The organism is Streptomyces showdoensis, from assembly GCF_039535475.1.
Taxonomy (GTDB): domain Bacteria; phylum Actinomycetota; class Actinomycetes; order Streptomycetales; family Streptomycetaceae; genus Streptomyces; species Streptomyces showdoensis.
Genome location: NZ_BAAAXG010000002.1, coordinates 1 through 115,343 on the forward strand (window position 1 = coordinate 1; position 115,343 = coordinate 115,343).

The 115,343-nt window shown below is 73.7% G+C and carries 76 protein-coding genes and 7 pseudogenes; 49 read left to right on the top strand and 34 right to left on the bottom strand.

Features of this window, described 5'->3' with window-relative positions:
• On the top strand, positions 1-1,001 hold a 1,001-nt coding region (locus tag ABD981_RS00285; protein WP_345527255.1), incomplete at its 5' end, for a sensor histidine kinase.
• A 111-nt stretch (positions 1,002-1,112) separates the two neighbouring features.
• Positions 1,113-2,527, top strand: a pseudogene (locus tag ABD981_RS00290) (DEAD/DEAH box helicase).
• A gap of 371 nt (positions 2,528-2,898) precedes the next feature.
• On the opposite strand, the gene ABD981_RS00295 reads toward ABD981_RS00290, so the two are convergent.
• On the bottom strand, positions 2,899-4,341 hold the full coding sequence (locus ABD981_RS00295; RefSeq protein WP_345527259.1) for a hypothetical protein: 1,443 nt from the start codon (positions 4,339-4,341) through the stop codon (positions 2,899-2,901).
• A 523-nt stretch (positions 4,342-4,864) separates the two neighbouring features.
• On the opposite strand from ABD981_RS00295, the gene ABD981_RS00300 reads away from it, so the two are divergent.
• Positions 4,865-5,731: an LCP family protein gene (locus tag ABD981_RS00300; protein ID WP_345527261.1), complete on the top strand. Its 867-nt coding sequence runs from the start codon at positions 4,865-4,867 to the stop codon at positions 5,729-5,731.
• Between the two features lie 34 nt (positions 5,732-5,765).
• On the opposite strand, the pseudogene ABD981_RS00305 reads toward ABD981_RS00300, so the two are convergent.
• The 5 genes and pseudogenes from ABD981_RS00305 to ABD981_RS00325 form a co-directional block, all read right to left on the bottom strand.
• Positions 5,766-6,798 (bottom strand): annotated as a pseudogene (locus tag ABD981_RS00305) (ABC transporter ATP-binding protein).
• Positions 6,795-7,898: pseudogene (locus tag ABD981_RS00310) on the bottom strand (ABC transporter ATP-binding protein); the annotation flags it as partial. The pseudogenes ABD981_RS00310 and ABD981_RS00305, both read right to left, overlap by 4 nt.
• On the bottom strand, positions 7,832-8,818 hold the full coding sequence (locus ABD981_RS00315; RefSeq protein WP_046910603.1) for an ABC transporter permease: 987 nt from the start codon (positions 8,816-8,818) through the stop codon (positions 7,832-7,834). The pseudogene ABD981_RS00310 and the gene ABD981_RS00315, both read right to left, overlap by 67 nt.
• Positions 8,815-9,747, bottom strand: a complete 933-nt coding sequence (locus ABD981_RS00320) for an ABC transporter permease (RefSeq protein WP_046910604.1) — start codon at positions 9,745-9,747, stop codon at positions 8,815-8,817. Before ABD981_RS00320 ends, ABD981_RS00315 begins: the two co-directional genes overlap by 4 nt.
• Positions 9,748-9,761: 14 nt before the next feature.
• On the bottom strand, positions 9,762-11,522 hold the full coding sequence (locus ABD981_RS00325; protein ID WP_205628264.1) for an ABC transporter substrate-binding protein: 1,761 nt from the start codon (positions 11,520-11,522) through the stop codon (positions 9,762-9,764).
• A gap of 162 nt (positions 11,523-11,684) precedes the next feature.
• Here ABD981_RS00325 and ABD981_RS00330 point away from each other — a divergent pair, with 162 nt between their 5' ends.
• The 4 genes from ABD981_RS00330 to ABD981_RS00345 all read left to right on the top strand — a co-directional run bounded on the left by ABD981_RS00330 (position 11,685) and on the right by ABD981_RS00345 (position 16,171).
• Positions 11,685-13,052: an aldehyde dehydrogenase family protein gene (locus tag ABD981_RS00330; protein ID WP_046910606.1), complete on the top strand. Its 1,368-nt coding sequence runs from the start codon at positions 11,685-11,687 to the stop codon at positions 13,050-13,052.
• A gap of 218 nt (positions 13,053-13,270) precedes the next feature.
• Positions 13,271-14,542 carry an alpha/beta fold hydrolase gene (locus tag ABD981_RS00335; RefSeq protein WP_046910607.1) on the top strand — a complete coding sequence of 424 codons (1,272 nt, stop codon included), beginning with the start codon at positions 13,271-13,273 and terminating at the stop codon, positions 14,540-14,542.
• Between the two features lie 91 nt (positions 14,543-14,633).
• Positions 14,634-15,500 carry an NmrA family NAD(P)-binding protein gene (locus tag ABD981_RS00340; protein WP_046910608.1) on the top strand — a complete coding sequence of 289 codons (867 nt, stop codon included), beginning with the start codon at positions 14,634-14,636 and terminating at the stop codon, positions 15,498-15,500.
• A 44-nt stretch (positions 15,501-15,544) separates the two neighbouring features.
• Positions 15,545-16,171 carry an alpha-ketoglutarate-dependent dioxygenase AlkB gene (locus ABD981_RS00345; protein WP_046910609.1) on the top strand — a complete coding sequence of 209 codons (627 nt, stop codon included), beginning with the start codon at positions 15,545-15,547 and terminating at the stop codon, positions 16,169-16,171.
• A gap of 25 nt (positions 16,172-16,196) precedes the next feature.
• Here the strand turns inward: ABD981_RS00345 and ABD981_RS00350 are convergent, their stop codons facing one another.
• Positions 16,197-16,886, bottom strand: coding sequence for a DUF4232 domain-containing protein (locus ABD981_RS00350; protein ID WP_131723923.1), 690 nt, complete (start codon positions 16,884-16,886; stop codon positions 16,197-16,199).
• A gap of 199 nt (positions 16,887-17,085) precedes the next feature.
• Between ABD981_RS00350 and ABD981_RS00355 the strand changes: the two genes are divergently transcribed.
• From ABD981_RS00355 to ABD981_RS00390, 8 genes are all read left to right on the top strand, one after another.
• Complete coding sequence (locus ABD981_RS00355; RefSeq protein WP_046910612.1) at positions 17,086-17,475, top strand: VOC family protein; 390 nt, start codon at positions 17,086-17,088, stop codon at positions 17,473-17,475.
• Between the two features lie 181 nt (positions 17,476-17,656).
• Complete coding sequence (locus ABD981_RS00360; protein WP_046910613.1) at positions 17,657-18,253, top strand: isochorismatase family protein; 597 nt, start codon at positions 17,657-17,659, stop codon at positions 18,251-18,253.
• 121 nt (positions 18,254-18,374) lie between these two features.
• Complete coding sequence (locus tag ABD981_RS00365; protein ID WP_123954981.1) at positions 18,375-19,394, top strand: AraC-like ligand-binding domain-containing protein; 1,020 nt, start codon at positions 18,375-18,377, stop codon at positions 19,392-19,394.
• Positions 19,395-19,466: 72 nt separating this feature from the next.
• Positions 19,467-20,378, top strand: a complete 912-nt coding sequence (locus tag ABD981_RS00370) for an NAD-dependent epimerase/dehydratase family protein (RefSeq protein WP_046910614.1) — start codon at positions 19,467-19,469, stop codon at positions 20,376-20,378.
• 116 nt (positions 20,379-20,494) lie between these two features.
• Positions 20,495-21,058: a PadR family transcriptional regulator gene (locus ABD981_RS00375; protein ID WP_046910615.1), complete on the top strand. Its 564-nt coding sequence runs from the start codon at positions 20,495-20,497 to the stop codon at positions 21,056-21,058.
• A 50-nt stretch (positions 21,059-21,108) separates the two neighbouring features.
• On the top strand, positions 21,109-22,833 hold the full coding sequence (locus ABD981_RS00380) for an acyl-CoA dehydrogenase family protein (protein ID WP_046910616.1): 1,725 nt from the start codon (positions 21,109-21,111) through the stop codon (positions 22,831-22,833).
• Positions 22,834-22,924: 91 nt separating this feature from the next.
• On the top strand, positions 22,925-24,559 hold the full coding sequence (locus ABD981_RS00385) for a serine/threonine-protein kinase (RefSeq protein ID WP_205628265.1): 1,635 nt from the start codon (positions 22,925-22,927) through the stop codon (positions 24,557-24,559).
• A 54-nt stretch (positions 24,560-24,613) separates the two neighbouring features.
• Positions 24,614-25,783: a phospholipase D-like domain-containing protein gene (locus tag ABD981_RS00390; protein ID WP_046910617.1), complete on the top strand. Its 1,170-nt coding sequence runs from the start codon at positions 24,614-24,616 to the stop codon at positions 25,781-25,783.
• 134 nt (positions 25,784-25,917) lie between these two features.
• Here the strand turns inward: ABD981_RS00390 and ABD981_RS00395 are convergent, their stop codons facing one another.
• A complete protein-coding gene (locus tag ABD981_RS00395; protein WP_046910634.1) occupies positions 25,918-26,346 on the bottom strand; it encodes a hypothetical protein in 429 nt (142 codons plus the stop codon).
• Between the two features lie 16 nt (positions 26,347-26,362).
• Positions 26,363-33,568 carry a polymorphic toxin-type HINT domain-containing protein gene (locus ABD981_RS00400; protein ID WP_123954977.1) on the bottom strand — a complete coding sequence of 2,402 codons (7,206 nt, stop codon included), beginning with the start codon at positions 33,566-33,568 and terminating at the stop codon, positions 26,363-26,365.
• 405 nt (positions 33,569-33,973) lie between these two features.
• Here ABD981_RS00400 and ABD981_RS00405 point away from each other — a divergent pair, with 405 nt between their 5' ends.
• Both ABD981_RS00405 and ABD981_RS00410 read left to right on the top strand, forming a co-directional pair.
• Positions 33,974-38,914, top strand: a complete 4,941-nt coding sequence (locus ABD981_RS00405; RefSeq protein ID WP_123954978.1) for an FG-GAP-like repeat-containing protein — start codon at positions 33,974-33,976, stop codon at positions 38,912-38,914.
• A 117-nt stretch (positions 38,915-39,031) separates the two neighbouring features.
• Entirely contained in the window at positions 39,032-39,652 is a 621-nt protein-coding gene (locus ABD981_RS00410) for an L-threonylcarbamoyladenylate synthase (RefSeq protein WP_046910618.1), read from the top strand.
• A 19-nt stretch (positions 39,653-39,671) separates the two neighbouring features.
• On the opposite strand, the gene ABD981_RS00415 is transcribed toward ABD981_RS00410, so the two are convergent.
• The 3 genes from ABD981_RS00415 to ABD981_RS00425 all read right to left on the bottom strand — a co-directional run bounded on the left by ABD981_RS00415 (position 39,672) and on the right by ABD981_RS00425 (position 42,701).
• Positions 39,672-40,613 carry a serine/threonine dehydratase gene (locus tag ABD981_RS00415; protein ID WP_046910619.1) on the bottom strand — a complete coding sequence of 314 codons (942 nt, stop codon included), beginning with the start codon at positions 40,611-40,613 and terminating at the stop codon, positions 39,672-39,674.
• Between the two features lie 56 nt (positions 40,614-40,669).
• Entirely contained in the window at positions 40,670-41,287 is a 618-nt protein-coding gene (locus tag ABD981_RS00420) for a TetR/AcrR family transcriptional regulator (RefSeq protein WP_046910620.1), read from the bottom strand.
• A 181-nt stretch (positions 41,288-41,468) separates the two neighbouring features.
• Entirely contained in the window at positions 41,469-42,701 is a 1,233-nt protein-coding gene (locus tag ABD981_RS00425) for an amino acid deaminase/aldolase (protein ID WP_382748217.1), read from the bottom strand.
• 232 nt (positions 42,702-42,933) lie between these two features.
• Between ABD981_RS00425 and ABD981_RS00430 the strand changes: the two genes are divergently transcribed.
• The 12 genes and pseudogenes from ABD981_RS00430 to ABD981_RS00480 all read left to right on the top strand — a co-directional run bounded on the left by ABD981_RS00430 (position 42,934) and on the right by ABD981_RS00480 (position 55,038).
• Positions 42,934-44,262 (top strand): D-arabinono-1,4-lactone oxidase, encoded by a 1,329-nt coding sequence (locus ABD981_RS00430; protein ID WP_046910621.1) that lies wholly within the window; start codon positions 42,934-42,936, stop codon positions 44,260-44,262.
• Between the two features lie 23 nt (positions 44,263-44,285).
• Entirely contained in the window at positions 44,286-45,641 is a 1,356-nt protein-coding gene (locus tag ABD981_RS00435; protein ID WP_123954979.1) for a carboxylesterase family protein, read from the top strand.
• Positions 45,642-45,714: 73 nt separating this feature from the next.
• Positions 45,715-46,248: a chloramphenicol phosphotransferase CPT gene (cpt, locus tag ABD981_RS00440; protein ID WP_240495404.1), complete on the top strand. Its 534-nt coding sequence runs from the start codon at positions 45,715-45,717 to the stop codon at positions 46,246-46,248.
• Between the two features lie 151 nt (positions 46,249-46,399).
• Positions 46,400-47,218 (top strand): tetratricopeptide repeat protein, encoded by an 819-nt coding sequence (locus ABD981_RS00445; RefSeq protein ID WP_131723924.1) that lies wholly within the window; start codon positions 46,400-46,402, stop codon positions 47,216-47,218.
• A gap of 164 nt (positions 47,219-47,382) precedes the next feature.
• Positions 47,383-48,372 carry an alpha/beta hydrolase gene (locus tag ABD981_RS00450; protein WP_046910624.1) on the top strand — a complete coding sequence of 330 codons (990 nt, stop codon included), beginning with the start codon at positions 47,383-47,385 and terminating at the stop codon, positions 48,370-48,372.
• A 13-nt stretch (positions 48,373-48,385) separates the two neighbouring features.
• A complete protein-coding gene (locus ABD981_RS00455; RefSeq protein WP_046910625.1) occupies positions 48,386-49,945 on the top strand; it encodes a DUF8189 domain-containing protein in 1,560 nt (519 codons plus the stop codon).
• Positions 49,894-50,286, top strand: a pseudogene (locus ABD981_RS38715) (hypothetical protein); the annotation flags it as partial. The gene ABD981_RS00455 and the pseudogene ABD981_RS38715, both read left to right, overlap by 52 nt.
• 133 nt (positions 50,287-50,419) lie before the next feature.
• Positions 50,420-51,424 (top strand): annotated as a pseudogene (locus ABD981_RS00460) (PLL family lectin); the annotation flags it as partial.
• A 95-nt stretch (positions 51,425-51,519) separates the two neighbouring features.
• The gene (locus tag ABD981_RS00465) at positions 51,520-51,717 is read left to right on the top strand and encodes a hypothetical protein (RefSeq protein ID WP_123954980.1); all 198 of its coding nucleotides are present in this window, start codon (positions 51,520-51,522) and stop codon (positions 51,715-51,717) included.
• Between the two features lie 153 nt (positions 51,718-51,870).
• Positions 51,871-52,668 (top strand): FHA domain-containing protein, encoded by a 798-nt coding sequence (locus ABD981_RS00470; RefSeq protein WP_205628266.1) that lies wholly within the window; start codon positions 51,871-51,873, stop codon positions 52,666-52,668.
• A gap of 76 nt (positions 52,669-52,744) precedes the next feature.
• Positions 52,745-54,125, top strand: a pseudogene (locus ABD981_RS00475) (serine/threonine-protein kinase).
• Positions 54,126-54,228: 103 nt separating this feature from the next.
• Positions 54,229-55,038 carry a polysaccharide deacetylase family protein gene (locus tag ABD981_RS00480; protein WP_046910627.1) on the top strand — a complete coding sequence of 270 codons (810 nt, stop codon included), beginning with the start codon at positions 54,229-54,231 and terminating at the stop codon, positions 55,036-55,038.
• 6 nt (positions 55,039-55,044) lie between these two features.
• Here ABD981_RS00480 and ABD981_RS00485 read toward each other — a convergent pair whose 3' ends face one another.
• On the bottom strand, positions 55,045-55,296 hold the full coding sequence (locus ABD981_RS00485; RefSeq protein WP_046910628.1) for an EF-hand domain-containing protein: 252 nt from the start codon (positions 55,294-55,296) through the stop codon (positions 55,045-55,047).
• 179 nt (positions 55,297-55,475) lie between these two features.
• Here ABD981_RS00485 and ABD981_RS00490 point away from each other — a divergent pair, with 179 nt between their 5' ends.
• The 3 genes from ABD981_RS00490 to recQ all read left to right on the top strand — a co-directional run bounded on the left by ABD981_RS00490 (position 55,476) and on the right by recQ (position 62,419).
• Positions 55,476-55,886 (top strand): hypothetical protein, encoded by a 411-nt coding sequence (locus ABD981_RS00490; protein ID WP_046910629.1) that lies wholly within the window; start codon positions 55,476-55,478, stop codon positions 55,884-55,886.
• A complete protein-coding gene (locus ABD981_RS00495) occupies positions 55,883-60,058 on the top strand; it encodes a P-loop NTPase family protein (protein WP_046910630.1) in 4,176 nt (1,391 codons plus the stop codon). Before ABD981_RS00490 ends, ABD981_RS00495 begins: the two co-directional genes overlap by 4 nt.
• Positions 60,059-60,373: 315 nt before the next feature.
• Positions 60,374-62,419: a DNA helicase RecQ gene (gene recQ, locus ABD981_RS00500; RefSeq protein WP_345527300.1), complete on the top strand. Its 2,046-nt coding sequence runs from the start codon at positions 60,374-60,376 to the stop codon at positions 62,417-62,419.
• Positions 62,420-62,554: 135 nt separating this feature from the next.
• On the opposite strand, the gene ABD981_RS00505 is transcribed toward recQ, so the two are convergent.
• The 9 genes from ABD981_RS00505 to ABD981_RS00545 form a co-directional block, all read right to left on the bottom strand.
• A complete protein-coding gene (locus ABD981_RS00505) occupies positions 62,555-63,052 on the bottom strand; it encodes an SRPBCC family protein (protein WP_046905947.1) in 498 nt (165 codons plus the stop codon).
• A 95-nt stretch (positions 63,053-63,147) separates the two neighbouring features.
• A complete protein-coding gene (locus tag ABD981_RS00510; protein WP_046905948.1) occupies positions 63,148-64,023 on the bottom strand; it encodes a VOC family protein in 876 nt (291 codons plus the stop codon).
• Between the two features lie 104 nt (positions 64,024-64,127).
• The gene (locus tag ABD981_RS00515; protein ID WP_046905949.1) at positions 64,128-65,834 is read right to left on the bottom strand and encodes a glycosyl hydrolase family 8; all 1,707 of its coding nucleotides are present in this window, start codon (positions 65,832-65,834) and stop codon (positions 64,128-64,130) included.
• Positions 65,835-66,378: 544 nt separating this feature from the next.
• Positions 66,379-68,619 carry an MMPL family transporter gene (locus ABD981_RS00520; RefSeq protein ID WP_046905950.1) on the bottom strand — a complete coding sequence of 747 codons (2,241 nt, stop codon included), beginning with the start codon at positions 68,617-68,619 and terminating at the stop codon, positions 66,379-66,381.
• 233 nt (positions 68,620-68,852) lie between these two features.
• Positions 68,853-69,638, bottom strand: a complete 786-nt coding sequence (locus ABD981_RS00525) for an ABC transporter permease (protein WP_046905951.1) — start codon at positions 69,636-69,638, stop codon at positions 68,853-68,855.
• Entirely contained in the window at positions 69,635-70,624 is a 990-nt protein-coding gene (locus ABD981_RS00530) for an ATP-binding cassette domain-containing protein (RefSeq protein WP_046905952.1), read from the bottom strand. The genes ABD981_RS00525 and ABD981_RS00530 overlap by 4 nt, the downstream gene beginning before the upstream one ends.
• 26 nt (positions 70,625-70,650) lie before the next feature.
• Complete coding sequence (locus ABD981_RS00535) at positions 70,651-71,487, bottom strand: DUF4097 family beta strand repeat-containing protein (RefSeq protein ID WP_046905953.1); 837 nt, start codon at positions 71,485-71,487, stop codon at positions 70,651-70,653.
• A gap of 78 nt (positions 71,488-71,565) precedes the next feature.
• Positions 71,566-72,105, bottom strand: a complete 540-nt coding sequence (locus ABD981_RS00540) for a hypothetical protein (protein WP_046906061.1) — start codon at positions 72,103-72,105, stop codon at positions 71,566-71,568.
• A gap of 216 nt (positions 72,106-72,321) precedes the next feature.
• On the bottom strand, positions 72,322-73,494 hold the full coding sequence (locus tag ABD981_RS00545; RefSeq protein ID WP_046905954.1) for an agmatine deiminase family protein: 1,173 nt from the start codon (positions 73,492-73,494) through the stop codon (positions 72,322-72,324).
• A gap of 208 nt (positions 73,495-73,702) precedes the next feature.
• On the opposite strand from ABD981_RS00545, the gene ABD981_RS00550 reads away from it, so the two are divergent.
• On the top strand, positions 73,703-76,162 hold the full coding sequence (locus tag ABD981_RS00550; protein ID WP_046905955.1) for a penicillin acylase family protein: 2,460 nt from the start codon (positions 73,703-73,705) through the stop codon (positions 76,160-76,162).
• A 154-nt stretch (positions 76,163-76,316) separates the two neighbouring features.
• Entirely contained in the window at positions 76,317-77,330 is a 1,014-nt protein-coding gene (locus tag ABD981_RS00555; protein WP_123954190.1) for an alpha/beta hydrolase, read from the top strand.
• Positions 77,331-77,341: 11 nt separating this feature from the next.
• Here ABD981_RS00555 and ABD981_RS00560 read toward each other — a convergent pair.
• Positions 77,342-78,389: pseudogene (locus tag ABD981_RS00560) on the bottom strand (AfsR/SARP family transcriptional regulator); the annotation flags it as partial.
• A gap of 177 nt (positions 78,390-78,566) precedes the next feature.
• On the opposite strand from ABD981_RS00560, the gene ABD981_RS00565 reads away from it, so the two are divergent.
• Entirely contained in the window at positions 78,567-79,757 is a 1,191-nt protein-coding gene (locus ABD981_RS00565; protein ID WP_046905956.1) for an MFS transporter, read from the top strand.
• A gap of 51 nt (positions 79,758-79,808) precedes the next feature.
• Here ABD981_RS00565 and ABD981_RS00570 read toward each other — a convergent pair whose 3' ends face one another.
• Positions 79,809-80,627 (bottom strand): class I SAM-dependent methyltransferase, encoded by an 819-nt coding sequence (locus ABD981_RS00570; RefSeq protein ID WP_046905957.1) that lies wholly within the window; start codon positions 80,625-80,627, stop codon positions 79,809-79,811.
• A 159-nt stretch (positions 80,628-80,786) separates the two neighbouring features.
• Positions 80,787-81,272 carry a pyridoxamine 5'-phosphate oxidase family protein gene (locus ABD981_RS00575; protein ID WP_046905958.1) on the bottom strand — a complete coding sequence of 162 codons (486 nt, stop codon included), beginning with the start codon at positions 81,270-81,272 and terminating at the stop codon, positions 80,787-80,789.
• A gap of 366 nt (positions 81,273-81,638) precedes the next feature.
• Between ABD981_RS00575 and ABD981_RS00580 the strand changes: the two genes are divergently transcribed.
• The gene (locus ABD981_RS00580) at positions 81,639-82,349 is read left to right on the top strand and encodes a response regulator (protein WP_046905959.1); all 711 of its coding nucleotides are present in this window, start codon (positions 81,639-81,641) and stop codon (positions 82,347-82,349) included.
• A 203-nt stretch (positions 82,350-82,552) separates the two neighbouring features.
• Here the strand turns inward: ABD981_RS00580 and ABD981_RS00585 are convergent, their stop codons facing one another.
• On the bottom strand, positions 82,553-84,235 hold the full coding sequence (locus tag ABD981_RS00585; RefSeq protein WP_382748204.1) for a sensor histidine kinase: 1,683 nt from the start codon (positions 84,233-84,235) through the stop codon (positions 82,553-82,555).
• Between the two features lie 259 nt (positions 84,236-84,494).
• Between ABD981_RS00585 and ctaD the strand changes: the two genes are divergently transcribed.
• Genes ctaD through ABD981_RS00600 form a run of 3 tightly spaced genes read left to right on the top strand, consistent with a single transcriptional unit; the run spans position 84,495 to position 88,006 of the window.
• Positions 84,495-86,195 carry an aa3-type cytochrome oxidase subunit I gene (gene ctaD / locus ABD981_RS00590; RefSeq protein WP_046906065.1) on the top strand — a complete coding sequence of 567 codons (1,701 nt, stop codon included), beginning with the start codon at positions 84,495-84,497 and terminating at the stop codon, positions 86,193-86,195.
• A complete protein-coding gene (locus ABD981_RS00595) occupies positions 86,192-86,629 on the top strand; it encodes a hypothetical protein (protein WP_123954165.1) in 438 nt (145 codons plus the stop codon). Before ctaD ends, ABD981_RS00595 begins: the two co-directional genes overlap by 4 nt.
• 36 nt (positions 86,630-86,665) lie before the next feature.
• Positions 86,666-88,006 (top strand): globin domain-containing protein, encoded by a 1,341-nt coding sequence (locus ABD981_RS00600; RefSeq protein WP_240495095.1) that lies wholly within the window; start codon positions 86,666-86,668, stop codon positions 88,004-88,006.
• A gap of 4 nt (positions 88,007-88,010) precedes the next feature.
• Here the strand turns inward: ABD981_RS00600 and ABD981_RS00605 are convergent, their stop codons facing one another.
• A complete protein-coding gene (locus ABD981_RS00605; RefSeq protein ID WP_046905960.1) occupies positions 88,011-89,156 on the bottom strand; it encodes an ABC transporter substrate-binding protein in 1,146 nt (381 codons plus the stop codon).
• Positions 89,157-89,248: 92 nt separating this feature from the next.
• Between ABD981_RS00605 and ABD981_RS00610 the strand changes: the two genes are divergently transcribed.
• Positions 89,249-89,896 (top strand): VOC family protein, encoded by a 648-nt coding sequence (locus ABD981_RS00610; RefSeq protein WP_123954166.1) that lies wholly within the window; start codon positions 89,249-89,251, stop codon positions 89,894-89,896.
• Here the strand turns inward: ABD981_RS00610 and pspAB are convergent.
• The gene (gene pspAB / locus ABD981_RS00615) at positions 89,893-90,486 is read right to left on the bottom strand and encodes a PspA-associated protein PspAB (RefSeq protein WP_046905962.1); all 594 of its coding nucleotides are present in this window, start codon (positions 90,484-90,486) and stop codon (positions 89,893-89,895) included. The genes ABD981_RS00610 and pspAB overlap by 4 nt on opposite strands.
• A gap of 29 nt (positions 90,487-90,515) precedes the next feature.
• Positions 90,516-91,427: a zinc metalloprotease HtpX gene (gene htpX, locus ABD981_RS00620; protein ID WP_046905963.1), complete on the bottom strand. Its 912-nt coding sequence runs from the start codon at positions 91,425-91,427 to the stop codon at positions 90,516-90,518.
• 227 nt (positions 91,428-91,654) lie between these two features.
• Between htpX and ABD981_RS00625 the strand changes: the two genes are divergently transcribed.
• Positions 91,655-92,902 (top strand): geranylgeranyl reductase family protein, encoded by a 1,248-nt coding sequence (locus tag ABD981_RS00625; RefSeq protein ID WP_046906068.1) that lies wholly within the window; start codon positions 91,655-91,657, stop codon positions 92,900-92,902.
• A gap of 65 nt (positions 92,903-92,967) precedes the next feature.
• Here ABD981_RS00625 and ABD981_RS00630 read toward each other — a convergent pair whose 3' ends face one another.
• On the bottom strand, positions 92,968-93,225 hold the full coding sequence (locus tag ABD981_RS00630) for a LapA family protein (protein ID WP_165590891.1): 258 nt from the start codon (positions 93,223-93,225) through the stop codon (positions 92,968-92,970).
• 187 nt (positions 93,226-93,412) lie between these two features.
• On the opposite strand from ABD981_RS00630, the gene ABD981_RS00635 reads away from it, so the two are divergent.
• From ABD981_RS00635 to ABD981_RS00650, 4 genes are all read left to right on the top strand, one after another.
• Positions 93,413-94,252 (top strand): YhjD/YihY/BrkB family envelope integrity protein, encoded by an 840-nt coding sequence (locus ABD981_RS00635; RefSeq protein WP_046905964.1) that lies wholly within the window; start codon positions 93,413-93,415, stop codon positions 94,250-94,252.
• A 188-nt stretch (positions 94,253-94,440) separates the two neighbouring features.
• The gene (locus ABD981_RS00640) at positions 94,441-95,421 is read left to right on the top strand and encodes a LysR family transcriptional regulator (RefSeq protein ID WP_165590892.1); all 981 of its coding nucleotides are present in this window, start codon (positions 94,441-94,443) and stop codon (positions 95,419-95,421) included.
• Between the two features lie 147 nt (positions 95,422-95,568).
• Positions 95,569-97,170, top strand: coding sequence for a M4 family metallopeptidase (locus ABD981_RS00645; RefSeq protein WP_046905965.1), 1,602 nt, complete (start codon positions 95,569-95,571; stop codon positions 97,168-97,170).
• Between the two features lie 182 nt (positions 97,171-97,352).
• Positions 97,353-98,138, top strand: coding sequence for a CPBP family intramembrane glutamic endopeptidase (locus ABD981_RS00650; RefSeq protein ID WP_240495096.1), 786 nt, complete (start codon positions 97,353-97,355; stop codon positions 98,136-98,138).
• Positions 98,139-98,147: 9 nt separating this feature from the next.
• On the opposite strand, the gene ABD981_RS00655 is transcribed toward ABD981_RS00650, so the two are convergent.
• The 4 genes from ABD981_RS00655 to ABD981_RS00670 all read right to left on the bottom strand — a co-directional run bounded on the left by ABD981_RS00655 (position 98,148) and on the right by ABD981_RS00670 (position 104,989).
• Positions 98,148-100,007: an alpha/beta hydrolase gene (locus tag ABD981_RS00655; protein WP_240495097.1), complete on the bottom strand. Its 1,860-nt coding sequence runs from the start codon at positions 100,005-100,007 to the stop codon at positions 98,148-98,150.
• Between the two features lie 83 nt (positions 100,008-100,090).
• Positions 100,091-101,866: a SulP family inorganic anion transporter gene (locus ABD981_RS00660; RefSeq protein WP_046905966.1), complete on the bottom strand. Its 1,776-nt coding sequence runs from the start codon at positions 101,864-101,866 to the stop codon at positions 100,091-100,093.
• Positions 101,863-104,583 carry a cation-translocating P-type ATPase gene (locus ABD981_RS00665; RefSeq protein ID WP_046905967.1) on the bottom strand — a complete coding sequence of 907 codons (2,721 nt, stop codon included), beginning with the start codon at positions 104,581-104,583 and terminating at the stop codon, positions 101,863-101,865. The genes ABD981_RS00660 and ABD981_RS00665 overlap by 4 nt, the downstream gene beginning before the upstream one ends.
• Entirely contained in the window at positions 104,531-104,989 is a 459-nt protein-coding gene (locus ABD981_RS00670; protein ID WP_165590889.1) for a three-helix bundle dimerization domain-containing protein, read from the bottom strand. Before ABD981_RS00670 ends, ABD981_RS00665 begins: the two co-directional genes overlap by 53 nt.
• A gap of 306 nt (positions 104,990-105,295) precedes the next feature.
• Here ABD981_RS00670 and ABD981_RS00675 point away from each other — a divergent pair, with 306 nt between their 5' ends.
• From ABD981_RS00675 to ABD981_RS00690, 4 genes are all read left to right on the top strand, one after another.
• Positions 105,296-106,171: a glycosyltransferase family 2 protein gene (locus tag ABD981_RS00675; protein ID WP_046905968.1), complete on the top strand. Its 876-nt coding sequence runs from the start codon at positions 105,296-105,298 to the stop codon at positions 106,169-106,171.
• 124 nt (positions 106,172-106,295) lie between these two features.
• Positions 106,296-107,306, top strand: a complete 1,011-nt coding sequence (locus ABD981_RS00680; protein WP_046905969.1) for a LacI family DNA-binding transcriptional regulator — start codon at positions 106,296-106,298, stop codon at positions 107,304-107,306.
• A gap of 202 nt (positions 107,307-107,508) precedes the next feature.
• Positions 107,509-110,847, top strand: a complete 3,339-nt coding sequence (locus ABD981_RS00685; RefSeq protein WP_046905970.1) for a CARDB domain-containing protein — start codon at positions 107,509-107,511, stop codon at positions 110,845-110,847.
• A gap of 202 nt (positions 110,848-111,049) precedes the next feature.
• Entirely contained in the window at positions 111,050-115,336 is a 4,287-nt protein-coding gene (locus ABD981_RS00690) for a discoidin domain-containing protein (RefSeq protein ID WP_046905971.1), read from the top strand.
• The last annotated feature ends 7 nt before the right edge of the window (positions 115,337-115,343 follow it).

Genomic DNA, 115,343 nt, shown 5'->3' on the forward strand with positions numbered 1-115,343 from the left:
GCATCAGCCACGCCGGCAGCTCCCAGGACATCCCCGCCACGCTCTGCGCCACCGTGGTCGAGACGCTCCGCCTGCCCGCGGCCTCCCTGGCCGTGCACACCCGCGCCGGGGCCCGGGTGCTCGCCCGGGTCGGCTCGCTCGGCGACCACCCGCACCACTTCGACATGCTCCACCAGGGCGCCGTCGTCGGCCGGCTCTCCGTCGGCCTGCGCGAGGGGGAGGCGGAGCTGGACCGGCAGGACGGCCTCATCCTCTCCTCCCTCGCCAGCCAGGCCGCGCCCGCCGTCGCCTCCCTGCGGCTCCAGGAGGAGCTGCGCAGCAGCCGCGAGCAGATCGTCACCGCGCGCGAGGAGGAACGGCGTCGGCTGCGCCGCGACATCCACGACGGCCTCGGCCCCGCCCTCGCCGGACTGCGCCTGCGCGTCGAGAACGCCACCGCCCGGCTGCCCGCCGAGGACACCCTGCGCGAGGCGCTGCGCGCCGTCTCCGACGACCTTGGCATGGCCATCAAGGAGGTACGCCGGATCACCGACCGGCTCGGCCCCGCACCCCTCGGCGAACTGGGCCTCGACGGCGCCGTCCGCCAGCTCGCCGCCGCCTTCGACGGCGCCCGGCTGTCCGTGGCCGCCGTCTTCGCCCCCACCAGGCTGCCCCCGCTCCCGGCCGCGGTGGAGGTCGCCGCGTACCGGATCGCGGCCGAGGCGCTCAACAACGTCGTCCGGCACGCCCGCGCGAGCCGGGCCGAGATCCGGCTGGAGGCCGACGCCGAGGCGCTCACCGTCACCGTCGAGGACGACGGCACCGGTTTCGGGCGCGGCGCGGACCACCGCGGGGTGGGGCTGCGCTCCATGGCCGAACGGGCCGCGGAGATCGGCGGCCGGTGCACGGTCGAGTCCTTCGTGCACGCGGGGCGCGGCACCCGGGTCCGCGCGGTGCTGCCCCGGTCGACGGTCGGCTCGGCACCGGCGCCCTTCCCGGCCTCGTCCCTGGAGAGCCGCTAGGCCCGTTCCTCCGGACCAGGCCGGGCCCGGCCCGTCGCGATTCGGCCGCCCCCTCCCCGCCGTGCTTTCCTTGGTGGACACCCGACCGAAGAAGGCAACGCATCCATGCCCATGAACCGCTCGGCCCGTACGGGAGATCCCACCGGCCTCGCCGACCTCTCCGGCACCGGCGTCCCGCCGCTCCCGGCCGCGGAGAGCTTCGACGCCATGGAGCTGCCCGAGGCGGTCCTGACGACGCTGGCCGCCCAGGGCGTCACCACCCCCGTTCCCCATCCAGTCCGCCGCCCTGCCCAGCGCCCTCGCCGGCCGCGACGTGCTCGGCCGCGGCCCGCACCGGCTCGGGCAAGACGCTCGCCTTCGGGCTCGCGCTCCTCACCCGCACCGCGGGCCGCCGCGCCGCCGCCAAGAAGCCGCTCGCGCTGGTGCTCGTACCGACGCGTGAGCTGGCCCAGCAGGTGACCGAGGCGCTCGCGCCCTACGCGCGGGCCCTGGAGCTTCGGCTCGCCACCGTCGTCGGCGGACTGCAGGCGGGCCGCCAGGCCGGCGAGCTGCGGGCCGGCGCCGAGGTCCTCATCGCCACCCCCGGGCGCCTCAAGGACCTGGTCGAGCGCCGGGACTGCCGGCTCGACCAGGTGGCGGTCACGGTCCTCGACGAGGCCGACCAGATGGCCGACATGGGATTCCTTCCGCAGGTGACGGAACTGCTCGACCAGGTGCCGGCCGACGGCCAGCGGATGCTGTTCTCGGCCACCCTGGACCAGGACGTCGAGACCCTGGTCCACCGCTACCTCCGGGACCCGGTCGTCCACGCGGCCGACCCGGCCGAGGACTCCGCCCCCGACGCCGAGCACCACGTGCTCCGCGTCCACGGCGGCGACAAGTTCGCCGTCGCCGGCGAGATCGCCGCCCGCGACGGGCGGGTGCTCATGTTCCTGCACACCAAGGCCTCCGTCGACCGCTTCACCCGGCAGCTCGTCGACAGCGGCGTGAAGGCCGCCGCGCTGCACGGCGACAAGTCCCAGCCCCAGCGCACCGCCACCCTGGAGAAGTTCCGGACCGGCGCGGTCACCGTCCTCGTGGCGACCAACGTCGCCGCCCGCGGCCTGCACATCGACGACCTCGACCTCGTCGTCAACGTCGACCCGCCCACCGACCCCAAGGACTACCTCCACCGCGCCGGCCGCACGGCCCGCGCCGGGGCCTCCGGCAGCGTCGTCACCCTGGCCCTGCCCGACCAGCGCAAGGACCTGGCCCGGCTCCTCACCGAGGCGGGCGTCCGCTCCCGCACCACCGACGTCCGCCCCGGAGCGCCCGAGCTGCGCCGGATCACCGGCGCGAAGACCCCGCCCGCCACCCCCGGCGGCGCGTCCGGCGACCGCGACCGGCGCGGCGCCGCCTTCCGCGGCATCGGCACCGTCCCCGGCAAACCCGGCCGCACCAAGAACGAGTCCCGCAAGACCGCCGACGCGCGGCGCGCGGCCGAGGCCCGCAAGGCCGCCCGCGTGCGCCGGGGCGGCGGCTCGTAACGGAGGCCCGCCCGCGCACGACGAGGCGCCCGTCGCCCCCTGGGGGGGCGACGGGCGCCGTGGGTCACGTGTCCGCGGTGATCCCGTCGGACTCTAAGGCGGGCATCCGGGGCAACTCCGGTCCGTGCACGTGGGCTTGTGGCCGGGGCGGGCGGTGCCGGTTCCCGCGTCCCCGCGGGCGTACCTCGAACCGAAGAGCAGGGCGCTCACGAGGGCCGCGAGAGCAAGCACCGATCCCATGATCTTGCGCTTCATCGTGTTCTCTTCCTGGAGTCCTCCGCTGGTGCGGATTCCTGTTCCATGCTGACCTCGGCGGTGTCCCGGGCGCATGAGGCGCCTGACCCACCCCGGGCCCCCTTCGCCGGGCCGCCTCACAGCGAGACCGTCCGGCGGCCGAGGACCGGGAGCTCCGCCGGGCTCTTCGCCCGCACCGCCGGGGGAGCCGGCGGACGGACGGCCACCCCGTACTCCTCCCGCCACAGCTCGAACACCGCCAGGGCCCAGACGGTCCCCGCGAGCCGCTCCGACGGGCGGGTGAGCTGCGCGGCGAGCAGCCGCTCGACCGCCCGCCAGGAGAGCAGCCCCGAGGATCGCAGCCGGGCCGGGGACAGCAGCTCCCGGACCAGGTCGGTCAGCGCCCCGCCCGGGACCAGCAGGTCCGAGACCCGCTGCCGGGCGTCGGCCGGGACCCGGACCCCCGCACCGCCCAGGTGGGCCGTGCGGCGCAGCCCCCGCACCGGCCGCAGCTCCTCCCTCTCGAAGGCGCTCAGGACCGCCCGCCGCGGGCGGAGCGCCGCCGCCTCGCCGAGCCGCGCGGTCAGGGCCCGGGACGCGTCGCCCCGCTCGGCGAGGTACGCCCGGTAGGCGGTGCTGTAGAGCCGCGACCGGCCCACGGCGCCGACCGGGGCGAGGCCCTCCGCGTAACGGCCGAGCCAGTCCTCGGCGGGGTCGGCCACGGCCGCCTCCACCCGGCGCCGCCCGGCGGCGGCCTCGACGGCGAGATCACCCGCCGCCGGGTCCGCAGCGCGCTCCGGACCGTACCGGGCGTACGCGGTGAGCGCGCCCGGATCGGCCTCGGGCTGGCCCAGCCGCCACAGCAGCGCGGGCAGCAGCGTCGCCAGGTCCCGCGCCCGGCGCCGGTCGAGCGGGTCGTCCAGGGGGTCGCCCGCCGGGCGGTCCGCCGGGTCGTCCCCGGGGCCGGGCACGGCGCCCGCGACCGCGCCGGCGGCCAGGGCCGGGAGGTCCCGGTCCGGCATCCCCGGCGCGGGGACCCGCCGGGCACCGGGCGACTCGCGCCGGACCAGCCGGGGCGCGTGCCCGCGTTCGCACACGGCCGTCGTGCCCGGCGGCAGCACCCGTACGCCCTCGATCAGCGTGGCCCCGCCCAGCGCGGCGCCCGTCGTCAGATAGGCGTCGAGGCCGGGCGTCCACAGCGCGGGCGGGTCCGGCAACAGCGCGAGCAGCGCCGGGACCTCCGTCGCGAAGGACAGCACCTCGCGGGTGGCGTTCCAGTGGTAGTACAGCGGCACCGCGCCCGCCTCGTCGGCGGCGAGCACCAGGACCGGCGTGCCGCGCGTGTCGACGACCGCCGCCGCGTACGCGCCGCGCAGCTGCTCGGCGAAGCCCGCCCCGTCCGCCTCGAAGGCGGCCCGCAGCAGCGCCGCGTGGTTCCGTTCGGCGACCGGGCGGCCCCCGGCCTCGATCCGGCTCAGCAGGGGCAGCCGCACGTCGACCGCTCCGGCGAGCACCGCGGCCACGCCGCCCCGGCCGTCCGCCCGCCCCCCGGCGAGCGCCCAGCCCCGGCCCCGCAGCACCCGGGCCTCGCCTTCCTCCCCACGGCCCGAGGCGCCGCGCAGGACGTACGGCGCGGTGTCGGTGCCGAACCGGCCCAGAAGACCGAGGGGTCCGTGCCATGGTGATCACGACTTTCCACGTGGGAGGGGTTCCGGTGGTCCCGGAGTTCCCGTCGTCCGGGCCGGGGCCCCGACGACACCTCCACGCTCGGCCGCCCGCCGTCCCGTCCGCACGGGACCGGAGCCCGGTCCCGCTCCCATCCGGTTCCCGGGACCGCTCGCGCGGCCCGCCGATCTTCGGCATCCTGGTGGCCGGAAGTACGCCCCGTACGGGGCGAGTCGGCGGGGCCAGCGGAGGGGGAGCCGTACCGGATGAGCGCGTCAGCGGAGGCCGAGGGCGGAATACGCGAACAGGGAAAGCGGCGTGGCCGGCGACGGCCCAGGGCGAGGACGGTGCTGCTGACCGCCCTCACGCTGCTGGTGGGGGCGATCCTGCTCACCGCCGGCGTGGGGGTACTGGGCCTATGAGCACTACACGGGCCGGGTGCAGCGGATCCCGCAGACCTTCCCGACGAACGCGCCGGTTCCCGCCGCCTCCAAGGGTGGCCGGAACTTCCTCCTGGTCGGGCTCGACTCCCGCTCGGACGTCCCCACCACCGGCAGCGACGCGAAGGGCTCGCTCTGGAAGTACGGGGACCAGCGCAGCGACGCCATGATGCTGGTCCACATCCCGGCCGACCACTCCGCCGCGTACGTCGTCTCGCTGCCCCGGGACTCCTGGGTCGACATCCCCGGCCGGGGCCGCGCCAAGCTCAACGCGGCCTTCTCCTGGGGCGGCCCGCCGCTCCTCATCGACACCGTGCAACGCCTCACCGACGTGCGGGTGGACCACTTCGCGGTCATCGACTGGAATGGTTTCCGCAAGCTCACCGACGCCGTGGGCGGGGTCGACATCCTGATGTCCGACGGCGAGCGCCGGCACATGAACGGCGAGCAGGCCCTGGACTACGTCGGCGAGCGCAAGAGCCTGCCCAACGGCGACTTCGACCGCACCCACCGGCAGCAGAACTACCTGCGCACGGTGCTGGAGAAGGTGATGACCTCCGCGTCGCTCAAGGACCCGCTCCAGCTCAAGCGGACCCTGGACCTCTTCACCGAGACCGTCAGCGTCGACGAGCGATTCGGCGACGACGAGATGCGCGAGCTGGTCTGGAACATGCGCGAGGTCCGGGCCGGCGACATGACCTTCATGAACGCCCCCGTGAAGGGGACCGGGACGGTGAAGGGCCAGTCGGTCGTGCACCTCGACCCGGCCCGCGGCGCCGCCCTGTGGAAGGCGTACCGGGACGACACGGTCGGGACGTACGTGGAGACCCATCCCGTCGACCGCCTCCGGCCCGCCACCAACTGACCCACCCCCGGGGGCCGGCGCCGCGCGCTCCGGATCAGACGGGTCCGTCCGTCTCCGGGAAGTGGCAGGCCACCTCCCTCGGTTCCCCCGCGGCGATGCTGCGCAGCGGGGGAGCCTCCACCCTGCAGACGGCCTGCGCCTTCGGGCAGCGCGGATGGAAGGTGCACCCCGGCGGGGGCGCGGCCGGGCTCGGCGGGTCGCCGAGCAGGGTGATCCGCTCCCGGCTCCGCTCGGCCGCCGGGTCGGGCAGTGGCACGGGCCGAGAGCAGCGCCCGGGTGTAGGGGTGCGCGGGGGCCTCGTACACCCGGTCCTTCGCGCCGATCTCCACGATCCGGCCCAGGTACATCACGGCGACCCGGTCGCAGACCCGCTTCACCACCGACAGGTCGTGGGCGATGAAGAGGTAGGCGAGGCCCAGTTCGGCCTGGAGCCGTTCCATCAGGTTGACGATCTGCGCCTGCACCGACACGTCGAGGGCCGACACCGGCTCGTCCGCCACCACCAGCCGCGGTCCGGTGGCCAGCGCGCGGGCGATGCCGATGCGCTGCGCCTGGCCGCCGGAGAACTCGTGCGGAAAGCGGTCGGCGTGCTCGGGGATCAGCCCCACGAGCTCCATCAGCTCCTGCGCCCGGGCGCGGGCGTCGGCCGCCGAACTGCCCTGCACCAGCAGCGGATCGGCGATGATCCGGGCCACCGACTGGCGGGGGTTGAGCGAGGAGTGCGGGTCCTGGAAGACCATCTGGATCTCGCGCCGCAGCGGCTTGAGCGCCCGCTGCGAGAGATGGGTGACGTCCCGGCCCGCGTAGGTGACGGAGCCCGAGGTCGGCTCCAGGAGCCGCACGATCATGCGGCCGGTGGTCGACTTGCCGCAGCCGGACTCGCCGACCAGGCCCAGGGTCTCGCCCTCGGCCAGGTCGAAGCCGACGCCGTCGACGGCCCGCACGGGCGCCGAACGGCGGCGGCCCGGGAAGGCCATGGTCAGGTCCCGCACCCGCAGCAGCGGCGGCGGGCCGGCGGGATCGGGCGCGGGCGCCGGGTGCGGCACGGCCGCGTGGGCGGTGGTCATGATTCGACCCCTTCGTACGGGGAGGGCGCGGACGCCACGGATGCCGGGGACGCGGGGAAGTGGCAGGCGGTGACGTGTCCTTCGGTGCCGGCGAGCCGGGGGCGCTCGCTCGCGCAGCGCTCCCGTTCCTCCGCGGTGCCGGCGGCGGCCCGGGCGCAGCGCGGTGCGAAGGCGCAGCCCGGTGCCGGTTCGAGCAGGGAGGGCGGGGAGCCCGGGATCGCCCGCAGCGGGGCGTCGTCGCGGTCGTCGAGCCGGGGCAGCGAGTCGAGCAGCCCCCGGGTGTAGGGGTGCGTGGGCTCGGCGAACAGGGCGTCCACCGGGGCCTGTTCGGCCGCCCGCCCGCCGTACATGACCAGGACCTCGTGGGCGACCCGGGCGACCACGCCCAGATCGTGCGTGATCATGACGACGGAGAGCCGCCGTTCCCGCTGGAGCCGGACCAGCAGGTCGAGGATCTGCGCCTGCACGGTGACGTCGAGCGCGGTGGTCGGCTCGTCGGCGATGAGCAGGTCCGGTTCGCAGACCAGCGCCATCGCGATCATCACCCGCTGGCGCATGCCGCCGGAGAACTGGTGCGGGTACTCGCCCGCCCGGCGCTTCGGCTCCGGGATGCCGACCTCGGCGAGCGCCTCGACGGCCCGGGCGCGGGCGGTGGCCCGCCGGGAGCCGAAGTGCACCCGGTGGTGCTCGGCGATCTGCTCGCCGACCGTGTAGTAGGGGTGCAGGCTGGACAGCGGGTCCTGGAAGACCATCGCCATCCGCCGGCCGCGCAGCCGGTTGAGCTCGCGCTCCGGCAGGCCGACCAGCTCGCGCCCGTCGAGCACGACGGAGCCGGAGACCTCGGCGCCGGTGTGCAGGCCCATCACGGCGAGCGAGGTCACGGACTTGCCGGAGCCGGACTCGCCGACGATGCCGAGGGTGCGCCCGTGCGGCACGTCGAAGGAGAGGGAGTCCACGGCCCGGACGGGGCCGCGCGGGGTCGGGAAGGTGACCGTGAGGTCGCGGACCCGCAGCAGGGGTTCCGGTGCGGCCATCAGTACCTCACTCGCGGGTCGACGACGGCGTACAGCAGGTCGACGCACAGGTTGGCGACGACGATGAAGGTGGCGGCGAGCAGGGTCACCCCGAGGATGACCGGCTGGTCGCCGGTGGTGAGGGCGCCGTAGAAGAGGCGCCCGATGCCGGGGAGTCCGAAGAGGGACTCGGTGATGACGGCGCCCGCGAGGAGCCCGCCGAGGTCCATGCCGAAGATGGTGAGGACCGGGGTCATGCCGGCCCGCAGGCCGTGCTTGACGACGACCGTGCGGCGCGGCAGGCCCTTGGCGCGGGCGGTGCGGATGTACGGCTCCGCCATCGACTCGATCATCGAACCGCGGCTCTGCCGGGCGTACATGGCCGCGTAGAGCACGGCCAGTGCCAGCCAGGGCAGCAGCAGGTTGGACGCCCAGGACAGCGGGTCCTCGGTGAACGCCGTGTACTGCGGATAGGGCAGCAGTCCGGTGAGCCGGATGAACCCGTAGATGAGCAGCACCGAGGTGAAGTAGACCGGCAGGGAGGCGGCGGCGACCGCGCCGACCATGAGCGCCCGGTCGGTGAGGGTGTCCTTGCGGAGCGCGGCCGTGACCCCGGCGGACAGGCCGAGGAGCAGCCACAGCACGGCGGCCCCGACGGCGAGCGAGGCGGAGACCGGCAGCCGGTCGACGAGCAGGTCCCAGACGGCCTCGCTGTTCTCGTAGGAGTAGCCGAGGCAGGGGAACTCGCAGTTCAGGGCGTACCGGCCGCTGCCCATGGTGCGGCCGGTGAAGATGCCGGTGACGAAGTCGGCGAACTGCCGCCACAGCGGGGCGTCCAGGCCCATGTGGGCGCGGATCGCCTCCAGGCGCTCGTCGCTGCAGGACTTGCCGCAGGCCGCGGCGGCCGGGTCGGAGGGCAGCACGTAGAAGATGACGAAGGTGACGGCGGCGATCGCGAGGAGGACGCCGACCACCCCGAGCAGCCGACGGCCGAGGTAGAGGATCACGAACGGCCCCCTCGCGGGTCGAGGATGTCGCGCAGGGCGTCGCCGAGGAGGGTGAACGCGAGCACGGTGAGGAAGAGGCAGACGCTGGGGACGAGGAAGTACATCGGGTCGGTGTCGTAGTAGGCGACGCTCTCCGCGATCATCTGCCCCCAGGACGGGGTCGGCGGGCGGACCCCGACGCCGAGGTAGCTGAGGGCGGCCTCGGTGGCGATCATGCCGGGGATCATCAGCGTGGTGTACGCGATGATCGGCCCGGCGACGCCCGGGAGGATGTCGCGGGCGAGGATCCGCCAGGGGCCGGAGCCGCCGACGCGGGCCGCGTCGACGTACTCGCGGTGCTTGAGCGAGAGGGTCTGGCCCCGGACCACCCGGGCCACGCCGGGCCAGCCGAACAACCCGATGACCAGGATCATCAGGAGGGTCCGGTCGACGTCCCGGGCCACCGACATCATCGCGATCATGAAGATGAGGGAGGGGAAGGACATGGTGAGGTCCATCAGCCGGGACAGCACCGTGTCGGTGCGGCCCCCGAAGTAGCCGGCGGCGATGCCGGCGGCGGTGCCCGCCACCACGACGATCGCGGTGGCGGCGAAGGCGATGAGCAGCGAGACCTGGGCGCCGTGCACGACCCGGGCGAACAGGTCGCGCCCGGTGATCGGTTCGACCCCGAGCCAGTGCTCGGCGGAGACCCCGCCGAGCGGCCCGATCGGCTGTCCGCCGAGGTAGGGGTCGACGGCGGACTTGTCGAACTCCTCGGGGCCCCAGCCGCCGAGCGCGCTGATCAGCGGCGCGGCGACGGTCATCAGGGCGAAGAGGGCGACGACGGCGACGGAGGCCTGCAGCGAGGGGCGGCGGCGGAGTTCCGCGCGGACCGTCCGCCAGGCCCCGCCGCCCCGGGAGACGGGAGGGGAGGTGGTGGTGAGCGTCATCGGAGGGGCGTCCTTCAGTGCGCGCTCTTCGCCGGGTCCTTGAGACCGACGGTCGCGTAGTCGAGCTGACCGCTCCAGGAGGTGTGTCCGAAGGCGCCGGCGACGTTGGTGCCGATGAGGAGGGTGCGGCGCTTCGAGGCGCCGGGGGCGACCGGGGCCTTGGCCAGGATCTGCCCGTCGAGCTCCTGCCACGCCTTGTTGGCCTGGGCGCCGTCCGACATGGCGGCGATCTCGTCCATCCGCTTCATGGTGGCCTCGTCCTTGAAGAGCGAGTGGTTGCCGGAGTTGCCCTTCACCTTGATGAAGCGCCCGTCGAAGACGAAGGGGAGGAAGGTGGAGCCGGACGGGTAGTCGGGACACCAGCCGGTGTAGACGAGGTCCGTGCGGTTCTTCGTGTCGCCGATGGTGTCGTAGAAGGCGGACGGGTCGACGGTCTCGATGGTCACCTTGATGCCGGCCCGGCCCAGCGACTCCTGGATGGCCTCGCCGATGCGCTTGTCGTTCATGGAGACGGTGAGGCGGGTGGAGAGGCCGTCGGCCTTCCCGGCCTCCTTGAGCAGCCGCTTGGCCTTCTCGGGGTCGCCGGAGAGCGGGATCTTCAGGGTGTCGGGCTGCTTGCCGCCGGTGAAGAGGGCGCCGGGCATGACGGCGGTGGAGGCGTCGACGACGGCCGGGCCGCCGGCGGCGGTGACGATCGCCTCCCGGTCGAGGGCGTACTGCACGGCCTGCCGCACCTTCGGGTCGTCGAAGGGGGCGCGGCCGGTGTGCATCTGGACCATCTCGGTGCAGCTGCTGGACTCGGCGAGCAGCCGGGCCTTCACCTCGGCCTTGGTGAGCACCTTGGAGATGGACTCGGGGCGGAGCTGGGCCCAGGAGACGGCGGAGGCGTCGGTTCCGGAGGAGGCGATCAGCCGGTCGTCGATCTGGTTGCCCTTGAGGCCCATGGTGACGACGATCCGGTCCGGGTAGGCCTTGCGGACGGCGTCGGACTTCGGGTCCCAGTGGGTGTTGCGGACCAGGACGAGCTGCTTGTCGCGGGCGTAGCTCTCGACCTTGTACGGGCCGGAGGAGAACGGCCGGTTGTCGTACTGGGGGCCCTTGTCGCGGGCCTGCGGCACGGGCGCGAAGGTCGGGAGGGTGGCGGCGAAGGGGAACTCGGCGAAGGGCTTGTGGAGTTCGAAGACGATCGTCCGGGCGTCCGGGGTCTTCACGGAGTCCAGGTGCTTCCCCTCGGCGGGGCCCCGGTAGTCCTTGCCGCCGACGAGGTAGCGGGCGGCGTAGTCGGGGCCGCCGGGAAGGTCGGGGGAGAAGGACCGCTCGACGTTGTGCTTGACGTCCTGGGCGGTGATCGGGGTGCCGTCCTCGTACTTCAGCCCGGGCTTGAGGCGGAAGGTCCAGGTCCTGGCGCCGTTGGAGGGGGTGCCGAGGTCCTCGGCGAGGTCCGGGACCAGCTCGCTGCCCTGGGCGCCGGGCTCCGCCTTGTAGGTGACCAGGGTGCGGTAGAGCAGCCGGGTGCCGAAGTCCATGTCGGGCATGACCCAGTTGCGCGCCGGGTCGAGGTGGGTGAAGTCCTGGTTGGACAGCACGGTGAGGGTGCCGCCCCTGACCGGGGTGCCGCCCACGACCTGGCCGTTGGTGCCCGTCGCCGGGTTGGCGCCGCGGTGTCCGCCGCTCCCCGCGGTGCCGCCTCCGCCCGCGCCGGAACAGCCGGTCGCACCGAGGGTGAGGGCCGCCAGCAGGGCGGCGGCGAGGGCGTTTCGGGTGTGCTTGTCCATCAGGGGTCACTCCGGGAGGAGAGGGCGGACAGCCGCCGGGAGCTCGCCCGCGGCTGGAATGTGACCCGTAACATAGTAATGTGAAATTGTACTGCGCAAGCCCTTGAACGTCCTGAACCCGCGCAGCCCCCAACCCCCCGCCCTCTCCGGAAGGTTCGCCCCGTGACCCTCATCTCCCGCAACCCGGCCGACCCCGACGACGTCCTCGTCCGGCTCACCGCACCCGGCGCCTTCGCCGCCGCCGACGCCGTCGAACGGGCCCGCACCGCCCAGGCCGCCTGGGCGGACGCCGGCGCCGCCGCCCGCTCGGCCGCCCTCGGCGCGGTCGCCGACGCCGTCGACGCCGCCGCGGCCGAACTCGCCGCCCTCGCCGTACGGGAGGTCGGCAAGCCGCTCGCCGAGGCCCGGGCCGAGGTCGCCCGCACCGCGGCGATCTGGCGCTACTACGCCCAGGCCCCCTACGCACCCACCGGCGCCGTCCACGAGACGGCCGCCGGCCCCGGACTGCTGCTGACCCGCCGCCGCCCGCACGGCGTCGCCGGGCTCATCACCCCCTGGAACTTCCCCTTCGCCATCCCCACCTGGAAGGCGGCCCCCGCCCTCGCGGCCGGCAACGCCGTCGTCCTCAAGCCCGCCCCCGAGGCCACCGCCTGCGCCCAGCGGCTCGCCGAGCTCGTCGAACAGGCCCTTCCCGATGGGGTGTTCACCCTCGTCCCGGGCGGCGCCACCGAGGGCGGCGCCCTCGTCTCCGCCGCCGACGTCGTCTCCTTCACCGGCTCCTCGGGCGTCGGCCGCTCCGTCGTGCGCAGCGCCACCGCCCGCGGCATCCCGGTCCAGGCCGAGATGGGCGGACTCAACGCGGCCCTCGTCCTCCCGGACGCCGACTTCGGCCTCGCCGCCGCCCACATCGCCGCCTCCATCGCCGGCTACGCGGGCCAGAAGTGCACCGCCACCAGCCGGGTCATCGCCGTCGGCGCCGCCCTCGATCCGCTGCGCGAGGCGCTCACCGAGGCGCTCCGGGCCGTCCCCGTCGGCGACCCCGCCGCCGACGGCACCGTCTGCGGTCCGCTGATCACCGAGAACGCCCGCGCCGAGGTCGCCTCCGCCTGGCGCGACCTCCCCGTCCTGGCCGGCGGCAGCGTGCCCGACGGGCCCGGCTGGTACGCGGCCCCGACCCTCGTCGAGAAGGTCGCCCCCGGCCACCGGCTGCTCCGCGAGGAGGTCTTCGGCCCGGTCGCCGCCCTGCTCACCGCCGGCGACCTCGACCACGCCGTACGGCTCACCAACGCGGCCCGCTACGGCCTCGTCACCTCGGTCCACACCGCCGACCTGAGCGCCGCGCTGCACGGCCTCGACCGGCTCGACACCGGCATGGTCCGGGTCAACGCCCCCTCCACCGGCGTCGACTTCCACCTGCCCTTCGGCGGCTCCAAGGCCTCCAGCTTCGGCCCGCGCGAACAGGGCCAGGCCGCCCTGGACTTCTACACCTCCTCCCGCACCTACACCCTGTCGCCGGCCCGCGTGCTCTGAGCCGGGAGTTCACCCGGCCCCGGCTGCCGGCCCCCGTCCTGGGCCGCCCGCCTTGGGCCGACCGCCCCCGGCGCCCCGCCCGGCTCCGTGTCCCGTCGGCCTCCCGCCGGTCCGTCCCCTGCTGACGGCTCCCGGCTCCCGGCCCCGCCGTCCTCGGCGCCCCCGTCGTCCATGCCGCCCGTCCCCATCCCCGTCCGCCCGTCATCGGAAAGGACCCCATGCACCCCGCGTACGCGACCACCGACCACGTCTTCGAGGTCCCGCTCGACCACGACGCCCCCGACGGCCCCACCCTCCGGGTCTTCGCCCGCGAGGTCGTCGACCCCGCCCGGGCCGCCGAGCCGCTGCCCTGGCTGCTCTACCTCCAGGGCGGACCGGGCGGCAAGTCCCCCCGGCCGACGCACGGTTCGCCGGGCTGGCTGGACCAGGCCCTGAAGACCCACCGGGTCCTGCTGCTCGACCAGCGCGGCACCGGGCGCTCCACCCCCGTCACCGCCCGCACCGCCGCACGCTTCGCCTCCCCGGCCGGGCTCGCCGGACACCTCGCCCACTTCCGCGCCGACGCCATCGTCCGCGACGCCGAACTGATCCGCCGCCGGCTCTGCGGCGACACCCCGTGGGACACCCTCGGTCAGAGCTACGGCGGCTTCGTCACCCTCACGTACCTCTCGTACGCGCCCGAGGGGCTGCGTTCCTGCCACGTCACCGGCGGCCTGCCCGGGCTCACCGCCACCGCCGACGACGTCTACGCCCACACCTCCCCGCGCGTCCGCGACCGCGTCCTCGACCTCTACGCCCGCTACCCCGGGGACGCCGCCCGGCTCCGCGAGATCGCCGCCCTGCTCGCCGCGACCGACGTGCGGCTGCCCGGCGGCGACCGGCTCACCGTCCGGCGGCTGCGCAGCCTCGGCCTCGCCCTCGGCATGGGCGACGGCTTCGAACGGCTCCACTGGCTGCTCGACGAGGCCCTGGACGAGAGCGGCGACGGCGGCCTGACCGACACCTTCCTCCACCAGGTCGCCGCCCTCACCGGCTTCACCGACAACCCGCTCTTCGCCGTGCTGCACGAGTCCATCTACGCCCAGGGCGCCGGACCGACCGCCTGGGCCGCCGTCCGGGCGCTCGCCGCCCTCCCGGAGTTCGCCGAGGACGCCGACCCGCTGCTGCTCACCGGCGAGTCGATCCACCCCTGGATGTTCGAGGAGATCGGCGGCCTGCGCCCGTTCGCCGAGGCCGCCGAACTGCTCGCCCGGCGCGCCGACTGGCCCCCGCTCTACGACCTCGCGCGGCTCGCCGCCAACGAGGTCCCGCTGGCCGCCGTCGTCTACCACGACGACATGTACGTGGACGCCGGCATCTCGCTCGGCACGGTCCGGGCGATCGGCGCCGCCCGCGCCTGGGTCACCAACGAGTGGGAGCACGACGGCGTCAGCGCCTCCGGCGGCCGGGTCCTCGCCCGGCTGATGGACATGACCGCCGGGCGCGCGTAAGGCGTGCGGCGCCGCCGCGGCCGGGGTCGAATGGGACGGGGACCCGACGCGGCCCCGCCACGGCAGCGGCACGGCGAAAGGGCAGGACGACATGACGGAACTCATCGCGGTCACCGGAGCGACCGGACGCGTCGGCAGGCGCGTGACCCGGCGCCTCGCCGAGGCGGGCGCGCCGGTGCGGGCGCTCGGGCGCGACCCGGAGAAGCTCGCCGCGCTGCCGGCCGGCGACACCCGCACGGCCTCCTACGACGACGCCGCCGCGATGCGCGCGGCGCTCGACGGCACGGCCACCCTGTTCCTGGTCTCCGCCCACGAGGGGCCCGGCCGGGTCAGGACCCACGCCACCGCCGTGGACGCGGCCGTCGCCGCCGGGGTGCGCCGGGTGGTCTACCTCTCGTACCTCGGCGCCGCCCCGCACGCCACCTTCACGTACGCCCGCGACCACTGGTACACCGAGCAGCACATCCGCTCCACCGGCGTCCGCCACACCTTCCTGCGCGACAGCGCCTACCAGGCCGACCTGGCGGCGATGACCGGCGCCGACGGGATCCTGCGGGGCCCCGCGGGCGACGGCCGGGTCGCCGCCGTCACCCACGACGACATCGCCGACTCGGCCGCCGCGGTCCTCCTCGGCACCGACGCCCACGACGGCGCCACCTACGACATGACCGGCCCCGAGGCCCTCTCCTTCGCCGAGATCGCCGAGGCCCTCGCCCGGGCCGCCGGCCGGCCGGTCGCCTACGTCCCCGAGACCCGCGACGAGGCCTTCGCCTCCCGGGCCGGCTACGGCGCCCCGGACTGGGAGGTCGAGGGCTGGGTCACCTCGTACGAGGCGGTGGCCACCGGCGAGATGGACACCGTCTCCGACGCCGTCCGCACCCTGACGGGACACCCGCCCCAGGCGTTCGCGGACTTCCTGGCGGCGAACCCGCGGGTCTACCGGCACCTCACCGCCTGACCCCTATTCGGTCACTTGTTCGGTTCCTGGTCTAGGCTGGACCCATGACCGGCCTCCAGGGATCCCTCTTCGACCAGGGTGACGACATCGGACCCGGCCCGCTGGACGGCCTCCGGCGGACCGTGCTCGGCGACGGCGCCTGGATCGACCACCTGCCCGGCTGGCTGCACGGCGCCGACGCGCTCTTCGAGGAGCTGGCCGGGAGCGTGCCGTGGCAGGCCGAGGAGCGGGCCATGTACGACAGCGTCGTCGCCGTGCCCCGGCTCCTCGCGTACTACCGCGAGGGCGCCCCGCTCCCGCACCCCGCGCTCGTCGAGGTCCGCGAGCGGCTCGGTGCCCACTACGCGCCCGAGCTCGGCGAGCCCTTCGTCACCGCCGGGCTCTGCCTCTACCGCGACGGCCGCGACAGCGTCGCCTGGCACGGCGACCGGACCGGCCGCTCCGCCACCCGGGACACGATGGTCGCGATCCTCTCGCTCGGCGACCCCCGCGACCTCGCCCTCCGCCCCCGCGGCGGCGGCCCGACGGCGCTGCGGCTGCCGCTCGGCCACGGCGACCTGGTGGTCATGGGCGGCTCCTGCCAGCGCACCTGGGAGCACGCGGTCCCCAAGACGAGCCGCGCGGTCGGCCCCCGCATCAGCGTCCAGTACCGCACCCGGGGCGTCCGCTGACCGTGCCGGGCGCGGAACCGGGGGCCTACAGGCTGAGCGCGTCCTCGGCGTTGTCCATCCAGGCCGTCACCGAGTTCTTGTCGGGGGCGACGTACAGGCCGGGCGTCGAGGCCTTGAGGGGCTTCTGGGCCAGGTCGGACTCGGTGTCCATGGTCATCGCGATCGAGTCGACCGTCGCGCCCGCCTTGCCGGTGTGGGGGCCGCCCATGAGGCCGGCGTAGGCGGACGCGCCCGGCTCCAGCCGGATGGAGTCCTCCAGGGAGGGCGCCGTGCCCCGCTGGATCGCCGACCCGCCGAGGGAGCCGAAGGTCACGATCGGGTGGCCGAGCACCCGGCACGGCTTGGCGGTCTTGTTGGTGATCTTCAGCAGGTAGCTGCCGGTCGTCTTCTCGGCCAGGCTCGCCGAGAAGGTCAGGTCGAACGTGCTGCACGGGAAGACGTCGTAGTCGGGGTCGGTCGTGGGCTTCACCGTCTTCGTCGCCGTCGGCGCCGCGGTCCCGGTGGGGGACGTGCTCTCCGAGGGCGTCGTGGTGACCGTCGGCGACGAGCTCTCCGTCGGGGTCGCGGGGCCCGTGGACGCCGAGGTCGTCGGGCTCGCGGGAGTGGCGCCCGCGCCGCCCGCGGCGTCGTCGCCGGAGGGCCCGCAGGCCGTCAGGACGAGGGCGGCGGAGAGGGCGGCGGTGGCGAGGGTGGCTCTGCGGACGGTGGTGCTCATGACGGTGCCCCCGAGGTGAGAAACGTGACGCGACGTGCGTTCGGCTGGAAAGAGCATCCCGTGGAACCTTCACGATTCGGTGACGACGCCTTCTCGACTCCACCACAGTGGCCGCCCCGGCCGCGTCCGCCCTCCGCGGGCCCCGCCCTTGATAGACAGGTGACGCACCGACACCACCCCACACGACCGGAGAGCACCCATGCGGATCCACCTGACCAGCGTCTTCGTCGACGACCAGGACAAGGCCCTGCGCTTCTACACCGAGGTGCTGGGCTTCGTGAAGAAGACCGAAGTGCCTCTCGGGGAGTTCCGCTGGCTGACCGTCGTCTCGCCCGAGGCCCCCGACGGCACCGAACTGCTCCTGGAGCCCGACGTCCACCGGGCCGTCGGACCCTACAAGGAGGCCCTCGTGGCGGACGGCATCCCGGCCGCCGCGTTCGCCGTGGACGACGTGCGGGCCGAGTACGAGCGGCTGCGCGGGCTCGGGGTGCGGTTCACCCAGGAGCCGGTGGAGATGGGCCCGGTGACGATCGCCGTGCTCGACGACACCTGCGGCAACCTGATCCAGATCGTGCACAGTGAGTCGTGACCGAATGGGTACAAAGATCGTTTACCGGTCATGAACCTCACCGTCCGTGCCCTCACCGCACTCGCTCATGACGTGGACGTGCCCGACGTCGACCTCGGCGGCGTCGAGGCGCTCGGCGGCTGAGCCGTATCACCCCGAGCCCCACCCCCAGTTGAGCACCCACAAGAACCGAGGAGGTCCGATGACGGGCCGCGCGCTGATCGTCGTCGATGTGCAGAAGGACTTCTGCGAAGGAGGGAAGGTCCCCGTCAAGGGCGGTGCCGAACAGGCCCGCGTGATCGGCGAACTCGTCAAGGAGCAGGCCGGCGACCGCTACGTGCGGGTGGTGGCCACCCGTGACCACCACATCGACCCCGGGGACCACTTCTCGGACGAGCCCGACTTCGAGAACTCCTTCCCCGAGCACGCCGTGGCGGGCACCGAAGGCTGTGAGTTCCACCAGCACTTCGAGCCCGTCGTGGCCTCCGGGGCGGTCGACGAGGTCTTCTTCAAGGGCGCCCACTCCGCCTCGAAGAGCGGCTTCGAAGGGGCGACCGCCGGCGGCGCCGGACTCGCCGACTGGCTGCGCTCGCACGGCGTCGACACCGTGGACGTGGTCGGCATCGCCACCGACCACTGCGTGAAGGCGACCGCCCTCGACGGCGTCCGCGCCGGATTCGACGTGCGCGTCCTGCTCGACTACACGGCGGGCGTCGCCCACGACAGCACCACCCGGGCCCTCGACGAGATGCGGCTCGCGGGAGTGGAACTGACGGGCACCCCCGTGGTCCACGCCTGACGGCTCCGGACGGATCCACGTCGTTGCGCGCTAGGGTCATGGCCCTTGCTTCACCTAGCGTGGTCCCGATCTCGCAGGACAAGGAACGGGAAGCAAGGGGGTGTTCGAGATGTGGGCGCAGGTGAGCTCCGCCGCTGTGCCGGCGGGGGACCGGTTCGAGTGGTTCTCCGATCTCGTCACGCGTGAACTGGCGCCGATAGCGATCAGGCCGGAAAGCGGCGATCCCTTCCAGGGGGACGCGGCATTGCTCGACCTGGGCCGCACGCAGGTGTCCTCCTACTCGTACACCCCCTTACGCTCGCGACGGACGCCCGCGCTCATCCGGCAGAGCGACCCCGAGCAGTACCACCTGGCGCTCGTGACCCGCGGCACCACCTGGTTCTCCCAGCAGCGGGCCGAATCCGTGCAGTCGGTGGGCGACATGGTGCTGTGGGACACCTCCCGCCCCTTCGAGTCGGGCACCACCGGGGGCACCGAGCCGATCGGGGCCATCGTCGTCCAAGTGCCCAAAGCGGCCCTGCCGTTGCGGGCGGACCGGATCGACCGGCTGCTCGCCCGGAGCATCTCGGCGGACAGCGGCATGGGCGCCGTCCTGGCCGACTTCCTCCGCTCGGTCGCCGCCCACGGCCCCGAGTGCGCCCCGCACGAGCGCAGCCGCCTCGACCAGGTCACCCTCGACCTCTTCTCCGCGTGCCTCGCCACCCACCTCGACGTCTGCGGGCAACTCCCCGGAGAGGCCCGCGCCGAGGCGCTGCTCGCGCGGATCGACGCCTTCATCGACCACAACCTCGGCGACCCGGAGCTGACCCCGGGCGCCATCGCCGCCCACCACCACATCTCGGTGCGCCGGCTCCACCAGCTCTTCGCCGGCCAGGACGAGACCGTCGCCGTCTCCATACGCCGCCGCCGGCTGGAACGCTGCCGTGCCGACCTGGCCCGCCCCGATCTCGCCGGGCAGCCCGTCCACGTGATCGCCGCCCGCTGGGGCTACCCCAACGCGGCCGTCTTCAGCCGGGCCTTCCGCGGGGCCTACGGCACGAGCCCCACGGACTACCGTGGCCAGGCCGTTCAGCGCTGGCGTGCACGCAGTGTCAAGGGAGCGTGCACGGACGGACAAGGCCCGAACGGACCCCGGTCATAACCTCGTGACGCACGGTCGCCGCACGCTTCCCAGCGGCGGTCCGACCCCGTACGCGAGTGAAAGGGAAGCACCGTGAGGGTCCTCGTCCTGGGCGCCACCGGCTACATAGGCTCCGCCGTCGTCGAGCAGCTGACCCGCGCCGGACACGAAGCGATCCGCCTGGTCAAGGACGCCGGCCGGCTCGGGCCCGGCGTCCCGGTCCGGGTGGGCGACCTGACCGACCCCGCCTCCCTGCGCGCGGCGGTCACCGACGACGTCGACGCCGTCCTGCACATCGCGGCGCCCACCGGCGAGGAGGCCGTGGACGCCGCGGCCGTGGCGGCCCTGCTCCAGCGGCTGCGCGGCACCGGCCGGGCCTTCGTCTACACCAGCGGCGTCTGGGTGCTCGGCGCCACCGGCGACGCCGCCGCCGACGAGGAGGCGGCCACCGACCCCGTGGGCATCGTCGGCTACCGCCCGCGCATCGAACGCCAGGTCCTCGAAGCGGCCGAGGACGACGTGCGGGCCGTGGTGATCCGCCCCGGCATCGTCTACGGCAACGGCGGCGGGATCCCCGGCCTCATGACGGACTGGGCCCGGGAGCACGGCACCGGCCGCTACGTCGGCGCGGTCGACACCCGCTGGCCCATGGTGCACGTCGACGACCTCGCCGCGCTCTACGTGCTCACCCTGAGCCGGGCCGAGGAGGGCACCCTGCTGCACGGCGTCGCCCACGAGGCCGTCCCGGTCGCCGCGCTCGCCGCCGCGGCCGACCTCTCCGCCGGCGGCCCCGGGCGCGCCGAACCCTGGCCGCGGGAACCGGCCGGGCAGGTGCTGGGCGCGCCCTTCGCCGAGGCCCTGGCCCTGAACCAGGTCGTCTCCGGCCGCCGGGCCGTCGACGAGCTGGGCTGGCGGCCGGAACGGCCCCACCCCCTCACCGAACTGGGCCGCTTCGAGGAGGAGGGCCACCTGCGCTTCGAGGAGGGCATCCCGGAGGGGGCGTGACGGCGGGGGAGACGACGGGAGCCGGGAGGGCGGGAGGCAGCGGGGGGCCGTGAGCCGCGTCTCACCGGGGGCGGTGCGCCTTGCTATGCACCCAGTTGCATAGCAAGATCCCGCTCATGGCGCTCGAACACGCGATCCTCGTCTCCCTGCTGGAGAAGCCGGGCTCCGGCTACGAGCTGGCCCGGCGCTTCGAGCGTTCCATCGGCTACTTCTGGACCGCCACCCACCAGCAGATCTACCGCGTGCTCAAGCGCATGGAGAACGACGGCTGGGTCGCGGCCCGGGACGTGCCGCAGCAGGGCCGCCCGGACAAGCGCGAGTACTCGGTCGCCGATCTCGGCCGCGCCGCGCTCTCCTCGTGGCTGCACGAGCCGATCGAGCCCGAGAGCGTCCGGCACGACCTCGCGGTCAAGATCCGCGGCGCCGCCTTCGACGACCCGGCCGCCCTCGTCACCGAGGTGCGGCGGCACCGGGCGGCGCACGAGGAGCGCCTGGCCCGGTACCTCGCGGGCGAGGTGCGCGACTTCACCGGCACCGACGCGCGCGCCGCCGGGGTGAGCGAGGCCGAGCGCGAGCTCCAGCACGCGGTGCTGCGCGGCGGCATCGCGTACGAGCGGATGATGATCGCCTGGCTCGACGACGTCCTCGGCACGCTCGCCCGGTTCGGTCCGGACAGCTGACCGACCCCGCACCCCCTCTCCGATCCCACCAGCCGAAAGGCGTCCCCACCATGGCCGACCCGCTGCTCCTCAACCCGCGCACCTACGACCCCGCGCACTTCGACCCGGAGACCCGCCGACTGCTGCGGGCCACCGTCGACTGGTTCGAGGAGCGCGGCAAGCGGCGCCTGATCGAGGACTACCGGACCCGGGCCTGGCTCGGCGACTTCCTCGCCTTCGCCGCCGAGGAGAACCTGTTCGCGACCTTCCTGACCCCGTCCTCCGCCGCCGCGGAGGACGAGGCGGACAAGCGCTGGGACACCGCCCGCATCGCCGCCCTCAACGAGATCCTCGGCTTCTACGGCCTGGACTACTGGTACGCCTGGCAGGTCACCATCCTCGGCCTCGGCCCGGTCTGGCAGAGCGACAACGCCGCCGCCCGCGCCCGCGCCGCCGAACTCCTCGCCCAGGGCGAGGTGTTCGCCTTCGGGCTCTCCGAGAAGACCCACGGCGCGGACATCTACTCCACCGACATGCTCCTGGAGCCCGACGGCCGGGGCGGCTTCCGCGCCACCGGCTCCAAGTACTACATCGGCAACGGCAACGCCGCCGGACTCGTCTCCGTCTTCGGCCGCCGCACCGACGTCGAGGGCCCGGACGGCTACGTCTTCTTCGCCGCCGACAGCCGCCACCCCGCCTACCACCTGGTCAAGAACGTCGTCGACTCCTCGAAGTTCGTCAGCGAGTTCCGCCTGGAGGACTACCCGGTCGCCGCCGAGGACGTCCTGCACACCGGCCGCGCCGCCTTCGACGCCGCGCTCAACACCGTCAACGTCGGAAAGTTCAACCTCTGCACCGCCTCCATCGGCATCTGCGAGCACGCGATGTACGAGGCCGTCACCCACGCCCAGAACCGCATCCTGTACGGCCGCCCCGTCACCGCCTTCCCGCACGTGCGACGCGAGCTGACCGACGCGTACGTCCGCCTGGTCGGCATGAAGCTGTTCAGCGACCGCGCCGTCGACTACTTCCGCTCCGCCGGCCCCGACGACCGCCGCTACCTCCTCTTCAACCCGATGACGAAGATGAAGGTGACCACCGAGGGGGAGAAGGTCGTCGACCTCCTGTGGGACGTCATCGCCGCCAAGGGCTTCGAGAAGGACAACTACTTCGCCCAGGCGGCCGTCGAGATCCGCGGCCTGCCCAAGCTGGAGGGCACGGTCCACGTCAACCTGGCGCTGATCCTCAAGTTCATGCGCAACCACCTGCTCGACCCGGTCGCGTACGAGCCCGTCCCCACCCGCCTCGACGCCGCCGACGACACCTTCCTCTTCCGCCAGGGCCCGGCCCGCGGCCTGGGCTCGGTGCGCTTCCACGACTGGCGCGCCGCCTACGGCGCGTACGCCCACCTCCCCAACGTCGCCCGCTTCCGCGAACAGGCCGACGCCCTCTGCGACTTCGTCACCACGGCCGCCCCCGACGAGGCGCAGAGCCGCGACCTCGACCTGCTCCTCGCCGTCGGCCAGCTCTTCGCGCTCGTCGTCCACGGCCAGCTGGTCCTGGAGCAGGGCGCCCTGACCGGCCCCGACGAGGACGTCCTCGACGAGCTCTTCGCCGTCCTCGTACGGGACTTCTCCGCCCACGCCGTCGAGCTGCACGGCAAGGAGTCGGCGACCGCGGAGCAGCAGGCGTGGGCACTGGCCGCCGTGCGCCGCCCGGTCGTCGACGAGGCCCGCACCGGCCGCGTGTGGCAGCGGGTGGAGGCACTGTCCGGCGCGTACGAGATGGCCCCGTAGGCACGCCCGGTCGCGGCCGGCGCCCACCCGGACACCCGGTGGGCGCCGGTCCGGACCAGGATGTCACCGGGACGGCCTAGCATGATCGCCCATGAGTACGAGTGAGGATGGCAGACCTCTGATCGACGGCCGGTTCCGGCTGGTGTCCCGCCTGGGCAGCGGCGGCATGGGCACCGTCTGGCGGGCGCACGACACCGCCCTGGACCGCATGGTCGCCCTCAAGGAGGTCCGCCCGCCCGACCCCGCCGCCGAGGAGGCGCAGCCCGGACTCGGCGCACAGATGCGCGAGCGGGCGGTCCGCGAGGCCCGGGCCCTCGCCCGGCTCTCCCACCCCCACGTCGTCACGATCCACCACATCGTCGAGCCCCGGGACGGCTCGCACCCCTGGATCGTCATGGAGCTCGTCGAAGGCCGCTCCGTGCACGAACGCCTCGCCGAGGGCCCGATGCCCGTCCCGGAGGTCCTCGCCCTCGGACGCCAGGTCCTCGCCGCCCTGCGCGCCGCCCACGCCGCCGGCATCCAGCACCGTGACGTGAAGCCCGCGAACGTGCTGCTCCGCCGGGACGGCAGCGCCGTCCTCACGGACTTCGGCATCGCCGCGTTCGACGAGGCGACCGGCCGGCTCACCGCCTCCGGCGACCTCATCGGCTCGGCCGACTTCATCGCCCCGGAGCGGATACGGGGAGAGGAGGGCAACCCCGCCTCCGACCTGTGGTCGCTGGGCATGCTCCTGTACGTCGCCGCCGAGGGCCACCACCCGCTGCGCCGCGCCACCAGCCTCGCCACCGTCGTCGCCGTGCTCGACGACCCGATCCCGCAGCCCGTCAGGTCCGGCGCGCTGGCACCCGTACTCGCGCGGCTCCTCGTCCGGGATCCGGCGCTGCGCCCCGACGGGGCGGAGCTGGACCGGCTGCTCGCCGACGCCGAGGCGGGTGCCGCGGCCGTCCCGGCCGCCGGGGCCTTCGCTCCGCCGGCCGGGGCCTTCGGCCCGCCGGACGCCCGGCCGGCGTACGTCCACCCCGCCTACGGGCCGCCGCCCGTCGCGCCCCGCCCGCCCGTGGCACGGCGCCGTCGCGCCGTGCTGGTCGCCGTGTCGGTCGCGCTGGCGGTCGCGGCCATGGGCGTCGTGGTCGACAAGAGCGGCGTCGTCGACCTCGGCGGTGGCAGCGGAGGCGGAGGGAAGGGCGGCGCGACGCCCCTGTGGACCCCGGACCGCGGCACCAGCGGGACCACGGCCGGGACCACGGCCGGTTCGGCCGCCACCCAGGACGGCACCCTCCTCACCCCGGCGAACGTCCGGGCCGTCATCGAGGCCTTCCGCAAGGCCGGCGGCTCCACCACGATGAAGGAACTGACGATCTACGAGGACTACGCCCTGGCCTCCATCCCCACCCGGCCCGGGGCGAAGACCTACGACCGCTACGAGTACCGCGACGGGGTCGCCCGGAAGACCGGCCCCGGGGGCACCCTCTACGGGGGCGCCGCGGCCGACGACCCGTTCGACGTCTCGGCCATGCCCTGGGACACCCTTCCCGCCCTCATGAAGCGCGGCGAGCGCGAACTCAAGGTGGAGCGACCGACCCTGCGCTACGTCGTGGTCGACCGCTGGACCTTCAACGAGGGCCGCCCGACCCTGCGCTTCTACCTCATCAACGAGTACAACGCGGTCGGATTCCTCGTCGCCGACCGGAGCGGCAAGGTCGTGGCGAGCCACCCGACCTCCTGAGACCCCCACCCCCCACAGCGTGGGTCCCACGCCTCCTTCCCCCCTGTCAGAGGAGTGATTCCGATCTTCACAGCAGTACACCGGCGCATAGGCGCGGCCCTCCTGCTCGCCTCCGCGCTGCTCCTGCCCGGCACCGGCACCGCGGCCGCGGTGGACCCCGCCCCGATCACCACCGGAGCGGTCTTCAACAACCCGAAGGGGACGGTGGCGGAGCAGAACGCCATCAAGGACCACATCACCGGCGCCGTCCGCGCGACCGAGCCCGGCCGCCTCATCCGCGCCGCCCTGTACGCCCTGACCGACCAGGGCTACGTGGACGCCCTGGTCGACGCGCACGCGCGGGGCGTCAACGTGCGGGTGGTGCTGGACGCGAAGTACAGCGACTCGGCCGCCGCGCAGTCGCTGATCGGTGCGCTGGGGACGGACAAGTCGGCCCTGTCCTGGGTCGACGTCTGCACGTCGGGCGGCGCCTGCATCGCCACGGGCGGGGTGAACCCGATCAACCACAACAAGTTCTTCACGTTCTCGCGGGTCGGCGCGGTGGCGGGGGTCGGCGAGGACGTGGTGATCCAGGCCTCCGCGAACCAGACGCCCGTGAACACGGCGAAGTACTGGAACAACGCGTACACGGTCGTCGGCAACACCGAGCTCTACACGGCGTACGTGAACTACTTCAACGACCTGGCCGCGGGCGTCAAGAACGCGAACTACTACACCACCGCCAAGGTCGGCACCGAGAAGTACTACTTCTTCCCGCAGCAGACGGGCGACGTGATCGTCGACGTCCTGAACAACGTCTCCTGCACCGGCAACACGACGGTCGGCACGGCCACCCACCGCACCATCGTCCGCGTCGCCGCCTTCGCCCTCCACCGCGACGCGGTCGCCGACGCGCTCGTCTCCCTGGGGGCCCAGGGCTGCTCGGTGCAGATCGTGTACGCCGAGAGCAACGAGGTCGCCACGCTGAAGGGCCGCACCAACATCACCCTGAAGCAGCTGAAGACGACCGACGGCTACCTGCTGCACTCCAAGTACCTGCTGGTCGAGGGCGTCTACGCGGGCCACCCCGACACCAAGTGGACCTTCACCGGCTCCCACAACCTCGACGAGTCCTCCCTCCGCGAGAACGACGAGGCCCTCCTCCGCCTGGAGGGCGCCGCGCCGCACGACGCGTACGCGGGGAACTTCGCGTCGCTGCTGGGGTACGCGGTGCCGGCGGTCTGAGGCGCTGCGGCCCCGGTCCGCGTGAGCAACGCACGGGCGAAGGCCCTGCCGAACGTGATGTTCGGCAGGGCCTTCTTCATGCGATGTGAGCGCGCTGTCAGCGCACGGCTCGTCGGCGGGCCGGTCCTCTCGGGCTAGGCGTCGTCGCCGTGACCCTGGAGGAGGTCGGCGACCTCCGTGAGGCGCCAGTCCCACCGTGGATGCTTCTCGATCAGATCGACGAACTCGGCGAACTCGACGACGTCGCCGTGGTTGGTGTCGATCAGTCCGGTGAAGCGTGGGAGCACGAAGGAAAGGAAGGTCCGTGCGGCATCCATGGACTGGCAGGACACGTAAATCGCACGGGGCGGTTCACCGATTCTCCGCTCCGCATCCTCGATCTCCTCGGGTGCGAAGTCCGCCAGGACGTCACCCGAGAAGTCCAGCGCGTAGGAGTTCCCGTTCCAGTGCAGGAACTCCCCGACGCCGAGAGGGTGCTTCCCGACCCCGAGGGACCGGACCTCGGCCTCAATGGCGGCGCACTCGCGCGCACGCGCCATCAGGACCACGGAAGGCCAGGACATGGCCACCTCCGCCCGCTCATGGAGCGATCACCGCCAGGAGTGTCTCAAGATCGTCCGTGACCAGCTGGCCCGCCCGTTCCTGCCCCTCGATGACCGAGCCCTTCAGCTTCTTGCTCCGCCAGATGAAGCTGATGACCGGATAGTCGGTCGCCGACTCGTACGACTCGTGGTCGTGCTTGGAGCCCTTGGCGGTGCCGGTCTTCACCTGGATCACCGCGTTGCGGGTCACGATGTCGAAGTCGGTGATGTCCTTGCCGTCCTCGCCGACGATCTTGATCTCGACCGCCCTCACGTGACCAGGGTAACGGGCCTCGATTTCATTGACCAGGCGGGGAACGCCGGGGTCCTTGGGCGTACCGATGTAGGTGTGGGCCTCGCTGGCCCCCTCGGTCGGGCAGGCGTCGTTGTGAACGAGGACGGGCGCCGCGCCGGCCATCACGTAGTACGTGTGGAGGTCGCCGACCGTGAGGTTGTGGACCCTCTTGCCCTGGGTCCAGCGCTTCACCTCGGTGATCTGGACCCAGGTCCCGGACGAGGTGCGGAGCCACTCGCCGGCCTTGAGGTCCGTGGCCTTCAGCCACCGGTGCAGGGACGGGACCCAGAAGGGGTGGCCGTCGGTCGCGGTGACCTTCTCCGTGGCGTCGCCCTTGGCGCCGTCGGTGTCGATGGTGATTTCGACGAGGTTCTTCTGGCCTTCGCCGATGATCCGGGCGACGACGGGCTTGGACTTCGTGGCGCCCGACTTCTCGTCGGTGGACACGACCTCGTCACCGAGTTCGACCTCTTCGATGGGCTTCGACGTGCCGTCGGCCATCAGGACCTCGGTGCCCGGTACGAAGCTGTTGCACCCGGTCGATCCGCCGGTGTCGGTCTCCTTCCCTCCCGACTTCTTGGGCTCGTCCGCCTTCTTCGCCTCGGTGGCCTTCGACGACTTGCCGTCGCCGTCCGCTTTCTTCGCCTTCTGAGCCGAGGACTTCCCCTGCTTCGCCGCCGTCGCCGCGGCCTCGTCGGCCTTCTTGGCGGCTGCGGCCGCTGCCTCCTGGGCGGCTCTTCGAGCCGCCGCGGCCTCTTCCTCCAGTTTTCTCGCGCGTTCGGCGGCTTCCTCTATCTGGCGTTTCCACTCGGCCAGGTCTTCGGCGTACTTGGCCATGGCCTGCTGGTAACGCTCGACCCTGCGCATGATGTCGCGGGCCAGGGCCAGCTTCGAAGCCCAGCTGTTGAAGGCCTCCCAGGCCCGGTCGAGGGCCTTCAGGATGCGCTTGGCACGACCCGCGAAGGGCAGTGCCGCGTCGAGGGCGAGACCCGCGCAGGCCCAGCCGTCGCCGCCGAGACAGGCCTTGATGTCGTTGTATCCCGAGACGTCCTTGAGGATGCCGATGGCGACCTCGAGGGCGACGTCCAGGGCGCTCTTGCCCTGGACCATCTTGGCCCAGGCCTCTTCCGCCGCCGTGAAGTCCATGACGGGCATCACGGGCGGGGCGATGGAGAGGCCGCTCGGATCGGAGTACGTCACCGGCGAATTGTTCGCGTAGGCGTACGGGTTCATCTGCTTGGGCTCGTTGTAGTCGAGCACGGGGTCGACCGAAAGGAACCGACCGGTCGCGGGGTCGTACTCGCGCGCGCCCAGGTGGACCAGGCCGGTGGACTCGTCGATGTCGCCGCCGATGAAGCCCTTCTTGCCCGGCCACACGGACGGAGCCGTGCCGCGCACCTCGCCGAACGGGGTGAACTTGCGACGGGTGATGGCCGACGTCGAGGCGTCCACGGCCGTGGTGGCCGTGCCGTTCTGGTCGCCCATCAGGTACGACGTGGTGATCACGCCGCCCTTGGCCGTCTTGACCATGGTCGGGCCGGCCGGGTGGGCGTAGTAGCGCGTGCCCTCCAGCTTGTCGCCTGCGGTCAGCTTGACCTCGGTGCCCGGCAGGTACAGCGTGGTGCCGGTTTTGTCGCGCTTGATGAGGCGTCTGCCGGCGGCGTCGTAGACGAAGTCCGTCGACTCCGTGCCCTTGGTGACCTTCGCGAGTCGGCCCGCGAGATCCCACTCCAGGGTCTGGGTGTCGCCCTGGATGTTCCGGGTGCGGGTGTTGCCCGCCTCGTCGTAGGTGTACGACTCGGTGCGTGATCCTCCGGGGCCGGAGGTGTCGACCTTCTGCAGCTGGTTGGCGCGGGCCTGGCCCGGGGTGCCGTAGGTGTAGAGGCGGGTGACGTCCTTGGTGAGGTCACCGGTGGGGTCGTGCTGGACCTCCTTCGTGCGGTTGCCGGCCGCGTCGAAACTGTACGAGGACCAGTACGGGTTCGGGCCGCCCACCGACGGGGTGGAACCAGGCCCGGCCGAGCCGGGCTTGGCGGCGCAGTCGTCTGCGGCGGTCCAGGCCTCGTTCATCCGGCGCAGGTAGTCGTACGTGAAGCACTGGACGTCGGTGGGACCGCTGGACCCCTCCTTGTCCGTGATCTTCAGGATGTTGCCGACGTCATCACGCTCGTACGTCGTGTCGTTGATCCGGCTCGGCGACACCTCACGGTCGTTGACGGACCGCAGGAGCTCGCGGGTCTGCTCGTCGTAGTAGTGCGTCGCGTAGACCTGGGAGCCGGCCGGTCCCGCTTCGGTGCGCAGTACGTCGCCCATGGGCGAGTAGTCGACCTTGCCGACGAACGCCTTCCCCCCGACGCCCATGATCGTGGGCAGTTCGAAGTGGTTGTACGTCAGCGTGCTGATCTCGCTGGGCAGACCGCCCGCCGCAGGCTGCATCGTCCACGCGGTGAGACCGGTGTTCGGCCGGTAGCCCGTGGAGAAGCTGTACGTGCCGGCGAGGGCCCCCTCGGAGGCCGGGATGGTGATCTTCTGACCGGTCGGGCGGTACTCGGTGTCATAGCCGGTGACCTCCTGCTTGTAGGCGTTGCCGCCCACGTACCGCGTGGAGGAGACCGGCAGGCCCAGAGCCCCGGGCAACGTGTCGTACGTCATCGACGTCTGCAGGGGACCCGTGACCGAGCCCTCGTGCATGGCGACGATCCGGCCGAGCGCGTCGTACTCGGGCGCGACGGTCTTTCCGCGGGGGTCCGTGAGTGACGCGACACGGTCGCCCTGGCCGTACGCGATGGTCGACGTCCCCTTGTCGGGGTCCGTCTGTTTGACCTGTCGGCCGCGGATGTCGTACTCGAAGGCCCACCGGTCACCGGCCTGGCTGACGACCGACTCGATCACGCCGCGCCGGTTGTAGGAGTACCGCGTCGTGTCGTACGCCCCGGTCGGGGAGTCCGCCTTGAAGAAGCGCAGCTCCGTCTTGCGGCCCGCGCCGTCCAGGAAGGCCCGGGTCGGGGTCTCGCCCTTCGGCGGGTCGACGGTGATGTTGTCGCCGCCGTAGCTGGTCGTGGTCCGTGAGGTCTCCACGCCGAACTTGCGGGAGATCTGCGCGGTCGCCCGGCCGGAGCCGTCGTACTGGGTCACCGTCGAGGACGGGACCTCGTTGTCCTTCGGGCCCCACTGGACGCCCGAGGCAGTGCCCTCGGTGTAGTAGGCGCCGTTGCTCTTCCAGACCTGGCCGAGGCTGTTGTAGAAGGTGTCGGTGATGACCCGTCCACCGCCCAGCGCCTCCATCTGGGTCTGGCGGATGCGCAGGCTCGCGTCGTAGATGTCGTAGCTGGTGCGGTAGGTGCCGTCGTCCAGCAGGGCCTTGTTGGTGATGACCACCGGGCCGTCGGTGCGGACGTCGTACGAGAACTCGCCGTCCGGCGACTTGGTCTGCGGGTCGCGGTCCGGGGACCAGACCTTCAGCAGCCGGCCGAGCGGGTCGTACCGCATGACCTGCTTGCGGTTGTTGGCGTCCGTCTGGACCAGCACCGAACCGCGGCCCTGGTCGGTCTCGGTGGTCTTGGTGTGACCGAGGGCGTTCGTCGTGACGACCTTCGTCACGATCTGACCGGACGCCGGCGTGTAAGCCGTCCGCGTGACCTTGCCGAAGACGTCCGTGGTCGCCGTCGGGCGTCCGTACACGTCGTACTCGGCGCTGCCGTCCGTGGTGTACTGCGGAGTGCCGCCCGAGTAGCCCGACAGCGACTCCGTCGACTGCACGTTGCCGGCCGCGTCGTACCGCATCCGCACGTCCGACGTCACGTCCGCCGGACGCGCCACGTCCGTCGCGTCACACGCCTTCGCGACCGACTCCACCCGCTTCTGCCGCGCGATGATCCACCGCGCCGGGTCCTCGTCGTACTCGTACCGCGTGCAGCTGTCGTCCGACGGGTCGGCGATGTCGCCGCGGTTCGAGACCGACTGGGCGAAGCCCCGGTCGTCGTACTCCGTGTGCATCGCCGTGCGGCGCCAGCCGCGGCCGTCGGAGAGGAGGATGCGGGAGGCCACGTCGCTCGTCTGCTGGACGAACGACTGCTGCGGCTCGATGTCCTCCTCCGGGACCGCGCCCTTGCGCACGCGGGTCGCCGTGGGGCCGTGCAGCCACGGGGTGTACGTGGTCGCCGCCTCCAGCGGGCCGCCCTCGCCGTCGTACGCCAGGACCTCGCGGGTCTGGCCGGCGAACAGGCGGTGGTCCGGGAGCTCGTTGCCCTCGGAGTCCTTGACCTTGACCGAGCGGGTGCCGCCGGAGGACGTCGCCCGGTCGCCGTCGAGGCCCCGGAAGAAGAGCGTCTCCGTCTGCGAGCGCCGGTCCGGCGCCACGCCGATGAGGGTGCGGACCCGCTCGTAGCCACGCCACTGGGACCAGGTGCGGGTCTTGGGCCGCATCATCTCGGTCTCGTCGTCGTAGGCCCACGCCGGGTCGCCCAGGAACTGGTACTCGGTGCGCCGCGTCGGCGAGTTGCCGTTGCGGTCCTCCTCCTGGACCCAGTCCACGACGTGCTTGTGGAACCAGTCGGTGACGTAGAGCTTGCGCTCGCGCTTCGGGTCGTTCGGGTCCGGGATCTCCGTGATGACCGGGTAGCACCGCATCTTGTTCGTCTCGGGCGACGAGGGCAGGGCGGTGGTGCTGCACTGGGTGTCGGCGTAGTGCGCCAGGATCGTCGAACCGGTCTCGGTGTCGATCGCCTCGACGCGGTAGCGCTTGTACGGCGGCTTGCCGTCGCCCGTGCCGTCGACCCGGTTGTCGAGCTGCTTGCCGCGGAACTTCACGGGCGGCAGCGGCAGGTCGGCCCCGTTGCGGCCGGTGTGCCGGATCTCGGACAGCCACAGCGGGTAGTCCGTGCCGTCACCGGTCATCGGGAAGTCCTGGGTGAGCTTCCAGGTGTCGACCGGCTTGCGCTCGGTGCCGTTCCAGACGGTGGTGGTGACCTCGGTCAGGCGCTTGCGGGTGAAGAAGGTCGGGGTGAACCGGCCCTTGCACTCCTCGCCCGGGGCGCACAGCTGGTCGCCGGGGGTGTCCGGCCACTGCTTGGCGATGTTCCAGTCGACGTCCGGCTTCAGCTTGCCCGGGGCGCAGTCGAAGTCGGCGGTGACCAGGCAGCGCTCGGCGACCTCGAAGTCGACCTGGGCCGGGGGCTCGGCGAACAGGGCGTCGCTGCGCAGGCCGTACGAGATGTGGTCCAGCCAGCCCGAACGGTCGTAGGGGCGGGCGGTGGAGCCGCCGGCGATCTGGTAGTTGGAGCCGTAGTGGTTGGTCTCCTTCTCGTACCAGTACGTCATGGCGTTGCCGCGCGGGTCCACGACGTAGTCGAGGTTCCAGCGGTACGCCTGGTCGCACACGGCGTTCGCGAAAGTGCCGTTGTAGCAGGGCTCACCGGGGTGGTTGCCGTAGACCGGGACGGTCCAGGCGGAGTTGGTCAGCGGCTTGCCCGCGGTCCAGCCGGGGACCCGGTTCAGGCCGAAGTAGAACTGGATGCCCTGGGGGTTGGTGAACCGCCAGTGGTCACCCTCCTTGTCCCCGTTCTGGGCGCCCTGGAGCAGCTCGACCCGGGAGCCGTCGTCCTTCGCCGGACGCCACTTCTTGGTGGTGTCGTCCAGGACCAGCTGGGTGGAGCCGCCGTTCAGCGACAGGGTGACCATCGGAGCGCCGTGGCACAGGTCGCCGGTGTCGTCCTTCGGGTTGTTGAACCCGGAGTTGGGCCGCTTGTCCTGGCTGCACGGGACGTAGGACCGCTCGATGAAGTTCGAGGCCAGGTCCCAGCCGTCGCCGACCCAGGAGGTCTGCTGGGCGGACGCGTTGGTGCGGCCGTCGACGGTCGAGCTGGAGTAGCCGAGCGTCAGTGACGGGCTGGGGCCGCCGAGCGAGGCCGGGATGTCCAGCGGGTACGACCAGGAGAAGTCACCCGCGGAACCGCCCGCCTGCCAGGCGCCGCTGGGGTTCAGCGAGGTCGCCTTGTACGTGCCGTTCGCTCCGTCGGCGCCCGCGGTGGCGGCCAGCGTCACCGTCTGCGTGCCGGCGGCGGCCATGGCGCGGCGGGCGCCGGTGGCGGCCGGGGTGGACTGGGCCGGGGCGTCGAAGGTGGCGACCAGCGTGCCGGTCACCGGGTCGTTGACCGTGGTGACCGGGGTGCCGTTCTGGCAGCCGGGCTTCTTCGGCGTGGTCAGGGCGCAGGCCGGGAGCGCGGTGAAGCGCAGCCGGGAGCCCCAGCCGCCGCCGTAGGCGTTCTTGAAGGCGTTGTAGTCGAGCTCGACCGAGACCGGTGCCGAGGCACTGCCGGTGTCGGTGCGCTGGACCGACAGGAGGAGGCTGCCGGCCCGTCCGGCACGGCGGGCGGCGGCCTGGTCGAGCAGGCCCACCTTCACCTTGACCGGGGCGGTGTTCACCGCCCCGGCCGCCGTGCCGGGCGTCTTGGTGACGGCACGCGCGGTGCGTCCCGCGCCGGCCGGGGTACGGGGCGGCAGCGCGGCGACCTTCACCGGCAGGGCGCCCGCGCGGACGGCCTTGCCGGGCTGGGCGGCAGCTGCGCCGAGGGCGCCCCGTGCGGCCGGATTCCGCTGCCCGGTGGGCGCGGGGCCGACGGCGGGCAGGGTGATCTCGGCCGAGCCGGCCTTCGGCCAGGCGATCGCCGGCGCGTGCTTCCAGGTCTTCTTCTGCGACTCGGCGGGGCCGGGCGCGGGCTTGCCGGTGACCGGGGCGCCGCCGACCTTCGTCAGCTTCTGCGTGTCCAGCAGCCGCAGGTCCGAAGGAGCCGCGTTGGCGTCGATCGGCGTGAGCCCCGTGGTCAGCAGGCTGAGTGCCAGCAGCGGTATCGGCCACCGCCAGGCACGCCTCAGAGGCGCACGCCAGGCGTGCGCCTTGGATCTTCTCAAGATTCGAACACTCCATGAGATCAAGATGAGAGTAGCGTGAAACATGTCATGATCACGCATCAGGGGACGGCGCTGAACCTAACAGTGCGACCCGTGGGCGTCGAGACGGACCCCTGAAAGCCTCTGAGGGGGCGTCAGGGGGAAAGTGACTGGTTGGCGGGGAGAAAGGGGCCGAAGCGGGCGGAATTTGAGACTCCGTCAACCGTGCCGCAACGAAGGCGTGGTCTGTTGGTCGTCCCCACCCATCGCTTCACATGAAAGCCCGCGCTGCTGCTACAAATAATCGAACGCCAACGGCCGATCGTCGAGGTGGCCGAATCGTGGCCTTCGGCGAGCGGTCGGGACAACCGATCTCGGACACCCGCTCCGGCGCGGTGACCGACCCGACCTCCGAGGACCCACTCCGTGAGACCCACCCCGACGCGCGCCCGCGTCGACGATCCGCCCCGCCGCGGCAGAGCGGCCCGTGTCACCGCCGCGGCCCTCGCCGCCGTGCTGCTCGGCACCCTGCCCGCCACCGAGGCCGGCGCCGCCACCACGGCACCCGCCCCCGGCAAGGGCAAGGCCGCCGAGCGCGCCGCCGCTCCGAAGCGCGCCGCGAACGCCGCCGACACGGCCCTGCACGCTAAGGCGACCGCCGAGGCCAAGCGCACCGGCAAGGCGGTCGAACTCCCCTCGAAGCGCACCGAGACCGACGACGTCTGGGCCAACCCGGACGGCACGTTCACCCAGAACCACGCCCTGACCCCGATCCGGGTCCTGCGCGGGGGGAAGCTGGTCACCGCGGACACGGGGCTCAGCCGGCAGAGCGACGGCCGGATCGCCCCCCGTGCCACCCGTGTCGGGCTCACCTTCTCCGGCGGCGGCAAGGCCCCGCTCGTCACCATGCGCAAGGACGGCCGGGACATCTCCCTGACCTGGCCGAAGGCGCTGCCCGCCCCGCGCATCGAGGGCGACACCGCCGTCTACCCCGAGGTCCTGCGCGGCGTCGACCTGCGGGTCACCGCCGACGTGACCGGCTTCTCGCACCAGCTGGTCGTCAAGAACCGCGCGGCCGCCGACAACCCGGCCCTCGCCTCCCTCGGCTTCGGCCTCAAGGGCAAGGGCGTGACCGTCCGCAAGGAGGCCAACGGCGAGCTGCGCGCCCTCGACCCCGCCGGCAAGGCCCTCTTCACCTCGGCCAAGCCGCAGATGTGGGACTCCGGCGCCGACCGCCCGGCCGCCGAGCCGGCCGCCGCGCCCCAGGCCCGTACCGCCGCCCGCGCCGCCAAGGCCCCGGCACCGGTCGCCGACCGGGTCGCCGCCGTCGACGGCATCTCGACCGGCACCCGCCAGGCCGACCTCGGCGTCGACCTGAGCGGCGGCACGCTCACCCTCACGCCCGACCGCAGGCTGCTGACGGCGCCCGGCACCACCTACCCCGTCGTCATCGACCCGCAGTGGCGCGACGACTGGAAGTCGGCCTGGGCCCTCGCCTACAAGCACAACTCCTTCCCCAACTCGGCGAACACCAACTACTGGAACGGTGGCACGCTCAGCAAGGAAGCCCGCGTCGGCTGCGCCAAGGACGCCGCGAACAACAACAACGTCGTCTGCGCGAAGACCTTCTTCCAGGTCAACATGGGCGCCCTGTGGGACAAGCAGATCCTGTCCTCCACCTTCCGCATCCAGCAGAAGTACGCGGGCTCCTGGAGCTGCAAGTCCGGTGACATCCAGATCTGGGACACCGACGGCATCGGCGGCGGCACCACCTGGAACAACCAGCCCGCCTGGAAGCGCATGGTGGACTCCTCGGGCCAGTCCTTCGGCGGGCGCAACTGCCCTGGCGACGGCGACCTGATCGAGCTCAACGTCACCTCCGCGGTGACCGACGCGGCCCGCTGGCACTGGCCGGCCTGGACCATGGGCCTCAAGTCCGCCAACGACACCGTCGACGTGTCCTGGCGCAAGATGAACCCCGACAGCGCCCGCATCTCCACCCAGTACAACACCGTGCCCGACTCCGTCGGCGAGCGCGGCTCCGACCCGTCGGTGTCCTGCGGCGGCGGCATGATCGGCACCACCGACCAGGTCGTGCTCCGCGCCCGCGTCTCGGACGGCGACGACAACAGCATCCGCGCGGAGTTCAACTACTGGAACGACAAGGACTACTGGGGCACCATCAAGCGCCCCCAGGTCTGGGTCACCAGCGGCAACGTCGCCCAGGTCCGCATCCCCGCGGCCGAGCTCCCCACCGGCACCTACCGCTGGGACGTGCGCGCGCTCGACGACTACGCGGCCGGCCCCTGGGCCGGTCAGTGCGTCTTCAGCATCGACGCGACCCGGCCCGGCCACCCGCCGAAGGTGTCCTCTCCCCAGTTCCCCGAGAACGACCCGGACAACACCTCGCAGGCCCGCACCAAGGGCGTCTTCACCTTCAACGCCAACGGCGAGTCCGATGTCGTGAAGTACCAGTGGTGGACCGAGTCCGACCCCAAGGTCCGCGAGGTCCCCACGAGCGTCGCCGGCGGTGAGGCGTCCGTCGAGTACACGCCGTCCACGACCGGCCCGCAGACCCTGTTCGTGCGCAGCCTCGACGCGGCGAACAACCGCTCCGACCTGAAGGCGTACCTCTTCTACGCCAAGCGCAAGCCGACCCGCGACAAGCCCGGCGACCTCAACGGCGACGGGACCGTCGACATCTGGAGCGTCGACCCGGGCTCGGGTCACCTGTGGATGCACCCCGGCAAGGGCGACGGCACCTTCGACCTCTCCAAGAAGCTGAGCAACCGGGGCCCCTTCGGCGACGCCGTGTCCCTGTCGCACCGGGGCAGCTGGAACACCGACTACTACGAGGACCTGGTCGCCCTGCGCCCGGCGCCCGGCGGCGGCCGCAAGGACCTGATCGTCTACCCGGGCAACGGCGACGGCGACCTGCAGCCGGTCGACGCCAACCGCATCGTGCTGGCCACCGCGATGGAGGACAACGACAAGTGGGCCCAGGCCGACCAGGCCGTCGTCATCAGCAGCGTCGACGACGACAGCAAGGACGGCAAGGTCGATGCCAATGACCAGCCCGACCTGCTGGTCAAGGCCGGCGCGGAGCTCTACCTCTACCTCGGCTCGACGGGCGCCTACCTCGACGTCACCGACGCCGGCTTCCGCCCGCCGATCCTGCTCGGCAACGCCGACTGGCAGAACATGACCCTGATCGCCCCCGGCGACCTCAACGGCGACGCGCTGCCGGAGATCTGGGCCCGCGACAAGGTGACCGGCAAGATCCACCAGTACACCAGCCGGGTCACCACCGACACGGCTTCGGCGACCGTCGCCGACCTCACGGTGTACGGCGAGGCCTCGGCCCGCACCACCGCGATAGCCACCGGCTTCACCACTCCGCAGAACCTCCAGAGCAACGGCGACTTCGAGGGCAACGGCTACGCCGACCTGTGGTCGCGCGACGCCACCGGCGAGATCACCGAGTTCCCGGGCCGCGCCCCCAGTGGCGGTTCCTCCTTCGGAGCGGGCCGCAGGCTCGTCCTCGGCGGCACCCCCTGGACCGAGTGCCAGAGCTTCACCTCGAACGAGACCGGCACGCACAGCCTGTGCGGACCGATCCTGGCCAAGTACCTGGCGAAGGGCGGCCCGGGCGGCTACGGCTACCCGACCACCGACGTCCTGGTCCCCGCCGACGGCGAGGGGCGGTACGCGGGCTTCCGCGCCAACGGCGTCGGCGGCGAGAACGCCTCCATCTACTGGCACCCGACCACCGGCGCCTGGATGGTCCAGAACGGCATCCGGGACTACTGGAGGTCGCTCGGCGGCGAGAACGGCTTCCTGGGCTACCCGACCTCGGACGAGTCGACCACCTTCGAGAGCGACGCCTGGGTCACCACCTTCCGCGGCTCCGGCGGCGAAGGCGCGATCTACTGGACGTACGACTTCGGCGGCCGTTCCATCCACGGCACCATCTACAAGAAGTACCTGGAGCTGGGCGGCCCGTCCGGCTTCGGCTACCCGACCACCGACGAGACCAACGTCGACGACGGCATCGGCCGGTACAACCACTTCCGCCGCCGCGGCGAGACCTCCGACACCCGCTCCATCTTCTGGACCACCACCACGGGCCAGGCCTGGGGCGTGTGGGGCAGCATCCGCAACAAGTGGCTGTCGCTGGGCGCCGGGAAGAGCTGGCTCGGCTACCCGCAGTCGGAGGAGTACGACGTGGCGGGCGGTCCCCGGACCGACTTCCAGAACGGCTACATCCGCCACAACCGCTGGACCGGCGCCACCGACGAGCACCACTGGAACGACCGCACCGACGGCCTCCGCAAGGAGCTGGCGGGCGACTTCAACGGTGACGGCCGCTCCGACCTGGCCACGGTCTACGACTACGGCAGCGACGCGATGAGCCTGTACACGCACGCGGCCAAGGCGGACGGCGGCTTCGCCGCGCCCGTGGTCGCCCACACCAACCCCGCGTGGACCTGGCGCGTCTCCCAGTCCCAGTGGATCTCCGGCGACTTCAACGGTGACGGCCGGGACGACCTGGCCGCGCTCTACGGCTACGGCGACGGCGCCAACGGCATGTTCACCTTCCTGGGCAAGGCCGACGGCACCTTCACCTCGCTCGGGCGCAGCGCCTACACGGGCCCGGGCAACTGGGACGCCACCAAGGGCAAGCTGGTCGCCGGCGACTTCAACGGCGACGGCCGCGACGACGTGGTCATGCTCTACGACCACGGCAACTGCGACACCGGCGCGTACACCTTCCTGTCGAAGGCGGACGGCACCTTCAACAACATCTTCGGCAGCTGGCGCTCCGGCGCCGGCAACTGGTGCCAGGGCCAGACCAAGTTCGTCGGCGGCGACTTCAACGGCGACGGCCGGGACGACCTCGTCGGCCTCTACGGCTACAACGACGGCTCGGTCACCGCGTGGACCCTGCCGAGCAAGGCCGACGGCGGCTTCGCCACGACGGTCCCGTCCTGGCACAAGAACCCCGGTCTGTGGGAGTGGTGGCGCTCCAAGCTCACCGCCGGCGACTACAACGGCGACGGCCGCGCCGACCTGGCCGTGATGTACGACTACGCCTACGGCAACGCGTCGCTGTTCACCCTGACCGCCAAGCCGGACGGCGGCCTCAACGAGGACGTCCGCAGCTGGCAGGCGCCCGCCAACACCTGGCACGTCCAGGAGGCGTCGTTCCCGGTCTCCGGCGACACCGACAAGGACGGCCGCGAGGACATCGCGATCATGTACAACGACGGAACGGGCGGCACCGCGGCCCACACCTTCAAGGCCCGTCCGGACGGGGGCTTCGAGAACCCCCTGAAGAGCTGGCAGGCCGCCCCGGGCACCTGGTGACCCCGGCCTGACCCGCACCTGAACGGAACATCGCCCTCCGGGACCCCAGCGGTCCCGGAGGGCGACGTGCTTCCGGCCCGTTTCTCCCGGAGGGGCGGATTCCCCTAGGCTCGGACGATGGCGAAGTACTTCGACGTTCATCCGCAGACCCCGCAGACCCGGACCATCGGCACCGTGGTCGACAGCCTCCGGGCCGGCGCCCTCATCGCGTACCCGACCGACTCCTGTTTCGCGCTCGGCTGCCGGCTCGGCAACCACGACGCCCTGGAGCGCATCCGGTCGATCCGGCGCCTCGACGACCGGCACCACTTCACCCTGGTGTGCGAGAACTTCGCGCAGCTGGGCCAGTTCGTCCAGGTCGACAACGACGTGTTCCGGGCGATCAAGGCGGCCACGCCGGGCAGCTACACCTTCATCCTCCCGGCCACCCGGGAGGTGCCGCGCCGGCTGATGCACCCCAAGAAGAAGACGGTCGGCGTCCGCATTCCCGACCACACCGTGACCCGCGCGCTGCTCGCCGAGCTGGGCGAGCCCCTGGTGTCCAGCACCCTGCTGCTGCCCGACGAGGCCGAGCCGCTGACCCAGGGCTGGGAGATCAAGGAGCGGCTCGACCACGTGCTGGACGCCGTCGTGGACTCGGGCGACTGCGGCACCGAGCCCACGACGGTCGTCGACTTCTCCGGCGGCGAGGCCGAGATCGTACGGCGCGGGGCGGGGGACCCCTCGCGCTTCGAGTGACGGCCGGGCCGGTCCCGGGTCAGCGCCGAGGGGCCGCCACCAGGTCGGAGGGGTCGGTGTTCGCGCCGCAGAGCACGACGCAGACCCGCTCGCCGGGCTCCGGCCGGTAGGCCGTGCCCAGCGCCGCGTGGGCCGTGGCGGCGGCGTGCTCGACGGCGAGCCGGCGCTCGTCCCACAGGGAACGGCGGGCCCGGACGATGTCGGCGTCGGTGACCAGGACCGAGCGGACGTGGTCCTGGCGGGCCGCCTCCAGGGCCGCCGCGGAGGCCCGGCGGGCGCCCAGCGAGTCGGCGGCCACCGAGTCGACGGCGACGTCGACGGGCCGGCCGGCCTCCAGTGCCGCGTGCAGCGCGCGGCAGTTCTCCGGCTCGACCGCGACCACGCGGACCCCGTGCGCCCGGGCGGCGGCCGCGACCCCGGCGAACAGCCCGCCGCCGCCGACCGAGACCACCACCGTGTCCAGGCCGGGCAGCCCCCGCTGGACCTCCTCCAGCAGGGTGCCGGCGCCGGCGGCGATCAGCGGGTGGTCGTAGGCGTGCGAGGCCAGCGCGCCGGTCTCCGCGGCGAAGGCGTCGGAGGCGGCGAGGGCCTCGGCGTACTCGGTGCCGACGAGCCGCACGTCGGCGCCGTAGCCGAGCAGCCGGTCGACCTTCACCTTCGGCGCCGTGGTGGGCAGGAACACCGTCGCGCGCGCGTCCTGGCCGCGGGCCGCCCACGCGCAGGCCAGCCCCGCGTTGCCGCCGGAGGCGATCGTGACGCCGGCCGCCGGCAGGGTCCCGGCCTCGCGGTGCGCGAGCAGGAAGTTCAGCGCGCCGCGCGCCTTGAAGGAGCCCGTGTGCTGCATGAGTTCGAGCGCGAACGACACCCCGTCGCCGTCCCCGGGGGCGACCGTGACGGGACGGACATGGCCGGCGATCCGGTCGGCTGCGGTCTTGACGTCGGCGTGGCTCAGCATGTGCACGTGCGGCTCCAGACTCGGGTGGTGGTGCGGCCGTACCCCGAACCCTGCCATACGGGTCAGACGGCGGCGGCCGGTTCCGCGACGGGCCTGACCAGGGTGACCAGGTGGTCGGCGTACGCGTCGAGCGCCGCGGCGGCCGCCTCGTCGTCCCGGTCGATCAGCCAGTTCAGGGTGAGCCCGTCCAGGACGCTCAGCCCGTACCGCGCCAGCACGGGCAGCGGCAGGGTCCACTCGGCGCCCGAGCGGCGGGCGATCGACTCCAGCTGCCGCAGGCTGACCTCGGTGTAGTGCCGGTACTGGCCGCGGGCCACGTCGGCGAGGCCCGGCTTGCGCAGCGCGTACTGCGTCAACTCGTACGTCAGGAGGTGCTCGTCAGGGTTCTGCCGCACCCGTTCCCAGTAGGCGCGCAGGGTGCCCCTGACCACCTCGTCCACCGTCCCCTCCCCGGCGGCCGGGGAGGCCGGCGGGTCCAGGGCGCGCAGCATGATCCGCTCGATGACGCTGTGGAGGAGCTGCTCCTTGGCCCGGAAGCAGTAGTGGAACGCGCCGAGCGGCAGCCCCGCCTCGGCGACGACGGCACGGGTGGTCGCCTTCGCGACGCCGTCGCGGATCATGACCCGGATCGCCGCGTCGATCAACTGCTCGCGTCGCTCGTCGGCCGAACGGCGGCTCATGGGAACTCCCGGGGGTGAGGGCGGTGTCGGGGCACGCTATCCCGTGCCGGGCGGCGTCACCGTGGCCGGGGGCCGGGCCCGGATGGCGTCCGCCGGGTCGTGCGGGGTCGGCGCGCGCCGGGGCCCGGGGCGTGCTGCCCGGGCCCCGGCGCCGCGCCCGCGGCGCGGGCCCGGTCCGCCGTCACAGGAACGCGTGGCCCTCGCCGCGGTAGGTGGGGACGACGTCCACGATGCTGCCGGCCTCGACGAGGTGGAGGCGGTCCACGCGTTCGCACAGCTCGCCGGCCTTCGCGTGGCGGAACCACACGCGGTCGCCGAGCCGCAGCTCGTCGGCGGCGTCGCCGACGAGGGGCGTCTGGACCTCGCCCGCGCCCTCCTGGGCGAGCATCCGCAGACCGGCCGGCCACACCGGGACCGGCAGTCGGTCGAGGCCCGCCGGGCCGGAGGCGGTCCAGCCGCCGCCGAGGACCGTCACGTGCCGGGGCGCGGGGCGCCGGACGACGTCGAGGGCGAAGTACGCGGCGGGCAGCGGCCGGAAGGCGCGGTAGTGGTCGAAGAGGGCGGGGGAGTAGATGCCCGAGCCGGCCCCCAGCTCGGTGATCGCCGGCTCGGCCGAGGTCCCCTCCAGGCTGCCGGTCCCGCCGCCGTTGACGAACTCCAGCGGGGCGACGTCGAGCACCGAGCGCACGGCCGCGGCCCGCCGCCGGCGCAGCTCCCTGGCCGACGCCCGCTGGACCAGCCGCAGCGCCGAGCGGGTCAGCGGCGAGCCGGGCTGGTCGTCCCCGACCCCGGCGATCTGCCCCTCGTACGACATGACGCCGACCAGCCGCAGCCGCGGCCGCGCCACGACGGCCCGGGCCAGCGCGGCGGCGGCGTCGGGGCTGTGCAGCGGCGAGCGGCGCATGCCCAGGTGGATCCGGCCGCCGAGCAGCCGCAGCGAGGCGTCCAGGTCCAGGCAGACCCGTACCGGGGGACCGTCCGCCCCGAGCACCGCGTCGAGCAGGTCGAGGTGCTCCAGCGAGTCGATCATGATGGTGACGCGGGCGGCGGCCCGCTCGTCGGAGGCGAGGGCGCGCAGCGGGGCCGGGTCGGCGCAGGGGTAGCCGACCAGGATGTCGCCCACGGTCTCGTCGGCGGTGCGCGCGAGCCACAGGGCCTCGGGCAGCGTGAAGGCGAGGACGCCGGAGAAGCCGGGCATCCGCAGGACCTGCTCGATCAGCGGGCGGCAGCGCAGCGACTTGCTGGCCAGCCGGATGGGCTTGCCCCCGGCGCGGCGGGCCATGCCGGAGGCGTTGGCGTGCAGCGCGCCGAGGTCGACCACGGCGAAGGGCGGGCTGAGCTCGGCGGTGGCGCCGCGCAGCTCCTCGAAGGACATCGGCGCGGCGGCGGCACGGAGGGCGGTGGTGGCCGGCAAGGCTGCTCCCTGACTTCGGTCCTGCGGATGCGGTCCCGCGGGTTCGGCCCCCGCGGGTTCGGTCCTGTGTCTGCGGTCCTCTGCGGTCCTGCTGGGGCGCCACCTTCTCCCGGCCGCCCGTCCAAGTCAATGGTTCAGGACGCTTGACTTGGACAACTGACCGAGTTCAGTCTTCCGTCGACCGCGCCCGGTACGGACGCGGACCGCCGATCCCTACGAGAGGACCCCGGGCATGACGAACGTGGCGGGCACGTGGAGCAACTGGTCGGGCAGCGAGCACGCCAGCCCCGTACGGGTGCTGCGCCCGATGGACCCCGGCGAGGTGGTGGCCGCCGTCACCGCCGCGGCCCGCGCCGGGAACCGGGTGAAGGCCGTCGGGGCCGGCCACTCCTTCAGCCCCGTCGCCGTCGCCCCGGACGTCCAGCTGCGCCTGGACCGGCTCTCCGCACTGGAGTCGGTCGACCGCGCGACGGGCCAGGTCACCGTGGGCGCGGGCATGCCGCTGTGGCGGCTCAACCCGCTGCTCGCCGAGCACGGACTCGCGCTGGAGATCCTCGGCGACATCGACCGGCAGACCGTCTCCGGGGCCATCTCGACCGGCACCCACGGCAGCGGCACCCGCTTCGGCGGCATCGCCACCCAGGTGCGGGCCCTGGAGCTGGTCCTCGCCGACGGCAGCCTCGTCACCTGCTCGGCGACCGAGCGGCCCGAGCTCTTCGCCGCCGCCCGCGTCGGCATCGGCGCCCTCGGCATCCTCACCCGGGTGACGCTGCAGTGCGTCCCGCTCTTCGCGCTGCACGCCCGGGACGAGGCCCGGCCGGTCGAGGAGACCCTGGCCCGCGTGCACGAACTGGCCGACGCCAACGACCACTTCGAGTTCTTCTGGTTCCCGCACAGCGGCACCACGCTCACCCGCAGCTTCCGCCGGCTGCCCGGCGACACCCCGCCGGCCCCGATCGGGGAGTTCTCCCGGCGCCTCGACGAGACGGTCAGCGGCACCGGCTTCGACCTGCTCAACCGGCTCGGCACCCGCTTCCCGGCCCTGGTCCCGCCCATCACGCGGTTCGCCGCCCGGGCGATGTCCGCCCGCGAGTGGACCGACCTCTCCCACAAGGTCTTCGCCTCGGTCCGCGACGTGCGCTTCCACGAGGGCGAGTTCGCCATCCCCCGGGAGGACGTCGTGGACGCGCTGCGCGAGATCAAGCGCTGGATCGACCGCAACGACGAGCGGGTGTCCTTCCCGCTGGAGGTCCGCTTCGCCGCGCCCGACGACATCTGGCTCTCCACCGCGTACGGGCGCGAGAGCTGCTACATCGCCTTCCACCAGTACCACCGGATGCCCCACGAGCGGTACTTCCGGGCCTGCGAGGAGATCCTCGGCTCCTTCGGCGGGCGCCCCCACTGGGGCAAGATGCACCAGCTGGACGCCGCCGCGCTGCGCCCCCGCTACGAGCGCTTCGACGACTTCACCGCCGTACGGGACGAGGTGGACCCGACCGGAGTCTTCGCCAACGCCTACCTCGACCGGGTGCTGGGTCCGGCACCGGAGTCCGCCAGGTAGGAGCCGGGTAGGACACTGGGCGGGTGACGAGGGAAGACACCAACGGGAACACGACGGTACTGACGATCCGCCAGGGGAGCCTGCGGGGCGTGACGGACGGCGGGGTGAGCGCCTTCCGCGGCATCCCCTACGCCGCCCCGCCGGTGGGGAGGCTCCGCTTCCGCCCGCCCGCCGACCACCCCGGATGGCCGGGGGTCCGCGACGCCGGCGGGGCCGGGCCCTCCGTGCCCCAGGGGCCCGGGCGGCTCGCCCCGGTCATGGGCGCGCGGATCCCGGACTGGGACGAGGCCGGCTGCCTCAACCTCAACGTCTGGACCCCGCGGGGCGCCCCCGCCGACGGCGCGGACCGGCCGCGCCCGGTGCTGCTCTGGTTCCACGGCGGCGGTTTCACCAGCGGCTCCGGCGGCTGGGACTGGTACGACGGGGCCCGCCTGGCCGCCGCCGGGGACATCGTCGTGGTCACCGCCAACTACCGGCTCGGGCCGCTGGGTTATCTCCACCTTCCCGAGGCGGGCGCCGACAACCTCGGCTCCCGCGACCAGGCCGCCGCCCTGCGCTGGGTACGGGACACCATCCGCGCCTTCGGCGGGGACCCCGCCCGGATCACCGTCGGCGGCCAGTCCGCGGGCGCGTACTCGGCCCTCGCCCTGGCCCTCGACCCGGAGACCGGCCCCCTGGTCCACCGGCTGATCCTGCAGAGCGGCCCCTGGAACCTCCTGCCGCAGTCACCCGCCGCCGCGGACCGCGCCGCGGACCTCTTCCTCGACCTGCTCGGCATCGCCCGCGACGAACACCTCGCCAAGGCCCTGCGCGACGTGCCGGCCGGCGACCTCCTCGACGCGTACGGGCGGGTCGCGGCCGAGCTCGCCCGCCCGGGCGACGGAGCCCCGCCGATGCACCCCGTCCTCGGCGGCGCCGGACACCCGACCGCCTGGCCGACGGCCCTCGCCGACGGCGCGCTCGCCGGCAAGGGCGTCCTCGTCGGCAGCACCGAGCACGAGGCCACCGCCTTCCTCGGCCCCGACGCCCCGGCCGAGCTGGTCGCGGCCGTCACCCGGGCCGCCTTCGGCGAGGGCGTCGACACCCTGGCCCGGGAGTGCGCCGCGCACGGCACCCCGGCGCACGTCTACCGCTTCGCCCGCGTCTCCACCGCCGTACCGGGACTCGGCGCGCCGCACTGCTCCGACCTCCCGTTCGCCTTCGACCGCCTCGACGCGTACGCGACGGCGCCGATGCTCGGCCCGGTCGACGCCCGGGACCGAGAGCTGGCCCGCGAGTTCAGCGGTGCGCTGGCCGCCTTCACCGCCACGGGGGACCCGGGCTGGCCCGCCCACCGACCCGAAGCCGCGCCGTACGTACGGCGGTTCGCCCGGGAGTGAGCCCCCCCCGTCAGGCCGCGACGCGCACCGAAATTCGTTATCAGGCCCCGCGGGAGCGGCCTAGGGTGGCGCGGTGACGACTCAGATGATCATCCTCAACGGCGGTTCCAGCGCCGGGAAGTCCGGAATCGTGCGCTGCCTCCAGGCGGTGCTCCCCGACCCCTGGCTGGCCTTCGGCGTCGACTCGTTCGTCGACGCGCTGCCCGCCCGGATGCAGGCCTCCGACGAGGGCCTCGAGATCGGGCCGGACGGCGAGGTGAGCGTCGGGGACGGGTTCCGGAGCCTGGAGCGGGCCTGGGCGGAGGGCATCGTCGCCATGGCCCGCGCCGGCGCCCGGATCGTCGTCGACGAGGTCTTCCTCGGCGGGGCCGAGTCCCAGCGGCGCTGGCGCGAGCACCTCGACGGGATCGACGTGCTGTGGGTCGGCGTCCGCTGCGAGGCCGCGGTCGCCGCGGGCCGCGAGATCGCCCGCGGGGACCGGGCCCTGGGCATGGCCGCCCGCCAGGCCGGGCAGGTGCACGAGGGCGTCGCGTACGACCTGGAGGTCGACACCACGCACACCGAGTCGCTGGAGTGCGCACGGCGGATCGCGGCCCACGTCCGCTGAGGGGCCCGTCGGCCGACACGCGACCGCGCACGCGGCCGGGGAGGGCCGGAACGCGAGACCGACCGGAACGCGAGACCGACCGGAACGCGAGACTGACCGGAACGCGAGACCGACCGGACACGAGACCGGACACGAGGGGGAGACGGTGGCGGTGACGGAACAGGAGGCGCGCGAAGCCTTCGAACAGGGGGTGCGCGAGCGGGCGGAGGGCCGGGTCGACGCCGCCCGGGACGCGTTCGTCCGCGCGGCCGGCAGCGGACACCCCGACATAGGGCCCATGGCCCTGGCGAACCTGGCCGTCCTGGAGGCGCAGGCCGGGCGGACCGCGCAGGCGCGCGCCGCCTTCGAACGGGCCGTCGCCACCGGGCACCGCGACCACGCGCCGCAGTCCCTGTTCAACTACGCGGTCTTCCAGCAGCGCAACGGCGAACCCGCGCACGCCCGCGAGCTCTACCGGCGCGCGGTCGACAGCGGGCATCCCGAGCACGCCCGCAAGGCCCTGCTCAACCTCGCGAACCTGGCGGCCCACGGCGGCGGGCTGGACGAGGCCTGCGCCCTGTTCCTGCGCGCCATGGAACCGCCGTTCCGCGGCGACACCGCCCAGCGGGCGCACCGGCGGCTCGTCGAGGTCGATCCCGGACGGCTGTCCGAAGGGCGCGAGGTCTACCTGCGGGCCCTCGCCGACGGGGACGAGCGGACCGCGGCACAGGCCCGCGTCCTGCTCCACGACCTCGACCCCGGGCTCCTCCTGCCCGGCGAACGAATCGTCCTCGGGGCGCTTAGCCTCGAACCGGCCGGCATCGAGTCCGCGGAGTGGGCCGCCGGGCGGCCGCCGGCCTACGGCAGCGGGCACCTCGACGTGTACACCCACGACGGCGCGCAGCACACCGTCTTCCTCGACCTGGGGGACCCTTACGACCGGCGCGGCTACGAGGCCCTGCGGCGCCTCCTGGGGCCCGGCCGGATCTGACCCGGATCTGGCCCGGATCTGGCCCGGGCCGGCCCCGGGCCACCTCCCTAGCCCAACCGTCCGCGCCTGTCAGTCCGTAAGGTTCCGGATTCACGACCCGGGGGAAGCGTCGCTACCGTCCGAACGCCCAGCGTGGGTACCGTCGCGTCTACCAGGAGGTCACGTTGACCGCGCACCACCCCACCCGCAGGAGCATCCTCAAGTCCGCCGGCGGGTTCTCCGCCGCCCTGGCCCTCGGTGCCGGAGGCGTGCTCGCGGCGGCGCCGTCGGCCGCGGCGGCCGGAGACGGCTTCGGCCTGCGCATCGTGGACCGCAACGAGAGCGACCACCGGATGTGGTACTACCGCTTCGCGACCGACGCGATCGGCTGGAACCCCGGGGTCAACGTGCTGCTCCCGGACGACTACCACTACAGCGGCCGCACCTACCCGGTCCTCTACCTGTTCCACGGCGGCGGCAACGACCAGGACTTCATCACCTTCGACCGCGAGGGCGTCCGCGACTGGACGGCCGGCCGGCGGATCATCGTCGTCATGCCCGACGGCGGCCACGCGGGCTGGTACTCCAACCCGGTCAGCTCCAACGTCGGCCCCCGCAACTGGGAGCACTTCCACATCAACCAGCTGCTCCCCTGGGTCGAGGCCAACTTCCGCACCTTCGCCGAGTACGACGGCCGCGCGGTCGCCGGCTTCTCCATGGGCGGCTTCGGCGCGCTGAAGTACGCCGCCAAGTACTACGGCCACTTCGCCTCCGTCAGCGCCCACTCCGGCCCGGCCAGCCTGCGCCGCGACAACGGCCTCGTGGTCCACTGGGCCAACGCCTCGTCCGCGGCGCTCGACCTCGGCGGCGGCACGGTCTACGGCGCCCCGTTCTGGGACGAGGCCCGGGTCAACGCCGACAACCCCGTGCAGCGCATCGAGAGCTACCGCAACAAGCGCGTCTTCCTCGTCGCCGGCACCAGCCCCGATCCGGTCAACTGGTTCGACACAGCGAACGAGACGCAGGTCCTCGCCGGCCAGCGGGAGTTCCGCTCCCTGCTCGACCGCGCAGGGATCCCGCACGAGTCGTACGAGCTGCCCGGCGGCCACTTCATCCGCCGCGACATGATGCAGCGCGACATCGACGGCATCATCGCGCGCCTGCGCAAGGCCTGACGGGGGGCCTCTCGTGCTGCTCGCTCCTCCCCGGCGCGCCCTGCGCGTCCTCCTCGCCGCGACCGCGGCCCTCGCGCCCGGCCTCCTCGTGGCCCCGCCCGCCACCGCCCAGCCCGCCCCGCCCGCCACCGCCCAGCCCGCCACCGCCCAGGCCGCCCGGTCCGCCGACCGGACGGCGGCCTGTCCCGCCGAAGGCGAGGTCACCCAGCGCTACCACAGCGGCCACAACGGCGTGGACATCGGCAACGCCATCGGTACGCCGATCCACGCCATCGGCGACGGCGAGGTGACGCACTCCGGATACGCCGACGGCTACGGCCAATGGATCCGCATCCTGCACCCCGACGGGCGCATCTCCGAGTACGGGCACATGTACCAGCGCTTCGTGTCCGTCGGCGAGCACGTGACGGCCGGCCGCCGGATCGCCCTGATGGGCCAGGAGGGCAACTCGACCGGCCCCCACCTCCACCTGAGGATCTGGGGCGACTCCTCCACCTCGTACGGCATCGACCCCGAGGTCTACCTCGCCGAGCACGGGGTGACCCTGCCCTGCGTCCCCGGAGACGTTCCGCAGCCCAGGCCCCTGGTGTACCCGGCGGAGTCCGGCCGGGTGGTCTCGGCCCGCTCGGCCGACGGCCGGCTGGAGGTCTTCGCGGCCGGCGCCGACGGCGTGCACCACGCCTGGCAGCTCGCCTCGAACGGCGAGTGGTCGGCCTGGGAGTCCCTCGCCGGCCCGGGCGGCGCGGAGCTGGCGATCGCGCCGAACGCGGACGGGCGCCTGGAGCTGTTCGCGATCAACGGGAACACCTTCCAGCACCGCTACCAACTCGCGCCCTCGGGCGGCTGGTCGGGCTGGGAGAGCTTCGGCGGCGGCGGGCGCGACATCGCCGCAGGGGTCAACGGCGACGGCCGGATCGAGGTCTTCGCCTCCGGTCCGGTCGGGCTCTTCCACCGCTACCAGACCGCGCCCAGCGCCGGCTGGTCCGGCTGGGAGCCGACCGGCGGCGGGCCCGCCGACGCCCGGGTCGAGATGGAGAAGGCCCCGGACGGGCGCCTGGAGGTCTTCGCCCTGAACGGGAACACCTTCCAGCACCAGTACCAGACGGCCGTCGACGGCGGCTGGTCGGCCTGGGAGGAGTTCGGCGGCGGCGGGCGCGACCTGACCGTCGACCACAACCAGGACGGGCGGATCGAGGTCTTCGCCTCCGGACCCGTGGGCGTCTTCCACAAGTACCAGACCGGCCCCGCCGCCTGGTCCGGCTGGGAGCCGACCGGCGGCCCCGCCGACGCGCAGCTCACCAGCGAACGGACCTCCGACGGCCGGGTCGAGGTCTTCGCCCTCAACGGCACGGTCGCCCGGCACCTGTGGCAGACCGGGGTCAACGCCCCGTACGGCCAGTGGGCCGACTTCGGCGGCGGCGGTACCGAGGTCACCGCGACGAGCAACGCCGACGGCCGCATCGAGGTGTTCGGCACCAGCCACGCCGGGATCTACCACAAGTGGCAGACCGGGCCCACGACATGGTCCGAGTGGGCGTGGGTGAACGCCACCGCCGGCCCCGCGATCGATTGAGGAGACAGCAGGTGAGAACCGCACGGCGCTCCCCGAGAGCGCTCCCTCTGACCGTCCTGTCGGCGTTCGCCTCGCTGCTCCTGGCGGCGGGTGTCCTCGGCGGCGCCTCGCCGGCGCAGGCCGCGACGAGCGACCTCTGCGCCCAGGTCGGCTACAACGCCGGATTCCGCGGCGACGGCCTGGTCACGGCCGTCGCCGTCGCCCTCGCGGAGTCCAGCTGCGACCCGTCGGCGACCAACACCACCAACAACACGCCCCCGTCCCGGGACCGCGGCCTGTGGCAGATCAACGACTACTGGCACCCCGAGGTCGACGACGCCTGCGCCTACGACGCCCAGTGCAACGCGAACGCCGCGTACACCATCTCCAACGGCGGCACCAACTGGCAGCCCTGGTCCACCTACAACGCCGGCGTCCACCGGCGGCACCTGGACGAGGCGCGCGCCGCGGTGGACCGCCTCGGCCGCCCGGGTCCCCGGGCCCGCGCCGCTCGTGTACCCGGCGGAGTCCGGCCGGGTGGTCTCGGCCCGCTCGTCGGACGGGCGGCTGGAGGTCTTCGCGGCCGGCGCCGACGGCGTGCACCACGCCTGGCAGCTCGCGGTGAACGGCGCCTGGTCCGACTGGGAGAGGCTCGCCGGCCCGGGCGGCGCGGAGCTGGCGATCGCGCCGAACGCGGACGGGCGCCTGGAGCTGTTCGCGATCAACGGGAACACCTTCCAGCATCGCTACCAACTGGCCCCCTCGGGAGCCTGGTCGGGCTGGGAGGCCTTCGGCGGCGGCGGACGTGACATCGCCGTCGGCGCGAACGGCGACGGGCGCCTGGAGGTCTTCGCCTCCGGTCCCGTGGGCGTCTTCCACAAGTACCAGACCGCTCCCGACGGCGGCTGGGCCGAGTGGGAGCCCACCGGCGGCGGACCGGCCGACGGACGGCTGGAGGTGGAGAAGTCCCCCGACGGGCGGCTGGAGGTCTTCGCCCTCAACGGCGAGGTCTTCCAGCACCAGTACCAGACGGCCGTCAACGGCGGCTGGTCGGCCTGGGAGGAGTTCGGCGGCGGCGGGCGCGACCTGACCGTCGACCACAACCAGGACGGGCGGATCGAGGTCTTCGCCTCCGGCCCGGTCGGCGTCTTCCACAAGTACATGACCAGCCCCACCAGCTGGTCCGGCTGGGAGCCGACCGGCGGCCCCGCCGACGCGCAGCTGACCAGCGAACGCTCGCCGGACGGCCGGGTCGAGGTCTTCGCCATCAACGGCAGCGTCGCCCGGCACCTGTGGCAGACGGGGGTCAACGCCCCGTACGGCCAGTGGGCGGACTACGGCGGCGGCGGTACGGAGATCACCGCGGCGGCCAACGCCGACGGCCGCATCGAGGTGTTCGGCACCAGCCGCGCCGGGGTCTACCACAAGTGGCAGACCGGATTCTCGTCCTGGTCCGAGTGGGCCTGGCTCAACAGCACCGCGGGCCCCGCCGTCGACTGACCCGACCCCCGCGACCGGCCGAGCCCGCCCACGTACGGCTCGGCCGGTCGCGGGACCCCCGAGAACCATGCATCCGATCAGCAGACGGCGGCTCGATGCCCCGGCGCGTCCAGCTCGCCCCGGCCGCCGCCGCGCCGGCCGACGCCACCGGCCGCGTCCACCTCCTCGCCGTCACCGTCGACGGACGGATCCGGACCCGCGTCCAGGCCCGGCCCGGCGGCGGCCGGCAGCCGTGGGCGGCGTTCGGGGACCGCGCGGTCGCAACGCCCAGGTCGAGCTCCCCGGCCCCCTGACAGCCCGTCACGAACGGCACATGCGGGGCGAACCCGCACGCAGGGGCCGCGCGCAGGCCCGTGGAAGTGGCCGATGCCACTGGGTGCACCACCGGTTGCAACCGGTAACGTTCGGTGTGTCGGAGTGGGGTCGGCACGCGGGACGGGGGAGCGGTGAGCGGGATTGTCATCCACCTGCCGCAGGGCAGCGGCGGAGGCGTGGACGGGGAGGCGCGCGCGGACGCGGTGACCCTGAGGCTCGGGCCCGGGCAGCGCGCCCGGTTCGGCCGGGGCTCGTCCGGCACCCCCGTCGAGCTCCGCCTCGCCGACGCGGCCATCTCCCGGCTGGCCGGCGAGATCCGGGCGACCGACGACCACTGGCAGCTCAGCAACCTCAGCAGCACCCACAGCTACCTCGTGGAGAACCCGGAAGGGGCCGGCGAGTACCTGCGCGTCCCGCCGCGCCGGGCGGGTGCGCCCATCCCGTTCGAGTTCTCGCGGGTGGTGCTGCCCACCCGCCGCGACACCACGGTCTTCTTCCAGGTGTTCGCGCCGGACCACGTCTACCTGGACCCGCGGGGGACGGGCGGCCCCGGCGGGAGCCGCACCCTCACCGCGTACTCCCTGGACGAGACCGCCACCTACTTCCTGGTGCTCGTCGCGCTGTGCGAACCCTGGCTGCGCGACCGCTCGCCGGTGGCGGTGCCGACCACCCCTCAGGTGGTCGAGCGGCTGCGCGGCCACGCCGCCTGCGCGAAGCTGACGGCCCGCGCGGTCAGTTCGCACATCGACTACCTCGCCGACGAGAAGCTGCGGATCGGCGTTCCCGGGGCGGCCGACACCGGCCGGTCGGACCGCAGGAACGGCAAGCGCGAGGCCGTGGTCGGCCTCGCCCTCAAGTTCGGCATCGTCCGCGAGGAGCACCTCGCCCTCTTACCCCCGGGTGCCGAACCCGCCGAGCGCGGACGGTAGGGGCGTGGTGCGGGTGGACGAGCGGACCGTCACCTGGGAGAGCGGCCGGCCGGAACCGCTGCCCGAGGGCTATCGGGTGGGCGACTGGATCGTCACCGAGCCGATCGGGTCCGGCGGCTGGGCGACCGTGTACGCGGCGCGGCCGGCCGAGCCGGCCGAGGGCGGGCCCGAGGAGGTCGCGCTCAAGATCATGCCGACCGCCGGGCTCGCGCCGCGCCAGGCCCGCGACGTGGCCGAGGCCGCCGCGAGGGAGGTCGGACTCGGCCGCCGGGCGGCCCACCCCCGGCTCGTGCGGCTGCTGGACTCCCTGGTCCTCGGCGCGTCCGAGGACCCGTCCCTGGACGGTGCGATCGTCCTCGTCATGGAGCGGGCCGCGGGCAGCCTGCGCGAGCTGCTCGACGCCGGGGTGACCGAGGCCGAAGGGGCACGCCTGATCACCGGGATCTGCGAGGGGCTCGCCCATCTGCACCGCGCGGGCTGGGTGCACACCGACCTCAAGCCCGAGAACATCCTCATCGGCCGGGACGGCTCGGTGAAGCTCTCGGACTTCGGCTTCGCCACCGAACTGAGCGGCACCCACGGCTACACGCCCCCGATGGGCACCCTGGACTACCTGCCGCCCGAGCGGGGGCCGGGAGCCGCTCGGCGAGCGCGGCGTCCGGGTCCGCCCCAGCGCCGACGTCTGGGCCCTGGGGATCGTCATCCACGAGGTGTTCGCCTCCGGCGCCTCGCCGTTCCCCGGCGCGACCCCTGCGGCACGGACCGCCGCCGTACGGGAGTACGCGGAAGGGCGTGCCCCGCTGCGGATGGACCACGCCGTCCCCGCGTTCTGGCGCGAGCTCGCCGCCGACTGCCTCGCCCCCGGCCACGAGGCCCGCGCCGCGCACACCGCCGAGAGCCTGCTCGACCGGATCGCCTCCCGCCCGGCCCCCCGCGCGGGCCGGGGCCGTGGGGCCCGCGCGGGCCGCGGGCGGTCCCGGCTGCTCGGGGCCCTGCTGGCCGTCGCCGTGTGCGCGGCCGCGGGCGGCGCGCTCCGGTGGTACGCGGGGGGCGGGGCCGGCGGGCGGGACGGCGAAGGCCCGGCCCCGCTCCGGGTGTTCAACGCGGAGCGCGGCTGCCAGGGGCGCACGGACCGCGACCGGCAGTGCAGCCTCGGCCTGGCGATCGACCCGCTGCGGCCGTACACGGCCCGGAACGTCGTGCCGGACAGGGTGTGGCACGGCGACGTCCTGGAGGCGGAGTGCCGGCTGCCCGACGGGCTGCCGGTCATCGACGAGGAGGACCGCACGTCCACCGTGTGGTTCAGGATCCGCCTCCCGCGCGAGGGCGGGGACGTGACGGCCTGGCTGCCGGCCGTCCGCACCAAGGACCGCCCGGCGTTGCCGAGGTGCCCGCACCCCACGCCGTCGGCACCGTCAGCACCGTCCTCGGGCACGGGAGTTCCCGGATCGTCATGACGAAGGTGTGACATTCGTGTCCGGAATGCCGGAAACCTTCCCGCGGTGTCGGCCGTCCTCCCTTCTGGGATACGGTCAGGAACCTACGGGGAGTGGGCATTCCATGGGAGAGAAGCGCAAGTACACCACGCACATAGCCGTGGTGGCGTCGGCGATAGGTCTGAGCCTGGCGGCATGGGGCGCGGCCGCGCTGACGGATCCGGAGACCGCGGCGGGAGCCGGCGCCGCTCCGGGCACGCACGCACCCGTGGGAGGGGACAAGGGGACGGGCACGGGACCCGCCCAGGTACGGCCGGAGAAGGTCCCCGAGAGCATCGCGCACGCCGCCGAGGCGGGCGGCTCGGCCGTCAACATCACGATCGACGACGGCCCCGACCCGCGATGGACGCCCAGGATCCTGGACATCCTCAAGGAGAACGACGTCAAGGCCGTGTTCTGCATGGTCGGACCGAACGCCCGGGAACACCCGCAGCTCGTCAGGCGGATCGTCGCCGAGGGCCACAAGCTCTGCGACCACACCATGGACCACGACACCTCGATGGACAAGAAGTCCGTCGCGTACCAGAAGCGCCAGATCCTGGACGCGAAGAAGCTGATCGAGGACGCGGCCGGCGGCGCGAAGGTCGAGTACTACCGTGCCCCGGGCGGCGCCTTCACCCCGGACAGCCGGCGCATCGCCGCCGCGGCCGGCATGCGCCCGCTCGGCTGGAACGTCGACACCAAGGACTTCGAGCGGCCCGGCACCGCCTCGATCGTCCGCACGGTCAAGCACGAGCTGTCCAACGGCCCGACGATCCTCTTCCACGACGGCGGCGGCGACCGCGCTCAGACGGTCGCGGCCCTGGACCAGGTCCTGCCGTGGCTCAAGGAGCAGGGCCGCACCTTCAGCTTCCCCGTACGGACCACCCCGTGACCCCCGTCACCAGCCGAAGCGGCGGTCGACCAGGGCGGCGAACTCCTCGAAGCTGAGCACCCGGTCGCCGTTCTGGTCGGCCTGGTCGAACAGCGCGGACGCGGCGTCGTCGTCCCCCACGCCCCAGACCGGGATCACCCCCCGGGCGGCGAGCGTCGGTCCCTTGGCGCGCAGGGCGCCGATGACCTCGGCACGCGTGAGGGCGCCGTCCTGGTCGAGGTCGAGCGCGTCGAAGAGGATCCGAGCCTTGTCGCTCATCGTGTGTCCCGTTCCCTGATGCGTGGTCGCAGCGGCCGTGTGCCCTGCTGTGCGGAAGGACGCCGGGGACGCCCCGGAAGTTGCCTCCTTCCGCTGAAGGCACGCCGTGCCCCGGGGCGGGACGGTCTCGTTGGGCCGGGCAAGGGCTTCCGGGACCCGCCCGGAGCGGAGGGAGGGCCATGACGGGCGTCGAACTGATCCTGGCGGCGTTGGCGACCGGCGCGGCGGCCGGGGTGTCGGAATCGGCCGGGACCGCCGTCCGCGACGCGTACGCGGGACTCCGGGAGGTGCTCCGGCGCCGCTCGGCCGCCGACTCGGCCGACGGTGCCTCCGGTGCCGACGGTGACGCCGAGACCCGGGAGCTGCTGGAGGCCGAGGAGGTCGAGCCGGGCGTCTGGGAGGCCAGGATGCGCGGACGGCTCCTGGAGACGGGCGCGGACCGGGACGAACGGGTCCTCGCCGCCGCGCGGCTCCTGCTGGAGCGGGCGGACGCGAGCGGAGCGCGGCAGGTCCGCTACGAAGTGAGCGCCGACCAGGCCAAGGGCCTCCAGATCGGCGACCACAACACCCAGACCAACCACTTCTCTTGACCCGCGCCGACGCCGCCGCCGACGACGCCGCGGGTGCCGCCTCCTCCGCCGTGTCGCCGTCCGCCGCCCGCGGCCCGGCCGGCCCCCTGCGGGTCCCCGGTCCCGCGGCCGGCGTCCGGGTCGACGCCTCCCACGCGCGCGGCGTGCAGATCGGCGACGGCGGCGTCCAGACGAACGTCTTCGTCACGGCCGCGCCCGCCGTCCGGTCGGCCTACGCCCACCAGGTGCGGGCCATCGCCCCGCCCGCACTCCTCGACCGTCGACCGGAGCTCGCGGAACTCGCCGCGTTCTGCACCGGGCCCGGCGACGGCGGCTACCTGTGGTGGCGGGCGCCGGCCTGGGCGGGCAAGTCCGCGCTGATGGCCTGGTTCGCCCTGCAACCGCCGCCCGGCGTCCGCGTGGTGTCCTTCTTCGTCACCGGCCGCTTCGCGGGCCACGGCGACCGGACCGGCTTCACCGACGTCGTCCTGGAGCAGCTGGCCGACCTGCTCGACCGGCCCCTGCCGGCGCACCTGTCCGAGGCCACCCGCGGCCCCCACCTCAGTGCCCTCCTCGCCGACGCCGCGGCCCTGTGCCGGGACCGGGGCGAGCGGCTCGTCCTGCTCGTCGACGGCCTCGACGAGGACCGGGGCGCGGTACCCGGGCCGGACGTGCACAGCGTCGCCGCGCTGCTGCCGGTCCGGCCGCCGCACGGGCTGCGGATCGTGGTCGCCGGCCGACCGGACCCGCCGCTGCCGGACGACGTGCCCGACGACCACCCCCTGCGGACCGAGGGGGTCGTCCGGGACCTCGGCATGTCGCCGCACGCGCAGGTCGTACGCCGGGACGCTGAGCGGGAGCTCAAGCGGCTGCTGCACGGCGGCCCGGCCGAGCGGGACCTGCTGGGCCTCGTCACCGCCTCCGGCGGCGGGTTGCGGGCCGCGGACCTGGCGGAGCTCACGGGACTCGACCGGTGGCGGGTCGACGAGCAGCTCGGGGCGGTGACGGCCCGCACGTTCACCCGGGGCGGGGGCCCGGTCCGCGGTGCGGCGGACGAGGACGGCGCCCCGGACGCGTACCTCCTCGCGCACGAGGAACTCCAGGCGGCGGCGTGCCGGTTCCTCGGGCCCCGGCTCGACGGGTACCGGGAGCGCCTGGGCGCCTGGGCGGACGCCTACCGGGCGCGGGGCTGGCCGCCGGACACGCCCGACTACCTGCTGCGGGGCTATCCGGCGATGCTCGCGGACGCCGGCCGGGGGGCCGAGCTCCTGTCCTGCGCCACGGACCGGGCCCGTCACGGCCGCCTGCTGGCCCGGACCGGCGGCGACGCCGCCGCGCTGGCCGAGATCGGCGCCGCGCAGGACGCGGTGCTCGCCCGGGAGGAGCCGGACCTGCGCGAGCTCGGGGTGCTGGCGATCCACCACGGCCTGCTCTCGGCGCGCAACACGGCGCTGCCGTCCGCGCTGCCGGCCGTGTGGGCGGTGCTCGGCGACGTCGCCCGGGCGCGGGCGCTGGCCGGTTCCGCACCGGAGGCCGGGGCGCGGGCCGAGCTGCTGACCGACCTCGTGGAGCGGGCGCTCCACGCGGGGCACGAGGGGTACGCCGTCCGGCTCGCGGAGCGCGTCGAGGCCACGCTCCGGGGCGTGGAGAACGCCTGGCTGCGGGAGAACGCGCTGGTGCGGCTGGCCGCGGCGCTCGCGGGGGCCGGGCTCACGGAGCGGGCGACGGCACTGGCGGGGTCCCTCACCGGAAAGGGGCAGTCCTCCGCGGCACTCCGGCGGATGGCGGAGGCGCTCGCCCGCAGCGGACGGGACCCGCTGCTGCGGGAGCTGATCGAGGCGCACCCCCGGCCCGAGGAGCGCGGGGACGCCTGGCGGCAGGTGGTGGAGGTCTGGGCCGGGCAGGGCCGCCTCGCGGAGACGGAGCGGCTCGCCCTGTCCCTCACCACGCGGGCCCGGACCCTCGCGCTCGAATCCCTGGCCGACGCGCAGGCGAGGGCCGGGCGGTACGAGGAGGCCGAGGCGACGGCCCGCGCGGCGGGCGACGGGTTCGTCGCGCAACGGATCCTGAAGACCCTGGCCGTCCACCTGGCCGGGGCCGGATTCCACGACCGCGCGGAGGCGCTCGTGGAGGGGCTGACCGAGCCGATGCTGCGGCTGTACGGGCTGCACCGGCTCGCGTCGATCGCCGCCGACGCGGCCGCCGCCGCGTCCGGGACGTCCGGCGCGAAGGCGGGACGGGCGGACGCCCTGGACGCGGTGGAGGCTCCGGAGGGGCCGGAGGCGACGGACGCGGCGGATGTCATGGACGCGGTAGACGTGACGCGCGCAGGGGATGCCACGGAGGCGACCGACGTGGCGCTCGCACCGGGTACGGCGCATGCGGTGGATGCGCCGCCCGCACCGGGACCGGCGCACGCGACGGAAGCCGCCGCCCGCCACCGCGCCCGGGCCGCCCGGCTCTGGGCGCGCGCGTGCGCGCTCGCCGACGCGGTGCCGGACGCCCGGAACCGCGCACGGACGTGGACCGACCTGCTGCGCGACGCCGCCCGGGCGGCCGGCCCCGCGGAGCTGCGCCGGCTCGCCGACCGGACCGAGGCGCTGGCCCGTACGGTCCCGGGCCGCTACGGGACGACCCCCGCGCTGGACCACCTGGCGGTGGCGCTCACCCGCGAGGGCGCACACGAGCACGCCGAGGCGGTGCTGGCCACGATGTCCGGCCACGGCGCGGAATCGACGGCGCGGAAGATGGTCGACGCCGCCGTCCGGCGCGGGGACCACGCCCGGGCCGAGGCCCTCGTCCGCGCCGAGGAGGACCCCCGCCTCCGGGACCTGCGGCTGCACACCCTGGTGGACGCGCTGCGCCGGCAGGGCCTGCGGGACCGGGCCACGGCCGCCGCCCGCACGCTCCGCTCGGCGCGGCTCAGGGCGGAGCGGCTGGCCGAACTGGCCCTGGCTGCCGCCGAGGCGGGCGAGCGCGAAGCGGCGGCGGAGCTGGCGGTGGAGGCGGAGCGGGACGCCCGGTCCGTCCTGGACGGCGAGGTGGCGGGCCGCTCCCTGGCAGCGCTGCTCCGCGCCCTGGCCGCGGCCCCCGCCGGCGCGCGCGACCTCGCCCGCATCCGGCTCCTGGCGGGCCGGACGGACGCCGTGGCCGCCCGGCTCGCCGAGGAGCGCCCGCGCGGCGAGCGGCTGGCCGAGCTGGTGGCGGCGCTCTACCGGGCGGGCGAGCACACGGCCGTGGCCCCGGCCCTCCGCCCCGCGCGGCCGGGTACGCGTGCCACGGCCCTCACCGCGCTGGTGCACGAGGCCGGGGAGGCCGGCCGGTCCGCGCAGGTCGAGGAGTTCGCCGAGGCGGCCCTGGACGCGGCGCGCTCCGAGCGCGGGGAGCCGGAGACGGTGCCGCACCTGGTGCGCCGGATCGCCGCCGCGCTCGGCCGGGCCGGTGCGCCGGGCCGGGCCGAGCGGCTGCTGGCCACGGTGGCACACCCCCAGGCGCAGGTCAGGGGCTGGGCCGAGCTGGTGGCGTCGACCCCGCCCGGGGACCGCGCGCGGCTCGTCCGGCTCGCGGACCGCGCGGAGGCCGCCGTCCTGGGTGTACCGGCCTCCAACGACCTGGACGAGGCCCTGCTCCAGCTCGCCGAGGCGCTCGTCGGGGCGGGGCTCGGCGAGCGGGCCGAGGCCGTGGCACGGCCGCTGCTCCATCCCTACGCGAACGACGTCCCCACGACCGTGCGCATCCGGGCCGCCGCGGCCCGCCGGGACGGGGCGGAGGTCGACCGGCTCGCGGGCACGATGCGGTCACCGAGGGGGGTGCTGCGCACGATGACCTCGCTCGCGGTCGCCGCCGCGGGCGACGGTGACCCCGAGAGAGCCCGGGAGTTCCTGCGGGTGGCGACGGCGGCGGGCGTGGGCCCGGAGGACTGGGACGGGCTCGTCGGCCCGGTCGTGGCCGCCCTGGCCGCCGCCGGGGAGACCGCGACGGCCGAGTCCCTGGCGGCGGGCGTTCCGCTGCCCGGCGCCGCGACGCGGATCGGCGCCGCGCTCGCCCGCGACCTCGGACCGGCCCGGGCCCGGCCGCTGCTGGCGCGCGCCCTGCGCGAGGGCGACTGGCGCGACACGGCGGAGGCCCTGGGCGGGCGATGGCCGGACGCGGTGGCGGCGATGACGGACGCCTACCTGGACGGCACGTCCTGAGCGGGCGCGCGACCCCCGGGCCGGCTTTCGGACCAGGCGGGCCCGGCGTGATCCGAAGGACCCGGCCCGGCCCGCTCGGACGAGCCGCGCCGCCGCCCGAGCGCCTCGGTGAGCACGTGGGGGAAGCCCGGCCCCAGGAGGCGGCGGCCGGGCCTGGTGGCGCGGGACCGCCCGGTCCGGTCGGGCACCTCGCCTCCTTCCGGCCGGACGACGGGGCGGCGCCGGCCGGGGAGGCGGACCGGGGCGGTCCCGGAGTTTTCCACAGCTCGCGGCGGACGGTCCGAGGGTGTCGGTCGGGACGGATAGGCTTTTCGAATGGCCCTCACCGACGCTTCCACCGAGACCTCCGACGCCCTGCGGGTGCTGCACCGCGTCTTCGGTTACGGCTCCTTCCGCGGCGAGCAGGAAGAGATCATCGAGCAGGTCGTCGCAGGCGGCGACGCCCTCGTGCTGATGCCGACCGGCGGCGGCAAGTCGCTCTGCTACCAGATCCCGGCGCTCGTCAGAGAGGGCACCGGCGTCGTCATCTCGCCGCTCATCGCGCTGATGCAGGACCAGGTGGACGCGCTCACCGCGCTCGGCGTCCGGGCCGGCTTCCTCAACTCGACGCAGGACGGGTACCAGCGGCAGGAGGTCGAGCGGGCCTTCCTCGCCGACGAGCTGGACATCCTCTACCTGGCGCCCGAGCGGCTGCGTACCGAGGGCATGCAGCGGCTGCTCGACCGGGGCAAGGTCTCGCTCTTCGCGATCGACGAGGCGCACTGCGTCGCCCAGTGGGGCCACGACTTCCGGCCCGACTACCTCGCGCTGTCCATGCTCCACGAGCGCTGGCCCAAGGTGCCGCGGATCGCGCTGACGGCGACGGCCACCGAGGCCACCCACGCCGAGATCGCCGGCCGGCTCGGGCTGCAGGAGGCCCGGCACTTCGTCGCCAGCTTCGACCGGCCGAACATCCAGTACCGCATCGTCCCGAAGAACAGCGCGATGAAGCAGGTGCTGGAGCTCATCCGCACCGAGCACGAAGGGGACGCCGGAGTCGTCTACTGCCTGTCCCGGTCCTCGGTGGAGAAGACCGCCGCCTTCCTCGTGGAGAACGGGGTCGACGCCGTGCCCTACCACGCGGGCATGGACGCGGCCACGCGCGCCGCGAACCAGTCGCGCTTCCTCCGCGAGGACGGCGTCGTCGTGGTGGCCACGATCGCCTTCGGGATGGGCATCGACAAGCCCGACGTGCGCTTCGTGGCCCACCTCGACCTGCCCAAGTCCGTCGAGGGCTACTACCAGGAGACCGGCCGCGCCGGCCGCGACGGGGCCCCGGCCACGGCCTGGCTGGCCTACGGACTGCAGGACGTCGTGCAGCAGCGCAAGCTCATCGACGGCTCCGAGGGCGACGACGCCCACCGCCGTTCCCTCGCGGCGCACCTGGACTCCATGCTCGCGCTCTGCGAGACCGTCGACTGCCGCCGGGTCCGGCTCCTCGCGTACTTCGGCCAGAAGGCCGAGCCGTGCGGCAACTGCGACACCTGCCTGACGCCCGCCGAGTCCTGGGACGGCACGGTCGCCGCGCAGAAGCTGCTGTCCACCGTGTGGCGACTGGCCAAGGAGCGGCGCCAGAAGTTCGGCGCCGGCCAGATCATCGACATCCTCCAGGGCAAGAAGACGGCCAAGGTCATCCAGTTCGACCACGACGCGCTCTCCGTGTTCGGCGTCGGCGCGGACCTGACCACGGCGGAGTGGCGGGGCGTCGTGCGCCAGCTCCTGGCCCAGGGGCTGCTCGCGGTCGAGGGGGACTACGGGACGCTCGTCCTCACGGACGGCAGCGGCGAGGTGCTCGGCGGGCGCCGCACCGTCCCGATGCGCAAGGAGAAGGCCCCGGCCGCCGCGCCCCGCAAGGAGTCGGGTTCCCGCTCCGGCAAGGGCGCCCGCGTGCCGGTCGACCTCCCGGCCGCTGCCGTGCCCGTCTTCGAGGCGCTCCGCGCCTGGCGGGCCGCGGCCGCCCGCGAGCAGGGCGTCCCGGCGTACGTCGTCTTCCACGACGCGACGCTGCGGGAGATCGCGACCCGGCTGCCCACCACGGTCGACGAGCTGGGGACGGTCGGCGGCGTAGGCGAGGCCAAGCTCACCAAGTACGGCCAGGGCGTCCTCGACGCGCTCGCGGAGCACACCGGCGCCGAGCCCGGCCCGTCCGCCGCCGCGGTCCAGCCGGCCGCCCCCGCCCCGGCCCCTGCCGTCGCCCCCGCGGGCGGCGGCGCGCGGGCGGCCCGCCCGGCGCCTCGGCACGACGGGCCGGTCTTCGACCCGGACGAGGAGCCCCCGTTCGACGAGGAGGAGATCGACCCGCCCTGGGACGACTGGCGGTAGGACGAGCGGCGGCGGGAGGACGCGGCGGTGCCGGCTCCCTCGCCGCCCCTGCCGGCGTCCTCGCTCCGGTGCCCGCCCCCTGCCGGCGTCCTCGCTCCGGTGCCCGCCCCTCGTCGGCGTCCTCGCTCGGGTGCCCTACGACCCCGTACGGCCCAGGGTCGCGGTCCCCGCGATCGCGGCCAGGGTGGCGCGCATCCCGGCCCGGTTGACGGCGATCCGGCGGTCCGGGTTCGTGCCCGCGAAGACCGTGCCGAGGAGTTCGGCGACCTTGCCGCGGGCCCCGCCGGTCCGCAGGTCCTGCCAGGACTCGGTGACCCGGGTGCCCGAGCCCTCGGGCTCGAACCGGTAGCCCCAGCGGGCGATCGGCAGCCCGAAGACGCCGACGTCGAAGGTGAACGCCTGGTCCTGCTGGGCCCGGACCACCCGGCCCACCGTGAACCAGACGAAGGGTCCGCGCCGGTTGAGGCCGACGAAGCGCGTCCCGGCCCGCACCGGCCCGCGCGACAGCACCCGCACCGACCGGCACTCCGGGCTCCACCGCCCCATGTTCCGCAGCTCCGACACGAGCCGGTAGACGGACGCCGGAGGCGCGTCGACGACCGTGCTCTCCTCCAGTCTCCACTGCCGTTCCATCGCCCTCACCCTTCGCCGCCGCGCGTCCGGGCGGCCGCCCCGCCCTACTCGCCGGTACGTTAGCGGGTCGGGGCGCCGACCGGGGGCGGGACGGTTCAGCCGTTCGCCTCCGGGGCCAGGACGACGAAGTCCGCGTTGGCCGGGTCGAGACAGACCGCCAGCCTGCCCACCCCCGGCACGTCGGCCGGACCCATCTGGACGCTGCCGCCGTTCGCGGTGACCGCGGCGGCCGTGGCGTCGCAGTCCGTCACGGCGAAGACCGGGTGCCAGTACGGCCGTCCGCCCGCGAGCGCGAGGTCGTCCGGGGAGAGCTCCAGGAGCCCGCCGTGCATGCGCTCGGCCGGGAGACCGGAGGGCGTGATCAGGGTGTACGTGCCCTCGCCGCCCGGCATCTCCATGTCGCTGTACCACCAGCCGAGGACGCTCGCGTAGAACTCCCTGGCCGCCGCGGCGTCGCTCGTGTACAGCTCGGTCCAGGACAGCGAGCCCGGCTCGTCCACCAGTTCGGCGCCCTTGTTCGACCCCGGCTGCCAGACGGCGAACTGGCCGCCCAGGGGGTCGCTGTACTGGGCCATCCGGCCCCACTCGTCGAGGTCCCGGGGCGGCACCCGGACGGTGCCCCCGCCCTGTACGACCGCCTCCGTCGTGGCATCGGCGTCGTCGACGCTGTAGTAGATCATCCAGGCCGAACGCGCCCCCTCCTCCGTGAGGCTGCCGAGCCCGGCGACGATCCTGCCGTCCTTCCGGAACATGCCGCCCTCGAAGTCCTCGGTGGTCCCGGTGTTCTCGGCGCCCGAGTCGGCGCCCGAGCCGGCGTCCGTACCCTCAGCGCCCCCGCCGCCCTCGTCCCCGTCCATCGACTCGTACTCCCAGCCGAACACGGCCCCGTAGAAGGCCGCGGCGGCCGGGACGTCGGGCGCGCCGAGGTCGAGCCAGCAGGGGGAGCCGGGGGAGAAGTCGGTGGTGATCACGGGGCATTCCCTTCGCAGGTCCGGTACCCCCCCGGCACCAGCCTGGCACCCCGGGACGCCGCCCGCCCTTCGGGCGGCGTCACCGGGGGCCGGACGCGGGGCCGCTACGGGACCCAGTGGTTGCCGGACGCCGTGATCATGACCTGGAGCTGGATGCTCGCCGAGAAGTAACTGCTGGTGTCGACCGGCGTCGCCACCATCTTGTTCCACAGCGCGTCGAGCCAGGCCTGGCTGCCCGGGTCGGTCATCGCGGCCAGCGCGAACGGGGCGAAGTAGGCCGCCTCGCTGCCCGAGGAGATCTGGCTCCCGTCGAGCCTGTACCCGACGCCGATCTTGTTCGGGTCGCCGCCGGTCTTGCCCTTGATCCAGCTGTTGAGCTTGCGCGCCGCCGCGAGCGACTTGGCGTCGCCGCTGGTCACCGCGTCGTCGGCGATGCGCCACGGGGTGCGGCAGGCGTTCCACCAGTACGCGCCGTCGTTCGGGTCCTCCAGGACCTTGCCCGGGGCCGGCTTCGGCGTGCTGTTGGTGTTGACGACGAAGTCGGGCAGCAGGCCGGTGTTCGGCGCGTACTTGCTCTGCAGGTTCGCGATCTGGTTCTGGTGGGCGGTGCGGACGGTGTCCCAGGCGGCGTCGCCGCTCGCCGCGCGGAAGGCGCGGAAGTGGTCGACCATCCAGTCCGAGGTGCGGGTGACGTAGTAGTGCTCGTCGCCCTGGCCGCTCCAGTCGCCCAGCTTCAGCAGGTTGGTCGAGGGGTTGAGCTCGTCCTTCTTGATCGCGGCGATGTGCTTGAGGGCCAGCGCCTTGTAGTCGTACGTCCCCGAGCTGCCCCACTGCCGGTCCGCCAGCAGCAGGCCGTAGGCGACGTCCATGTCGCCGTCGGTGGCCCCGTCGCTCCCGTCGACGCTCTTGCAGGAGGCGTCCTGTTCGGCGGCGAGCAGGTCCCGGTTGACGGAGGAGGGATGGTCGATCATCCACTTCGTCAGGCCGTCGAAGATCTTCTTCGCGTCGGGGTCCGCGCCGGCCATGGTCGCCGCGATGACCATCCCGTAGCCCTGCGCCTCGCCGACGTAGGGGTGGTCGGCGTCCGGCGATATCACCTGGTACCAGCCGTTGCCGCAGTTCTGCCGGAGGAAGGCGGCCTTCCACTTGGCGTAGTAGTCGATCACCTTCTGGTCGAGCGCGGCCTGCGTGCCGCTCGGCCTCAGCGTCCCGGCGACGTACGGCCGGGTATGGCTGCCGAACGGCACGCCGGGGCCGGGGCCGGGGCCGGGGCCGGGACCGCCCGTCCCGGTGCCGTAGACCTCGAACTCCCACAGGGAGTACCCGTACGCGGTGCCGCGCGCGGTGCCGTACAGGCGGATGTAGCGTCCCGTTCCGTTGACCGTCAGGTCGTCGGTGCCGCCGTCGCCCGCAGTGGTGGAGTAGACGTCCGTCCAGGCGGAGCCGTCGTCGGAGGTCTGGATCCGGTACGTCTTGCCGTACGCGGCCTCCCAGTTGAGCTTCACCCGGGAGATCGTGCGGCCGGCGCCCAGGTCGATGCGGATCCACTGCGGGTCCGTGCCCTCCTGACTGGCCCACCGCGTACCGGTGTTGCCGTCCACCGCGCGCCCGGCGTCGAATCCGGAGCCCTCGACGGAGGAGGCGGTGGTGGGGCGGCCCGACGAGATCAGGGCCGGGGCGTCCGCGCCGGCGGCCGGGCCGCCGAGGGCGGTGACCCCGGTGAGGGCGGTGGCGGCGACGGCGAGGCCCGCGAGGGGGCGGCGCCATCGGTGGGAGGAGTGCGCGGAACGGTGCTGATGTGCCTGTGACATCGGGCGTCCTCGGGTGAAGTGGTGCACCAGTGTGGGCTGGGTCGCGTTCCGTTCGGCACGGAAGCGCACGGAAGCGCGATGGTCAGGAAACATTCCTAACCATTGCGCGAGGAGACTAGAGACCCGCGCGCGGCCGCGCAAGGCCGCCGACGACGGTCAGCACACCTTCCGGTACGGGATGCCGGGCAGGTGCGTCCGCCAGTCCTCCGGCGACAGCTCGCCGCCCGCACGCCCGCACACCGACACCGCCGATCGCCCGGGGTCCACCGGGGTGGACCGGACGCCGCTGTGCCTTCCCACGCTGTGCACCGCGCGGCCATCCGGAGTGAAGGCCACGGCCACGATCCCGTCACCCGGCGTCGGGAGCGGGGAGCCCAGCGGCCGGCCCGACGGCACGTCCCAGAGCTGGAGCGTGCCGGCGCCCCCCCCGCGACGGCGAGGGTCGTGCCGTCGGGGGAGAACGCCGGCGCCGTCACGGCCTCGACGGTGCCCAGCCGGGCCGCGTGCCCGGTGCCCGGCAGGGAGCGCCCCTCCGCGCGTCCGCTCAGCCCACCGGGTGCCGCTCCCGCGCGGCGTCCGCCGGCACGGCCCCCTCGGCCCGGGCCGGCCGCTCGCCCTCGACGTCGAGGTCCGGCAGGAGCCGGTCGAGCCAGCGGGGCAGCCACCACGCGGACCTGCCGAGCAGGGCGAAGAGGGCCGGCACGATCGCCATCCGGACCACGAAGGCGTCGAAGAGGACGGCGGCGGCGAGACCGAAGCCGATCATCTTGACGAAGTCGTTCTCCTCCAGGACGAAGCCGGAGAAGACGCCGGCCATGATGACCGCGGCGGCGCCGACGACCCGGCCGCCGTACCGGAAGCCGGTGACGACGGCCTCGCCCGGCCGGGCGCCGTGGACGTACGCCTCGCGCATCCGGGACACCAGGAAGACCTCGTAGTCCATCGCCAGCCCGAAGACCACACCGATCATGAAGATCGGCAGGGTGCTCATCACCGGGCCGGGGTGGTCGACGCCGAACAGCTCGGCGAGCCAGCCCCACTGGAAGACGGCCACGACGGCGCCGAGGGCCGCGCCCACCGACAGCAGGAAGCCCAGGGCCGCCTTGAGCGGGACGAGCACGGAGCGGAAGACCAGCATCAGCAGCAGGAAGGCCAGGCCGACCACCAGCGCGAGGTAGGGCAGCAGCGCGTCGTCGAGGGTCCGGGAGAAGTCGATGAACATCGCGGTCTGGCCCGCGACCAGGATCTCCGTGGCGCCCGTCCGGGTCTCCAGGCCCCCGGCCGCCGTGCGCAGGGAGCGCACCAGCTCCTCGGTCCTGGCCTCGGTCGGCCCCGTCGCGGGGACGACGGTCACCAGCGCCGTGTCACCGCCCGGGTTCGCCGTCACGGGGGAGACGGTCGCGACGCCGGGGAACCCTTCCAGGGCCGTGCGCACCCGCTCCGCCGCCGCCTTCGCGTCCTTCGCCTGGACGGTGACCGTGAGCGGGCCGTTGAAGCCGGGGCCGAAGGAGTCCGACAACAGGTCGTACGCCTTGCGCTGGGTGGTGTCCGGGGCCATGGTGCCCTCGCCCGGCAGCCCCAGTTCGAGGCTCGCCGCCGGTACGGCGACGGCGCCGAGGCCGAGGACGCCGACCAGCAGCACGGCGACCGGGTGACGCAGCACGAGTCCGGCCCAGCGGGCGCCCAGGTGGGGCTTGGTGCGGGCCGCGCGCCGGGCGGCCCGGCGCTGCTGACGCTCCGACAGCGGCTTGCCGGTGTACTGCTTGCGGTCCCGGCGGGCGAGCACCCGGACGGGGGCGAAGCCGAGGAGGGCGGGGACGAGGGTGAGGGCGACGAGGACGGCCACGGCGACGGTCCCGGCCGCGGTCAGACCCATCTTCGTGAGCATCGGGACGTTCACCACCGCGAGCCCGGACAGGGCGATGACCACGGTGAGCCCGGCGAAGACGACGGCCGAACCGGCGGTGCCCACGGAGCGGGCCGCGGCCTCGGCGCGCTCCCGCCCCTCGGCGATCTCGGAGCGGTAGCGGGAGACGATGAACAGCGCGTAGTCGATGCCGACCGCGAGGCCGATCATCATCGCGAGCGTCGAGGCCGTGGACGACAGGCCGAGGGTGCTGCCGAGCGCCGTGATGGCGCCGATGCCGATGCCCACCCCGATGACCGCCGTCAGCAGCGGCATGCCGGCGGCCACCAGCGAACCGAAGGTGAGCAGCAGGACCACGGCCGAGACGAGGATGCCGAGCTTCTCGCCCGTACCGCTCATCGCCTGCTCGATCTTGACGGCGTCCCCGCCGGCCTCGACGGTGAGCCCGGCCCCGCGGGCCCGCTCCATCGCCCGGGCGAGACCGTCGTGCGCCGCGTCGGTGAGCTCGGTCGCGGACGCCTGGTACGTGACGTACGCGTAGCCGGTCGTACGGTCGGAGCTGACCGCGTGCGTCGTGAACGGGTCTGCCACGGCGGCCACTTGCGGTGCCCGGGCCAGGTCGGCGACGAGCGCCTCGACCTGTGCTCGGCGCTCGGGGGAGGTGAGCCGCTCGGCGCCGGGGGCGCGGATGACGACCCGGGCGGCGGCGCCGTCGGCGCGGGCCGCCGGGAACCTCTCCTGGAGCAGGTCGAAGGCCTTCTGGGACTCCGTCCCCGGCATCGAGAAGGTGTCGGCGGGAGGGGGCGGGGCGGAGGAGGCGGCGAAGCCCGTGCCGACCAGGGCGAGGAGCCACAGGAGGACGACCAGGCCCCGCCTTCGGAAGGCGAAGCGGCCGAGCCGGGAGAGGAAGGTAGCCACGGAGGTGGGTCCTGTCGGGTGAGGAGGGTCTGTGGTGGTGGGCGTGCGGGCAGCACGGGGCGTCCCGACGGCGCGCGGCGCGCGCGGGAGCGGTGGTGCGGGAGGAGGCGTGCGGGAGGAGGGCGCGGAGGGATGAGTCGAACTCCACTACCCGTGCTGCCCGTTGGCGCGGCGGCGAGGCCGGGCGGGGTGAGCCGTGTCGTTCCGGTGCCGGGGGCGGAGCGCCCCGGCGGTCAGCGCTTGGCCGTGCGGCCGAAGGCGGAGCGGGCCCAGAGGTAGCCGGCGAGGCTGAGGCCGAGGCACCAGGCGAGGGCGAGGTAGCCGCTGTTGCCGATCCCGGTGCCCATGAGGAGCCCGCGCAGGGTCTCGATGACGGGGGTGAAGGGCTGGTACTCGGCGAACCAGCGCAGCCCGGTCGGCATGGAGTCGGTCGGGACGATGGCGCTGCCCAGGAAGGGCAGGAAGGTCAGCGGCAGGGGTGCGTTGCTGGCCGACTCGGGGGTCTTCGCCACCAGGCCCATGCCGGCGGCGAGCCAGGTGAGGGCGAGGACGAGCAGGGTCAGCATGCCGATGACGGCGAGCCATTCGACGGGAGAGGCGTTGGGCCGGAAGCCGATGGCGAGGGCGACCCCGATGACCAGGGCGACGGCGATCAGGGTCTGGATCACGCTGCCGACGACGTGCCCGGTGAGGAACGCGGCGCGGGATATCGACATGGTGCGGAAGCGGTTGACGATCCCCTCGGTCATGTCGACGCAGACGCCGACCGCCGTGGCGACCGCGCCGGCGGTCGCGGCCATGAGGATGATGCCGGGCGCGACGTAGTCGATGTACGCGCCGCCTCCGGCGCCGGAGATCCCGGCGCCGATGGCGCCGCCGAAGGCGTAGTTGAACAGCAGCAGCATCATCACGGGCATGATGACGGTGGAGACGGTCATCGACGGATAGCGCTGCGCGTGTTTGAGGTTCCGCCGCAGCATGGTCAGGGAGTCGCTGACGGCGTAGCTGAGGGTGCTCATCGGGCCATCTCCGTCGTGGAGTCGGGCGTCCCGTGACCGGTGAGGGTCAGGAACACGTCGTCGAGGTCGGGCGTGTGCACGGTGAGCGACTCGGCCCGCAGCCCGGCGCCGTCGAGGACGTCGAGGACGGCCCGCAGGGTCGGTATGCCGCCGTCGCTGGGGACGCGGAGGGTGAGTTCCTCGGGGTCGCGGGCCGCGGCGCCGAAGTGGCGGGCGGCGGCGTCGAGTTCCGCGAGTCCGGCGAAGCCGAGCCGGATGTGGCCGCCGGGGATCAGCCGCTTGAGCTCGTCGGGGGTGCCCTCGGCGACCAGTCGGCCCCGGTCGAGGACGGCGATGCGGTCGGCGAGCTGGTCGGCCTCCTCCAGGTACTGGGTGGTGAGGAAGAGGGTGACGCCCTGCTCGGTGACGAGCCCGCGGATGATCTCCCACATGGTGCGGCGGCTGCGGGGGTCGAGACCCGTGGTCGGTTCGTCGAGGAAGATGATCCGCGGGTCGCCGACCAGGGTCATCGCGAGGTCGAGCTTGCGGCGCATGCCGCCGGAGAGGGTGGAGACCGGCTTGCGGGCGGCCTCGGTGAGTTCGAACCGCTCCAGGAGACCGGCGGCCCGGCGGCGGCCCTCGGGCCGGGGCAGGTGCCGCAGGTCCGCCATCAGGAGCAGGTTCTCCTCGGCGGTCAGGAGGTTGTCGACGGCGGCGAACTGGCCGGTGACGCCGATCGCGGAGCGAACGCCCTCGGGCCGCTCGGCGAGGTCGTGTCCTGCGACGCGGGCCCGCCCGGCGTCGGGTTCGACGAGGGTCGAGAGGATCTCGACGGTGGTGGTCTTGCCGGCCCCGTTGGGGCCGAGGAGGGCGAAGACCGTGCCCTCGGGGATGCTGAGGTCGATGCCGGCCAGGACGATCTTGTCGCCGTACGACTTGTGCAGACCGTGGGCGGAGATGGCGGGCGGGGCCGTGGTGGCGGCCCGGCCGGTGGTGGTCGCGGTCATGGGCTGCGCTCTCCCTTCCGGGGAGGTCAGGCGCGGCGGATCACGATGTCGCCGACGCTGGTGCGGGCGTGGATCTCGACGGTGCCGTCGGTGGTGCCGGGGTTCTCGGCGGCGTCGAGGGAGTTGCGGAGCGTGCCGAACTTGGAGTGGACGTCCAGCCAGGCGGCGGTGGACTCGCGGATGCCGATCTCCAGGTCGCCGACGGAGGTCTGGAGGTTGATGACGCCGCGGGCCACCTGCTGCACCCCGATGGCGCCGTTGGCGGACTTGGCGTCGACGGAGGAGTGCGCGACGCCGATCGTGATGCGCCCGTTGGACGCGTTGGCCCTGAGGTGGCCGGTGATCTCGCCGATCACGGTCTCGCCGTTCCCGTTCTTGACGGTGGCGGCCCCCTCGATCTCGCCGATGTCGACGCGGCCCGAGCCGTGGATCTCGGCGTCGCCGACGGCGCGGTCGACGCGGATGTCGCCGAAGCCGGTGCGCAGGTCCACGACGCCGGCCTCGTCGAGGCGGATGTCGCCGAAGGAGGTCTTGATCCGGCACTCGCCGAGCGGCCCCTCCGCCACGTAGTCCCCCATGGGCGCGGTGCTGCGGAGGTGCGATCCGGCGGGGAGCTCGACGGTCACGTCGATCGAGCCCTGCTTGCCGAACAGGCCCCGCTTCTTGGGGCCCTTGAGGGCGAGGACGCCGTTGGCGTACGTGACCGTGGTCTGCTGCGCGGCCCGCGCGTCGGCGTCGTCGGCCCCGTTGCTGGGCTGCACCTCGACGACCGTGGTGCCGCGCTTGCTCGCGGTGAGCCGCACGTTGGCGACCTCGAACTCGAGGACCGCGGTGATGGGCTCGGGGGTGTCGTAAGAAGGCATGGCTGTCCCGTCCTCTTGACTCTGGTGGATGTTTCCGCAGGTGGGGCGCTGTGCGTGGGGGAGGGGCGAGGACTTCGGCTAGCGCACCCAGCCCTGGTAGCTCTGTCCGTGGCCCGAGGCGCGGGGGGCCGGTCTGGCCGGGGCGGCGCCCGGCTCCAGGGCGAGGCCCACCGCCCGGACGAGCCAGGCGTTGACGGACAGGCCGTCCCGGCCGGCCGCCTCCTCGACGCGGGCCTTCAACGGTGCGGGGAGCCGGAAGTTGATGCGGGCCGTGGCCCCGTCCTCGGCGTCCGCGACCGATGGCGCCACGGGTGCCGCCGGTGGCGCCATCGGCGTGGTCAGGCTGGCGGGCTCCACGGCGAGGGACTCGGTGGCCGGCGGGGCGGTCACCACGAACTCGGGGTCGAGCCCCCGCAGCCGCACGTCCACCGAGCCCGGGGCCAGGTCCCGGGTGATCTCGTCCGAGGCGGCGGACAGCGCGTTCAGCAGGGTCAGCCGGGCGGCCGACTCCAGGGGCGCGGTGAGCCGCTCGGCCAGGGCGCGGGCCTCGTCCCCGCCGGCGCTGGCGGCGACCGCGAGCTCCCGGCGGAGGTGATCGACGAAGGGGGTCAGGTCCATGTGCACCATAGTGGCACCAGGATGGCGCCATGGCAAGTCATTGTGGCGCCATGTGGCTCCGAATGGCGCGTGGCGGCGACGCACGTGGCGCCAGAAGGTGCCGCATGGCGCCACGTGGCGCCAGGGGCGAGCGCCGCCCCGGCCGCCGCGCGAGCCCTGCAGCGCCCGGGCGAGGCCCACGCGAGGTTCGCGGTCAGGCCGCCCGTGGGCCGCCCGTCAGGCCGCCGGCTTCCCCGGCTGGTCGTGCGTGGCGCAGTGGATGCCGCCGCCGCCGGAGGCGATGGTGTCGATCTGCAGCTGCACGACCTCCCGCTCGGGGAAGTGCTCCTGGAGGATCGCCTTGGCCCGGGCGTCCGCCTGCGCGTCGCCGAACTTCGGCAGGAAGACCGAGTCGTTGGCGACGTAGAAGTTGGCGTAGCTGGACACGAAGTCCCGGCCCTCCCCGGTGATCTTGTCCAGGTCGGGCTGGGGCAGGTCGACGATCTCGAAGCGGCGGCCCCGGGCGTCGGTCGCCCGGGAGAGCACCGAGCGGGCCTGGTCGGCCGAGCGGGACCAGGAGTCCGGGGGAGTGCCCGGGAACGCCTGGTCGAGGAGGACCACGCCGGGTGCGGTGAACCGTACGAGGCTGTCCACGTGGGCGTCGGTGATGTCCTCGCCGCGGACGCCGGCCAGCCAGACCACCTTCCGCACGCCCAGGAGCTCGATCAGCTCCGCCTGGATCTGGTCCCGGCTCTTCCCCGGGTTGCGGTTCACGTTGACGATCGAGCTCTCGGTGATGAGCAGGGTGCCCTCGCCGTCGGTCTCGAAGGAGCCGCCCTCGGCGACCAGCGGGGCCTGCTCACGGGGGATGTGGTAGCGGGCGAGCAGCTTGCGGCCCACCTGGGCGTCGTTGGCGTGCTCCTGCTTGTCGCCCCAGCCGTTGAAGTTGAAGTCCACGCCGATGAGCTCGCGGTCGTCCTCGACGAAGACGGGCACGGTGTCCCGGGCCCACAGGTCGTCGACCGGGAGCGGGATGACCTCGACCTGCGAGCCGCAGGCCTGCTGCGCCGCCGCCACCTGCTCGGGGCGGGCCATCATCACCACGGCCTCGAACTCCGCGACGGCGCGGGCGATGCCGGCGATGTCCTCCCGTACCGACGGCAGGTCCTCCCCCCAGACGGAGGCGAGGGCCGGCCAGGACATGAAGGTACGGGTGTGGCTCTCCCACTCGGCGCCGAACCGGCGCTTCCCGCCCGCTCCGACGGTGGCGGCCGGGCTGCTCGGCGCCGTCGAGGCTCCGGAGCCGGCCGCGCCGTCCGGGCCGCAGGCCGTGGCGCCGAGGGCGACGGCCCCGCCGAGGCCGGCGAGGGTGCGCAGGGCGGTGCGCCGGGTGGGGAAGGGGAGGGACACCTGTGCTCCGATCACGGGATCGCGACGCTAACCGACGGCGCGGGGCGGCGCGCGGCGGCGCGCGCGGCGGGGGCCGCCGTGCGCCCCGGCTTCACACGGGCGGCCGTGTCATCGGGATTTCATCGCCCCTCCCTAGCCTGACCGCGTTCGGACGAGGGCCGCAGCACGGGCCGCTCGGCAGACCGCTACCCAGGGGAAGGACGGCTCGATGGCACGGAGGAGCGCACGGGCGAGACTGCCGATGGTGGTCATGGCCGCCGTGGCCGTGATGAGCACGACGGCGGTCGCCGGACCGCCCGCCGCCGCGGACGCGGGGCCGGACAAGCCGACGATCCGTTACACGGAGTACGGGATCCCGCACATCATCGCCTCCACCTGGGAGGGGCTGGGGAAGGGCTACGGCTACGCGGCGGCCAAGGACAACATCTGCACCCTGGCCGGCACCTACCTGATGGTCGACGCCCAGCGGTCCCGCTACCTCGGGCCCGAGGGCAGGGCCAGCCCCGGCCAGAACCAGAACGGCACCACCAACCTCAACAGCGACCTGTACTTCCAGCGGATCAACGACGACCGGGTGGTGGAGCGGCTGCTCGACCGGCCGGCCCCCGACGGGCCCGAGCCGGAGGTCAAGGAGGCGATCCGCGGCTACGTGCAGGGGTACAACCGGTACCTGGCCGAGACGGGCGTGGACGGCATCACCGACCCCGCCTGCAAGGGTGCGGCCTGGGTCCGGCCGATCACGGAGCTCGACGTCTACCGGCACGCGCACGCCGAGATCATCATGGGCGCCGCCGACCCCCTGCTCGACGGCCTGGTGACCGCCGCGCCGCCCGGAGCGTCGGCCACCGCCGGGGCGAAGGCGCCGACCGCCGCGCAGCGCGCGAAGACCGCCCGGAGGATCCGCGACGCGATGGCGGCGAGCCGCCGCGACAGCATGGGCAGCAACGCGCTGGCGGTCGGCTCCCAGGGCGTGTCCGGCGGCACCAGCATGCTGCTCGCCAACCCCCACTTCCCGTGGCAGGGCAAGAACCGCATGTGGCAGAGCCAGCTGACCATCCCCGGCAAGGTCAACGTCTCCGGCGCCAGCCTGCTCGGACTGCCCGCGGTGAACATCGGGCACAACGACGACGTCGCCTGGAGCCACACCGTCGCCACGGTCGCGCCCTTCGGCCTCTTCGACGTCCAGGTCGACCCGCTGAACCCGACGTACTACCTGGTCGACGGCGCCTGGCAGAAGATGACCTCCCAGCAGGTCTCCGTCGAGGTGCTGAACCCGGACGGCTCCGTCGGCAAGGTCTCCAGGACCCTGTGGTCCACCCGGTACGGACCCGTCACCGCCTCGGTCCAGGGCATCGCGCTGCCCTGGGTGGTCAGCGCCCACGCCGTACGCGACGTGAACAGGGACAACCTGCGGGCCCTGAACACCTGGTTCCACCTCGACCGGGCCAAGGACGTCCACGACGTGGTGAACACCCTGGAGACCACCCAGGGCGTCCCCTTCTTCAACACCGTCGCCTCCGACCGCAAGGGCAACGCGCTCTACGCGGACATCCAGGCCACCCCGAACATCACCGACGAGCACGCCCGGTCCTGCCTCACCGAGACCGGCAAGCTCCTCTTCAACCAGGCCCTCCGGCTGCCCAACGTCCCGCCGGTCTCCATCCTCGACGGCAAGCGCAGCGCCTGCGACTGGCCGGACGACCCCGACGCGGTCGCGCCCGGCCTCCTGGACCCGCACGACCAGCCGCGCCTGATCCGCTCGGACTTCGTCGGCAACGCCAACGACAGCGCCTGGCTGGCCAACCCCGAACAGCCGCTGTCCTTCCCCCGGGTGATGGGCGACACGGCGGCGCCCCGGTCGCTGCGCACCCAGGAGCTGATCCTGACCGCGCGGAACCGGATCGACGGCACCGACGGGCTGCCGGGCCGCGGCTTCACGCCGGAGACCATGCGGCAGCTGCTGTTCGCCGACAACAGCCGGGCCGCCGACCTGGCCCTGAACGCCACCGTGAAGGCCTGCCAGGACACCCCCTTCGGACTCGTCCTGGTCGACGGCAACCTGGTCGACATCCGCGAGGCCTGCCCGGTCCTGGCCGCCTGGAAGAGCCACGACTTCACCCTCGACAGCCGGGGCTCCTGGCTGTTCGAGAACTACTGGTTCCAGCTGGCCGGCGGCAAGGGGATCGAGTCGCTGCCCTGGAAGGTGCCGTTCGACCCCAAGGACCCGGTCCACACGCCCAACTCGCTCGACCCCGGGAACAACGCCGTCCGCGACTCGCTCGCGCGCGCGGTCTTCGCGATGCGCAAGGCCGGCATCCCGCTGAACGCGGCCCTGTCGGACGTCCAGAAGGTCACCCGCAACGGCGAGCAGATCCCGATCCACGGTTCGCTCCACGAACTGGGCGTGCTGAACGTCGTCACCCCCGGCCTGGTCGACGGGAAGTTCGACATCGCCTTCGGGACCAGCTTCGTGCAGCAGGTGCGGTTCACCGCCGACGGCCCGCCCCAGGCCTCCTCCGTCCTGGCCTACTCCCAGTCGGCCGACCCGACCTCGCCCCACCACGCCGACCAGACCCGGCTCTTCTCGGCCGGCCAGTGGGTGACCGAGCGCTACACCGAGGAACAGATCGCGGCCTCACCGGCCCTGCGGGTCAAGGTCCTGGACTGAGACCACCCGTCCGCCGGGGCCCGCCCGGCGGACACCACGCGACGCCGACCCACGAGGGGGAACGACAGTGAGCAGGACGAGAAGGACGGGAAGGACCCGGCACACCTGGCGGCGGCTGGCGGTGGCGTGGCTGGTCGCCGCCGTGGCCACCGTCATGCCCGCGGCCGGTACGGCCGAGGCCGCCGACGGCACCGCGCCGCCGCCGATGGCGAACGGCTTCGGCCTGACCCAGGTGGAGGCGGTGCACGGCGACGCCACCGAGTTCTACCTGACCGTCACCACGCCCGAGGTGACGGGCAGGCACCACATCAAGATCATTCTGCCCAGGAGCTACTACGACGACCCGAACCGGCGCTACCCGGTGCTCTACTTCCTGCACGGGTCGCCCGACGACCCGATCGTGCAGAACTACCCGGCGCTGCGCACCTCCGACTCGATGATCACCGTCATCCCGGACGGCGGCGCCCGGGGATGGTACGCCAACTGGCTCAACCAGCGGACCGTGCTCGGCGCCCAGAACTGGGAGAACTTCCACCTCAAGCAGGTCATCCCGTTCATCGACGCCAACCTGCGGACCGTCGCCACCAAGAAGGGCCGGGCCGTCGCCGGCGTCTCCATGGGCGGCTTCGGCGCCCTCCACTACGCCCAGGTCCGCCCCGACCTGTTCAGCCAGACCGCGTCCCTGTCGGGCGACATCGACCTGTCGGCCAAGTCCATGGACCTGCGGTTCGCCGTCGTCGCCTCCCTCATCGACGCGACGGGCGCGATCTGCGCCTCCTCCTCCGGCTCCTGCGACCCGAACGACTCGCCGTACAAGCCCGGAGTGGACAGCGACGCCGCCTTCGGCTCGCCGTACCCGGTCTTCAACGCCGACTGGCGCTGGAACGAGGTCGACCCGGCGGCCCACATGGACCGGCTCAGGAGCGTCGGCGTCTCGATCTACGTGGGCAACGGGGGCGGCTCGCCCACCGAGCCCGAGTTCTGGCTCGAAGGCGCGGCCAAGCACGCCAAGGCCGCCATGGACGCCCTCGGCATGTCCTACTCCTACGTGAACTACGGCGACGGCTCCGGCTGGGGCACGAACTGCAACGGCGGCCACAACGCCTGGTGCTGGGAAGCGGACCTCAGGGACCTGATCCCGCGGCTGGAGCGCTCCTTCGCCTCCTGACCGCACGCGAGCGGGGGGACGAGCCCGAGCCCGGTCTCGTCGCCCCGCAGCACCATCTGGTGCGTCCGCCGCAGCATCCGGCTCGGCGGCACCCCCAGGTCCTCGGCGAGCCGGCTGCGCGCCCGGTCGAACACGGCCGTCGCGTCGGCCCGCCGGCCGTCCCGGTACAGGGCCCGCATCAGCAGGGCCGCCACCGGCTCGTTCAGCGGGTGCGCGGCGAACAGCGCGAACAGCTCGGCGAGCGCCTCGGCGGACCGGCCGAGCCGCAGCAGGTGCTCCGCCTTCCGCCGTACGAGGGCGATCCTGCGCTCCGTGAGCCGCAGCCGCTCCAGCTCGGCGAGCGGCCCCGGCAGGCCCGCCAGCAGCTCGCCCCGGAACAGGTCCAGCGCCCGCGAGCACAGCCGGACCGCCTCCGCCGTCTCGCCCGCGCGGTCCGCCGCCTCGACGGCGCCGGCCAGCTCCTCCAGGCGGACGGCGTCCACGTCGACCGCGCCCGGGACCAGCCGGTAGCCGCGCCGGTCGCGCGCGATGACCGTGTCCGGAGCGCCGTCCTCCGTGCCGAGCGCCCTGCGTAAGCGGTACACGTACACGGGCACCACGTTGGCGGCGGGCGGCTCCACCCCCCCACACGCCGTCGAGCAGCTCCTGCCGGCCGAGCGTCCGCCCGCCGCCCAGCGCCAGCGCCGCCAGGACGGCCTGCTGGCGCAGATGGCCCAGCCGCAGCGGCCGTCCGTCCCGCCACGCCTCCAGCGGGCCGAGCACCGAGACCCGGATCCGCGGCCCCGCCTCCCGGCCGGCCGTGGCCCGCGCCACCGGGACCGCCCCGGGCAGGGTGCGCGGGCCGCGTCCCGGGACGACGAGACCGCAGTCGAAGGCGTGCACGATGGCCGCCGCACGGTCCCGCAGCCCGAGCTTCACGAGGATCCGCGCCAGCTGTTCGGCCACCGACGCCTCGGGCACGGCCAGGGCGGCGGCGATCTCGTCGTCCCGCAGACCGCAGCCCACCGCGGACAGCACCGCGCGCTCCTGGTCCCCGAGCATGGTGACGGTCGTCGGCATCGCTGCTCCCCGGTCTCCGGATCGGCCGCCCCGACGGAGGCCGCCGCCACGGTAGGGGCGGGGGCGCCGGGCGGGGCACCCGGAAGGATCCGGAGTGACACGGGCGCCGGTGGATCACTCGGCCGGGCGCGCCCCGCCGCCGCGCCGCGCGAGCCCGGCCGGGTTACGGTCGCCGACATGGCGGAGGAGCGACAGGGCTGGCTGAAGTGTCTGCTGGGCGGCGCGGTGTTCGTCGTCTGCATGGCCGGGACGACGCTGCCGACCCCGCTCTACCCCCTCTACCAGGAGAAGTTCGGCTTCTCCGAACTCACGGTCACCGTCGTCTACGCCGTCTACGCCTTCGGGGTCATCGCCGTCCTGCTCCTCGCGGGCGACGCCTCCGACACCATCGGACGGCGCCCGACGCTCTGGTGGGGCCTGGGCTTCGCCGCCGCGAGCGCCGTCTGCTTCCTGTCCGCCGACTCCCTCGGCTGGCTTTACGCGGGCCGGCTCCTCTCCGGCCTGTCGGCCGGCCTGTTCACGGGCGCCGCCAGCGCGTACGTCATGGAACTCGCCCCGCCCGGCGGCAGCTCGGGCGCCACCCTCGTGGCCACGGCCGCCAACATGGGCGGCCTCGGCTGCGGGCCGCTCCTGGCCGGGCTCCTCGCCGAGTACGCCCCCGAGCCGCTGCTGCTCCCGTTCGCCGTGCACCTCGTGCTCGTCGCGCTCTCGGCGGCCGTCCTGGTGTTCCTGCCCGAGACCGTCCCGGAACGGCGCCCGCCGACCGCCGTACGCCCCCGGAAGCCCGCGCTCCCGCCCCAGGTGCGGGCCGTGTTCGGGCCGGCCGCGGTCGCCTCCTTCGTCGGCTTCGCCCTGTTCGGCGTCTTCACCTCCGTCAGCCCCGCCTTCCTCGGCCGCTACCTGCACGTGGACAACCACGCCGTCGTCGGCCTCGTCGTCGCCCTGGCCTTCTTCGCCTCCACCGGCGGACAGGTCGCCGCCGGACGCCTCGGGACCGCGCGTTCCCTGCCCCTGGGCTGCGCCGTGCTCTTCGCGGGCCTGCTGCTGCTCGGCTGCGCGCTCGTCACCGACCTGCTGGCCTTCGTGATCCTGGCCGCCCTCGTCGGCGGCACCGGGCAGGGCCTCGCCTTCCGGGCGGCCCTGGCCGCCGTCGCCGCCGCCTCGCCGCCCGACCGGCGCGCGGCGGTCATCTCGGCCCTGTTCCTCGTCGCGTACACGGGCATCTCGATCCCCGTCATCGGCGTCGGCCTGCTCGCGGACCCGCTCGGCCTCGAGGGGGCCGGGCTGGTGTTCATCGCCTGCATGCTGGTCCTGGTCGCGACCGCCGCCGGCTACCTGCTGCGCCGCATGACGCCCGCGGAACGCTGACGGGCCGACCGGAGCGGCCCGCGGCCGGGGGAGGCTGCCGGAACGGGCCCGTCAGGCGTCCGGGCCCGGCTTCCAGCCCCACGCGGTCAGCATCCCGGCCGACAGGGCGGCACACTCCTCGGACTCCAGATACCGGACCGCCGCGTCGACGCCCGCGTCGTCGACCAGACCGGTGGCCGTCATCGCCGCCCTGCTCCGCTCCCACGTGTCGGCCCAGAAGCGGCTGATCGGGCTGCCCGGCAGCAGCGGCGGCACGTGGACCTCGGCGCCGACCCGCACGAGCCCCGCCTCACGCAGCAGGCGCGGATACGACGGCACCCAGGAGACGTCGGTGCCGATCGTGGCACGCAGCCCCTCCCACATCGCGCGCATCGCCGTGGAGTACGGGGTGCCGGGGGTCCGTTCGCCGGTCAGGTCGACGGCGTCGCTCAGCACCAGGACGCCACCGGGCTCGAGGCGCTCGGCCAGCTCGGCGATCAGGCGCTCCCGCTCGGGCAGGTGCATCAGCACGAAGCGCGCGTGGACGAGCCGGAACCGCCCGGGGACGGCGTCGGGGGCGGTGATGTCGGCCTCCCGCACGTCCAGCCCGGGCACCGGCCGCTCGGCGAGGAACCGCACGTCCCGGTCGACGGCGAGCACGCCCGCCACCCCGGCCTCGTCGAGCAGCCGGCGGGAGACCGTGCCCGTGCCGGCGCCCACGTCGAGGCAGCGCCATCCCGGGCCGACGCCGAGGGCCCGCAGCCGGGCCAGGGTGACGTCGTCGTAGGCGAGGGCGCCGAAGTCGATCCGCTCGCCCTCACCGGCCTGTTCGGGCCGGAACACGGCCTCGCCGTAGCGCCCGCCGGACGGCGACCCGTCGAACCGTTCCATCGCAGTGACCTCTTCCCGATCCCGGGCCACGGCGCGGGGGGCGCCGGCGCCCGCTCGATCCTGCACCCCCGGCGCCCGCCCGCCCGGCCCGGACGCGCCGGACCTGAGCCGATCGGCCCACCGGCCGGCCCCCGCCGGGGCGCGGACGGGCCACTCCGCTCACTCCGCGGCGACCTGCCGGATGCCGGTGACCAGGTCGGGGCGGATGCGGAGCACCTGGTCCAGGGCCCGGTCCGTCCACGGGCGGATCGCGCCCCGGTAGCGGGCGGCCTCCTCGGGGTCGGTCACCAGCCGGCAGAAGCCGGTGACGACGACGCTCCAGCCGAGGCGCGCCTCGACGTCGATGAGGTCCGTCTCGTACGCGACCACGACCCCCGGGGTGCCGCCCGCCCGGGCGAGCAGGGCGAGGGCCGCGTCGTCGTGGGTGCGGACGATGATGTCGCCGCGGTCCACCAGGTGGTTGACCGGCCGCACCGCGGGCAGCGCCCGCCGGGTGAACACGATCCGGCCCAGGGGCACCGAGGCGAGCAGGCGCAGCGCCTCCTCGGCCTCCAGACGGAGGGTGCGCCGGGCACCGGCGGAGACCGGGGGAGCGCCGGGGGCGTGCGGGGCCGGGACGGGGGCGAGAGCGGCGTCGTCTTTCACGGTGCCTTCCAGGGGGAGGGGGGACTTCCCCGCAGTACAGACCCCGGGAGGCGGCGCGGAAAGGGCCGTTCGGCCCCCGCCCGCAGGGTCCCGTCCCGGCGGTGGACGCCTCCGGGACGTACCGGCCCGCGGGCGGCCCGGGGGACGGCCGGCCGCGCCCGGGCCGGTACGTCCGGGGCGCGAGGCAGAGTCGATCACGGCCGCCGGGGCGGCGCCCAGGGCCGTTCGGCCCTCCCCGACCAGGGCCGAACGGCCTTCGGACCCCGATGCCATACTGACGCCGCCTCAGCTCCCGTCCCTGCCCAGGAGTCCCCACGTGAAGCCTCTCCACCCCGCCGTTCCCGACGCCCCGTCAGCGGGCCCGCGGTGCTGACCGCGCCGAGCCCCGCCGGTGACACGGCCGCCCGTCCGGTCCGGGTCTTCCTCCTCGACGACCACGAGGTCGTCCGGCGCGGGGTCCGCGACCTGCTGGAGGCCGAGCCCGACATCGAGGTGGTCGGCGAGGCCGCGACCGCCCGCGAGGTGCTCGCCCGCGTGCCCGCCGCCCGCCCGGACGTCGCCGTGCTCGACGTACGCCTCGGCAGCGCGACCGGCGGGGACCACGAGGGGGTGGAGGTCTGCCGGGAACTGCGGGCGGCCATGCCGGAGCTCGCCTGCCTGATGCTGACGTCCTTCGACGACGACGAGGCCCTGTTCGACGCGATCATGGCGGGCGCGGCCGGCTACGTCCTCAAGCAGATCGGCGGCTCCGACCTGGTGCACGCGGTCCGCACGGTGGCCACCGGCAAGTCCCTGCTCGACCCGCGGATGACCAGCCGGGTGATGGCCCGCATCCGGGGCCCCGAGCCGGAGCCCGAACCGCGTGCGGCCGCCACGGCCGAGCTGGACCGGCTCTCGCCCCGCGAGCGGGAGATCCTCGACCTCATCGGCCTGGGGCTGACCAACCGGCAGATCGCGGAGCGGCTGTTCCTCGCCGAGAAGACGGTGAAGAACCGGGTGTCCGCCATCCTCGGCAAGCTGGGGGTCGGCCGCCGCATCCAGGCGGCGATGCTCGCCGAGCGGCTCCGCGAGCAGTAGCCGGTCCGCGGGCAGCGGCCGGTCCGCGGGCAGCGGCCGGTCCGCCGGCACCGGGCGCTTCCCGGGCAGTGGGCGGTTCGCGAGCCCTAGCAGGTCCGCAGCCGGTCCGCCGTTCCCGCGACGGTCCGCCGTTCCCCCGACGGTCCGCCGGTCCGTAGCCGGTCCGCCGGTCCCGCCCCCGGTCCGCCGGGCCGGCGACCCGGTCAGTCCTGGTGCAGCGGCACCGTCCACACCACGCGGGTGCCGCCGCCCGGGTGGTCCCGGAGCTCCAGCGTCCCGCCGTACTGCTCGGCGCGCGACCGCAGGTTGAGCAGCCCGCCGGTCGGTGCGGCGGCCCCCAGGCCGATCCCGTCGTCCGTGATCGTGAGGACGAGCCGGTCGGCCGGTTCCGGGACGGCGAGCAGGACGTCGGCGCGGCGCGCGCGGGCGTGCCGGGCGCTGTTGCTGAGGGACTCGACCGTCACGGCGAGCACGTGCTCCGCGAGCTCGTCCGGAACGGCGGTGTCGACCGCGCCGGTGATCCGCAGCGAGGGCGGGAAGCCCAGGGACTGCGCCGCCAGCTGGACGGTCTCCGCCATCCTGCGGCGCAGCGCCGGGCCGCCCCGGTCCTCGGCCGGCGTGCGGAGCTGCAGGATCGTGGAACGGATGATCTGGATGGTGGCGTCGAGGTCGTCGACCGCCCGCGAGACCCGCTCGGCCGCGCTCTGCTCTCCGATCAGACGGGTCGCGCTCTGCAGCGTCATCCCGGTGGCGAAGAGCCGCTGGATGGCCAGGTCGTGCAGGTCGCGGGCGATGCGGTCGCGGTCGTGGAGCACCGCCAGCTCCTCGGACTCGGCCCGCCTGCGGGCGAGTTCGAGGGCGATCGAGGCCTGGTCGGCGAAGCCGCTGAGCAACTCCACCTCCGTGGTGTCGAACCCGGGCCGGCCCGCCCGCCGGGCCAGCCGCAGCGCCCCGCACACGGAGTCGTCGACGGGCAGCGGCACGGCCACCACGGGGCCGTGCTCGGGCGGGGCACCGCCGTCCGCGCGCAGCGGCCGCGCCCGGGCGTCGGTGCGGACGTCCGCGGTGACGGCGGGCCGCCGGGTGCACGCCGCGAGCCCCGCCAGCGAGTCGCCCGCCGGGAGCCGCGCGCCGAGCACCGCGTCGGCGGTGTCCCCGTCGGCGACCTGGACCGCGAGCTCGCCGCCGCGGCCGGCCGGCAGCAGGATGGCGGCGAGATCGGCGTCGGCCACCTCCCGGGCCCGCCGGGCGATCAGCCGCAGCACCCGGTCCGGGTCGGTCCCGGCGAGCAGCGCCCGGGTGATCTCCGCGAGTGCCTCCAGCCGGTGCTCGCGGCGCCTGCTGTCGTGGTAGAGGCGGGCGTTGTCGATGGCGACCCCCGCCGCGGTCGACAGGGTCGTCAGGACCGCCTCGTCGTCGGCGTCGAAACCGCCGGCGCCGCGCTTCTCGGTCAGGTAGATGTTGCCGAACACCTCGTCCCTGACCCGGATCGGCGCCCCCAGGAACGTACGCATCGGCGGATGGTGCGCGGGGAAGCCGAAGCTGCTCGGGTGCCGGGCCAGGTCGTCCAGGCGCAACGGGACCGGGTTGCGGATCAGTTCGCCGAGGATGCCGTGGCCGCAGGGCGCGGGACCGATCCGCTCGGCCAGCTCGTCCGCCATGCCCACCGGCAGGAACTGCGAGAGCCGCTCCCCGTCGCCGATCACTCCCAGCGCGCCGTACTCGGCGTCGGTGAGGGTCACCGCCGCCTCCACGATCCCCTGGAGGACCTGCGGGAGTTCGAGGTCGCGGCCGAGGTCCATGACCGCGGCGAGGAGCGCGTGCATCCGCTCCGGGACGTCGAGCCGCGGCAGGGGCGTGCCCGGGAGTTCTGCTGTGTCGGACATGCCCGCCTGCTCCGCCGTGTGCTCTTCGTGCCTCTTCCTCCGGCAGGTTACGTCACCGTCGAGGCCCGGCCGCAGGGGCCGTTCGGCCCTGGGCGCGGCGCCCGGACGGGGACTGTTCGACCCTGTCGGCCACCGGCCGCGGCGAGAAGCATGGGCGACGGCCGGGAGGCGGCCGAGCAATCCCCCGTGTGGACGCCTCCCGGCTCGTGAGTACCGAAGTCGACAGGGAGGTCGTCGTCCGGTGGGCGAGGCAAAGAGCGTGCAGAGGCAGTCCGGGCGCCCGAGGAGGCCCGCCCCGGCGGGCGGAACCGGCGGCCCACGGCCGGACCGGGGCTCGTGGGTGGACTGGCTGACCACCACCGACCACAAGCGCATCGGCACGATGTACCTGGTCGCGGCGCTGTTCTTCTTCTGCGTCGGTGGCGTGATGGCCCTGGTGATGCGGGCGGAACTGGCCCGCCCCGGCACGCAGATCATGTCGAACGAGCAGTTCAACCAGGCCTTCACGATGCACGGTTCGATCATGCTGCTGCTCTTCGCGATGCCGCTGTTCACCGGTTTCGCGAACTGGATCATGCCGCTGCAGATCGGGGCGCCGGACGTCGCCTTCCCCCGGCTGAACATGCTGGCGTTCTGGCTCTACCTCTTCGGTTCGCTGATCGCGGCCGGCGGCTTCCTCACCCCGGGCGGGGCCGCGGACTTCGGCTGGTTCCTCTACGCGCCGCTCTCCGACGCCGTCCACTCGCCGGGTCTCGGCGCCGACCTGTGGATCATGGGAGTCGCGCTCTCCGGCTTCGGTTCGATCGCGGGCGCGGTCAACTTCATCACCACGATCCTCTGCATGCGGGCCCCCGGCATGACCATGTTCCGGATGTCGATCTTCACCTGGAACGTGCTGCTCACGTCCCTGCTCGTCCTGCTGGTCTTCCCGGTCCTCGCGGCGGCGCTGTTCGCCCTCGAATGCGACCGGAAGTTCGGCTCGCACGTCTTCGACGCGGCCAACGGCGGGGCACTGCTCTGGCAGCACCTCTTCTGGTTCTTCGGGCATCCGGAGGTGTACATCCTCGCGCTGCCGTTCTTCGGCATCGTCTCCGAGGTCGTCCCGGTCTTCAGCCGCAAGCCGATGTTCGGCTACATCGGCCTGGTCGCCGCGACCATCGCGATCGCCGGTCTGTCGGTCACCGTGTGGGCCCACCACATGTACGTCACCGGTGGCGTGCTCCTGCCCTTCTTCTCCTTCATGACCTTCCTCATCGCCGTTCCGACCGGCGTGAAGTTCTTCAACTGGATCGGAACGATGTGGAAGGGCTCGCTGTCCTTCGAGACCCCGATGCTCTGGGCCACCGGCTTCCTCATGACCTTCACCTTCGGCGGGCTGACCGGCGTCATCCTGGCCTCGCCGCCGATGGACTTCCACGTCTCCGACTCGTACTTCGTCGTCGCCCACTTCCACTACACGCTCTTCGGCACCGTCGTGTACGCGATGTTCGCGGGATTCCACTTCTGGTGGCCGAAGTTCACCGGGCGGATGCTGGACGAGCGGCTCGGCAAGATGACCTTCTGGACGCTCACCGCCGGCTTCCACGCGACCTTCCTGGTCCAGCACTGGCTGGGCGCCGAGGGCATGCCGCGCCGCTACGCCGACTACCTGGACGCCGACGGCTTCACCGCCCTCAACACGATCTCCACCCTCGGCTCCTTCCTCCTCGGCCTGTCCTTCCTGCCCTTCTTCTACAACGTCTGGAAGACCGCCCGGTACGGCGAGAAGGTCGGCACCGACGACCCCTGGGGCTACGGCCGCTCGCTGGAATGGGCGACCTCCTGCCCCCCGCCCCGGCACAACTTCGCCGTCCTGCCCAGGATCCGTTCCGAATCCCCGGCGTTCGACCTGCACCACCCCGAGATCGCCGCCGTCGACCGGATCGAGAACCGGCCGCACGAGACGGCGGGCGCCCGGTGACCCCCGTCCTCGCCCTGGGCGTCGGCGCCGTCACCGCCGCCGGCTGCGTCTGGTACGTCCCCGCTCTCGTCGACCTGAGGGCCGGAGCCGACCGTCCCGCCTCCCGGCGCCTCCGGGCCGCGGCCTGCGTCACCGGCTGGGCCACGGCCGCCCTGGCCGTCCCGCTGATCCTGGCCGGACTCCCGGCCCCGCTCCTCCTCGCGGTCGCCGTGGCCGGCGCCACCGCGAGCGCCACGGTACGGGCCCGAGCGGCGGTACGGCACGGCCGCGAGGAGCGGGAGACCGCCGCCTGCTGGGCGGCCCTGGACACCCCGCCGCCCGCCCCGCCGGCACGACCCGGCCGCCGGGCGAAAGGGCCGAACGGCCCTGGTCGGGGCGGGCCGTTCGGCCCTCCGGCGGGGCCGGACGGCGGCGGCGGCGCGGTGCGAGACTGACGTGCCTTCAGGCGGACCCAGGGAGAGATCCGGCACGTGAGCGCCACCACGAGCGACAGCTACGACGAGTACCACGCCCTCCTCGCGCGACAGGACGCCATGCGGCTGCGCCAGCGGCTGCTCGCCCCGTCCGGCGCGGAACGGCCGCGGGATTCCGGGCGCTCCTTCGAGGGCGCCGCCGACCGGGAGACGATCCTGCGGACGCTGCCGCTGGTCACCCCGTTCAGCGAGCTCATCGACCACCTCTACCGGGCGATGTTCGCCGAGCACCCCTACCTGCGGCGGCTGTTCCCCGGGTCGATGGACTTCCAGCGGGCCCATCTGGAACAGGCCCTCCGCTACCTCATCGAGCACCTGGACCGGCCCGAGGAGGTGACCGCCTTCTGCACCCGGCTGGGGCGCGACCACCGCAAACTCGGCGTCCGGCCGGTGCACTTCGAGGTGTTCGAGGCGGCGCTCGCCGAGGCGCTGCGGCGCAGCGCGGGCGAGCGGTGGCACCGGGAGCTGGAGCGGGCCTGGCTGCGGATGGTCCGCTTCGCCGTCACGGCCATGGTCGAGGGGGCCAACCGGTCGCTGACCGAACCCGCCTCCTGGAACGCGACCGTGACGGAGCACCGCCTCGCCGCACCGGGCCTCGCCGTGCTCCGGGTCCGCACCGCGGAGCCCTACCCGTACCGGGCCGGACAGTTCGCCACGATCGAGTCGCCGCTGCTGCCGCACGCCTGGCGGCCGTACTCCGTGGCCCGCGCGCCCCGGCCCGACGGGGAGCTGGAGTTCCACGTCCGCCGCACCGGCCCGGGCGGGGTGAGCGACGCGTTGGTGACGCGCACCCGGGTCGGCGACGTCCTGCGCCTGGGGCCCGCGCAGGGGGCCATGACCCTGGACGACGGCCCGGCCGCCCGGGACGTGCTGATCGTGGCCGGCGGGACCGGCTGGGCCACCGCCAAGGCGCTGCTGGACGAGCTGGCCCTGCGCCGCACCCCGTACCGCGCGGCCCGGCTGTTCCTGGGCGCCCGCACGCCCGCCGACCTCTACGACACGGCCGCCCTCACCGAGCTGGAGAGGCGGCACGCCTGGCTGCGCGTCGTCCCCGTGATCGGCGCCGGCCACGGAGCGCCGGGGGAGGACTCGCTCGCCGACGCGGTGACCCGGCACGGCGACTGGTCGCGGCACGTCGCCTACCTGAGCGGCCCGCCCGCCATGGTCACCGCCGTCGCCGGAGCGCTCCTGGAGACCGGTGTCCCCGCCGGGCGGGTGCTGCACGACCCCGTCGGCGGGGACACCCGGGTGCCCGTTCAGGGCAGGGGGGCTGAGGCCGTGTCCGGAAAGCAGCGCCGTCTGCCCGCGGGCCAGGCGGGATTTCCGGACACGAACTAAGCCGTCAGGCCGGCCCCTCGGGCCCGGCCGGGGCCTCCGCCGGGACGGAGCGCAGCACGCGGAAGCGACCGGGCTCCGCCGGGTCCCGGTCGGCGACCTGGACGGGCGGCCACGCCCACTGCCACACGCCGACACCCGGCGCGCGGGTGAAGCGGATCGGCCCGCGGGTGCCCTCGACCGCCACCCGGGGCCAGGCCCCCGCGACCGCCGCCCGGTCCGTCCCGTACGAACGGAACACCCCGGCCAGCACGGTGACGGTGTCCCAGCCCTCGAAGGCCACGAAGGAGGGCGCCTCGCCCAGCAGCCCCCGCAGCTCCTCCCCGACCCGCTCGCCCAGCGGGCCCGGCCGCTCCGGCAGATAGCGCAGGAACGGGATCCCCGCGCCGTCCGCGCCGAGCGCTTCGGCCCACCCGGCGAACTCCGGCTGCCCGGCCGGGGCGCCGACGAGGAGCTCCGCGAGCCGGGGGTCGCTGCGGACGGCCCGGACCAGCGGCACCGCCGGCTCCGGCTGGCCGACCAGCAGGAGGAACGCCGTCGCCCCGTGCTCGACGAGGGCGTCGCACAGGGCTTCGGGGCCGAGCGCGTTCGCGTCCAGCTCGACGACGGAGCCGCCGTGCGCCGCGAGGCGCTCGCGCAGGATGCCGGTCCCCGACGCCCAGTAGACGCTCGGCTGGACCGCCACGGCGACCCTGCCGTGCCCCGCGCCGAGCAGGAAGTCCGCGTAGGTACGCCAGCCGTGCGACTGGGCCGGGGGCAGCCGCGCCACCCACTCCGACGGCCCCTCGGTGAGCGCGTCCAGCACCGCCGAGGAGCACAGGAACGGTACGCCGAGGGCGTCGGCCCGGGCGGCGGCGGCCCGAGCCACGACGCTGTGGTACTCGCCCGCCACGGCGGCCACGCCCAGGCCGGCCAGCTCCTCCACGGCCACCGCGGCCCGCTCCGGATCGGCCGCGGTGTCCCGGACCAGCAGCTCCAGCGGCCTGCCGCCGATCCCTCCGGCGCCGTTGACCTCGCGTACGGCCAGTTCGAGCCCCGCGAGCAGGTGCCGGCCCGCCTCGGTCCAGCCGGGCCGGGTCAGCGGGACGAGGGCACCGATGCGGAGGGGCGGGCCGTCCGGGTGCGGTGCCGCGGGCAGTGGTGGTGTGCTCATCGGGTGATCATAGGGAGCCGTGCGGGGACCGCCACGAGACCGGTCAGGATTCGAGAAGCGCGGGCGGTGGGCCGGGCCCTAGCGTGAGGGACATGGCAACCACCACTTCCTCAGTGTCCCTCGTGTCCCTCGTGTCCCTCTCCTGCGTCACCCTCGAGGTGGCCGACCTGGACGCCGCCCACCGCTTCTACACGGCCTTCGGCGTGGCCGGCCGTCTGCAGCTGCGGGCCTCGCAGGCGCCGACCAGCGGCTTCCGGGGTTTCGCCCTGGCGCTGACGGTGTCGGGGCCCTCCACCGTCGACGCGTTCGTCGAGGCGGCGGTGGCCGCCGGTGCGGCGGTCGTGAAGCCCGCGGCCAAGTCGCTGTGGGGCTACGGCGGTGTCGTGCAGGCCCCGGACGGCACGATCTGGAAGCTGGCGACCTCGGCGAAGAAGGACGACGGCGTGGCCACCCGGGAGATCGACGAGATGGTCCTGCTGCTGGGTGTCGAGGACGTGAAGGCGACCCGGGAGTTCTACGTCGGCCAGGGGCTGAGCGTGGCGAAGAGCTTCGGCGGCAAGTACGCGGAGTTCACGGCCGCAGCGTCCAGCCCGGTGAAGCTGGCGCTGTACAAGCACCGGGGCCTGGCCAAGGAGGTCGGCGTCCCGGTCGAGGGCGGCGGCTCGCACCGCATCGTCCTGGGCGGCACCGGCGCCTCCTTCACCGACCCCGACGGATTCGTCTGGGAAGCGGGCTCCTAGGAGCTGCCCACACCCGGCGCACCCCACAGGGGGAACCAGCGTTCCAGGTCGGGCTCGATCGCGAGGTCACCCGCGAGCAGGGCCCTGACCTGGAGCTCCAGGGCGTTGTCCCGCCGGACCGTGCCGTCCGCCCGGGGCGCGAACGGATAGAACGTGCCGCGCTTGTAGAGGTAGACGAGCGCGAGGTCGTGGTCCACGTCCGGGGCGCGGAACACGGTCAGGGAGCAGAGCAGGTGCGGGCCGAACCCCGACTCCTGCAGCAGGGTGTTGACGGCGTGCAGGTCGTTCACGAGCGTGACGACGTCGTCGGCGGCCCGCCGGACGCGCAGCCAGGTGTACCCGTACGCGTCGTGGGAGAACGCGACCGGTCCGGAGCCCTCGGAGGAGACGTCGAGCAGCTCCCGCACCTCCTCCTTGAGGCGGGTGAAGGCGCCGCCCTCCACCCCCGCGAAGCAGACCGACCCCTCGCCGGTCGGGACGAACCCGGTGCCGGCCCGGAGGGTCAGGGCGGCCGACGGCAGGGCGAAGAGCCGGTCGAGATCGGGCCGCACGGGCTTGCTGCGCCCGAGGATGCTGTCGAGGATTCCCACCGGGTTCCCTTTCGCCTCGGATCCGGCTCTCAGACCTGTCCCAGCCGCTCCGAGATCCGGGCGAGCTGGTCCAGGCGCTGTTCCAGGGTGGGGTGGGTGGACAGCAGCCGGCCCAGGCTCTCCTTCGAGGAGAAGGCGGGGGCGAACCAGAAGGCGTTGTACGGCTCGGCCTTGCGCAGGTCCCGGGTCGGGATCCGGGCCATCTCCCCGGACACCTTCGTCAGCGCCGAGGCCAGCGCCGAGGGGCGGCCGGTGAGCAGCGCGGCGGCCCGGTCGGCGGCCAGCTCGCGGTAGCGGGACAGCACCCGGGTCAGCAGGAAGCTGAGGACGTACACCGCGCCGCTGACGACCGGTACGAGGATCATCGCCGCGGCCGCGTTGGCGTCGCGGCTGCGGCCGAGCCCGCTGTAGAGCGCGACCCGGGTCATCATCCCGGCGAGCACACCGAGGAAGGAGGCGATGGTCATCACCGCCACGTCCCGGTGCGCCACGTGGGACATCTCGTGGGCGAGGACCCCCTCCAGCTCCTCGGGCTCCAGGCGGCGGAGCAACCCGGTGGTGACGCAGACCAGCGCGGTCTTCTCGCCCCGGCCGGTGGCGAACGCGTTGGGCACGTCGCTGTCGGCGACCGCCACCTTCGGCTTCGGCATGTCGGCCAGCGCGCAGATCCGGTCCACGGTGCCGTGCAGCTCGGGAGCCTGCTCGCGGGTGACCTCGCGGGCGCCCATGCCCAGCGCGGCGATCTTGTCGCTGAACCAGAACTGGCCGACGAACAGGGCGCCGGCGACGAGCAGGACGACGGGCCAGGAGCCGCGCAGCAGCACCAGGAGGACGCCGACGAAGACCACGTACAGCAGCCCGATCAGGAACATCGTCGTCGCCATACGGGTCGCGAGCCCCCGGTCGGGGGCGTAGCGCGACAGGGACCGAGTCCTGGGCATCCGGACACCTTCTTCCGGGCCTGGGGGCGCGCGGCGCACGCCCCCTCTGCCAGTGTGCCGCAGCCGGGCGCCGTGCGACGGGGCCGTCGTTCCGGCCCGCCACGAGGTCTGGCGGCCCGGATCGGGGGCATAGTAGTGGCGTGATCACCAAAAGTGACGAGTCCGAAGGGGGCCGCGACGGCGGCCGCGGGGGATCCGAAGGCGCCGGTGACGAGGAGGCGCGGGTCATCGTCGTGGGGGCGGGTCCCGCGGGCTCCGCGGCCGCGGCGCACCTGGCGCGCGCCGGGGTCGACGTGCTGCTCCTGGAGAAGAGCGGCTTCCCCCGCGAGAAGGTGTGCGGGGACGGTCTGACGCCCCGCAGCGTCCTCCAGCTGGTGCGGCTGGGCATCGACATCGACACCCCGGGCTGGATGCGGAACAAGGGGATGCGCTGGGTCTGCGGCGGCCATCAGGTGGAGCTGGACTGGCCGCGCCTGGGCACCCTGCCCGACTTCGGGCTCACCCGCAGCCGGCACGACTTCGACGAACTGCTGGCCTCCCACGCGAGCGCCTCCGGGGCGCGGCTGCGCACCCACGTGAAGGTGACGGGTCCCCTGACCGACCGCTCGGGCCGGGTCGTCGGCGTGGCCGCCGTCCGCGGTCCCGAGGGCGAGCCGGTGGAGTACCGGGCCCCGCTGGTGGTCGCCGCCGACGGCGCCTCGGCGCGCACGGCGCTCGGCCTCGGGCTCGTGCGGGACGAGCGGCGGCCGGTGGCGGCGGCGGCCCGCCGGTACTACCGCAGCGAGGCCCGCACCCACGACCCGTACCTGGAGCTGTGGGCCGACCTGCGCTGCCCCCGCACCGGTCACGACCTGCCCGGCTACGGCTGGGTGTTCCCGCTGGGGGACGGGCGCGTGAACGTGGGGCTCGGGGCCCTGCCGCAGCAGCGCCGGCGGCGGCCCGTGGACCTGCGGGCGGCGCTGGAGCACTGGCTGGACCGGCTGCCCGAGGAGTGGGGGCTGCGCGAGGAGAACGCCGACTCGCCGCTGCGCAGCGCCCCGCTGCCGATGGGGCTGAACCGGCGTCCGCAGTACGGGCGGGGGCTGCTGCTGGTGGGGGACAGCGCCGGCATGGTCAGCCCGTGGAGCGGCGAGGGCATCGCCCAGGCGATGGAGGCCGCCGAGGTGGCGGCGGAGACCATCGCGCTGGCGCTGGCGCGCCCGGCCGGGCCGCGCAGGGAGCACGCGCTGCACCAGTACCCGGTCGAGATCCAGCGCCGTTGGGCGCGCTACTTCCGGCTGGGCGACCTCGCGGGGGACCTGGTCCTCTCGCGGTTCGGCTTCCGGCCGGTGCTGCACCCCCGGGTGATGGCCTCGCCGCGGCTGCTGGGCGTCCTGGCCCGGCTGCTGACACATGTGAGCGACGAGCCCGCGCAGGACCGGGTCGACGCCCTGTTGCACGGCATCCTGCGCCTGGTCCCCGTGCCGCGGCGGTAGAGCGGCGCCCGCGCGGGGCGATCCCCGGGCGGGCGCGTGGAGTCGTGCCGCGGGCCGGGGGCCCGTCAGCGGCGGGCGCTGCGGCGGTAGGCGATGAACATGCCCATGATGACGCCGACGAGCAGGGTGACCGTCAGGACGATCCAGAGGGGCAGCGTGACCTCGGGGATCCAGAGGCGGATGGTGACCGAGCCGGTGTTGGCGGCGATGAACCAGATGGCCAGGACCGCGAGCACCAGCAGGCCGAGGGTGCGGAGTCGGACGTCCCGCCCCTTGACCGTCACGGTGGGCGGTGCGTGCGCCTTCTCGGAGTGCCGGGACATATGTCCAGTATGCGGAGATGCGTCCGAATGGGCGACCTCGGGTCCGCCTCGCCGGTCCGCACGGCCGTCCGGGTCGCCGGGCGGCCCGGGTTCGAGTCCAATGGCTGGGACCGGTCGGGGCACGGCAGAACGGAGCGGGACGCGGCAGGGCATCGCAGGGCGGGACCGGACGGGACAGGGAGGCGGGATGTCGTTGGCGGCCCGGATGCGCGGCATCCGGAGTGCGGCCGAGCGCCGCTTCCCCGTGCTCTCGGAACTGACGGGCCGACTGGTGGGCGGGAACCTCCTCGACGCGGCCACCCGGCTCGCGGCCCAGGCCTTCCTGGCCGCCGTGCCCCTCCTCTTCGCCCTGGCGGCCTTCGCCCCGCTCGGCGTGCGCGACCAGCTGCAGGACTCCCTGCGGGCGATGTTCGGGCTGACGGGCCAGGGCGACACCGAGCTGCGGCAGGTCCTGGAGGGTTCTACCGCCGAGAGCCTGCGGGAGACCACGGGGATCCTCGGCGCGCTCGTGGCCCTGGTCTCGGCCACCAGCTTCAGCCGCGCCATGGCCCGGGTCTGCGAGCGGGCCTGGGGGCTGCCCAAGGCGGGGACCCGGATCGCGGCCTGGCGGTGGACCGTGTGGCTGCTCGCCCTGTGCCTGGTGGTGCTGTTCCAGGCCCCGCTCCGGGACGGCTTCGGCGCCGGGGCGTGGCTGGGCATGCCGCTGTACTTCCTCGTGGGCGTCGGGGTGTGGCTCTGGACCCAGCACCTCCTGCTCGCCAAACGCGTCGCCTGGCTGCCCCTGCTGCCCGGCTCGCTCCTGGCCGCCGGGGCGACCACGGCCCTCGCCCTGACGGCCCGTCTCTACATGCCGGGCGCGGTCAACAGGGCGCTGGAGGAGTACGGTTCCCTGGGCCTGGTCCTGACGATGCTGTCGTGGCTCATCGGGGTGTGCGCCGCCCTCACCTTCGCGGTCACGATCGGCGCCGTACTGGCCCAGGAGCCGCCCCTCGACCGCTATCTCGGGACCCGGCGCCGCGACGGCTGAGCGGGGGCGCGGGGTGAACGGGCGGATCGACGCCCGTGCAAAGCCGTGGTGGGGCCACCCAGATTTTGCCCGCCCGTGGTTGCCGCTCCGAGGGCTCCGGCGGACTCTTGGTCACCATGCCCTCGGGCAACAGGTACTGCTGGTCACGGGGGGTGCAAGGGGCCCTCCGCCCTGAGCGGGGAATGTTCATGCACCTCGAGTTCCGGCACCTCCGTGTCCTGCTCACCGTCGCCGAGGCCGGCAGCATCCGCAAAGCGGCCGCGCGGCTGCAGCTGTCCCAGCCGGCCACGAGCGCCCAGTTGAAGCGGATCGAGCACGAGCTGGGCGGCCCGCTCTTCGTCCGCAGCGCCGAGGGGGTGCAGCCGAACGAGAACGGGCAGTACGTGCTGCGCTGCGCACGTGACCTGGTGGTCGGCTTCGACCGGCTGCGCGAGCACGCGCGGTCGACCGCCGAGGCCGACCGCGAGACCGCCGCGCCGCTGCGGGCCGGCGGGACCGCCGGCCCCCTCGTCTCGCTGCTGATCCCCACCCTCTTCGAGCTCGTCCCGGACCGCCGTATCAGCATCGACGCCCGCCGTTCGGTGCACACCCTCGTGAAGACCCTGAGTCAGGGCAAGTGCGATATCGCGGTGTTCGGCGAGTTCCCGGGTTTCCCCCTTCCCGTCGGCGAATCCGTCGCGACCCGCACCCTGCTCCGCGAGCCGGTCTTCGTCCTGCTCGCGGAGGACCATCCCCTGGCCCGCCGGGAGACCGTCGGTCTGCGCGAACTCAGGGACGAGGAATGGGTCATGCCGGAGGCCGACGAGAGCGGGGTGCACGCCTACCTCCATCTCACCTGCCAGTCGGCGGGCTTCACCCCGCGCATCACCCATGTGACCTCGGACCTGTCCGTGGCGCGCATCCTGGTGGCCGGCCGGCGGGCGGTCTGCGGGGTGTGGCCGACCGCCGACGTCCCGCCGGAGGGCACCGTGCAGCGGCCGCTGGCCGACGTCCCGTTCCACCGGCGGCTGCAGCTCGCCTGGAACACGGGCACCGTCCCACCCGGACTCGCGGACGCGGTGGGCGAACGCCTGCTGGCCGCCTACCTGTCGCTGGTGCGGCAGCGCCCGCCCTATCAGGCCTGGTGGGAGGGGGGCGGCTCGGAGTTCGCGCTCGGCGCGGACGGGTGACCGCCCGGGCGGCGCCCCCGCGCCCCCTATAGCTCCCCGGCTATATCCCACCTGGGATCACGTCAGGAACATGTCACCTGGTGAACACTTCGCGTCAACGTCCCAGGACGTCGTCACCCCCCACGACGAGCGAAGGAACACCGCGTCATGCCCCGTCCCCTGCTTGCCCTCTCCACGATGGTCGCCGCCGGTGTCCTCACCACCGGCGCCCTGGCCGCCCCCGCCACCGCGCAGCCCCAGGCCGCCCCGCACGGCATATCGGTCCGCGACACGGCGATAGCCCGGGCCCAGGCGCACGTGCACCGGCACGCCGACACCTTCGGCTTCGGAGCGGGCCAGGCCCTCCAGGTCAAGGACGTCGTCATCGACGCCGACGGCACCCAGCACGTGCGCTTCGAGCGCACCTACCGCGGCCTCCCCGTCGTCGGCGGCGACTTCGTCGTCCACCAGAAGGCCGACGGCTCGCTCAAGGGCTCCAGCCACGCCCGGGCCCGCAAGGTCGCGCTCACCTCCGTCACCCCCGCCGTGGACGCGAAGGGCACCGCCGCCGGCGCCCTGCAGCGCTCCCGCGGCCTGGTGCGCAGCGCCCGCTCCACCCCCGAGCTGATCGTGTGGGCCGCCGACGGCACCGCGCGCCTCGCCTGGCGCACCACCGTGCAGGGCCTGGGCGACAAGGGCCAGCCGCACGGCGAGGTCTTCGTCACCGACGCCCGGAGCGGCGCGGCGATCGAGAACTACGACGCCGAGCGCGAGGCGACCGGCACCGGCCACTCCGAGTACACCGGCGACGTCGCCATCGACACCACCCAGCAGGCCGACGGCACCTTCGCGCTGATCGACCCGACCCGCAAGCACGTCACCAAGGACGCGCGCAACGTCTCCGCCTCCTCCCTGAACAGCTCCTCGGGCACGCTGTTCACCGACGCCGACAACGTCTGGGGCGACGGCCGGAAGTTCTCCACCGACCGCTCCACCGCCGCCGTCGACGCGCACGTGAACACGGCGAAGACCTTCGACTACTACAAGAGCACCTTCGGCCGGAACGGCATCAAGAACGACGGCCGCGGCGCCACCGTCTTCGTCCACGTCGGCACCAACTGGGACAACGCCCAGTGGTCGGACTCCTGCTTCTGCATGATGACCGGCGACGGCGACGGCACCACCGACCCCGAGCAGGTCGACCTCGACACCATGGGCCACGAGATGACCCACGGCGTCACCTCCGCCACCGCCAACCTGCGCTACAGCGGCGAGTCCGGCGGCCTCAACGAGGCCACCAGCGACATCCTCGGCACGATGGTCGAGTGGTACGCCAACAACCCGGTCGACACCCCGGACTACCTCTTCAGCGACCAGTCCACCCCGCCGTGGCTGCGCCGTTTCGACAAGCCCTCCCTGGACGGCCGCTCCGCCGACTACTGGTCGAAGTCCGTCGGCCGGCTCGACGTGCACAACTCCTCCGGCGTCGGCAACCACTGGTTCTACCTGGCGAGCGAGGGCAGCGGCAGCAAGACGATCAACGGCGTCACCTACAACAGCCCGACCTACAACGGCTCCACCGTCACCGGCATCGGCAACAAGAAGGCCTCCGCCATCTGGTACCGGGCGCTGACCGTCTACATGACCTCCACCACGGACTACAAGGGCGCCCGCACCGCGACCCTGAACGCGGCGAAGGACCTGTACGGCGCCACCAGCACCGAGTACGCCACCGTGGCGGCCGCCTGGAGCGCGGTCAACGTCGCCTGACGCCGTCCCGGGCCCCGCCGTCGCGGCGGGGCCCGGGACGCTCGCCCGCCGAGGCGGGCGGTCCGGCCCGGACCGGCGGCTCCTCGGGCCTCGTGGTGCCGGGCGCGACGGGAGGGCGCCCGGTACCGTGGGCCGAGGGGAGGGACGACGCGTCGGCGCTACCCGAGGACGGACTCACCCAGGTGCCTTCCCGCGAACCCGACGACGACGCCGAGCCCCCCGCGGAACGCGACGGCGGCACCGAGGGCGCCCCACCGCGCCACCGGTGGCGCGGGCCGATCGGCACCTGGCCGGCGGTCGCGCTCACGGTGGCCGTGCTCGTCGCCGCCAACTGGCTCCTGCACCGCTGGTCGGGCCCCGCGGAGCTCGTGACGGCCGTGGCGGTCAGCGCCGTGCTGCTCGGGGTGCTCCGCCGGGCCGGCGGCACCCTGGCCGACGCGGGCCTCGCCCCCGGCACCCTGGGCCGAGGCGCCCGCTGGGCACTGGCCCTGATCGGCCTGGTCGGCCTCGTCTACCTGGCCGGGGCGCTGCTGCCGGGCACCCGGGAGCTGTTCGAGGACCGGCGGTACGCGGGGCTGGACGGGGGCGAAGTGGCGCTGCGCGTGTTCGTGTACGTGCCCGTCGGCACCGTCCTCCTGGAGGAGACCGCCTTCCGGGGCGTCCTCTACGGGCTGGTGGCCCGGGTCCGGGGCCCGGTGGGCGCCACCGCGGTGTCGAGTCTCCTGTTCGGCCTGTGGCACGTGCTGCCGTCCCTGCACCTGTCGACCGCCAAGCCCGCCCTGACCACGGTGCTCGGCGACTCGGCGGCCGGCGCGGCCGTCGCGATCGGCGGGGCCGTGCTCTTCACGGCCGCCGCGGGCGTCCTCTTCTGCGAACTGCGCCGCCGCAGCGGCAGTCTGCTGGCGCCGATGGGGCTGCACTGGGCGGTCAACGCGCTCGGCTACGCCGTCGGCTTCCTGCTGCGCTGACCCGGCGGCTCACTCCGGCGGGCTGACGATCTCCTTCAGCCGCTCCAGGTCCTGCGGCGTGAACCCGGCCGGCCGCATGACGGCGTCCCAGCCGTCCACGTACGCGGCCTTGTACGTGTGGCCGTGGCCGTCCGGCACCCCCGTGGAGAACGGAAGGTCGGCGGTGACCTGCCAGAACGTCACGAACGGGATCCACACCATCGAGCCGAGCACGTCGCTGCCGGGGGTCTCGCTGATCCAGTCGGGCTCCGAGAACGCCAGGTTCGGGCTCCACCAGACGATCGGGTCGGAGGGGTGCATCAGGTACAGCACTCGCGTCCCGTCCCACGGCCGGTCCGCCGGCGGGATCGCCGTGGCCGGGTCGTCCGTGAACCGTACGGTCCGCCCCTCCCTGTAGACCGGCTCGATCTCCGGGCTGCCCGGCTCGCGGTGGTCGCTGAACTCGCGGAAGAGGGTGTTGAAGTTGGGCGGCCCCGCGAACAGGGTGCCGGCCGTGCGGTTGCGCAGGTCGTACTCCCCGCTGAAGGCCGCCTCGCCGCCGAACGACCCCAGGCTCTCGCCCGCCACGAACAACCGCGGGCGGTGGTCCTGGGGCAGCTTGGACCAGACGCCGTAGACGGCGTCGAACAGTTCGCGGCCGGCCTCGCGGGCCTTGGACTGGTCGACCAGGTAGGAGAGCCACGACGGAAGGTACGAGTACTGCAGCGCCACACTGGCTGTGTCGCCGTCGGCGAGGTACTCGAAGGAGTCGACGGCGGCCGGGTCCACCCAGCCGCTCCCGGTGGTGGTCATGACCAGCAGGTTCGCCCGTTCGAAGCCGCCCGCACGCTGGAGGTCCGCGACCGCCCGCTCGGCCCGGCGCTCCGTGTCGTCCGCCGTCTCCAGACCGGCGTAGGCCCGGACCGGCTCCTGCGCCGCACGGTGCGTGAACGCGCCGATCTGCGCCGCCGTCGGCCCGCTGCCGGTGAAGGCCCGGCCCTGGTAGCCCAGCGTGTCCCACGGCACCAGCGAACCGGGCCCGCCCGAGCGCAGGGGAGAGACGGGCTGGTGCACGCCCTCCGGCGTCTTCGTGTCGCGCAGCGAGAAGGCCTCGTTGGCCGCGTTCACGATCCCCGCCAGCAGCACCCCGCTGAACGCCGACCAGGCCAGGGCCGCCACCAGGATCCAGCCGACCGCCTTCGCGGCCTTCTCGCCGACCCAGCGCCCGAGGAGACGGGCCGCCCAGCGGTACAGGCGCCGCAGCCCCCGCCCGGCGAGCAGCAGCAGCCAGAAGACGAGCACGGCGACGAACGGGCAGGCCACGGTGGTGAGGGCGTTGTAGTCGGTGACGCCCATCAGCCCGCGGATCTCGTGCTGCCAGTACTGGCCGAGCCCGAACGCGACCCCGAACAGCACGACCGCGGCGACGGCCAGGACCTGCCAGGACCGGCGCGCGGCGGGCCGGGCCTCCCGGTCGGCGAACGCGCGCCACACGAAGGCGGCGACGACCCCGAGTCCGTACCCGATGGCCCCGCTGATGCCGGCGATCAGGCCCTGTAGGACGCCGCCGCGCGGGAGCAGCGAGGGGGTGAAGGAGAGACAGGCGAGGAGGAGCGCGCCCCAGCAGCCGGGGAGCGTGAGGCGAGGCGACCACCGGCGCTTCCCGTGCTCCCCGTCACCCGCCGGCGGTTCCCCGGCGGGCGGCGGTGCGTCCGTACCGGGAGGCGGTACGTCCCCACCGGGTGGCGGTGCGTCCGCATCGGGCGGCGGGCCGTCCGCACGGGGCGGCGGGGTGTCGTCCGCGGTGCCGGGCGCGGCCGGGTCGGGCCCGTCGCCGCCCTTCCGCCCGGACGGTCCGTCCGACGGGGAATCCGGCCGATCAGCACTCATGGCTTCCTCCGCCGCCATGGTCCCGCGGCCCCGCCTCCGCTGCCACCCGGGCCGGGACCGCGCGCCGCCCCGCCCGTCACCGCTCACGGACGGCCGTTCGCGTTCCCGTTCCCGCTCGCCTCGCCGTTCCCGTACCCCTCCCGGACCTCGTCCGCGGGCGCCCACTCCGCCCCCGTCCGGCGTCGGTACGCGGCCACGGCCCCCTCGACGGTGGGGAAGAAGCGCCGGGGGTCGAGCGTGCGCGTGAGCCCGTACTGCTCGATCCTGCGCCGCACCGGGTCCTTGAGCTCGGCGAAGACCAGCCGCACGCCCTTCGCGTCGAGCTCCTCGTCCAGCTCCTCCAGCATGTCCGCGGCGGTGGTGTCCACGTCGGTCATCGGCTCGGCCGCGATCAGGATCCAGCGCGGCGGCGGGTCGGTGCCCGCCAGGCGCCGGATCTCGTCGCGGAAGGCCCGGGCGTTCGCGAAGACCAGCGGGGCGTCGAAGCGGTAGATGACCAGGCCCGGCAGCCGCTGGGCCGCCGGGTGGGAGCGGACGTCGTGGTAGCCCTCCAGGCCCCCCACCCGCCCCAGCACCGTGCGGTACGGCCACCACGAGCGGCGGAAGACGTTGAGGACGGACAGCGCCACGGCGACGCCGATCCCGGCCAGCACGCCGATCAGGGCCACCCCGACGAAGGCCGCGCAGCACAGCAGGAACTCGGTCCGGCGCTGTCGCCACAGCCGGACGGCGCCCGGGACGTCGGCCAGCGACAGCGAGGCGGTGATGACCACGGCGGCGAGGGCGGGCTGGGGGAGGTTGCGGAACAGCCCCGGCACCAGCACCAGCATGAGGACGATGAGCACCGCCCCGACGACCCCGGTGAGCTGGCTCCTGGCCCCCGCGCGCTCCGCGACCGCCGTACGGGATCCGCTGGTGCTCACCGGGAAGCCCTGGAAGGGGCCGGCCGCCAGGTTGGCCACGCCGATGGCGGCCATCTCCTGGTTGCCGCGCACCTCCTGGCCCTGCCGGGCAGCGAAGGCCGAGGCGTTCGAGATGGTGTCGGCCAGGGACACCAGGGCGATCCCGAGCGCGCCGGCGAGCAGCAGCGACAGGTCGGCGAGGCGGACGTCGGGGATCGTGAAGGGCGGCAGGCCCTCGGGCAGTTCGCCGACCAGGGACACGCCGTGCTCGCCCAGGTCGAAGACGGTGGCGGCGGCGATCGACAGGACGACCATCACCAGCACCGCGGGGACCTTGGGCAGGAAGCGCTGGAGGACCAGGATGACGAGGATCCCGCCGCAGCCGACCGCGGCGGCGGCCGGCACCGTCGCCCCTTCGCCCAGCTTCCGCAGGAAGCCGGTGAACTCGCCGACCAGGTCGTCCGCCCCGACCGAGAAGCCGAGCAGTTTGGGTAGCTGGCCGATCAGGATGGTCAGCGCCAGGCCGTTCATGTAGCCGATCATGGTGGGTTTGGAGATCAGGTCGGCGACGAAGCCCAGCTTCGCGACCGAGGCCAGGATCATCACGGCCGCCACCATCAGCGCGAGCGCCGACGCCAGGGCGACCGCCCGCGCCGGATCCCCGTCGGCCTCCACCAGCGGCAGCACGGTCGCGGCGATCATCGGCCCGAGCGAGGAGTCCGGGCCGAGCACCAGGATCCGGGACGGCCCGGCCACCGCGTAGCCGAGCAGGCAGAGGACCGTCGTGTACAGGCCGGTGATGGGCGGCAGCCCCGCCAGTTCCGCGTACGCCATGCCCTGCGGCACCAGCAGGGTGGTGAGCACGACGCCCGCGACCAGGTCCTTGGCCAGCCACGCGCGCCGGTACGAGGCCAGCGCGCGGACCCCGGGGACCGCCCGGAACCGGAGGGGCTTCACGCGGCCCTGGACCGCCGCGCCAGGAGCTTGCCCAGCTCCCACAGGACCAGGAGCACGAGCGCGGCCAGCACCGCCCAGCCGAACTGCCGGGCGTCGATCCGGGTCGTCCCCAGCAGGTGCCGGAAGCCGTCCAGCTGGGTCACGAGGACCGCGAGCGCCAGCTGGGCCAGCGCCACCCAGTTCATCTGACGGCTGTCGAAGGTGGAGGTGGTGAGGATCGACTCCGTCTCGCTGCGGCACTCGAAGGCGGCCACGATCAGACAGAGCGAGAAGGCGGTGAACGCGATCGACTGCCCGGTCTCGACGCTGCCGAAGTGCTCCCTGCCGAGTGCGACGAGCCCCAGCAGCAGGGCCGTGATCGCCAGCCCGCCGAGGCCGACCGTCACCAGCACCGGCCGGGTGAGCACCGACTCGCCGCGTGGCCGCGGCCTGCGCCGCATCAGGCCGGGGCTCTCCCGGTCGAAGCCCAGCGCGAAGCCGAAGGAGGCGTTGACCACGAAGTGGATCCACAGCACCTGCGGCGGGGTGAACGGCTCGCCCGCCGCGATGTCGAAGACCGTGGCGCCGAGGAAGGTGACCACGAAGGTCACCAGCAGGAGCAGCACGAACCGGATGTACTTGGTGAGGTTGTCGTAGATCCTGCGGCCCTGCCGCACGGCGTAGACGATCGTGGCGAAGTTGTCGTCGGAGAGGATCATGCGGCCGGCGTTCTTCGCCACGTCCGTGCCGCTGCCCATGGCGATGCCGATGTCCGCGGCCTTGATGGCGGGCGCGTCGTTGACGCCGTCGCCGGTCATGGCCACGACCTCGCCCTTCTTCTTGAGGGTCTCCGCCAGCAGCACCTTGTGCTCCGGCGCCACCCGCCCCACCACGCCGATGGAGTCGATCCGGGCGAGCCGCTCCTCCTCGCCGAGGGCGGCGAAGTCGGCGCCCAGCATCGCCTCGCCGGGGATGCCCAGACGACGGGCGATCGCCGCCCCGGTGGTGACGTCGTCACCGGTGACCATCCGCACCCGGATGTGCCCCGCCTGGGCGCCCGCGACCGCCTCCCCGGCCTCCTCGCGGGGCGGGTCGACCATGCCGACGAGGCTCGTCACCCGCAGCCCGGTGACGTACCCGAGGAGGTCGCCGTCCGGGTCGAACGCGGCCGGGTCCAGGTCGCGGGTGGCCGCGGCCATCACCCGGAGTCCCTCGCCGCCCATCCGGCCGGTCTCCTCCTCGGCGCGCGCGGCCAGGGCGGCGTCCCACGGGACCGTGCCGCCCGCCGCGAGGGCGGTGGTGGCGCGGGCCACCACCGCGGGGACCGCGCCCTTGACGAAGCAGCGGACCACCTCGCCCCCGGAGGCGTCGACCGTGGCGTGGAAGGTGGCCATCAGCTTGTAGCCCGGGTCGAACGGCAGCGTGGCCAGCCGGGGGAGGCGCTCCCGGGTGGCGTCGGCGTCCAGCCCCGCCTTGTGCCCGAGGACCAGCAGCGCCGCCTCCGTGGGGTCGCCCACCACCTGGCCGTCCACCAGCTTGGCGTCGTTGGCCACGAGGTACGGCAGGATCGCCTCCTCGACGCCGGCGGCGGAGCCCGCCGCGTGCCGGACCCGGCCCTCGAGGGCGTAGCCCGTGCCCGAGACGGCGTAGCGGTCGGTGGGGCTCACCACCTCGACGACCGTCACCTGGTTCAGCGTCAGGGTGCCCGTCTTGTCCGAGTTGATCGCCGATGTGAACGCCAGGGTCTCGACCGACGGCAGCTCCTTGACGATGGCGTTCCGCTTGGCCAGGTTGAGGCTGCCGACGGACAGGATCGCCTGCGTGACGGTCGGCAGGGCCTCGGGGATGGCGGCGATGGCCAGCGAGACCGCGCTGACGAACAGGGCGTCCCAGGCCTGGTCGCGCTGGCGCCCGAGGGCGAACATCACGATCATCGTCAGACCGGCCGCCGCGGTGATCCAGAGCGTCAGGGTGTCGAGCTCCCGGGTGAGCGGCGGGACCTCCTTCTCGGTGGCCGACAGCATCCCGGAGATCCTGCCGAGTTCGGTGCCGGCCCCGGTCGCGGTCACGACGAGCACGCCGCTGCCGTGGGTGACCGGGGTGTTCATGTACGCCATGTTGGTCCGGTCGCCCGGCGTCGGCAGGGGACCGGACAGCGCCCCGGCCTCCTTGGCGGCGGGCACGCTCTCGCCGGTGAGCGCCGATTCGTCGATCTGCAGGGCGCTGGCCGCGACGATCCGGCCGTCCGCGCCCACCTGGTCCCCGGCCGAGACGAGCACGATGTCCCCGACGACCAGCCCCTCGGCGGGGATCTCGGCCTCCGCCCCGTCCCTGCGCACCCGGGCCGTCGCCTTCATCATCGACCGCAGCGCGTTCATCGCGCTCTCGGCCTTGCCCTCCTGGCGCAGACCGACGACCGCGTTGAGCAGGGTCAGGACGAGGAGCAGCACCGCGGTCGTCCACTCCTGGATGAGCGCGGAGACGACCGCGGCCGCCACGAGGACGAGCTGCATGTAGCTGCGGTACTGGCCGAGGAAACGGCGCCAGGCCGGGACCGGCCGCTCCCCGGGGAGCGCGTTCGGGCCCTGGGCCGCCAGCAGTTCCGCGGCCCGCGCCGAGGAGAGACCGACCTCGGGGTCGACAGCGAGCGCGCCCAGGACCTCGTCGGGCGCACGGATGTACCAGTCATCCTCCGAGGCCAGGCGCGGCCTTCCCGCGGAATCCGACCGTTCCGTCATCGTCCTGCCTCCGATCCGTGGCCGGCCCCGGCTCCGCAGCCGGCTCCGGACCGCGCGGCCCGCCGTCGGGCGCCGGGCCGGAGCCGCTCGCGCGGACGACGTCGAGCGCTTTCCGCGACCGGCGTTCGACCAGGATGGGCAGGTACGCCCGGATCCTGGCCCGCTCGAAGTGGCCGTACGCACGGCGGACCGCGACCTCGACGGCGGCCGCGTCGACCGAGGGGTAGGCGGCGGCGAGCCGGGCCACGAGGCCGTCCAGGGTGAACTCCTCGTCCGAGGAACCGGGCGCCGCGTCCGCGACCGCGTCCGGCGCGCAGGGACCGCCCGGACCGTCGCCGGAACCGTCCTCGCCGACGTACGGAGCCCGCTCCTCCACCGTCATGGCCACACCGTTGCCACGTCCCACGACCTCCCGACCGTAGAACCGCCCCACCCGCCGTCGCCGCGAGAGGGCCCGTCCCGCCCATTGTCGGCGCGGCCGGACAAGATCGCCCTCCGGCCGGGCCGAACCCGGTGTGTCCCGCCGAGGCCCGGAGGCACGCCGAAGGAACGGGGGCCTGGGGTGGTGGCCCGCACACGGGGGAACGGGGGCCGCCCGCGGTGGCCCGGTGGCTGGGCGGGCTCGTCGGGCTGTGCCGGTGAGCGTCGCTTGAGGAGCGGGCCGGGCGCGGCGTTAGCATCGGCACTCCGCCGACAACTGGAGTTCACCGCCATGCCTTTGCCGCGCATCGGAGTCGTCATCGTCACCATGGGCAACCGCCCGCGGGAGCTGGAGGCGCTGCTCGCTTCGGTGGAGAAGCAGGACGTCCCCGCGACCCGGGTGGTCCTGGTGGGCAACGCGACGCCCCTGACCGACGTCATGACGGACGCGACCAAGATCCCGCTGGAGGAGAACCTCGGCTGCCCCGGCGGCCGCAACGTCGGCCTGGAGTTCCTGCGCGACTCGGGCGAGGTCGACGTCGTCGTCGAGCTGGACGACGACGGCCTGCTCATCGCCGACGACGTGTTCCGCACGGTCCAGCGGCTCTTCGCGGAGGACCCGGAGCTGGGGATCGTCGGCTTCCGGGTCGCCGACGAGCACGGGCACACCGAGCGGCGGTGGATCCCCCGGCTGCGGGCGGACGACCCGATGCGCGGCGGCGAGGTGACCGCCTTCCTGGGCGGCGGCCACGCCTTCTCGATGCCGATGCTCCGTCAGACCGGGCTGTGGCCGGGCGAGTTCTTCTTCACGCACGAGGAGTCCGACCTGGCCTGGCGCGCCCTGGACGCGGGCTGGAAGATCGTCTACGAGCCGGAGCTCGTCCTGCAGCACCCCCGGACCTCCCCGGCCCGGCACGCGGTCTACTACCGCAACACCGCCCGGAACCGCGTGTGGCTGGCCCGCCGCCGGCTCCCGGTCCCGCTGATCCCGGTCTACCTCGGCGTGTGGATCCTCATCACCCTGCTGCGCACCCGGGAGGCGGCGGGCCTCAAGGCCTGGTGGGGCGGCTTCTTCGAGGGGGTGCGAACCCCCTGCGGCCCGCGGAAGGCGATGCGGTGGAGCACGGTCCGGCGCATGACGCGACTGGGCCGCCCGCCGATCCTCTGACCGGCCGGTCCTCCGACCGCCGGGCGCACGGGGCGGGCCGGCGGTCGAGCGGGATACGGCCTGTTTGCGCTGGGACTGCAACTGGCCGTCATTCTCTTGCACTCCTTGCGCTAGTCTTGCGTGTATGACGCGACGACTTGCTCAGGTGGCGAAAAAGGTGGGGGTCAGCGAGGCGACGGTCAGCCGTGTCCTCAACGGCAAGCCGGGAGTCTCCGAGGCCACCCGGCAGTCCGTGCTCACCGCCCTGGACGTGCTCGGCTACGAGCGCCCCACCCAGCTCAGGGGAGAGCGCGCCCGGCTCGTCGGACTCGTCCTGCCCGAGCTGCAGAACCCCATCTTCCCGGCCTTCGCCGAGGTCATCGGCGGCGCCCTCGCCCAGCAGGGACTCACCCCGGTCCTCTGCACCCAGACCAAGGGCGGCGTCTCCGAGGCCGACTACGTGGACCTGCTCCTCCAGCAGCAGGTCTCCGGAGTGGTCTTCGCGGGAGGGCTGTTCGCCCAGGCCGACGCCCCGCACGACCACTACCACCAGCTCGCCGAGCGCAACATCCCGGTCGTCCTCATCAACGCCTCCATCGAGGGGCTCGACTTCCCCTGCGTCGCCTGCGACGACGCCGTCGCCGTCGAACAGGCCTGGCGCCACCTGGCCTCGCTCGGCCACGAGAAGATCGGGCTGCTCCTGGGCCCCGCCGACCACGTGCCCTCCCGGCGCAAGCTCCAGGCCGCGCGCGCCGCGGCCGAGGCGGCCGGCACCCCGCTGCCCGAGGAGCGAATCGTGCGCTCGATCTTCTCACTCGAAGGCGGGCAGGCCGCCGCCAACGGCCTGCTGGAGCAGGGTGTCACCGGCATCGTCTGCGCCAGCGACCCCCTCGCCCTGGGCGCCATCCGGGCCGCCCGCCGGCGCGGGCTCGTCGTCCCCGGCGACGTCTCGGTCGTCGGTTTCGACGACTCCGCCTTCATGAACTGCACCGAGCCGCCGCTGTCCACCGTGCGCCAGCCCATCGAGGCGATGGGCCGGGCCGCCGTCGAGCTGCTCTGCTCCCAGATCCAGGGCGTGCACTCGCACCCGGGCGAGCTGCTCTTCGAGCCCGAGCTCGTCGTGCGCGGCTCCACCGCCCCGCCGCCCGCCCGCTAGCGGAGCGCCGTACCGCTTCCTCCTCAAAGGCACCGTTTCCTGCCGTCGCCCGACGGTTCCGGATGCGGTGCCTTTGTCATTTCCCTGTCCGTTCCGTTGACACCGTCGTCATCCGGTAGAAACCTGTGCCACCAGAATCCGCAAAACTTTGACTAGATTACTCAAAAGATTGCGAGTCACTGTGTACGGACGACGACTGGCGATGGGGCTGCTGATCAGCGCCCTGATCGCCCTCGGGCTGTTGCCCGTTCCGGCCCACGCCGCCGCGGCGGCGGACACCGACCTCGCGCTCGGCAGGGCCGTCACCGCCTCCGGCGCCCTCGGCGGCTACCCGGCGGGCAACCTCACCGACGGCACCCAGGCCAGCTACTGGGAGGGACCCGCCGGCGCCTTCCCGCAATGGGCCCAGGTCGACCTCGGCGCGGCGGTCCGCGTCGACCGCGTCGTCCTCAAACTGCCCACCGGCTGGGAGGCCCGGGACCAGAACCTCGCCGTCCTCGGCTCCACCGACGGCAGCGCCTTCACCACCCTGGCCGGAGCCCAGGCCCGCCGCTTCGACCCGGCCGCCGCGAACGCCGTCTCCCTCACCCTGAGCGGCAGCCAGGTCCGGTACCTGCGCGTCCAGATCACCGCCAACACCGGCTGGAACGCGGCCCAGCTCTCCGCCCTGGAGGTCTACGGCGAGCCGGGCGGCACCGTGCCGCCCGTCGGCGGCACCGACCTGGCCCGGGGCAAGCCGGTCGAGGCCACCTCGGTCACCCAGAACTACCAGGCCGCCAACGCCGTCGACGGCTCCACCGCCACCTACTGGGAGTCGGCCGGCTTCCCCGCGAGCCTCACCGTGAAGCTGGGCGCGGACGCCGAGCTCGCCGGCGTCGTGGTCAAGCTCAACCCCGACCCGGCCTGGGGCCCGCGCACCCAGTCCTTCGAGATCCTGGGCCGCGCCGCCGGCGCCACCTCCTTCACCACCCTCAAGGCGCGCGCCGACTACGCCTTCAGCCCCTCGTCCGGACAGAACACCGTCACCGTCCCCGTCACCGGCCGCTTCGCCGACGTCCGGCTCACCTTCCAGTCCAACACCGGCGCCCCCGGCGCCCAGGTCGCCGAGCTCCAGGTCCTCGGCACCGCCGCCCCCGCCCCCGACCTCGTCGTCACCGAGCTCGGCTGGACCCCGGCCGCCCCCACCGAGTCCGACCCGGTCACCGTCCAGGCGACCGTCCGCAACGCCGGCACCGCCGCCGCCCCCGCCTCCTCGCTCGCCGTCAGCGTCGAGGGCGCCGTCGCGGGCACCGCCCAGGTCGCCTCCCTCCCGGCCGGGTCCTCCGCCACCGTCGCCGTCCCCGTCGGCCGCCGGTCCGTCGGCTCGTACACCGTCTCCGCCGCCGCCGACCCGGCCAACGCGGTCGCGGAGCTCGACGACACCAACAACAGCCGCACCGCCGCCTCGAAGCTGACCGTCGGTCAGAGCCCCGGCCCCGACCTCATGGTCACCGGCATCACCGCCAACCCCTCGGCCCCGGCCGTCGGCGCGCCCGTCTCCTTCACCGTCTCCGTCCTCAACCGGGGAACCACCGCCGTCCCGGCCGGCACGGTCACCCGGCTCACCGCCGGCACCACCACCCTGAACGGCTCCACCGGCGCCGTCGCCGCCGGCCAGACCGCGACCGTCGCGATCTCCGGCACCTGGACCGCGACCACCGGCGGGGTCACCCTGACCGCCACCGCCGACGCCACCGGCACCCTCACCGAGACCGACGAGACCAACAACGTCTTCAGCAAGTCCCTCGTCGTCGGCCGGGGTGCCGCCGTCCCGTACACCGAGTACGAGGCGGAGGACGCCCGCTACCAGGGCACCCTGCTCACCGCCGACCGGCTGCGCACCTTCGGGCACACCAACTTCGCCACCGAGTCCTCGGGCCGCCGGTCCGTCCGGCTCGACGCGAACGGGCAGTACGTCGAGTTCACCTCGGTCAACCAGGCCAACGCCCTCACCGTCCGCAACTCCGTCCCCGACGCCGCCGCCGGCGGGGGAGCGGAGGCCACCCTCAGCCTCTACGCGAACGACGTCTTCGTGCAGAAGCTGACCCTCTCCTCCAAGCACAGCTGGCTGTACGGCACCACCGACGACCCGGAGGGCCTGACCAACCGGCCCGGCGGCGACGCCCGCCGGCTCTTCGACGAGTCGCACGCCCTGCTCGCCCGGTCCTACCCGCCGGGCACCCGCTTCCGGCTCCAGCGGGACGGCGACGACCGGGCGGCGTTCTACGTGGTCGACCTGATCGACCTGGAGCAGGTGGCCCCGCCCACGCCGCAGCCGTCCGGCTGCGTCTCGATCACCGAGTACGGCGCCGTGCCCAACGACGGCATCGACGACACCGACGCCCTCCAGCGGGCCGTCACCGCCGACCAGAAGGGCGAGATCGGCTGCGTCTGGATCCCGGCCGGGCAGTGGCGGCAGGAGCAGAAGATCCTGACCGACGACCCGCTGAACCGGGGCCAGTACAACCAGGTCGGCATCCGTGACGTCACCATCCGGGGCGCCGGCATGTGGCACTCGCAGCTCTACACGCTGACCCCGCCGCAGAACGCGGGCGGCATCAACCACCCGCACGAGGGCAACTTCGGCTTCGACATCGACGACAACACCCAGATCTCCGACATCGCCATCTTCGGCTCCGGCACCATCCGGGGCGGCGACGGCAACGCCGAGGGCGGCGTCGGGCTCAACGGACGCTTCGGCAGGAACACGAAGATCAGCAACGTCTGGATCGAGCACGCCAACGTCGGCGTCTGGGTCGGCCGCGACTACTCCAACATCCCCGAGCTCTGGGGGCCGGGCGACGGCCTGGAGTTCAGCGGCATGCGGATCCGCGACACCTACGCCGACGGCATCAACTTCGCCAACGGCACCCGCAACTCCACCGTCTACGACTCCTCCTTCCGCAACACCGGGGACGACGCCCTGGCCGTCTGGGCCAGCAAGTACGTCAAGGACACCTCGGTCGACGTCGGCCACGACAACCACTTCCGCAACAACACCGTGCAGCTGCCCTGGCGGGCCAACGGCATCGCCGTCTACGGCGGCTACGGCAACACCATCGAGAACAACGTGGTCGCCGACACCATGAACTACCCGGGGATCATGCTGGCCACCGACCACGACCCGCTGCCCTTCACCGGGCAGACGCTCATCGCCGGCAACGCCCTGTACCGCACGGGCGGCGCCTTCTGGAACGAGGACCAGGAGTTCGGCGCCATCACCCTCTTCGCCCAGGGCCAGGACATCCCGGGCGTCACCATCCGGGACACCGAGATCCTCGACTCGACCTACGACGGCATCCAGTTCAAGACGGGCGGCGGGTCCATGCCGAACGTCAGGATCAGCAACGTCCGCGTCGACGGCACGGTCAACGGTTCCGGGATCCTCGCGATGAGCGGGGCCCGCGGCAGCGCCACCCTGTCCGGGGTGACCTTCGCGAACACCGCCGAAGGGGACGTCCTGGTCGAACCCGGCTCGCAGTTCGTCGTGAACCGCGGCTGACCCGGGACCCGGGAACGGCGGTCCGCCCCCGGCGGACCGCCGCTCCGGCATGCCCGCTCACCCGCCCCCGGGCCTTCTCGATTCGCCTTGCCCAAGTGGTGGACGACCCTCGGTTCCTCTGGAACTCTCTGAGCGTCCCGCGCAAAGAATTGACATTCGAGCGCGATTTCTGGACTCCCTCAGGACTGAGAACCGAGGAGCGATGAGGATCCGCAACTGGAGATCACGGGGCCTGAGCGCCGCGATCGCGACGAGCCTGCTGGCACTGGGCGGCCCCCTGACCGCCGCCCACGCGGCAGGCGGCCCCAACCTCGCCCTGGGCGACGCCGCAGCGGCGAGCAGCGCGCACGCCGAGTACGGCGCCGCGAACATCACCGACGGCAACCAGGGCACCTACTGGCAGAGCTCCGGCTCCGCCCTCCCGCAGTGGGTGCAGGCCGACCTCGGCACCGCCACCCGCGTCGACGAGGTGGTGCTGAGGCTCCCGGCCGGCTGGGAGAGCCGCAACCAGACGCTCTCCGTGCAGGGCAGCGCCGACGGCACCGCCTTCACCACCCTGAAGTCCTCGGCGACCTACGCCTTCACCCCCGGCGCCGGGAACACCGTCACCATCGCCTTCCCGGCCGCCCAGGCCCGCTTCGTACGGGTCGACATCACCGCCAACACGGGCTGGGCCGCCGCCCAGCTCTCCGAACTGGAGGTGCACGGCGCCGACGGCACCTCCCCGAACCTCGCGGCCGGAAAGACCCTCACCGCGAGCAGCAGCACCCAGACCTACGCGGCGGCCAACGCCAACGACGGCAACCGCGCCACCTACTGGGAGAGCACCGGCGGCGCCTTCCCCCAGTGGCTCCAGGCCGATCTCGGCGCGGGCCTGCGCGTCGACCGGGTGGTGCTGCGCCTGCCGGACACCTGGGAGGGCCGCAGCCAGACCCTGAAGATCCAGGGCAGCACCGACGGCAGCTCCTTCACCGACCTGACCGCCGCCCAGGCCTACGCCTTCGACGCGACGAACGGACGCAGCGCGACGCTCGCCTTCGGCGCCACCACCACCCGGTACGTCCGCGTCCTCGTCACCGCCAACACGGTCCAGAACGCGGCCCAGTTCTCCGAGCTGGAGGTCTACGGGCCGACCACCGGCGACACCCAGGCGCCGACCGCCCCGGCCGGCCTGGCCCTCACCGAGCCCGCCTCCGGCCAGATCCGCCTCACCTGGACCGCGGCCACCGACAACACCGCCGTCACGGGCTACGACGTCTACGCCAACGGGACCCTGCTCACCAGCCTCGCAGGGAACGTCACCACCTACACCGACACCCGCCCCGCGAACCAGACCGTGTCCTACACGGTCCGGGCCCGGGACGCGGCCGGCAACCAGTCCGGCGACTCCAACACCGTCACCCGCATCGGCGACGCCGGCGACACCCAGGCGCCGACCGCCCCGGCCAACCTCGCCTACACCGAGCCCGCCTCCGGCCAGATCCGCCTCACCTGGACCGCCTCCACCGACAACACCGCCGTCACCGGCTACGACGTCTACGCCAACGGAACCCTGCGGGGCTCCGTCGCCGGGAACGTCACCACCTACACCGACACCCAGCCCGCCTCCGCCACCGTGACCTACTCCGTGCGGGCCAAGGACGCGGCGGGCAACCAGTCCGGCGCGAGCAACGGCGTCACCCGCAACGGCAGCGGCGGCACCGGCTCCAACCTGGCCGTCGGCAAGGCGATCGCCGCCTCCTCCACGGTGCACACCTTCGTCGCCGCCAACGCCAACGACAACAGCACGGCCACCTACTGGGAGGGCGCGGGCGGCAGCTACCCGAACACCCTCACCGTCAAGCTGGGCGCCGACGCCGACCTCGACCGGCTCGTCCTGCGGCTCAACCCCGACACCGCCTGGGGCGCCCGATCCCAGACGATCGAGGTGCTCGGCCGCGCCCAGGACGCCACCGGCTTCAGCGGGCTCGTCGCCGCGAAGAGCTACGCCTTCGACCCCGGGAGCGGCAACCAGGTGACGATCCCGCTCACCGCCCGGGTCGCCGACGTCCAGCTCCGGATCACCGCCAACACCGGCGCCCCGGCCGGGCAGATCGCCGAGTTCCAGGTGATCGGCGTCCCGGCGCCCAACCCGGACCTGCGGGTCACCGGGCTGACCGTCTCGCCCGCCGCGCCCGTCGAGTCGGACCCGGTCACGGTGAGCGCGACCGTCCGCAACGACGGCACCGCCGCCGCCCCGGCCAGCAGCCTCGCGGTGCGCCTCGGCGGCATCAAGGTCGCCACGGCCGCCGTCGGCGCGCTCGCCGCGGGCGCCCAGACCACCGTCACCGCGTCGATCGGCGCCCGGGACGCCGGCTCGTACGAGCTGAGCGCGGTCGCGGACGAGGCGGACGCGGTCATCGAGCAGAACGAGACGAACAACGCCTACACCAGCCCGACCGCGCTCGTCGTGCGGCCGGTCGACAGCTCGGACCCGGTCGCCGCCTCGGTGACCACCTCGCCCTCCAGCCCCTCGGCCGGCGACTCCGTCACCTTCAAGGTCGCCGTCCGCAACCAGGGCACGGTCGCCACCGCCGGCGGCACCCACGGCGTCACGCTCACCCTGCTCGACGAGCGGGGCGGCACGGTGAAGACCCTCACCGGCTCCTACGGCGGCACGCTGGCCGCCGGGGCGCGGACCGAGGTGAGCCTCGGGCCCTGGACCGCCGCCGACGGCTCGTACACCGTCCGCACCGTCCTCGCCGACGACGCGAACGAGCTGCCGGTGAAGCGGCAGAACAACACCGCCGTCCAGCCCCTCTTCGTCGGGCGCGGCGCGAACATGCCGTACGACATGTACGAGGCGGAGGACGCCGCCGCGGGCGGCGGCGCGACCGTCGTCGGGCCCAACCGCACGGTCGGCGACATCGCGGGCGAGGCCTCCGGGCGCAAGGCCGTGAACCTGGACGCGACCGGGGAGTACGTCGAGTTCACCACCCGGGCGGCCACCAACACCCTGGTGACCCGGTTCTCCATCCCGGACGCCCCGGGCGGCGGCGGGATCGACGCGACGCTCGACGTCTACGTCGACGGCGTCTTCAAGAAGGCCCTGCCGCTCACCTCGAAGTACGCGTGGCTGTACGGCTCCGAGACCGCACCCGGCAACTCCCCGGGAGCGGGCGGTCCGCGGCACATCTACGACGAGGCGCAGCTGATGCTCGGCGAGACCGTGCCGGCCGGCAGCCGGATCCGGCTCCAGAAGGACGCCGCGAACACCTCCACGTACGCGATCGACTTCGTGAACCTGGAGCAGGTGGCCCCGGTGGCGAACCCCGACCCGGCCGCGTACGCGGTCCCGGCGGGCTTCACCCACCAGGACGTGCAGAACGCGCTGGACCGGGTCCGGATGGACACCACGGGCGCCCTGGTGGGCGTCTACCTGCCGCCGGGCGACTACCAGACGGCGAGCAAGTTCCAGGTGTACGGCAAGGCCGTGAAGGTGGTCGGCGCCGGGCCCTGGTACACCCGGTTCCGCGCCCCCTCCACGCAGGACAACACGGACGTCGGCTTCCGGGCCGAGGGCACCGCGAAGGGCTCGCTCTTCAAGGGCTTCGCCTACTTCGGCAACTACACCTCGCGGATCGACGGCCCGGGCAAGGTCTTCGACTTCTCGAACGTGTCGGACATCGTCATCGACGACGTCTGGAACGAGCACTTCGTCTGCCTCTACTGGGGTGCCAACACCGACCGGATCACGATCAGGAACTCCCGGATCCGGAACCTGTTCGCCGACGGCGTCAACATGACCAACGGGTCCACGGACAACCTGGTCACCAACAACGACGCACGGGCGACCGGCGACGACAGCTTCGCGCTGTTCTCGGCGATCGACGCGGGCGGCGCGGACATGAAGAACAACGTCTACGAGAACCTGACCAGCACGCTCACCTGGCGGGCCGCGGGCGTGGCCGTCTACGGCGGCTACGACAACACCTTCCGCAACATCCTCATCGCCGACACCCTGGTCTACTCCGGCATCACCATCTCCTCGCTGGACTTCGGCTATCCGATGAACGGATTCGGAACCGGACCGACGACCTTCGAGAACATCTCGATCGTGCGGGCCGGCGGGCACTTCTGGGGCGCGCAGACCTTCCCGGGCATCTGGGTGTTCTCCGCCTCGAAGGTCTTCCAGGGGATCAGGGTCAACCACGTGGACATCGTCGACCCCACCTACAGCGGGGTGATGTTCCAGACGAACTACGTGGGCGGCCAGCCGCAGTTCCCCATCAAGGACACCGTCTTCAGCGACGTCTCCGTCACGGGGGCGCGCAAGAGCGGTGACGCCTTCGACGCGAAGTCCGGCTTCGGTCTGTGGGCCAACGAGCTGCCCGAGTCGGGCCAGGGCCCGGCGGTGGGCGAGGTGACCTTCAACGGGCTGCGGACGAGCGGGAACGCCGTGGACGTCCGCAACACCACCTCCACCTTCAAGATCAACATTAACCCGTAGTTGCATC

Excerpts from the sequence above, each read along its gene's own strand:
- ABD981_RS00320 (WP_046910604.1), bottom strand. The coding sequence starts at position 9,747 with ATGACGCTCACCACCACCTCCCCTCCCGTCTCCCGGGGCGGCGGGGCC.
- ABD981_RS00325 (WP_205628264.1), bottom strand. The coding sequence starts at position 11,522 with ATGGACAAGCACACCCGAAACGCCCTCGCCGCCGCCCTGCTGGCGGCC.
- ABD981_RS00335 (WP_046910607.1), top strand. The coding sequence starts at position 13,271 with ATGCACCCCGCGTACGCGACCACCGACCACGTCTTCGAGGTCCCGCTC.
- ABD981_RS00340 (WP_046910608.1), top strand. The coding sequence starts at position 14,634 with ATGACGGAACTCATCGCGGTCACCGGAGCGACCGGACGCGTCGGCAGG.
- ABD981_RS00345 (WP_046910609.1), top strand. The coding sequence starts at position 15,545 with ATGACCGGCCTCCAGGGATCCCTCTTCGACCAGGGTGACGACATCGGA.
- ABD981_RS00350 (WP_131723923.1), bottom strand. The coding sequence starts at position 16,886 with ATGAGCACCACCGTCCGCAGAGCCACCCTCGCCACCGCCGCCCTCTCC.
- ABD981_RS00355 (WP_046910612.1), top strand. The coding sequence starts at position 17,086 with ATGCGGATCCACCTGACCAGCGTCTTCGTCGACGACCAGGACAAGGCC.
- ABD981_RS00360 (WP_046910613.1), top strand. The coding sequence starts at position 17,657 with ATGACGGGCCGCGCGCTGATCGTCGTCGATGTGCAGAAGGACTTCTGC.
- ABD981_RS00375 (WP_046910615.1), top strand. The coding sequence starts at position 20,495 with ATGGCGCTCGAACACGCGATCCTCGTCTCCCTGCTGGAGAAGCCGGGC.
- ABD981_RS00380 (WP_046910616.1), top strand. The coding sequence starts at position 21,109 with ATGGCCGACCCGCTGCTCCTCAACCCGCGCACCTACGACCCCGCGCAC.
- ABD981_RS00385 (WP_205628265.1), top strand. The coding sequence starts at position 22,925 with ATGAGTACGAGTGAGGATGGCAGACCTCTGATCGACGGCCGGTTCCGG.
- ABD981_RS00395 (WP_046910634.1), bottom strand. The coding sequence starts at position 26,346 with ATGTCCTGGCCTTCCGTGGTCCTGATGGCGCGTGCGCGCGAGTGCGCC.
- ABD981_RS00410 (WP_046910618.1), top strand. The coding sequence starts at position 39,032 with ATGGCGAAGTACTTCGACGTTCATCCGCAGACCCCGCAGACCCGGACC.
- ABD981_RS00420 (WP_046910620.1), bottom strand. The coding sequence starts at position 41,287 with ATGAGCCGCCGTTCGGCCGACGAGCGACGCGAGCAGTTGATCGACGCG.
- ABD981_RS00430 (WP_046910621.1), top strand. The coding sequence starts at position 42,934 with ATGACGAACGTGGCGGGCACGTGGAGCAACTGGTCGGGCAGCGAGCAC.
- ABD981_RS00465 (WP_123954980.1), top strand. The coding sequence starts at position 51,520 with ATGCCCCGGCGCGTCCAGCTCGCCCCGGCCGCCGCCGCGCCGGCCGAC.
- ABD981_RS00480 (WP_046910627.1), top strand. The coding sequence starts at position 54,229 with ATGGGAGAGAAGCGCAAGTACACCACGCACATAGCCGTGGTGGCGTCG.
- ABD981_RS00485 (WP_046910628.1), bottom strand. The coding sequence starts at position 55,296 with ATGAGCGACAAGGCTCGGATCCTCTTCGACGCGCTCGACCTCGACCAG.
- ABD981_RS00490 (WP_046910629.1), top strand. The coding sequence starts at position 55,476 with ATGACGGGCGTCGAACTGATCCTGGCGGCGTTGGCGACCGGCGCGGCG.
- recQ (WP_345527300.1), top strand. The coding sequence starts at position 60,374 with ATGGCCCTCACCGACGCTTCCACCGAGACCTCCGACGCCCTGCGGGTG.
- ABD981_RS00505 (WP_046905947.1), bottom strand. The coding sequence starts at position 63,052 with ATGGAACGGCAGTGGAGACTGGAGGAGAGCACGGTCGTCGACGCGCCT.
- ABD981_RS00515 (WP_046905949.1), bottom strand. The coding sequence starts at position 65,834 with ATGTCACAGGCACATCAGCACCGTTCCGCGCACTCCTCCCACCGATGG.
- ABD981_RS00525 (WP_046905951.1), bottom strand. The coding sequence starts at position 69,638 with ATGAGCACCCTCAGCTACGCCGTCAGCGACTCCCTGACCATGCTGCGG.
- ABD981_RS00530 (WP_046905952.1), bottom strand. The coding sequence starts at position 70,624 with ATGACCGCGACCACCACCGGCCGGGCCGCCACCACGGCCCCGCCCGCC.
- ABD981_RS00535 (WP_046905953.1), bottom strand. The coding sequence starts at position 71,487 with ATGCCTTCTTACGACACCCCCGAGCCCATCACCGCGGTCCTCGAGTTC.
- ABD981_RS00540 (WP_046906061.1), bottom strand. The coding sequence starts at position 72,105 with ATGGACCTGACCCCCTTCGTCGATCACCTCCGCCGGGAGCTCGCGGTC.
- ABD981_RS00550 (WP_046905955.1), top strand. The coding sequence starts at position 73,703 with ATGGCACGGAGGAGCGCACGGGCGAGACTGCCGATGGTGGTCATGGCC.
- ABD981_RS00555 (WP_123954190.1), top strand. The coding sequence starts at position 76,317 with ATGCCCGCGGCCGGTACGGCCGAGGCCGCCGACGGCACCGCGCCGCCG.
- ABD981_RS00565 (WP_046905956.1), top strand. The coding sequence starts at position 78,567 with ATGGCGGAGGAGCGACAGGGCTGGCTGAAGTGTCTGCTGGGCGGCGCG.
- ABD981_RS00570 (WP_046905957.1), bottom strand. The coding sequence starts at position 80,627 with ATGGAACGGTTCGACGGGTCGCCGTCCGGCGGGCGCTACGGCGAGGCC.
- ABD981_RS00585 (WP_382748204.1), bottom strand. The coding sequence starts at position 84,235 with ATGTCCGACACAGCAGAACTCCCGGGCACGCCCCTGCCGCGGCTCGAC.
- ABD981_RS00605 (WP_046905960.1), bottom strand. The coding sequence starts at position 89,156 with ATGAGCACACCACCACTGCCCGCGGCACCGCACCCGGACGGCCCGCCC.
- ABD981_RS00610 (WP_123954166.1), top strand. The coding sequence starts at position 89,249 with ATGGCAACCACCACTTCCTCAGTGTCCCTCGTGTCCCTCGTGTCCCTC.
- htpX (WP_046905963.1), bottom strand. The coding sequence starts at position 91,427 with ATGCCCAGGACTCGGTCCCTGTCGCGCTACGCCCCCGACCGGGGGCTC.
- ABD981_RS00630 (WP_165590891.1), bottom strand. The coding sequence starts at position 93,225 with ATGTCCCGGCACTCCGAGAAGGCGCACGCACCGCCCACCGTGACGGTC.
- ABD981_RS00635 (WP_046905964.1), top strand. The coding sequence starts at position 93,413 with ATGTCGTTGGCGGCCCGGATGCGCGGCATCCGGAGTGCGGCCGAGCGC.
- ABD981_RS00640 (WP_165590892.1), top strand. The coding sequence starts at position 94,441 with ATGCACCTCGAGTTCCGGCACCTCCGTGTCCTGCTCACCGTCGCCGAG.
- ABD981_RS00645 (WP_046905965.1), top strand. The coding sequence starts at position 95,569 with ATGCCCCGTCCCCTGCTTGCCCTCTCCACGATGGTCGCCGCCGGTGTC.
- ABD981_RS00655 (WP_240495097.1), bottom strand. The coding sequence starts at position 100,007 with ATGAGTGCTGATCGGCCGGATTCCCCGTCGGACGGACCGTCCGGGCGG.
- ABD981_RS00665 (WP_046905967.1), bottom strand. The coding sequence starts at position 104,583 with ATGACGGAACGGTCGGATTCCGCGGGAAGGCCGCGCCTGGCCTCGGAG.
- ABD981_RS00675 (WP_046905968.1), top strand. The coding sequence starts at position 105,296 with ATGCCTTTGCCGCGCATCGGAGTCGTCATCGTCACCATGGGCAACCGC.
- ABD981_RS00680 (WP_046905969.1), top strand. The coding sequence starts at position 106,296 with ATGACGCGACGACTTGCTCAGGTGGCGAAAAAGGTGGGGGTCAGCGAG.
- ABD981_RS00685 (WP_046905970.1), top strand. The coding sequence starts at position 107,509 with ATGGGGCTGCTGATCAGCGCCCTGATCGCCCTCGGGCTGTTGCCCGTT.
- ABD981_RS00690 (WP_046905971.1), top strand. The coding sequence starts at position 111,050 with ATGAGGATCCGCAACTGGAGATCACGGGGCCTGAGCGCCGCGATCGCG.